Genomic DNA, 115,343 nt, shown 5'->3' with positions numbered 1-115,343 from the left:
ATTGTCTATTCGGTGACTACCTTGTTATCTATCATCTGGTTGATAACGACTATTCCGGGTAAAGAGGAAGGAGAGGGGCAAGAAGCCTCGTTCGCCTCTACGTTAGCTTTATGTAAAGATGCTAGGATACGGATGCTTTTCTTGGGGATTCTGTGTATTGTCGGGATCGATGTCGGTCTGAATACGACGATCCCTAAGCTATTGATGGAAAAGTTATCCATGCCGTTGCAAGAGGCTGGATTAGGGAGTAGCCTTTATTTCGCCGCTCGTACCGGAGGTTCTTTCCTGGGGGCTATATTGCTGGCGAGGATCTCGTCACGACCCTTCTTAAGGGGAAGCATGCTTATCGCTATCCTTGCTTTCGTAGGATTGCTTATCTCGGATAGCTTGTGGGGCATGGGCGTTATGATCGTACTGGTTGGCTTGGCTTGCTCGAATGTGTTTTCGATCCTGTTCTCTTTTGCGTTGGAACATCGGCCGGAGCAATCGAACGAGGTCTCGGCCTTGATGATTATGGGTGTATCAGGAGGCGCTTTGATTACGCCTTGTATGGGAGGCATAGCCGATATGTTCGGACAGGTAGCCGGCTTGATGCTATTATTAATATGTATGTTGTATATAGGACTTATATCAATAAAAACACGATAAGATGAAAAAAAGAACTTATTTATCAGCAGGATTGGCTTTGTTGATCGGGACATTGTCGGTTCATGCGTCTCCGGGATTATCGGATGTCAAGAGCCGTGTATTACCGGCGGTTTATAAATCGAAAAACGGACTGACCCAAAAGGTCGAGATCTCCGTAAAACATGAAGGAGAACCTTCTACAGTGACGATCCATTTAGGCGAGCAAAGCCATAAAGAGAAACTGGTGTCCGGGGATAATGTATTCCGAATCGAGATACCCGAGGTTAGCACGACTCGCCAATTACCGTTGACGCTGACAAGTGGGAAAGAGAAAGAGGAAAGTACGGTTACCGTAAAACCGGTTCGCCATTGGCAGATGAATATGGTGCAACACACCCATACGGATATCGGTTATACCCGTTCCCAAATGGAAATCTTGGCAGAACAGCTTCGATACATTGATTATGCGTTGGATTATTGTGACGCTACGGATAATTATCCGGATTTCGCTAAGTTCCGTTGGACTTGCGAGATCGCTTGGGCGGTTAGCGAATATTTGAAATGTCGTCCTGCGGAACAGATCGCTCGCTTGAAGCAACGGGTAAAGGAAGGCCGTATTGAATTAGCAACGATGTTCTTGAATTTTGACGAATTACCGGATGAGCAGACACTTGCCGCTTCTCTTTATCCGATCAAGCAATTCAGGGAAAATGGGATGCGTGCCGAGGTAGCTATGCAAGACGACGTGAATGGTATCGGTTGGTGTTTCAGCGAGTATTTCGCAGATGCCGGCGTGAAATATGTGAATATGGGAACCCATGGTCATCGAGCGTTGATCTGCTTTGATAAACCTACGGTGTTTTGGTGGGAATCACCTTCTGGGAAGAAGGTCTTGACTTATCGTGCGGAGCATTATCACTATGGTAATTTTTTCGGGATTCATACAGATAACTTTGACCAGTTTGAGGAGCGTGTTTTAACTTATTTAGGTGAAATGGAAGCGAAAAATTATCCGTATGATATATTAGCGGTGCAGCATTCGGGATATCTTACGGATAATGCGCCCCCTTCGACTAAAAGTTGCGAGATGTTACAGAAATGGAATGAGAAGTATGAATGGCCGAAATTACGCACGGCGGTAGCCAGTGAGTTTTTTAAGACGGTAGAGAGCCAATATGCGGATCATATTCAGACTATTCGTGGAGCTTGGCCGGATTGGTGGACGGATGGTTTCGCTTCCGGTGCCCGTGAAGCCGCCATATCTCGTGTGACTCATTCGGATATTATCGCGAATCAAGCCGGATTGTCATTTGCTAAAATGCTAGGCGCTCAATTGCCGAAAGACATCAATGATCGGATTCAGGACATCAACAAAGCTCTTTTGTTCTATGATGAGCATACTTTCGGGCATAGCGAGAGCGTACGTAACGCTTATGGACTGGAAACTTGGGAACAACGCTCCTTGAAACAATCGTATGCGTGGGAAGCCTATCGCCATTCCGGTTTGCTGGGAGAGGCTACTATGGGTATATTACAATCATTCGTGCCTAAAAGCGACGTTCCGTCTATCGCTGTATTCAATACGCTCAACTGGAGTTATAGCGGTATCGCTAAAGCTTATGTCGATCATCAGATTCTTCCGAAAGACAAGGCTTTCGAGATCGTGGATGCGGCTGGCAACGTAATTCCCGCACAAGCTGGCGAAAGCCGTTCCGACGGTACCTATTGGAGCTTTTACGTGAAAGATGTCCCGGCCTTGGGATATGCGCAGTATTATATAAAAGTAAAGGATGCGCCACGTCCGGAAATACAGGGCGCAACGGAATTAAAAGAGACACATGTGGAGAATCCTTGGTATGCCATCGACTTCAATACCCGTAAAGGTACGATTCGTAAATTATATGATAAGGATTTGAACAAACAATTGGTTACGCCGGATGCGGAATGGGAGATGGGAGAGTTTATTTATGAGATTATCGATAGCCGTCATCCGATGGAACAATATCGTGCTCCCCAATTCCTCCGCCGTCGTCCCGAGAAGATGCGTTTCGAGAAATATGAGAAAGGCGATGTTTGGGATACATATCGTTTTCGGGGAGAGACAGTAGCGGGACGTGAGCCGAATAATTTGATGGTGGAATTCCGTGTATTTAACGTAACAAAGAAAATCGAGGTAGTTTATCGCTTGCGTAAAAAAGCGGTAACAGATCCGGAAGCGGTTTATATCGCTTTCCCGTTTGAGGTTGAAAGCGGTAAGATCCATTTGGATGTACCCGGCGGATCGATTGAGGCGGGTGTAGACCAAATCCCGGGCTCCTCTAACGATTGGTACACGGTGCAAAACTTCGCTACGGCTCGTAATGGAGAGTCACAGGTCGTGATGGGTAGCCAAGAAATACCATTAATGCAATTTGGGGCGATCAATACGGGGCGGTATAAGGCCGGAGCCGTACCTCAGTCCACGAATATGTATTCATGGCCGATGAACAACTATTGGGTAACCAATTTCAATGCGGACCAAATGGGAGAGATGCAATGGAGTTACTTCATCAACTCTTCGAAAGACAACACTATTGAGTATGCGACTAAGTTCGCTTGGGAAAACCGGATTCCGTTCTTGACCCGTGTTTTGCCTGCCGGAGATAAAAAGGTGGAGCCTCTTCAATCGGCTTCCATTTTCAAGATCGTACCGGAGAATTTGTTGTTGGTAAACATGAGGCCTGTGGAAGGCGAGAATGCTGTTATGCTTCAATTGCGTGAGATAGGCGGGAAGCCAGCTACTTTCTCCGTAACTTCAGATAAAATTAATTTTGTGAAAACTACGGTTTGTGATGTCGTTGGAGACCCAGTTTCGGGGAATCCGTTGAGTTTCGCTCCGTGGGAGAATAAGTTTATAAAATTATCTTGGTAGCATGGTAGGGGCGGGGTTTGCCCGCCCTTATCCAGTTTGTCTTATGTTTGTATATTGAATGTTTTGATAGGATTTAATCCCAAATAAATCGGTATTATTCTAAGCAGAAGACTTGCTTGTGTTAGAGTGATGGGTGAAGAGTGTCATGAGAGACTCTGTTTCGGGTAATGCCTTATTGGATTTCAAGCCTTGTGGGAATAAGTCTATGGCGCTTTCTTGGTAGAAAGATTGTAGATAATGTGGTTCTTCTTTTATTTATAAAGGAAGGCTAAATTTTTTTATATTATCCAGTCTCTGAATATATTATCTGTTTTTTTCATAGAAGCCATACTAGTGCCATTTTCGCCTAGCCTTGAATCTCAATAAATTTAACATTTGTTTATTGTAACCAATTTAAAGTGTTTTTACTGTTAATATTTGATAGTTAATTATTTATGTGATAGAAAGACGATGATACTATTGTAAGTCCGTACGGAACAATATATTTTTAGTACATTTAAGGGCTGATATTCTTGGTTTCAAGGGGTGATTTGTGATAAATGTGTCATTTTTATTAAAAAAATACTATAGATTTAAGTCTAGTTTACAAAAAAAGTTATACATTTGCCCAGTTTTTAATGATATAGACCATGAATGGCGCACTAGTTCCGTACGAACTATGTCCATCTATAACGATAAAAATTACATAGACAATGTAATCAATCTAAACTTAATTAAAAAACAAAGCAAAATGACAAAGAATGAATCTAAGCTATTATCCATTCAGGGGATAGCTAAAGCCTCAGCGTTCTGTTTGCTGCTTTCTGCCTTCTCTGTAAACGCCGCTATGGCCGCTCCCGCTCCCGCAGGCACGGTTGATGAAGTAATGGCAGTGCAGCAAGGCAAGAAAGTAACAGGTGTGGTTGTTGACGGTACAGGTGAGCCTGTTATTGGCGCTAACGTGGTGGTGAAAGGCACTACAAACGGTACGATCACTGATTTCGATGGAAATTATACGATCGAGGGTGTGCCCGCCGACGGAGTTTTGGTGATTTCCTATATTGGTTATTTATCTCAAGAGATCCCTGTAGGCAACCAATCTGCAATCAATGTTACATTGAAAGAAGATACACAGACTTTGGATGAGGTAGTAGTAGTAGGTTACGGTACGATGCGTAAATCGGATGTAACAGGTTCTATTTCTACAGCTAAAGGAGAAGAGATGTTAAAAGCTCAAAACTTTAGTGCATTGGATAACTTGCGTGGTAAGGCTGCCGGTGTAAATATCTTCTCTAACTCTAGCCAGCCGGGTGCTTATGGTAGCCGTGTTGTTATCCGTGGTCAAGCGACAATTAATGCCTCTTCTGATCCGTTGTATGTTGTGGACGGCGTAGTAATGGAGAACTTCTATTTGATGAACCCGAATGACATCGAGTCTATGGAGGTATTGAAAGATGCTTCCGCTACCGCTATCTATGGTGCTCGTGGTGCCAATGGTGTTATCATGGTTACTACGAAACGTGGTAACAAAGAAGGTGGAACGAAGGTTAGCTACTCTGGTTCTGTAAGCTTGGCTCATCGCGCTCGTAAGATGGATACGATGAATGCGCAGGAGTGGTGCGATGCTTTTATGCAAGGTATTGAGAATGAGAATAGATGGGGATCTGATAAGGATGGCAATCCATTTAACTGGTCTACTAATCGTGCGGATTGGTTTACAGATCGTCGTTTCTTCGATTCTAACGGTAATCCTCTTTATGATACAGATTGGCAAGATGAGGCAACTCGTACAGCGATCTCTCATAACCATCAATTGAATGTTCAGCAAGGTGGCGAGAAATCATCTATGGGTGCATTTTTGAACTATACTGATAACCAAGGTATCATGTTGAATACCTATTCAAAACGTTTGAATGCAAAGATCGCTTATGATGCGAATCCTACAACATGGTTATCTACAGCGATCAACTTGGCGGTGAACCATACTTGGGGTAACTCTACTCCAGAAGACGGTGGTGGACAGGATGCTCGTCGTACTATGATTGAAATGGTTCCTTGGATGCCGGTTCAATATAATGGCAAATATACCTCCACCAATACTCCAGAAGGGATGCCAATGGACTTTGAGGCAATGTCTAACCCTGTTCATATCTTGAAGACCTATAAGAATATGAACTATAATACAAAAGTATTCGGTAATGCAGCCTTGACATTCCATATCATCGAAGGTTTGGATTTGAAGACTCAATTCGGTGTTGACGCTAACTTTAAGACTTTGCATAAATATATGCCAAGTGACTTGGTGAATTTGGCATATGACCAACATGGACGTGCTGAAAGATATCATGCAAATACTCTTTATTGGCAGGAAGAGACTTACTTGACTTATAATAAGACGATTGGCGAGCACCGTATCAACGCTATGGCCGGTTTGTCTTGGCAGGAGCGCAAGTATGATTATTCTAGAATGTATACAGAAAACTTCACTACCGATTTCTTTGAGGACTTCAATATGGACGCAGGTACGAAGCCTGATGCTCCGAAGACTTATTGGGAACGTTGGGCTATGAACTCCTATTTCTTACGTTTCGCTTATACATTCAAGGATCGTTACTCCGCTACAATTACTGGTCGTTATGACGGTTCTTCTAAGTTTGGTAAGAATAATAAATATGCGTTCTTCCCATCAGCGGGTTTGGCTTGGAACATCACGCAAGAAGACTTTATGTCTGATCAAAATACGATCAGCAACTTGAAGTTGCATACCAGCTACGGTTTGACTGGTAACTCTGAGATTGGTGTTTACAAATCTTTAGCAACAGTTAAGAGCGAAACGTTATTATTGAACGGAACACGTAATTCCTATTCTTATTTAAATAGATTGCCTAACTCTGATCTGAAATGGGAGAAAACCGCCCAGTTCGATATAGGTTTCGATTTAGGTTTGTTCAATAATAGAATTACGTTAGATGCTTCTTATTACAACAAGAAGACTTCTGATCTGTTATTGGATGCTCCGGTTCCTCATACAACAGGTTTCGAGACTGTTTATAAGAATATCGGTTCTATCCGTAACCAAGGTTTGGATCTGATGTTATCTACTCGCAATATTGATACAAAAGACTTCACATGGACAACATCCATCAATGCTAACTTCAATAAAAATAAGATCTTATCTTTGGGTGACAATGACGAGGATATCTTGAAAAACGAATGGGTGAGCGGTGCTTCTATCTTGCGTGTAGGCGAAAGCGTAGGTAGTTTCTATGGTTACAAACGTTTAGGCGTTTATACAATAGAAGATTATGAAGCTGGTAACTGCCAGAAGAAACAGATCGGTCGTGCGAAACGTTCTTCTGAGCGTGAGATCATAGGTAAAGGTGTACCCGATTGGACTGGATCTATGATCAATACATTACGTTACAAGAATTGGGATTTCACTTTGGATTTACAATTTGTCGCTGGTGTTCAGACCTTGCAACAGTTCTATCACTCTACATATGACCGTTTCGGACAGACTAACGGCTTGACAAATATCTTGTATGACGCATATAATGGAACGAATCCTAATTCTATGCAGCAAGCTATCTGGTTGTTCAACGGTGGTCACGCAGGACAGGATACTTTGACAGACTCTCAATGGGTGGCTAATGGTTCTTATTTACGTGCGAACTTAATCCAGTTAGGTTATACTTTTGACTCAAATCAATTGGCAAAGACTCCGTTTAGTAGCTTACGCCTATATTTGAATGTGAACAATGCGTTCTTGATTACAGCGAAAGACTTTAATGGGTACGATCCTGAAAGTACATCTCAGATCTCTACATCTAACGGTTCAGTATCTCCAGAACAATTTGGTCAGAATATGGCCTTCTTCTCTTATCCGAGAGCTAGAACGTTTACGTTGGGTGTAAATGTAATATTTTAATTAATTAAATTATTCAGAAAATTGCAATGAAAAAAATATTAACAACAGCTATTTTATGTGCGGGATTGGTAGGATTTACCGCATGTGACAGTTTTTTGGATGAGGATCCGAAGTCGTCCTTGACTTTGGATACCTATTATAAGACAAGTGCTGATATTATTGGCAATGTCAATTATCTATATCGTGATGGTGCTCCTGATAAGATGGGTAATATGACTGGTGCTTATAGAGGTTCTAGCTTGTCTGTAATGAACATGGTAACTGGTTATTTCGTGAATGAATATGAAGGTCAGGAAGTAGACTGTTCCTATGCTCGCCAGTTGACTCGTCAGGACTTTACGCAATCTTGTTGTAATTATTTGACTAATGACACTTGGAAAAGTTGTTATAAGTCGATCAATGTAGCGAACGCAGTTATCAAGTATGTTGATGGTGTGGAAATGGATAATCAAGCTCAGTATAAAGCAGAGGCTCGTTTCTTCCGTGCATTGAACTATTTCTATCTTGTAAAAATGTTTGGTGATGTTCCAATGGTTACAGAACCTACAGAAGATGCTACTTTGGTTGAATATCCGACTCGTACGGCTGCATCGGAAGTTTTCAATACAGTTATCATTCCTGATTTACAGTTTGCTGTAGAGAATTTACCTAATGCTACTTTTGCAGGAAATAGTCACCGTGTGACAAAATATGCGGCTGATATGTTGCTGGCCGATGTTTACATGAGACTAGGAGAGTACGCTAATGCGGTTACTCCATTGAAAGATGTAATCAATAGCGGAAAATTCGCTTTGGCTACTAACGATAACCTTGCGGAAGGTAGTGCGTTCAATAAGTTACGTACAACAGATGATCTGCCAGAGGTTATTTATGCCCGTGAATATGACGCAGCTATTTCTCCTAACGGTAATATCCCGGTTCACGCATTCAATTTGATTTCTCCGACATTCTTCGCTAATTCTTCTACTGGAAACAAATACTCTTTGTGGGTAAATGTGTATGGTGTTAGCGAGCGTTATTTGAATGTGTATGGTGAGAAAGACTTGCGTGCCCAGATGAATCAGTTCTTCCATCGTACATATACGCATCCTGTTGATGGAACAACTCTGGATATGAAGATGCTTTGTAACTGGTACTGGTATGATGAGACTGCTATCTTAGAGACTGGTAAGGGTACGAAAGACTGGAACTTCTATCGTTATGCTGAAACATTATTATCTGCCGCTGAAGCTATCGCTCAGTCTAGTGGGGTAAACGCTGAGGCTGCCGGCTATTTGGCACAAGTTAAGGCACGTGCTAACATGGAAGGTAAGGATGTTTCTACAATCGCTTCCGAGCTTCAAAGATTAGGCAAGCAAGCTTTTATTGAAGAGTGCTGGAAAGAGCGTTTACGTGAGTTCCCATTGGAAATGAAGATTTGGGATGACTGTGTTCGTACAGGTAAATTCCCTCAAATCTCCGCTACAAACAAAGGTGAGGTTCAATTCGTTGATTTAATTGGCGCTAAGAATGGTAGCGGTGCTACATTCAAGGCAACAGACTTATACTGGCCGATCCCTGTAAACGAGATCCAACGTAATCCGAATTTAACTCAGAATGAGGGATATTCAGCGAAGTAATTACTTTTTATTTCAATAACTGATGGCTGAAAGGGAAGGATGAGTGATTATTCTTCCCTTTCTTCCTTAATACAAGAACCCCATCATCCATAACGGGATCTTATTTTTATATCATCCGCAACGATAAAACCGTCCGGTATCCCTTCTATTGGTGAGTACCTTTTTCGTTTGCCACCGATCTCGAACGTATAAATTCCATCCACTAAAAAATCGTTGGCTTCGCTCATACTTTACAAATTTATCCTTTCTATTTTATCTGTAATACTCGGATGTAAATCTAAGGTTGTTACTTGGTGAGACTTTTTCAGTTGGTTCGCAAAGAACGTCTCCCGCATGTTGCCGATATTCGCTTTCAAAGGCGAGAGGATATACATCAGATTTCTATTTTTCAAGTAGATATTGTCCGGCTTTTGCAGGCGAGAGATACCAAAAGTAGAAACAGTTGTAGGTCAGCTTACTTTCTGCCAATACGTTTAGATAAGTCAATAAAACGTTTCTCGTGATACTAATCCATTCGCAGAGCTTACTGATATTCGGGATAAAAGGGGCCGGTAAAGATAATTTGCAGTTCTGGCATATCATCGTATATATTCTTCAACTCTTGGCTTTACTGGGGGGATTTATGTACCTCATCCAAGTGTAAGCGTGTTCCTCCTCGTTTCACGAAACGATCCGCAAAGTCATATAATGTATTGTCAGAGAAATAGATACTATCTAAGCTGACATATATGGTTCGTTCGTCTTGCGGAAAATTTCGCTTGATATGCTGTTGCGGTACACTCCCCGAGCACCTCTTATACCGATCAACCGGGCATCCCGATTAATCTCGTACACCGTGCTTCTAATAAAGGCGGTAGAGGTAAATCGCAACTTCTTTCGATACATCTCTATCAATCGCTCCATAATCGTACTTATATATATGCAAATATAACAAATTGTTTATAGCAGAGAGCAATTTTGGGCGTTTTTTGTTTACAGAAGGAAGCAATTGCTTATCCTCTAGCCTGTGTCAAAGTAAAGGATGTTTATGAAGTACTAGTGACTTGGCAAAGTAATATATACTGCGTGGGCAAAATAAGTATATATCCTTTGAGTAAGTCAGTAGTACTGCTCAGAAAATCATTCTTTTTTCTTCACCTTCCAACCGTCCTTCTAACTTAGCAGAATCCAGTATGTCATTTCTTGCTCTTTTGTTTTCATAGTTGAAAGTGAATAATAAGACAACCAAACCAAAATTCTGTATATTATACATTGTTTCATGCAACTTGCTGACTAATCAAGCTACCAAAAAGAGAGGGAAGGATGATCGCTCATTCCCTCCCTCTCTAGCCATCAGTTATTGAAATTTATTATTGAACGGCATAACCCTCATTTTGAGTCAAACTCGGGTTACGTTGCATCTCGTTCAAAGAGATCGGCCATAACAAGTCGGAAGACTTGAAGGTCGCGCCGGAAGCGTTCTTTGCGCCAACTAAGTCAACGTATGTAACCTTACCCTTCTCTGTAGAAGAGATTACAGGGAACTTACCTGTACGCAAACAGTCATCCCAAATCTTGAATTCCAACGGGAACTCACGCAAACGCTCTGTCCAGCATTCCTCGATAAAGGCCTGCTTACCTAATTTCTGAAGATCGGCAGTAATTGCGGCTACCGTCTTACCTTCCATGTTTGCACGAGCCTTAACTTGTGCCAAATAGCCGGCAGCCTCAGCTGTTACACCTTGAGACTGAGCGATAGATTCAGCAGCGTCAAGCAAAGCCTCTGCGTAACGGAAGATATCACGGTCTTTCGTAGAACGTCCTGTGTTCAACAAAGCGTCCTCATCATACCAGAACCAGCAACCACAAGCATTCTCAGGAGCCGTCCAAGTCTTGCCATTATCCGGATTTGTATAATTCCAATGGAAGAATTGATTTGGCTGGATACGTAAGTCGTTTGCCGCATACACGTTCAAGAATTGATTCGTTGGCCCGTATGTACGCTCAAAGATAGAATACGTACCAAATATAGCTGTAGCCGCTGAGTTGAACGCATAAGTAGGCCACCAACCACCGTTACTGATCGTTGCGTTGTACTCATAAGAATAGATAGACTCAGCCAAACCGTCTGTCGTACGGATCTTATTATAGGCAGAACCCAATGCTAAATCATCGTTGGTTGCCAAAGCATGCGGAGAATCGATCACCGTCTTTACCGCAGAAGCAGCGTCGGCATACTTACCTTGTTGCATATAAACGGAAGTCAAAACCATAGCGGCAGCATACTTCGTGATACGGTTACTATTGTTGTAGAAAGTAGCAGCCGGCAAAGCATTAACGGCATCCTTCAAGTCGGATTCGACCTGAGCATATACTTGCTCTACAGAAGCACGCTCCAAATACATGTTCTCCATAGATTCGTACGGCTCTACTGTCAATGGAACACCACCAAAGATCTTCACCAAGTTGAAGTAGTTCCAAGCTCTAAAGAACTTTGCCTCACCGATCAAACGATTTGCCAAAGACTGATCCATTGAGATCTCGGGGATATACTTGATAGCGCCATTAGCTACGTTGATAGCCTTGTAGCAATCATCCCATATACCGTCAATAGTTACGGAAACAGTCATCGTATTCTGCTGACGAGTCAACTCGCGAGAATATTTACAAGTCAGCTCCTGACCTTCATAACTGTTTGTAAAGTAACCGGTCAATTGTCCTGTGATAGAGGCAAACGGACCTACGTAAGCACTACCCGCACCTGTGAGCTTACTTGAAGCTCCCGTACGATACAAATAGTTCACGTTAGCCTGAGCTTGAGCCTCTGTCTGGTAATAATCCGGGGCTGTCAACGATGACTTCGGTTTCTCTTCCAAGAAATCATTACATGCGCTGAACCCGGTTAAACAAGCGCATGCAATCGCTACTGTCAATATTTTTTTCATTTCTAAAAATTCTACTGATTAAATGAATTAAAATGTTACATTAACACCGAACGTGAAAGTTCTCGCTCTTGGATAAGAGAAGAATACCATGTTCTGACCGAACTTATTACTATCACCCTGCGATGTACCCTCAGGATCGTAACCTGTGAAATCGCTAGCAGTAATCAAGAATAAGTTATTCGCACTTGCGTACAAACGCAAAGCAGACAAACCGATCTTGCTAATCACGTTTGAGTCAAAAGTATAACCCAATTGCAACATGTTACAACGCAAGTAAGAACCATTGGCGATCCATTGAGAATCTACTGTCGTATCCTGACCTGCATGGCCTGAGTTACACAAGTAAACAGCCTGTTGCATCGTGTTCGGGTTCGATCCGTTATATGCGTCATATAAAATATTGCTCAAACCATTCGTGATACCGAAACGGTCGTAAGTAGAGTGGTAGAACTGTTGCATGGTCTCAACACCCCATACGAACTGCAAGTCCATCGTCAAATCGAAGTTTTTGTAAGAGAAGTTGTTGATCCAGCTTCCAGTCCAGTCCGGCATACCTTTGCCGATGATCTCTTTCTTATCCGTACGTTTCGCACGACCGATCTGGTTCTTCTCGCACAAGCCGTTATTGAAATCTTCCTCCGTATAAACACCCAAACGTCTGTAGCCATAGAAAGAACTCATGTTCTCACCTACACGCAAGATACTTTCAGAACCACCTACCCAGCTGTTCATCTCGATATCCTCATTATTGTCGCCCAACTGAAGGATCTTGTTCTTGTTGAAGTTTAAGTTAATCGTAGAACTCCAATTGAAGTCTTGTGTCTGAACTGGGCGTGCGCTGATCATTAAGTCCATACCTTGGTTTCTTACAGAACCGATATTCTTATACACTGTCGTGAAACCTGTAGTGTGAGGAATCGGGCAATCCAACAATAAGTCGGTTGTCTTCTTGTTATAGTAAGCTACATCGAAAGACAAGCGGTTCTGCCAGAATCCAATCTCGAAACCAACATCAAACTGACCAGTCTTCTCCCATTTCAAATCCGGGTTCGCCATAGAGCTGATGTAAGAATACGGAGCGCGAATATCGTTGATCAAAAGCGTACCAGAAGAAACACGAGCCAATGACCGATAAGTGTCAATCTCGGAGTTACCAGTCAAACCGTAGCTAGTGTGCAACTTCAAATTGCTGATCGTGCTTTGATCTTGCATGAAATCCTCTTGAGAGATATTCCAAGCCAAACCTGCAGATGGGAAGAACGCATACTTGTTGTTTTCACCAAACTTAGAGGAACCATCGACACGACCTGTTACGGTTGCGGAGTAACGATCTTTATATGTATAAGCGAAACGCAAGAAATAAGAGTTCATCGCCCACCGATCGTAAGAAGACTCAGGAGATGCCGGAGTTGTACCTGCGGACATATTATTGTCCTCAAAGAAATCATCCGAGAAACCTTCTGTTCGTGCCTTATTCCACTTTTGCACACGCTCTTGCCAAGACAAACCAGCCATAGCGTTGATACGATGATCACCGAATACCTTATTGTAAGTCAAGTAAGTCTCCTCCTGCCAATAAAGTGTATTCCAATTTTGGTACTCAGCCCAACCATTCGGCATGGAGATGTTGTTCAAATCGATAGAAGAATAACCTCTATACGTTTTATTATGATGGTCAAGACCTAGTTGAGTCTTCAAATCCAAACCTTCAGCCAAGTGGAATGTCAAAGCGGCGTTACCAAACACCTGCGTGTTGTAGCGCATACGTTTTTGCATATCCAAGATCATGACTGGGTTAGACATACCCTCAAAGCCTAATACATCACCAATGGAAGAAGAGGTAGAAGTGGTATATTTACCATTCTTATCGCGAATCGGCATCCAAGGAACCATCTCGATCATGGTACGACGAGCCTCTTGGCCACCACCATCCTCAGGCGTATAACGCCCCCATGTATGGTTAACCAATACATTGACTGCCGTAGACAACCACTTCGTAGGATTTGCGTCGTATGCCAACTTCGCATTAATACGCTTATTATACGTATTGTTTACAATACCCTGTTGATCCGTATAGTTCAAGAAAGCACCCATTGAAGAGCTCTTACCCGCTTGTTGGATATTCAACTGATGGTTGTGAGAAACCGCGGTACGAGTAGCCTCATCTTGCCAATTCGTATCATACAGAGGATTACCGTTTGCATCAAAGAAATCTGAATCATTAAACCAATCAGCACGGTTCAAAGACCAATTTTTACCTTGCCACTTATTCTCGTTTTCCAGACCAATCATGAATGCGTCACACCACTCTTGGGCGTTCATCGTATCCATCTTACGAGCGATATGGCTTGCGCTGACAGATCCTTGATAGCTAACCTGTACACCTTCACCATCTTTCTTACCACGCTTCGTAGTTACCATGATAACACCATTGGCACCACGAGCACCGTAGATAGCGGCAGCGGAAGCATCTTTCAAGACCTCCATAGACTCGATATCATTCGGGTTCACCAAGTCGAAGTTCTCCATAACAACACCGTCTACCACATATAGAGGGTTTGAAGAAGCGTTGATAGTAGCCATACCACGGATAACGACACGGTTAGAATAAGCACCCGGCTGGCTGGAGTTTGAGAAGATGTTTACACCAGATACCTTACCGCGCAAGTTGTCTAGCGCACTAAAGTTTTGATTCTTTGTCAAGTCGTCTCCTTTAGCCACACCGATAGAACCGGTCACGTCTGACTTACGCATCGTACCATAACCTACAACTACAACCTCGTCCAAAGTTTGAGTGTCCTCTTTTAAAGTTACTTTTATTGAAGATTGATTTTCCACCGGGATCTCTTGGGACAAATAACCGATATAGGATACCACCAAGATGTCATTTGCGGACACGCCTTCCAACGAGTAATTACCGTCGAAGTCCGTGATCGTACCATTTGTAGTGCCTTTCACCACCACGTTAGCGCCAATAACAGGCTCACCAGCACCATCAACAACCATACCTGTCACTTTCTTACCCTGCTGTACGACCATCACTTCATCAACCGTACCTGCGGAAGCGGGAACGGCCATAGCGGCGTCTACAGAGAAGGCAGAAAGCAGCAAACAGAACGCTGAGGCTTTAGCTATCCCTTGAAGGGATAATAGCTTAGATTCATTCTTTGTCATTTTGCTCTTGTTTTAAATTAAGTTTAGATTGATTACATTTATATGTAATATTATATTGTAGAATAGACATAGTTCGTACGGAACTCGCATGTGATATTTAATCTTTTTCGGGAATGATAAAAGTGCGATGAATAGGGCATGATCTAGCTCATTGGATTTCTTTTTTCTAATTCTTTTTGTTAGATTTGCACCTAGATTCGTATAATGCCAGAAATTCATAAGAAAGAAAGGGATATTTCTAAATAAATGACACGAGAATCACTTTCTATTCATGTTAATTAAATGGATATTTGTAGTCCAACTATGAATATAAAACACAAAAACGGATAAATTATATTATTAATTAAATAGCTATATCATGAAGAAAAAAAGCGTTTGGGCTTTAGCTTTAGCGGCGATGTTGATGTGGGTGGGAAAACCTGCGGTAGCGGCTGTGAATGAGGCTTTTGATCCAGTAGAGTATGTAAACCCGCTAATGGGTACGCAATCTTCTTTTGAGTTGTCTACAGGAAATACCTATCCGGCGATCGCTCGTCCGTGGGGTATGAATTTCTGGACTCCTCAGACAGGAAAGATGGGAGATGGATGGCAGTATGTATATACGGCTAACAAGATCCGTGGCTTTAAACAGACCCATCAGCCAAGCCCGTGGATCAATGATTACGGACAATTTGCAATCATGCCGGTGGTTGGTAAACCGGAATTCGACCAAGATAAACGTGCGAGCTGGTTCTCGCATAAAGGAGAGATCGCCAAGGCTTATTACTATAAGGTATATCTGGCGGAGCATGACGTGGTAACGGAATTAACGCCGACAGATCGTGCCGCTATGTTCCGTTTCACTTTCCCGGAAAACGAGCATTCTTATATCGTGGTGGATGCCTTGGATAAGGGGTCTTATATCAAGGTGATTCCGGAGGAGAATAAGATCATCGGTTATTCAACGAAGAATAGCGGTGGGGTTCCCGATAATTTCAAGAATTATTTTGTGATCGAGTTTGATAAGCCTTTCACATACGAGGCTACATTTGCCGACGCTTCTTTGAAAGAGGGTGCGAAGGAGCAAACGAGTGACCATGTAGGAGCCGTAATCGGTTTCAAGACGAAGAAGGGTGAAATCGTTCATGCGAAGGTGGCTTCCTCTTTTATTAGCTTCGATCAGGCCGCTATCAACATGAAGGAATTAGGTAACGATAACTTTGATACCTTGGTTCAGAAAGGTAAGGATGTTTGGAATGAGCATTTGAGCAAGATCGAGGTTGAGGGTGGAGATTTGGATCAATATCGTACGTTCTATTCTTGTTTCTATCGTTCATTGTTGTTCCCTCGTAAGTTCTATGAGATCAACGCTCAGGGCGAGGTGGTACACTACAGTCCGTATAATGGTGAGGTATTACCGGGTTATATGTTTACCGATACCGGATTCTGGGATACGTTCCGTAGTTTGTTCCCATTCTTGAACTTGATGTTCCCGTCGGTAAACAAGGAGATGCAAGAGGGCTTGATCAATACATATAAGGAAAGCGGCTTCTTCCCGGAATGGGCAAGTCCGGGTCACCGTGGTTGCATGGTCGGTAATAACTCGGCGTCTATCTTGGTAGACGCTTATATGAAGGGTGTGAAGGTTGACGATTTGGAGACTTTATATAAAGGTTTGATTCATGGTACGGAAAACGTTCACCCGAAGGTCTCTTCTACAGGACGTCTGGGTCATGAATATTATAATAAGTTAGGATATGTTCCTTACGACGTGAAGATCAACGAGAACGCCGCCCGTACATTGGAATATGCTTACAATGACTGGTGTATCTGGCAGATCGCTAAACAACTAGGCCGTCCGAAAAAGGAATTGGAATTATATGCCCGTCGTGCGTTGAACTATAAGAACCTGTACGACAAGGAAACCAAGTTGATGCGTGGCAAGAATGAGAATGGCGAGTTTATGGCTCCGTTCTCTCCGCTGAAATGGGGTGACGCTTTCACGGAAGGTAATAGCTGGCATTATTCATGGTCTGTATTCCACGATCCTCAGGGATTGATCGACTTGATGGGCGGTAAGGATTCATTTGTGATGATGCTTGACTCCGTATTTGCTGTACCGCCTTTGTTCGATGATAGCTACTACGGTGGTGTGATCCACGAGATCCGCGAGATGACCGTGATGAATATGGGTAACTACGCTCACGGTAACCAGCCGATCCAGCATATGATTTATTTATACAACTATGCGGGTCAACCTTGGAAGGCTCAATATTGGTTGCGTCAAGTAATGAATAAGATGTATACTCCGGGTCCGGATGGTTATTGCGGTGATGAGGATAATGGCCAGACTTCTGCTTGGTATGTATTCTCAGCGTTAGGATTCTATCCGGTCGCTCCGGGTACGACCCAATATGTGTTGGGCGCTCCGCTGTTCAAGAAGGCTACGATCCATTTTGAGAATGGAAACAACTTGGTGATCAACGCCCCGAACAACAGCGATAAGAATATCTATATCGAATCCATGACGTTCAACGGCAAGAACTACACCAAGAATTATCTGGATCATAACGATTTGTTTAAGGGTGGCGTGATTGACTTCAAGATGGGTGACAAGCCGAATATGAATCGTGGTATAAATCCGGAGGATATGCCTTACTCATTCTCCGTAAACGAGGAAGGGATCAATAAACTTTCCCCTATTTCAGTAAAACCTAGTAAAAAGAAGAAATAAGCAATTAAGATGAATTTCATTCACAAACCATTAATGTCAGGCATAGCGATATGCCTGACATTTTTCGCATACTCCTGTGCTACACCGGAGAAGACGGAAAACAAGACAGACTTTACCGCATATGTAGATCCTTATATCGGATCGGGAGAACACGGACACGTATTTGTCGGGGCAAACGTTCCATTTGGAGCTGTTCAAGTAGGTCCTCAGAATATTTTTAAGGGATGGGACTGGTGTTCCGGTTACCATTACTCCGATAGTATCATTATCGGATTTAGTCATACGCATTTGAGCGGAACCGGATGTTCTGATCTGGGGGATATCCTTCTGATGCCTTATACGGGCGAGGTACGTACCGCCCGTGGCGAGCAAGATAATATGGAGGGAGCCGCTTCTTCCTATTATAAACATGCCAACGAAGCCGTAGCTCCGGGATATTACTCTTTGCTGATGGATAATGGCGTAAAAGCGGAGTTGACGGCGACCGAGCGTGTAGCCTTACATCGTTATACGTATCCGTCGGGAAGCGAGCATCGCCTCTTGATCAACTTGAAGGAGGGTATCGGTGATAAAGCGTATGACACTTATTTGAAGAAGATTGATGAGTACACGATCGAGGGGTACCGTTTTTCCAAAGGTTGGAGCCCACGTCACAAAGTATTCTTTACGTTGAAATGTGATCAGCCGATCGAGTCTTTGGCTGTATTCAACGATGATGAGGCCGCGGGTAATGATGAGTTGACAGGCGAGTCCGTAAAGGGAGTGATTACCTTTAAGGGAGATGCCCCGACCGCCTTGGTAAAGGTCGCTATCTCTTCCGTAAGTTGCGAGAATGCCTTGGCTAACTTACGTGCGGAGCTTTCTCATTGGGATTTCGACGAGGTTCGTAACGAGGCTATCGATAAATGGAATGATCAATTATCTTGTATCTCCATCGATACGAAAGATGAGCGTGCCAAGAAGGTTTTCTATACCGCCATGTACCATGCGTTTATCGCTCCGACGTTGTATTGCGACGCGAATGGCGATTTCCGTGGCCATGACGATAAGGTGTATACGAACAATACTTGGAAGAACTATTCCACTTTCTCTCTATGGGATACGTATCGTACCTTGCATCCGTTGTTCACGATTATCAAGCCTCAATATGTGTCGGATTTGGTGAACTCGATGTTAAGCATTTACGACCAGCAAGAGAAATTACCGATCTGGCCGTTGATTGGTGGTGAGACGGATCAAATGCCGGGATATAGCGCTGTGCCTATTATCGCGGATGCCTATCTGAAAGGTTTTACCGGCTTTGACGCCGACCGTGCGTATCGTTATATGGTTGCTTCCTCTGTCTATGAGAAGCAAAACGGGGTGCCGTACGTGTTGGAAAAAGGCTATATCCCTTGTGATAAGGTACGTGAGGCTACTTCTATCGCGATGGAATACGCAGCCGATGATTGGGGTATCGCCTTGATGGCGAAGAAAATGGGCAAGACGGAGGATTACCAGAATTACTTGAAACGTGGTAAATATTATACGCAGTATTTCGATAAGGATATCAACTTTATCCGTCCGAAAATGAATGATGGCAGCTGGCGTACGCCGTACGATCCGATCCAGTCCATACATAGCGTAGGCGATTTCTGTGAGGGAAATGGTTGGCATTATACATTCTTCGTGCCCCAGCATCCGGAAGGCTTGATCGAGTTGATGGGTGGCGACGCTCCGTTTATCTCGAAACTGGATTCTTTGTTCTTGGTGGAAGGTGAGTTAGGAGAGAACGCCTCTCCGGATATCAGTGGCTTGATCGGCATGTACGCCCATGGAAATGAGCCGAGCCATCATGTCACTTACCTTTATCCATACGCCGGCGAGCAATGGAAGACAGCCGAGAAAGTTCGTTACATCCAAGATGTGTTCTATACCGACCAGCCGGAGGGCATCATCGGAAACGAGGATTGTGGCCAGATGTCCGCTTGGCATATCATGTCTGCCTTGGGATTTTACCAAGTAAATCCTTCCAATGGCGTGTTCGTGTTCGGTAGCCCGTTATTTGATAAGGCTTCCGTTCATTTGCCGGAGGGTAAGACTTTCGAGGTCGTAGCCCAGAACAACAGCAAGGAGAATGTATATATCCAATCCGTGTTGCTAAATGGTAAACCTTATAACAATTCTTATATTCTGTATGATGATATCGTGAAGGGAGGGAATCTTACCTTTGTGATGGGCAACACGCCGAATAAGGAGTTCGGAGCTGCCCCGGAAAATCGTCCGAAGACGGCTGAGTAAATAGCTCCCTTACCAGTGAGCGGTTTGCTCTGTTACCCATGAGACAACGTCTCACGGATTGCCGGGAAAGTACCCGGCTGAGGAGCAAAGAATAATTAACGAATTAATAATCGACAAAATGAAGACAAAGCTTAAAACTTCGATGGCCCTTTTGGCTTCCGTTTTCCTGTGGGTGTCATGTGCCGGTGGCGGAGGGACTTCTCCTTCTGCGATGGACCCGGTGGATTACGTGAATCCTTATATGGGAAACATCAGCCATTTATTGGTGCCTACTTTCCCGACCGTGCATTTGCCGAACAGTATGCTACGTGTATATCCGGAGCGTGCGGACTTCACGGGTGACCGTCTGGGCGGTTTGCCTATTATCGTGACAAACCATCGTGAGCGTTCTGCGTTCAATTTATGCCCTTATCAAGGTGACGAATCCGGCTTGCGACCCGTGATCGCTTATAGCTATGACCGGGAGAAGATTTTGCCGTACCGTTATCAGGTATATCTGGATAATGAGGAAATCAACGTGGACTTCGCCCCATCCCATCAAAGTGCCGTATATTCGCTCACTTTCGAGAAAGAGGGACCGGCTTATCTGGTATTTAACAGCCGTAACGGACAGCTACAAGTAAATGGTAACGCCGTAAGCGGTTATCAATATATAGATAAGAAAACGAAAGTCTTTTTATATGCCGAGACGAACCAGAAGCCTGTGAAAGCGGGGGTATTGTCGAACGGCAGTGTCAACTATAACGAGACTTCCGTGGAAGGTATCAATGCCGCTATCGCCCTTTCCTTCGGGGAGGACGTGAAGAAACTTGGCGTTCGCTACGGTATCTCTTTTATCAGCGAGGAACAGGCGAAGAAGAATCTGGAGCGTGAGATCGCCGCTTACGACGTGGATGTGGTAGCGAAGATCGCCCGCAACGATTGGAACGACGCTTTAGGTAAAATACAAGTACAAGGCGGTACCAAGGATGAGAAGACCGTATTCTATACCTCTTTATATCGTTGCTACGAACGCCCGATAAACTTGAGCGAGGACGGACATTATTACAGTGCTTTCGACGGAAAGATCCATGAGGATGGCGGACGGTCTTTCTATACGGACGACTGGATTTGGGATACCTACCGTGCTACACATCCCCTGCGTGTCTTGATCGATAATGAGCGTGAGAACGATATCATCAACTCTTATCTCCTGATGGCGGAGCAGATGGGTACCGATTGGATGCCTACCTTCCCGGAGGTGACAGGAGATACACGCCGTATGAACTCAAACCATGCTGTCGCTACCGTGATCGACGCTTACCGCAAGGGCTTGCGTGGGTTTGAGCTGGAAAAAGCCTATATCGCTTGTAAGAAAGGTATCGAGGAAAAGACCTTGATCCCGTGGTCTGCCGCTCCCGCCGGTTGGTTGGATGATTTCTACAAGGAACATGGCTATATTCCCGCATTGAGACCGGGAGAGAAAGAGACGGTGCCTAACGTATCCATTTGGGAAAAACGTCAGCCGATCGCCGTGACTTTAGGTACTTCGTATGATGAATGGTGCTTGTCCCAGATCGCTCAAGAATTGGGAAAGAAAGACGAGGCGGATTATTATTTGCGTCGCTCTTACAATTACCGGAACGTATTTAATCCGGAGACAGGTTTCTTCCATCCGAAAGATAAGGATAGCAAGTTTATCTATCCATTGGATTACCGTTATGATGGCGGTCTAGGTGCCCGTGATTATTACGATGAGAATAACGGATATATTTATCGTTGGGACGTACAGCATAATATCGGTGACTTGATCTCTTTGATCGGAGGCAATGAGGCGTTTACCTCTGCCTTGGATTCCATGTTCAATACGCCGCTGGGTATGTCTAAATGGCAATTCTATTCCACGCTTCCGGATCATACGGGTAACGTAGGTATGTTCTCTATGGCGAATGAGCCGAGCTTGCATATCCCGTACTTGTATAATTATGCGGGTAAGCCTTGGATGACCCAGAAACGTATTCGTACCTTATTGAATCAATGGTTCCGCAATGATTTGATGGGTGTGCCGGGCGATGAGGACGGTGGTGGTATGTCCGCTTTCGTTGTTTTCAGCCAGATGGGATTCTATCCGGTGACTCCGGGTTCTCCTACCTATAATATCGGTAGCCCGATGTTTACCGACGTGAAAGTGGATATGGGTAACGGCAATACGTTCGAGATCCGTGCGAATAACGCATCCGATGAGAATAAATACGTACAATCCGCTAAGTTGAACGGCGTAACCTTGAACCAGCCTTGGTTCAATCATAGCGATATCGCCGCTGGTGGTTTGTTAGAGTTAGAGATGGGGCCGAAAGCGAATAAGGAATGGGGATTGGGAACGCCTCCTCCTTCTGCCGCTCCGATGCCTAAGTAAAAAAAAGCGTGTTGCGATTGTCGCAACACGCTTTTTTATGCCAATACCTTAACGATTAATTTCTTTAGTTCTTTTATATCAATGGGCTTCACTACATAATCCGTGAATTCACATTGTTTGGCGATCTCCTTTTCCCTTTCGAAAGCGAATGCCGTGAGCGCTATGATCGGAATGGTCTTGGATAAGGTGCGGATTCTGCGAGTCGCTTCGAATCCGTCCATAACCGGCATTTTTATGTCCATCAGGATTAGGTCCGGATGATATGTCTCGAACATATCGATAGCCTCTTGCCCGTTTAGCGCATGATAAAGTTGGTATTGCTTGCCAAACAAGGTTTCCAAAAGGAAATAATTCTCATAAACGTCCTCGGCGATTAAGATGGAATGATGCCTATCTGAACGGGGCGTTTCTTCGGATTGGACGGGGATATCCGGTGAAAGCTCAATATCAGTCCGTTTTGTGTCCAAAGGCAGAGTGAACCAAAAAGTGGAACCCACCCCTTCTTCAGAGTCTACGCCGATTTTACCTCCTAATGCCTCGATAATGGTTCGGCTGATGGTTAATCCCAATCCCGTACCTTGCTGGAAAGTATCTACCTTGATGAATCGCTCGAATATACGTCTTTGGTTTTCCGCGGAGATACCGATACCTGTATCTTTCACGCAGACTCGGATAAAATCCCCTTCTATCTCATAATAAATCGTGATACTTCCTTTTGTGGTAAATTTGATAGCGTTATTCACGAAATTAGATATCACTTGCATAACCCTCCGCTCATCGGTTTTAACGATTACGGATGGGGAGCCGAGATCAAAGATAAGAACCACGTCTGAAGGCATCTTTATAGAGTCTGCCAATGCGATTTCGCCACATATATCCTTGATGTCCACTTCCTCGAAATGATAATCCATGGTTCCCGCCTCGATTTTAGAGAAATCAAGGATATCATCGATCAGTTGCAGTAGCAAATCATTGTTTTTATGAATGATATCTAAATAAGATTGACGCTCTACCTCATCATCAATCTCGGCGATTATATTTGAGAACCCGACGATAGCGTTCAGCGGCGTGCGTATCTCATGACTCATATTCGCCAAGAATGCGGACTTCAATTTATCAGCTTCCTTTACCTTGATTAGCTCGATCTCCTTTTCCCGTTGCTGGGTTATGTTGGAGGTATAGCTTACGATCCTGTTAGGCGTTCCGTCGTCGTTGAATTTATAGGAGCGTACATTGGAGTTGAACCAGAATGTTTTGCCATTGAGGATACGCCTGTAGGCCGCTACGAAGTTATTGATCTTCCCTTGCAGGAGAGGTTTGAACTGTTTATTATATACCCGGTCAAAATCATCCGGATGGATTGAGGATTTATAGTCTTCTTGATTCTTGAAGTTGTAATCATGAATCGCTTTTAGCCCCTCATTATTATTAATGTCTTCATTGAGGCCAAAATCTACGGTCAATTTATCATTCTCTACATCGTATTCCCAAAGAATGGAATCCCCGGTATCTACTGATACTTTTAGCCGGGCTAGGCTATTTTCGATTTGTTCCCGCTTGATGTGATTCTCGGTATCGTCGAATACAATATAAATATAGCCGAATATATTATCAAGAGAGTCTTTTAATGTGACTCCTTTTACCAACAGATGCTTTGTTTTAGAATCATGATGACTATCGTAATAGCCGTTTTGAGAAGCAACCTTGAAATCATAATTAAGAGGAAAGAATATATCTTTTCCGTTTTTGAGGCTTTGGTTTACATATTTCGGGATATTAGGATTCTCGAACATATTCAGTCCCACGGCCTGCTCACGGGTAACACCAAAAATATCGAGATCCGCTTGGTTGATATCTACCAACACTCCATTCTCATCATAAAGTTCGGCGCCCCAAGGCATCTTGTCAAAAATGATCTTAAACTTCGTCTCGCTTTTCATGACTTGCATAGCCGTATGTTCTACTAATCCTTGGACTTCCCCTCTTTCAATGGCTATGGAAAGGATATCAGCCAACATATGTAAGTTCTCTATATCTAAGGCACTCCAGTTCCGTTTCTTTTTTACAGAATCAAAGCCGATAAATCCGGATGGTTTGCCTTGCTTGAAAATAGGGATGACTAATAAGGATGAAACCTCTTGCAAAATCAGAAGATGCTGCTCACTCTTCGCCTCTTCCGGCATTTTAGAGACATCATGAATAACGATATCCATGCCCTTTTTGATACTATCGTACCACCAAGGAATCTCGTCTTGCGGGAGTTGACGCAGTAAATCCTCTCGCATAGAGATAATGCCATCACAAGTAACTTCATTCGTAAAGTCAACAGTATGAGTTTGTTCGTCAAATGTTCCGATATACACCCGATCCACATCGAAAAATTGTAAGATGCGGAATAGCGCTTGGTCAATAACCGAGTTTTCTTTGGCTCCAAGAAGAAGTGACAATACATCCGACATCGTTTTTCGCAAATCAATCATATTGGCCAAAATCAAGTCGGTCTTTTCATCTTCTACATCGGTCTTCTTGTCTATAGCCTCATTAAGAAATGTTGTATTGGAATGAATGTTATTCATGATAAATTGAGTGTACTAAATTTATTCGAAAACAAATGTAAGTATAAACTTTGATTATTTTTTGTTTTAGTGTTTATTATATTATTATCGTGGCTTTAAAAATAATTTTGTACGTTTGTAAATAGTTGAATTAAACTTGAAATCTATGGATAATAAAATCATATTGACGATAGGCCGCCAGTTCGGAAGCGGTGGCCGCGAGATCGGACAACGTTTGGCGAAGGAGTTGGGTATCGGTTACTATGATAAGGAACTGATTACCGTGGCGGCCCGTGAGAGTGGATTATGCGAGGATGTTTTCGAGAAGGCGGACGAACGTGCCTCCAGTGGTTTATCGTACGCTTTTACGATGGGGTACTCTTCTTTTATGGGAGGGATGTTTACGCCTTATAATGATATTTTGTCTAATGACGGTCTTTTTAAGATACAGAGTGACGCTATCCGTAAATTGGCGGAGACTGAGTCGTGTGTTTTGGTAGGGCGTTGCGCTGATTATATCCTCCGGGATGATCCGGCTTGTTTGAGCTTCTTTATCCATAGTTCAGTGGAGAGCCGGGTCCAAAAGACCGTGGAAAGGCATGGTGTGACAGTGGAAGAGGCGAAGAACATGATGGAGAAGACTGATAAATCCCGTGCGGCTTACTATAATTATTATACGAATAAGACATGGGGAATGGCCTCTTCTTATAATTTCTCGATCGATGTATCCGTATTAGGGATCGACGAGACCGTGGAATTTATGAAAAGCTTTATCGAGCGCAGATTGAATAAGCGTCCGCCTCATTTCGGATAAATCGTATTCTTGAGAAACCATTATTGAATAGAGATTGACCTATTAAAACTAAGAAAGTATGCGAAAACCTTTTATTACTGTTCGGCTGACCTATGGTATGTTGGGCGCCTTGTTAGTTTCCACCTGTGCTTGTTCGGGCACGAAGTGGACGGAGGTAGAGAAAGATTCTATCCGTATCGTTACCCAGCAAGAAGGAGCTGTATTAGGATATTCGGCCAATTCGGGGGTGAGACTTCTTGCCGTTGACGGATATGCCTTCAAAGATCTGAATCGGAACGGGTTGCTTGATCCGTATGAGGATTGGCGTCTTACCCCCGAGGAACGTGCCGTTGATTTGGCCGGGCAGTTATCTACAGAGGAGATCGCCGGATTGATGCTTTATAGCGCCCATCAATCTATCCCCGGTGCCTCGAAAGGGTTTGGAGCTTCTACCTACAATGGCAAATCTTTTGATGAGAGTGGAGCCCAGCCATCCGATCTTTCCGATGCGCAGCGTAAATTCCTCACCGAGGATAATGTTCGTCATGTATTGGTTACGAGAGTACAAAGCCCAGAAGTGGCGGCTCGCTGGAATAATAATGTGCAAGCTTTAGTGGAGGGCATCGGTCACGGTATCTTACGGTCGTTGATAATCCCGATGAGGCGGATTTCGCCATCGTCTTTATGACGAGCCCGAACAGTGGTACGGGGTATGATAAATCCGATCGTGAGAAAGGAGGAAACGGTTATATGCCTATCAGTTTACAGTATAATGATTATACAGCTACCTATGCCCGTAATCCAAGTTTGGCGGGGGGAGATCCGTTTGAGAATTTCACGAACCGTTCTTATAAAGGTAAGTCCGTGAAAACAGCTAATAAGCAGGATATGCTTTCTGTTTTGGAGACAAAGGCTAAAATGAAAGGTAAGCCTGTAATCGTATCTTTGGAGATGGATAAGCCCACGATTATGTCCGAGTTCGAGGGTTCGGCGGATGCCATTCTGGTGAACTTCGGTGTACAAAACCAAGCGGTCTTGGATATCATCAGTGGAAAAGCCGAGCCTTCCGCTTTGTTGCCTTTGCAGATGCCGGCAGATATGCGTATCGTGGAGGAGCAATTCGAGGATGTTCCCCGGGATATGAAATGCTATACGGACAGCGAGGGCCATCTGTATGATTTCGCTTTTGGTATGAATTGGAAAGGCGTTATCGATGATGAGCGAGTGACTAAATATAAATAGGGTAAATTACATTTTTGTGTTTTTGTGGTTACGGTATCTATATATAATGCCTAAATTTGCATGGTAATATTATTAAGTGCAGACCATGAAAATTATGACATTGCAGGGAACGGACAAATTGTTATATGAACTTGTCGCACCTTTGGTCATGAATCCAGCCATTTTGCGACAAAATAACAATTACCCTTTTAAAACATCTCGTAGCCACGTTTGGTATATAGCCTTTCATGAAACGGCTGTTGTTGGTTTTATGCCTGTAAAAAAAGGACATATCTATTACTCTATAGACAATTATTTCGTGAGTGGTGACGATCCTTCGGTATTGAGTGAACTTCTTGAAGAAGTCATAAAGGATTTTTCATCTCAAGCTTCACTTATGGCTGTTGTGCATAAACGTCATGTAAAAGTGTTCTCACAAAAAAAGTTCCAGACATGTGTTGAGTGGAAAAATTATGATAAAATGCATTATTTACCGGAGGTAGAGTCATGATGCGAAGAATGGATGTGTACGAGGCGACAGAGAAAAGATTGAAGATCATTTTTGATTATTTCGATTACGTATACGTCTCTTTTTCCGGCGGAAAGGATAGTGGTGTACTGTTGAATTTGTGTGTAGATTATATTCGTAGATACGCTCCGGGACGAAAACTAGGTGTATTTCATATGGATTATGAGGTTCAATACAGCCAGACGACCGAATATGTGGAAAAGGTTTATGCCGCTAATTCCGATATCCTTGATATTTATCATTGTTGTGTTCCTTTTAAAGTCCAGACATGTACATCTATGTTTCAACAATATTGGAGACCTTGGAGCGAGGAGTGCCGGGATATCTGGGTTCGAGAGATGCCCCATTCATGTCTCCGGGCGAAAGACTTTGACTTCTTCAAGGAGGACATGTGGGATTATGATTTTCAGAATATGTTCCCTTTTTGGTTGTATCAACGGAAAATGGGCCGGCGTATATGTTGCCTTGTTGGTATCCGTACCCAAGAGAGTTTTAATAGGTGGCGGGCCATACATAGTGATAAGAATTACAGAAAACTAGCTAATTATAAATGGACTCGCAGAATGAATTATTCTATATATAACGCATATCCTATTTATGATTGGAAAACTCAGGATATCTGGATAGCGAACGGAAAGTTCGGTTGGCCATATAATCATTTGTATGATTTGTATTATCAAGCAGGGGTGCCTTTGTCCCGGCAACGTGTGGCGAGCCCATTCATATCCCAAGCGATATCCACACTGTTCATTTACAAAGTTGTCGATCCCGACATGTGGGGGCGGATGGTTGGACGTGTAAACGGTGTTGGCTTTGCCGGTATATATGGGAATACCTCCGCTATGGGATGGAGGGCTATCAAGTGCCCAGCCGGGTTCTCTTGGGAGAAATATATGTATTTTCTCCTAAATACCTTACCCGAAGAAACTCGTGAGAACTATTTGAATAAGTTAAGAGTCAGCCGTAAATTCTGGAGAGAAAAAGGGGGATGCCTCAGTGAGGAGACAATCGCTAAGTTACGGGCGGCTAATATTCCTATCATTGTGGAAGAATGTACCGCTTACCATACGGATAAGAAACCAGTACGGATGGAGTATATCGATGATATCAATATACCCGAGTTTAAAGAAATCCCTACTTACAAACGTATGTGTGTTTGTATTTTGAAAAACGATCATACATGCAAGTATATGGGTTTTTCCCAGACAAAACGAGAGAGGGATATGAGAAAAGAAGTAATGGACAAATATAATTTTTATAAGCATGGGAAACTTTGTTAGTCCGGCATATGGTGTTAGGGCTGTCCCTATAGAAAAAATTGTAGCCAACAGCTATAACCCTAATATCATGGCACCACCGGAAATGCGATTATTGGAACTTTCCATTTGGGAGGATGGCTATACGATGCCTTGCGTCTGTTATTATCTTGAAGAGGATGATTTATATGAGATAGTAGATGGTTATCATCGTTATCTGGTTATGAAGCAATCTCAAAGGATTTATGATCGTGAGAAAGGAATGTTGCCTGTAACGGTGATTGAGAAAGATATTTCAAACCGAATGGCTTCAACCATTCGCCATAACAGGGCTCGAGGGATGCACAACTTGGAACTTATGACGGAGATTGTTACGGAGTTGGTCAAATCTGGGATGTCTGATAAGTGGATCATGCGTAATATTGGAATGGATAAAAATGAGTTACTTCGGTTCAAGCAGATTTCGGGATTAGCTGAATTATTCCGGGATAAAGAATTCGGTTGGTCTGATGACTGGTCGGAAGAAGACTAAACTTTTTACATTTTGTTTGGCTGAGCGTTTTTTGCCTTTTATGGCTCTGTTGAGTACATATATACTAATTTTTTGTACATTTGCCCCCGACTTTTCACATAGGGGTGCCCGAGTCATACGGGCTGAGATTATACCCATCGAACCTGATCCGGGTAATGCCGGCGAAGGGAAAATAAGGTAGAACTAGGAAATAAAGGGGGCGTTACCTCTATGTGCTCCCTGATGTTTAAACTTTAATTAGTTATTAAGATGGAACAGATTGTTTCAAGTGGAATCATTGACTCTTACTTCGAGAAGTTGAAGAGCAACTTGTCTGTGGATGTAGCGATCGTGGGAGGGGGACCTTCCGGTATCGTGGCCGCTTATTTCTTGGCGAAAGCCGGTAAGAAGGTGGCGTTGTTTGATCGTAAGCTGGCTCCCGGTGGAGGTATGTGGGGCGGCGCTATGATGTTCAACGATATCGTGGTGCAGGAAGAGGCTATGCCGATTATCAAGGAATTGGGCGTAAGTTATAAGGAGGGTGCTAACGGCACGTATATCATGGATTCGGTACATACCACTTCCGCTTTGATTTATCAGGCGACGAAGGCGGGCGCTACGATCTTTAACTGCTATTCGGTAGAGGACGTGGTGTTTCATAACGATGCCGTAGCCGGTGTGGTAGTGAACTGGGCTCCGGTAATCCGTGAGGGGATGCACGTGGATCCGTTGACGATCATGGCAAAGGCTGTCTTGGAAGGTACGGGGCATGATTGCGAGATCGCCCGTGTGGTAGCCCGTAAGAATGATATCCAATTGAATACACCGACCGGAGGCGTGATCGGCGAGCGTTCCTTGAATGTGGAGCTGGGTGAGCAGACGACGGTGGAGAACACGAAGGAGATCTACCCGGGATTATTCGTTTCCGGTATGGCCGCTAACGGCGTAAGCGGTAGCTTCCGTATGGGACCGATCTTTGGCGGCATGCTGATGAGCGGCAAGAAGGCGGCTGAGTTGATCTGCGAAAAGCTTGGGAATTGAAAATTGAGAATTGAGAATTGAGAATTATTGATTGTTGTATCTTTAATTTTCAATTCTCAATTCCCAACGGTTTTTCCTTGTCTCAAGAATAAGAATCCCGTTATGATCAACGCCGTGGATAATCCCGTATAGAATACAGAAATGAAAGAATTCGGCAGTAAATGGAGCGCACGGATCGTGATCCCGAAAGCGATCATGAAGATCATGATAATCCAACCTTTCACGTCGAAGAAAGAGAACGGGCAATGTTTCCCGTTTTTCCGGGAGATCCGTTCGGAATGTTTATAGAAAAGCCGTTTAAAGACCAAATTGAAGAAAAGCAAGAAAACGATGGTCGCTTCCCCGATCTTGAATAACCAATAATGGGTATCGTTTAACCATGTGACGATACCGATGCGTAAGATATTGATACCGGCGAAAATCCATACGCAACCGGCGGTATATAATAATATCTTTTTATTTACTCCAAACTTCATCTATCTTTTTATTTACCGCAAACTTACAACATTCATGTAAAAAACGGAAAAATATCCTTATCTTTGTGCCATGCGTGAGAAAATGAAACAGAGGATTGTACAATACGTGGTGCTGATGGCCGGCATCTTGGCGTTGCTTTCTGTGGTTATCCCTCACCATCATCACCGGGACGGGATGCCTTGTTATCAATCCTTGACCGCAGAGCAAGCGCATGGCGATAAAAGCACAGATACGCATGATTGCGGTTGCGACGGGCATAACTTGGCCTATTTCAGTACGCATATTTCTCATTTTATGGATGGAGATGTGGATATACATCTGATGCCGTTACTCGTTTTATTTGATTACATTTATCCACCTGAACCGGCGTTTTGCGGACAGCTCCTTGATCACGAGAACGCCCCCTACATTGAGTCGCTGCACGACGCTTGGATAGTGAGTGCCTCGGGACTTCGTGCCCCTCCTATGTCTTGATACCTCGTTTGTGAGAGCGGGTGAGGACAGACTTGCCCCTATCTATTTATTATTAACGATATCAAGATTTTTTACACAATGAAGAAAATATATTTGGTAGGTGCGATGTGCGCTTACCTGTTTGCCGGTTGTGCGGGAAATGCGTCGCAAGCCGGACACGATGAGCATAATCATGAATTAGAGGCTCACGATCATGATCATGAGGGACATGAACACGAAGGCCATGACCATGAGCATGAGCATGAGGCCGGTGGTACCCATCCCGGCGAGATTGTCTTTAAGAAGGCTTTAGCCGAGGCCGTTGGTTTGCAGACTGTAACGGTTAATCCCGCTCCTTTCACGGATGTGATTAAGACGAGCGGACGAGTAATGGCGGCGCAAGGGGAGGAGTCCGTGATCGTCGCTACCGTCCCCGGCGTGATCTCGTTTGGTAGCTTGCCATTCGTGGATGGTACGGCGGTACGCAAGGGACAGGCCGTGTTGAGTATCGCTTCCAACGCCCTCTCTGATGGAGACGTGGCGGCAAAGGCTAAATTCGCTTATGAGACGGCGAAAAAGGAATACGAGCGTATGCAAGCCTTGGTAGGCGATAAGATCGTATCCGCCAAGGATTTCGAGCAGGCCCGCTTGAATTACGAGAACGCCAAGGTCGCTTATGAGGCGATAGCGGGAAAACAGACGGCGAAAGGCGTGTCTGTAGTCTCTCCCTTGAACGGTTACTTGAAGAACATCCAAGTGAAAGAGGGTGATTATGTATCCGTAGGTCAGCCTTTGGCTACGATCTCGCAAAACAATCGTTTGGTATTGCGTGCGGACGTGTCTGAGAGGTATTACAACGATCTTCCCATGATCCAAACTGCTAATTTCATGACTCCGTATGATAACGCTCTCTATAAATTGTCTGATTTGCGTGGACGGTTGTTATCGTATGGAAAGGCTTCCGATATGAACTCTTTCTATGTACCGGTGACTTTCGAGTTCGATAATAAAGGAGCGGTTATCCCCGGTTCTTTCGTGGAGATCTTTTTGTTGACAAAGCCGATGGAGAATGTCTTGAGCGTGCCTGTCTCCGCCCTTATCGAGGAGCAGGGCATTTATTCGGTATTTATCCGTCTGGATGAGGAAGGCTATAAGAAGCAATGGGTGACGCTGGGAGCGAATAACGGCTCGGAGGTACAGATCCTTTCCGGATTGAAACCGGGCGATGAGGTCGTGACCCGTGGCGCTTACCAGATCAAGTTGTCTTCCGCTTCTAACGCGATACCGGCTCATAGCCATAGCCATTAATAGGAGGGACGTTGCATGTTAAATAAGATAATTTATTATTCATTGCACAACCGGTTGGTAATCTTGGTTTGTGCGCTATTGCTGATGATCTGGGGTACGTACACGGCGTTTAATACGGACGTGGATGTGTTCCCGGACTTGAACGCCCCAACGGTCGTGATCATGACCGAGGCGAACGGTATGGCTCCCGAGGAGGTAGAACGCTTGGTGACATTCCCTGTGGAGACTGCCGTGAACGGTGCGATGGACGTGCGGCGTGTACGTTCCTCGTCTACCACCGGATTCTCCGTGGTTTGGGTAGAGTTCGATTGGGGTACGGATATTTACCGGGCTCGTCAGATCGTGTCCGAAAAACTGGCTGTCTTGGGTGAGAGCCTTCCCGAGAACGTAGGTAAACCGACCTTAGGCCCGCAGTCATCCATCTTGGGTGAGATGATGATCCTCGGTTTGACCGCCGATTCCACGTCTTTGTTGGACTTACGTACGATCGCCGACTGGACGATCCGTCCCCGTTTGTTGTCTACGGGCGGTGTGGCGCAGGTGGCCGTGATCGGTGGCGATATTAAGGAGTACCAGATCTTGTTGGACCCGGCTCGTATGAAGCACTACGGTGTAGGGTTGAACGAGGTGTTGGATGTTTGTCGGAATATGAACCGGAACGCCAATGGTGGTGTATTGTATGAGTTTGATAATGAGTATATCATCCGGGGTGTATTGTCTACGTCGAAGGCGGAAGAGATCGCTCAGGGTGTGGTGAAGACCGTGAATGAGTATCCGGTTACGCTGGGTGATATCGCTACGGTTAAGATCGGCGGTAAAAGCCCGAAGCTGGGAACCGCTTCCGAGCGGACAAAGCCAGCCGTGCTGATTACCGTGACCAAACAGCCGGATACGAGTACGGAGAAGTTGACGGAGAAGCTGGACGAGATTGTTGTCGATTTGCGGAAGAACTTGCCGGCGGATGTACATGTCTCTACGGATATATTCCGCCAGAGTCATTTTATCGATAACTCTATTAATAATGTAAAGAAGAGCTTGTTTGAGGGTAGTTTCTTCGTGGTGATCGTCTTGTTCCTGTTCTTGATGAATATACGTACGACGGTGATCTCGTTGGTAGCCTTGCCGTTATCTTTGCTGGTCTCTATCATCGTATTGCACTACATGGGATTGACGATTAACACGATGAGCTTGGGAGGTATGGCGATCGCTATCGGTTCCTTGGTGGATGACGCTATCGTGGACGTGGAGAACGTGTATAAACGAATCCGGGAAAACCGGCTCTTGCCTCCGGATCAGCAACGCTCTACCTTGGAGGTGGTTTACGACGCTTCCCGTGAGGTACGTATGCCGATCTTGAACTCTACCTTGATTATCGTGGTGAGCTTCGTGCCCTTGTTCTTCTTGAGTGGTATGGAAGGCCGTATGTTGGTTCCGCTGGGTATCGCTTTTATCGTGGCGTTGTTTGCTTCTACGGTGGTGGCGCTTACCTTGACCCCGGTGCTTTGTAGCTATTTGCTGAACCGTAAAGCGACGGGAATGAAGGAACTGCGTGAGGCTTGGATAGCCCGGAAGTTGAAGGTGGTGTATAAACGGGCTTTGGAGTTAGCGTTGGCTTACCAGAAATGGGTGCTAGGTACCACGATCGCTTTGTTTGTGGTCGCCTTGGTGATCTTCTTTCATTTGGGACGTAGTTTCTTGCCCCCGTTCAATGAGGGTTCTTTTACGATCAACGTAAGCTCGCTTCCGGGAATTTCCTTGGACGAGTCGGACCAGATCGGACGCCGTGCGGAAGCGTTGCTGTTGCAAGTGCCCGAGATAAAGACTGTGGCTCGGAAGACCGGTCGTGCGGAATTGGATGAGCATGCCTTGGGCGTGAATGTTTCCGAGATCGAGGCTCCTTTCGAATTGCAAGACCGTAGTCGGGATGAGGTGATGAATGATGTCCGCAAGAAGTTATCTACGATCAGCGGCGCTAATATAGAGATCGGGCAACCTATTTCCCATCGTATCGACGCTATGCTTTCCGGCACGGAGGCGAATATCGCTATCAAATTGTTTGGTACGGACTTGAACCTGATGTTTACGGTCGGTAACCAGATCAAGGCCGCTATCCAAACGATCCCGGGTCTGGTGGACTTGAAGGTAGAGCAGCAGATCGAGCGTCCGCAGTTGACAATCACCCCGAAACGTGAGTTGCTGGCTAAATATGGCATTCCCCTGCCGGAGTTCGAGGAATATATCAATGTGATGTTGGGTGGAGAGGCCGTAAGTCAGGTGTACGACGATGGCAAGAGCTTCGACCTGACCGTGAAGACCTCCGACGCTAGCCGTGCCACGATGGATGATATTAGCAATCTGATGATCGATGCCGCCGGACAGAAAGTGCCGCTAAGCTACGTGGCCGATATCCGTTCGGTGACCGGTCCGAATACGATCAATCGTGAGAATGTGCAACGTAAGATCGTGATTAGCGCCAATGTATCGGAACGTGACTTGCGAAGTGTGGTTAATGAGATACAGGATCGGGTAGAGGCTAATATCCGTTTGCCGGAGGGATACCATATCGAATATGGTGGCCAGTTCGAGAGCGAGGCGGCGGCCAGCCGTACCTTATTGCTGACGTCGTTGATGTCGTTATTGGTGATCTTCATGTTACTGTACAATGAGTTCAAGGACGTGAAGGAGAGCGGCGTGATCTTGTTGAACCTGCCGTTGGCGTTGATCGGTGGCGTGATTATCCTATGGCTTACTTCCGGCGAGATCAGTATCCCGGCGATTATCGGTTTCATTTCCTTGTTTGGTATCGCTACCCGAAACGGTATGCTGCTGATCAGCCACTATACGCATTTGCGTGGAGAGGGAATGGGATTGCGTGAGTCCGTGATACAAGGTTCCCTAGACCGTTTGAACCCGATCTTAATGACGGCGTTGAGTTCCGCCTTGGCGTTGATCCCGTTGGCGTTGAATGGCGATCTTCCCGGGAATGAGATCCAAAGCCCGATGGCGACGGTGATCTTGGGTGGTTTATTAACCTCTACGTTCTTAAACGGATTCATCATCCCGATTGTTTATCTGATAATGAACAAGAATAAAGAATAAGTTTTATGAAATCATATATTATAGTCGCCGCCTTGTCTGTATTGACAGGCGGCCTTTCTGCCCAGACTTCTATAGAGGACGTGCTCCGGAGCGTGGAGGCGAACAATAAGGATTTACAGGCGAACAGCCAGTTGGTCCAGTCGCAGAAGCTGGAGGCGAAGTTGGATAATAATTTGCCAGACCCTTCGGTCTCTTATTCGCATTTCTGGGGGAATAAAGAAGGGATGGGATTCACGGGCGAGTTCGTGGCTTCCCAAAGCTTTGATTTCCCGTCCGTATATGTCCGGAAGCATAAGCTGACGAAGGCGAAATCCGCGGGTTTGGATCGTCAAGGGATGGCTTTTCGTCAGCAAATCTTGTTGCAGGTGAAAGAGGTTTGCCTAGATTTGGTGCTGTTGAACCAGCAGAAGAACCTATTGGATACCCGTCTTAGGAACGCCGAGCAACTTTCCGCTTTTTATGCGACTCGTTTGGAGAAAGGAAATGCGAATATCCTTGAGACAAACAAGATCGATCTGGAATTATTGAACGCTCGGACAGAGGCCCGGATGAACGAGACTTCCCGTATTGCCAAGCTGCAGGAGCTGGCTACCTTGAATGGCGGTATCGCTATCGAGTTTACGGATACGGTTTACGCCTTGCCGGATAAGGATGTGCTTTCCTTTGATGAGCTGCGGACGGAGGCGATGCAATCCGATCCGCAATTACAGACCTTGCGTAGCGACCAGACGACAGCTCTTCGGCAGGTGAGCGTGAATAAGGCGAAAGGTCTGCCCGGCTTTGAGTTAGGGTATCGTATGAATCCCGCCTCGGGTGGAGAGCGTTTCAATGGTTTCTTGGTAGGAATCACCATCCCGTTGTTCTCGAACCGTAATAACGTGAAACAGGCGAAGGCTCAGGCCCGCTATACGGAGATGCAGTTGGAGAGCGCTTCTTTCACGGTAGAGAATGGGTTGAGGCAGCTATATGACCAGTCTGTCTCCTTAAAGAAATCTATCGATGAATATAAGGATGTGCTGAAAAGGCAGAATAGCTTGGTCTTGTTGAACAAGGCTATACAGGCCGGACAAATATCTATGATCGAGTATTTCGTGGATGTGACGACCTATTACCAAAGCGTGCAAAACTACCTGCAATTGCAAAACCAATACCAAAAGGTCATGGCACAATTGTATAAGTATCGATTATGATAAGGAACACAACTGTGTTTTCTCTTGAACACAGTTGTGTTTATCCACAGATACAGTTGTGTTTTCTTACGAACACAACTGTGTTTTTACGTTCTCTAAGGATCGCTTAAAGTCACGGATCAATTCTTTCATCACCTCTTCCACGGATAATTCCTCCCAGAATAAAGACGCTACCTGTCCGATCTCTAACTCGCCTTCCTTTAGGTCGCCCTCAAAGATTCCTTTCTTGGCACGTCCTTTGCCTAATAACTCACGTAATTCTTCCACGGACGCTCCCCGGGCTTCCGCTTCTTCCACTGCCGTAGCGAAATCTCCTTTTACCAGACGGGTAGGAGACAGTTTCTTTAATAATAACTTCGTATCGCCTTCCTTAAGATTCAAGCATAGTTTCTTGAAATTCTCGTGTGCCGAGCTTTCTTTGGTTAGGGCGAAACGAGTGCCTATCTGTACGCCGTCGGCCCCTAGTGCGAGTGCCGCTAGCATCGCTTGACCGTTTCCGATACCTCCTGCCGCCAAAAGGGGGAGAGAGGTCGCTTTCCGGACAGCGGGGATCAGGCACATCGTAGTTGTTTCCTCCCGTCCGTTGTGCCCGCCGGCCTCGAAGCCTTCGGCAACGATGGCATCCACTCCGACCTCCTCGCATTTCGTGGCGAATTTAGAGCTGCTTACCACGTGAACGACCGTCATGCCATGATCCTTCAAATACTTTGTCCATGTTTTCGGGTTGCCGGCGGAGGTAAATACGATCTTCACTTTTTCCTCCACCAATATCCGCATCAAGGTATCGATTTCCGGGTACATTAGCGGGACATTCACGCCAAAAGGCTTGTCGGTCGCCGCCTCGCATTTACGGATATGTTCCCGGAGCACTTCCGGGTGCATGGAGCCTGCCCCGATCAATCCTAATCCACCGGCGTTACTAACCGCTGAAGCTAGCCGCCAACCACTACACCAAACCATTCCCGCCTGTATGATGGGATACTGAATACCAAAAAGACTACAAATTCGATTCATATTATTTCTTGCGTTAATCTCGCTAAAATTAGTGAACTATTTTTATTGGAACAACAATTTCTTTGTCGAGGTTGTTGAATAGGCATATAACTTTAAAATATAAGAGATATGCCAGAGAATATAATGAAAACGTTATGGGATGAGAGCGATGATCTTCACGATGAGACCATGTCTACCAATTCGGTATTGTCGGATGATTACACGTCTAATGACATTCAAGATTTACAAGAAACGATCGAAAATGAAAATATCGAGGACGGTATAGAGAGCGATTCGATTGAACATTGAATGAAAGCATATTGGGTCCCCGAAGGGAAGATCTCCCTTTGGGGATCTTTTTTGTGTGAATTGTGAAAATCTTTTTCCGGATTCTAAATAATAACAATTTGAAATAGAATTGTAACGCAAAACTTCGTTATCTTTGTCCATTGTAATTCTAATATAACAATGGCATGAATAAAACGCTTATGGCCGCAGGTTTAGCGGTTATTTTGGGAGCTTGTTCCTCCTCAAAGAAAAGCGATGTAGCGGAAGGCGCTACACCCAATCCGTTTTTTGCGGAGTATACGACACCGTTCGGGGTGCCTCCGTTTGACCAAATAGAGGTGGCTCATTACAAGCCGGCTCTTTTGAAAGGCATGGAAGAGCAGTCGAAGGAGATCGAGGCGATCGTGGCAAATCCGGATGCGCCGACATTCGAGAATACGATCGTGGCCTTAGACCAAAGTGGCGAGTTGCTTACTAAAGTAATGTATGCTTTCGGTGGCCAATCCAGTGTGAATACCACGGACGAGATCCAAGAGCTCGAACGTGAGCTTTATCCCCTTTTATCCAAACATTCGGATGATATCAGCCTAAATCCCCAGCTTTTCGCCCGGGTGAAATCCGTATATGAGAATCAGGCGAGCTTCCATCTGGATAAGGAACAGAAGAAGCTGTTGGAGGAAACCTATAAAAGCTTTGTCCGGGGAGGAGCCAATCTGCCGGAGGATAAGCAGGCGAAGTTGCGTGAGCTGAACGAGAAGATATCCATGCTCCAACTTACTTTCGGACAGAATACCCTGAAAGAGACCAACGATTTCCAATTAGTGATCGATAATAAAGAGGACTTATCCGGTCTGCCGGAAGACGTGATCGTCAAGGCGGCGCAAACGGCCCAAGAGAATGGTCTGGATGGTAAGTGGGTGTTTACCCTCCATAATCCGAGCGTGATGCCTTTCCTTCAATACGCCGATAAGCGTGATTTGCGTGAGAAGATCTTCAAGGCGTATACGAATCGTGGCAACAATAATAATGAGAATGATAATAAGGAGGTCGTTAAGCAGCTGGTTGCCGCTCGTCTGGAGAAAGCCCGATTGATGGGATATGAGGATTATGCCGCTTTCGTATTGGAAGAGAATATGGCGAAGAACGAGAAGAACGTGTACGACTTGCTTGATAAAATCTGGCCATCTGCCTTGGCGAAAGCGAAAGAGGAATTGGCCGATATCAACGCCGAGATCAAGAAGGAAGGCGGTAATTACGAGGCCGAGGGCTGGGACTGGCGTTATTATTTCGAGAAAGCCAAGAAAGCGAAATATAACTTGGACGAGAACGAGATGCGTCCTTATTTTGAGTTGGGACATGTACGTGAGGGCATCTTCTATGTAGCCAATAAATTATACGGTATCACGTTTACCGAGATCAAGGACATCCCGAAACCGGACCCCGACGCTCTCGCTTTCGAGTGCAAGGATAAAGATGGTACGCATCTGGGCGTATTGTATATGGATTTCTTTACCCGCCCGGGCAAAGGAGGTGGCGCATGGTGCGGCGGTTACCGTTCACAAACGTATAAGGATGGGAAACGGGTAGCCCCGGTGGTTACTACCGTATTTAATTTCAGCAAACCGGCGGAGGGACAACCGGCGCTTTTGACGGCCGACGAGACCGAGACCGTATTCCATGAGTTCGGTCATGCCTTGCACGGTTTATTCTGCGATGTTCATTATTATGGCGTGTCCGACGTGCCTCGTGACTTTGTGGAGCTACCTTCGCAAGTCGATGAGCATTGGGCCGTTGAGCCGGAGGTATTGAAAGTGTACGCTAAACATTACCAGACCGGCGAGGTAATACCGCAAGCCCTTGTAGACAAGATGATCAAGAGTGGCAAGTATGGACAAGGATTCGCTACGACGGAGTATCTGGCCGCCTCTTATCTGGATATGGATTATCATGTATTGAAAGAGATCCCTGCCGATTTGGATATTGAGAAATTTGAGGCGAAGGTCTTGGGCGATCGTGGTCTGATCCGTCAGATTCCGTCTCGCTACCGCTCTACTTATTTCGGACATACGATGGAAGGTGGATATACCGCCGGTTATTATAGCTATATCTGGGCGGAAGTGTTGGATTGCGACGCTTTCCAAGCTTATAAGGAGACGGGTGATATCTTCAACCCGGAGGTTGCCTCTAAATTCCGTAAATACGTACTGACCCCGGGCGGCATCGACGACGCTATGGACATGTACGTGAATTTCCGTGGCAAACAACCTAGCATCGATCCGCTGTTGGAGAACAGAGGGCTAAAATGAGCAGAACAATTTATAACTCATAAATCAAAAAATCAGTAAAGATGAAACAATTAATTATGGCAGCAGGATTAGCCGTTATGCTTACTGCCTGCGGTACTTCCGAAAAGAAGACCGTGGAGGGTGAGAACCCGTTCTTTGCGGAATATACCACCCCGTTTGGAGTTCCACCTTTTGATCAAATCAAGTTCGAGCACTACAAACCGGCCCTATTGCAAGGCATGGAAGAGGGACGTAAGGAGATCGAGGCGATCGTGAATAACCCGGAGGAGCCTACGTTCGAGAATACGATTGTCGCTTTGGATGAGCAGGGTGCGTTGCTTAGGAAGGTCCAGATCGTTTTTGGTGGACAGAATAGCGTGAATACGAATGATGAGATGCAGGCGTTAAGCCGTGAGATGTCGCCGCTATTGTCAAAATATAGTGATGATATCAACTTGAATCCGAAATTATTCGCTCGTGTGAAGGCGGTATACGATAAGAAGGATGAGTTGGGTCTCGATAAGGAGCAAATGAAGTTATTGGAGGAGACTTATAAGGACTTCGTTCGGGGCGGCGCTAATCTTTCCGCTGAGGATCAGGCTAAATTGCGTGAGTTGAATAGCAAGATCTCCATGTTACAGCTTACTTTCGGACAGAATATGCTGAAAGAGACGAACGCTTTCAAATTGGTGATCGACAAGCAGGAGGATCTTTCCGGTCTGCCCGAGACCTTGATCGCTAACGCCGCTCAAGCGGCTAAGGATGCCGGGATGGAAGGCAAATGGGTATTTACCTTGCAGAACCCGAGCGTGATGCCGTTCTTGCAATATTCCGATAAACGTGAGTTGCGTGAGAAGATGTTCAACGCTTATATCAACCGTGGTAATAATAATAATGAGAACGATAACAAGGAAGTGGTTCGTGATTTGGTTGCCGCTCGTTTGGCGAAAGCGAAGTTGATGGGCTATGATGATTACGCTTCTTTCGTGTTGGAGGATCGTATGGCGAAAAGCTCGGATAAGGTCTATCAATTGCTAGACGAGGTTTGGAAGCCTGCTTTGGCGAAAGCGAAAGAGGAATTGGCCGATATCAACGCCGAGATCAAGAAAGAAGGCGGCAATTTCGAGGCCGAGGGCTGGGATTGGCGTTATTATTTCGAGAAGGCCAAGAAGGCTAAATTCAATTTGGATGAGAATGAGGTTCGTCCTTACTTGAAGTTGGATAATGTTCGTGAGGGTGCTTTCTATGTAGCTAATAAGTTATATGGTATCACGTTCACCCCGATCCGTAATATTCCGTTGCCTTATCCGGAAGCGCAGGCTTTTGAGTGCAAAGATAAGGATGGCTCTCATTTGGGCGTTATTTATTTCGATTTCTTCCCTCGTGCCAGCAAGCGTGGTGGTGCGTGGTGCGGTTCTTATCGTCCGCAGGCTTATAAGGATGGCAAGCGTGTGGCTCCGGTCGTAACGATCGTTTGTAACTTTAGCCAGCCCGCTCCGGGACAACCTGCGTTGTTGAGCGCTGATGAGGCGAATACATTGTTCCATGAGTTCGGTCATGGTTTGCACGGCTTGTTCCGTGACGTGCATTACTCCGGTGTTTCCGGTGTTCCTCGTGATTTCGTGGAGTTGCCTTCACAGGTTATGGAGCATTGGGTATTCGAGCCGGAAGTATTGAAGGTGTACGCTAAGCATTATCAGACCGGCGAGGTGATCCCGGCCGAGTTGATCGAGAAGTTGGATAAGAGCGGTAAGTACGGACAAGGTTTCGCTACGACGGAGTATCTGGCGGCTTCTTATCTGGATATGGATTTCCATGCGATCAGTGGTGACGCTGCGGATAAGAAGGTGATCAAGTTCGTTGACCAGACGAATAATGTTCCGGCCAACTTGAACGTGATGGATTTCGAGCAACAGACGTTAGGCCGTCGTGGTTTGCTGAAACAAATCCCTTCCCGTTACCGTACGACTTACTTCAACCATACGATGGGTGGCGGCTACACTGCCGGTTATTATAGCTACATCTGGGCCGAGGTATTGGATTGCGACGCTTTCGAGGCATTCAAGGAAACCGGCGATATCTTCAATCAAGAATGTGCCGATAAATTCCGTAAATATGTCCTGACCCCGGGTGGTATCGACGACGCTATGGATATGTACAAGAATTTCCGTGGCAAGGAACCGGGTACGGATCCGTTGCTGAAGAATAGAGGACTGAAATAATCTAGAAATGGAGATTTTATAAAGGCGGACCGGTTGGTTCGCCTTTTTTTGTATATGCTCAACCTCCCGGATCTGTATTACATTTGCTAAGTTTTATCACGAAAAAATAGCGATAGTATGGAGAAAAAGGATTTAGTAGAAGGGATGAGGTTGTATATCTATAAATTGCGTGTGGATGGGCGTTATTCCACGGCGAAGAGCTATCAGGATGCATTGAACTCATTCATGCGGTTTTGTGGGTTGGAGGTAATTCCCTATATTTATGTCAATAAGGAGAACCTTCGGCGTTATCAGGCCTTTTTGTTGAATAAAGGATGTACATGGAACACGGTGTCGACCTATATGCGTCGGATCCGTTGTGTGTACAACATGGCGGTGGAGGAAGGGTTGGCCCCCTATATCCCTTATTTATTTAAGGGAGTTTTCACGGGTATAGAGAGCAAACGCAAAAAGGCGTTACCACAGGATTTATTACGTTCTCTGATGACGGCCTCATTAGATGATCCGGAACTGAGAAAAACACGGCAGGCATTGTGCCTGATGTTCCAGTTTTGCGGTATGGCATTCGTGGATTTCGCTCATCTGAAAAAGGAGAATGTCCGGGGTGGGGTTTTGGAATATAAACGCCAGAAAACGGGTACTCCGATGCTTATAGAGGTACAATCTACCGCATGGGAGTCGCTGAGGGAACTGTCAAGTGATGTAGGTAAGGACTCACCCTATTTGTTTCCTTTCTTGAAAGGGATAAAAGTGGGAAAAGAAGCCTACAAGGAGTACACTTCCGCTTTGGCCCATTTTAACCGGAATTTGAAGAGGTTGGCGAGAGCCTGCGGTGTGTCTATCCCGATCACCTCATATTCGATCCGTCATTCTTTTGCGATGATTTTGAAGGAACAGGATGTCCCGATTGAGATGATCAGCGAACTATTGGGCCATAAATCGATCAAGACTACGCAAATCTATTTGAAAAGTTTCTCGTTGGAAAAGATGTCTGCGGTGAATAAAATTTGTTTTGAGAGTGTGTACAATCATGTACCGAAAGTAGGGTAAAGGGAGTAGGCTACTTGGGGAGTAGCGTATTCTTTCACGGCGCAAATGTAGTAAAAAATAACTAAAAACAAGCAAACAAATGCGCTTGTTTACTCATTGTAGGCGTTTGATCCTCTCTATTCTTTGATTTTCTTATTTTATCCTAGACGTATAGACATGGTGATGCGGGTGAAATGACCTCTTGTTCCCGGTATCATTCCACCATGCCTTATAACCTGTGTGTATTCCTGTAGAGACGGGGCACGCCCCGTCTCATCCCCTCCAAATGGTAACTTAAAGCTACTATCAGACAGTGGGAGACGGGGCGTGCCCCGTCTCTACAACCGGGTGATAACCGTTCTCGCACCTTTTAGGCTACTCCCCAAGTAGCCTAAGATTTCGAGAGATGGTAATTTTCAGTAATGCCACATTTAAAAATATAAAGTACTGTTTATCAAGATGATATAAATGATTCTTGGTAGGGCTCTGAATTGCCGTGGGGTCTGTTTTCGGACCATGGGATAACCACTGGAAAAGATAATCATAGAGATGGATATATTGACAGGCAAGTGCTCGGATGGGTTCATGGCGCATGTTCTGAAGCGACGTGACCAGGAGGCCGTCCGCTGGTACGTGCTCACGCTCCCTACCGCCGGTGGCGGGCGTGACAGGATCAGTCCCTCGAAGGGGCTGGACGCTGAGCTTTCCCGCCGTGAGCGTCGTGGTGAGGCGTTGTTCGAGTATTTCTCCCCCTCGTATGTCGAGGCGAGGAAGGTGGGCGGCAAGATGGTCAACACGAGGCAACCCCTGTTGTACAACTACGTGTTCGTCCACGCCTCGGAGGACGAGATCTTCCGCCTGAAGCGTACGCTTCCCCTGTATAATTTCCTCCCCCGGGTTTCCTCCGGCGGGCGGTCTTATTTCCCGTACCTCTCGGATCGTGAGATGGATACCTTGCGTTGGGTCGCGGCTTCTTACTCCAACGAGCTTCCGGTGTACGTGCCAGATAGCGGCCGCTTGTTGAAAGGCGACCGTGTGCGTATCACCTCCGGCCCTTTTTCCAATATGGAGGCGGAGGTGGTGGTGCAGCCGGGCGGTGGGCATAAGGACGTGATGGTGCGTATCCTCGACTGCCTGTGGGTCCCCTTGTTCGAGGTGAGAGCGGGGGAGTACGAGTTGATCGAGCTGAACACGGGGGGCAAGCACGTGTATACCCATTTGGACAACGACCGTCTGTCGGAGGGCTTGCACGGGGCCTTGGGCCGTTACCACGCCTCTGGCGTGGTAGTGGATGAGGATGCCCGTCTGGCCCGTGAGGTCCTGCGTGGCTACGCCTCTCTCCGTGGTGAGACCGACGTGATCCGTTGCAAGCTTTACTCTTTGCTCCTTCCAGCCTATCTGCTTTTGGGCGAGTCGGATGAGTTCGATCGTTTGCGTTCTACGATGCGCAGCATGCTCCCGGTGATAAAAGCGGGGCAATCCCGTGCCTTGTTGCTGGTCACGCTGTACGGCTGTACGGACAGCAGCCTCTACCAGCGCATGGCGCACGAGCTGGTTGGCCCTTGGATGGAGGAGGCCTCGCCCAAGAGGAGCAAGTCCGTGTTGATACGTCGTTTACGGGATTACGACCGCTGGTTCGGGCACGGGAACGGCGATGAATAAAAGATATGAGAGAAGAGAGAGAGACATGCGGCGTCCCTTCGGGCATCCGGCTGATGAACCTGTTGCGTGAGCGTTTGACAGAGATCATGGATCGTGAGCGTGCGAACCGAAACTCAATACACCTGTACTGCACGGGTCCCTACTGGGTAGCGTTCGAGCGTTCGGCCTACCAGCTGCATCGTGCGTTCCCGGATAGCGAGACCACTCCGTTGCGCCTGTTCGCCTACCCGTTCCCGATCGTGATGGTGTCCGTTACGGATCGCTCGCTCCGCTCATATACTCGCAAGCATATCTTGAGAAGAGACGGGTCGGATTACAAGCTATTGACCGTCCCCGGGTTTCCCTTGGCGGACTACCGTGAATGGCACGCCGGCGAGGTGGAGGGATTGCCCCGGTTAAGCGAGAATTAGATAAGGGCAGAAAAGAAACGGTCGGATCCCCCGGATGGCAATGGCCGTCTCTAGCGGCTAGGAGACCCCTTGGCTTTGGCCGATAGGCTGACCCCGCTTTAACATATACCACTCCGGCCGTCCGGTGGTCCGGCCCTTTTATAATTGAGAATTGAAAATTGAGAATTAAAGAGATGATAATAGCGGTAGATTTCGACGGTACGATCGTCGAGCACAAGTATCCGGCGATCGGGCGTGAGCTTCCTTTCGCCATCGAGACGTTGAGGAAATTGCAATCGGATCGGCATAAGCTGATCCTTTGGACGGTCCGTGAGGGCGGGCTCTTGGAGGAGGCGTTGTCCTTCTGCCGTGAGCGTGGCTTGGAGTTCTACGCGGTGAACCGTGACTACCCGGAGGAGGAGAGAGACCGGAACAACCACTTCTCCCGCAAGCTGAAGGCGGACGTTTTCATCGACGACCGCAACCTCGGCGGCCTCCCGGACTGGGGCACGATCTACGAGATGGTGACCAAGAGACTGAGCTATGAGGACTTGACGCGTAAATACGAGTCGGAATACGAGCCGGAGAAACCCAAAGGTTTCCTGTCCCGCCTTTTCCGTTAAGTCCGTGTCATCCGTGTTTAAAGAAATAAAAACGATAACAAAATAATATGAAGATCAAAAGACTACTGTTCCTATTCTCGCTGCCCCTTTTGCTGGCGGCGTGTACGTCTTACAAGAACGTGCCCTACCTCCAGAACCCGGAGGCGGTGAACGATCTCGAGGGGACGCTTCCCCTGTATGACGCCAAGATCATGCCCAAGGACCTGTTGAGCATCACGGTCAACACGACGGACCCTCAGGCGGCGGCCCCGTTCAACCTGACGGTGCAGACCCCGTTGAACGCGGCCCTGACGAACATCAACACGACGACGCAACCCACGTTGCAGCAATACCTCGTGAACAACTCCGGCGAGATCGACTTCCCTGTGATCGGTACGCTGAGGGTCGGCGGCTTGACGAAGAACGAGGCGGAGAGCCTGATCCGTGAGAGATTGAGGCCTTACTTGAAGGAGGCGCCCATCGTGACGGTGCGCATGGCGAACTACAAGATCTCGGTCTTGGGCGAGGTGGCCCGTCCGGGCAGCTTCACGATCGGCAACGAGAAGGTGAACGTTCTGGAGGCGTTGGCGATGGCCGGCGACATGACGATCTACGGCGTACGTGACAACGTGAAGCTGATCCGCGAGGACGAGAGCGGGAAGCGCAAGATCATCAACCTTGACCTGAACGACGCCGGTATCGTGACCTCCCCGTATTATTATTTGAAACAGAACGACATCCTTTATGTCACGCCGAACGAGACGAAGGCGAAGAACTCCGATATCGGTAATAGCACGACGTTGTGGGTGAGCTCGATCTCGATCTTGGTCTCGATCGCCGGCCTGTTGGTGAACATACTTAAATAATTGAAAATAGAGAATTGAGAATTGAAAATTTAGAGAGATGGTGGACGATGGTATAAATACAAGCAATAATAATAATAACAATCCGGAGGGGGAGGAGCGTGAGATCAATCTTTACGCCGTGTTTTTCAAGTATATGGTTTATTGGCCTTGGTTCGTGGCGAGCGTGCTGGCCTGCTGCATCGGGATGTACGTCTTCCTGCGTTACCAGACGCCGGTGTATAACGTCACGTCGTCGGTGCTGATCAAGGAGGACGAGAAGAAGGGGGCTAACGCCGCCAACGGCTTGGCTGCGATACAGGACCTCGGCATGCTCTCGATGACGAGCAACTTCGACAACGAGGTCGAGATCCTGAGGTCCCGCACGTTGATCAAGAAGGTGGTGAACGATATGGGCCTGTATATCGACATGGAGGAGTCGAACGCCTTGGGCTTCAACCCCCCTTTATACAAGAACTCCCCCGTTAACGTGTTCATCACCCCCGAGGAGGCGGACCGTCTGGTGGCCCCCGTGGAGTTGCGCATGCGCTATACCGTGGACGGGAGGCTGGGCGTGAGGGCCGAGTATAAGATCGATAAGGAGGGTGACTGGGAGACGATGGAGCAGAGTTTCGACAGGCTCCCCGCCATATTGCCCACCCCCGTGGGGGTTTTCAGTTTCACGGGCATGGATTCCATACCGGAGCTGGAGGGCGGGGAGATCGAGCTGGTGGCCCACGTCCATACGCCCACGTCTACTGCCGAGGCTTACGGCAAGGAGTTGAGCGTGACGCCCTCGTCCAAGACGACGACGATCGCCAAGGTATCCTTGAAGAACACGGTGCGGCAACGAGGCGTGGACTTCATCAATCGCCTTGTGTCGTTCTACAACCAAGACGCCAACGACGAGAAGAACGAGGTGGCGCAGAAGACGGCTGAGTTCATCGAGGAGCGCATCGGTATCATCAACGGCGAGCTTGGCACTACGGAGAGCGAGCTCGCTGCCTTCAAGCAACGCTCCGGCCTGACGAATTTGACGAGCGACGCCCAGATGGCGTTGCAGGAAAGCTCGAGGTATGAGCAACAACGTACGGAGAACGCCACGCAGATCAACTTGGTGCAGTATCTCCGCAATTATATCGACGATCCTGCGAACATGGACGAGGTGATCCCTGCCAACGTGGGCCTGCGGGATCAAAACCTCACCTCTGTCATCGACCAGTACAACACGATGATCATCGAGCGCAAGCGCCTGTTGCGTACCTCTTCGGACAGCAACCCGGCCATCATCAACATGAACGCCGGCATCGAGGCTATGCGCCGCAACGTGAAGACGACGGTGAACAGCGTCCTGAGGGGCCTCCAGATCGCCAAGGCGGACATCGACCGTCAGGCGAGCAAGTTCGAGAGCCGCATCAGCGACGCCCCGAGGCAGGAGAAGGAGTTCATGACGATCTCCCGCCAGCAGGAGATCAAGGCCACGTTGTACATCATGCTGTTGCAGAAGCGTGAGGAGAACGCCATCACGCTGGCTGCCACGGCGAACAACGGCCGCATCATCGAGGAGCCGCTCGCCGATGAGCGTCCTGTCGCCCCGAAGAGGATGGTCTTCATGCTTGCGGCGTTGATCTTGGGCCTGGCGATCCCGGTGGGCATTGTCTACCTTCATGACCTGTTGAAATACAAGATCGAGAACCGTGAGGACGTTGAGGCGATCACGGGGGTGTCGATATTGGCGGAGCTCCCGTTGGTCAAGAAGACGGGTGAGGGCTCGATCGTGGTGCGTGAGAACAAGAACGACCTGATGGAGGAGATGTTCCGGGGATTGCGCACGAACCTCTTGTTCATGCTAGGCAAGGACGAGCGTGTGATCCTTTTCAGCTCCACGCAACCGGGCGAGGGCAAGTCTTTCGTTGCTGGCAACTTGGCGGTGAGCTTGGCTTACTTGGGCAAGAGGGTGGTGGTGGTCGGCATGGACATCCGCAAGCCGGGCTTGAACAGGGTGTTCAATATCTCCCGTAAGATGGAGGGCATCACGAACTACCTGAGCGACCCGGATCACGTGGAGTTGTTCGACATGGTCCAGCGATCCGATATCAGCCCTAACCTCGATATCCTCCCGGGCGGTCCCATCCCCCCGAACCCGACTGAGCTGGTCGCCCGTGACGTGCTGGAGAGGGCTATCGCCCGGTTGAAGGAACGGTACGACTATGTCATCTTGGATACGGCCCCTATCGGCATGGTTACGGATACGGCGATCATCGGCCGTGTGGCTGACATGTGCGTGTACGTCTGCCGTGCGGACGTGACACCGAAGGCCGGTTTCAACTACATCAACGTGTTACGGCGTGAGCGTAAGTTCCCGAAGCTCGCGACGGTCATCAACGGCCTTGACATGAGCAAGCGCAAGAACAGCTACGGCTACGGTTACGGCAAGAAATACGGCTACGGCAAGGGATACGGTTATGGCTACGGCTATGGTTACGGTTTCGAGGCCGGTGACAAGAAGAAATAACTAATACGCAAATCATGCAAATAACATTACTACTACTGTCGGGCTTCCTTTTTTCCGTGCTGTTCGGGATGGTGATCATCCCGAGGATCTTGGTGATCTCCCACAAAAAACGGTTATATGATGTCCCGGATTCCCGTAAGGTACATACGACGCCGGTCCCTCGTCTGGGCGGCCTGTCGTTTTTTCCGGTGATCCTGATGTCCATGTTCCTTGTGATAGGCTTCCGCCTGTACTTTTGGGATATGGACTCATCGAGCCTGTCGTTCAACATGCTCTATGAGTATCTCTTTCTGTTCGTGGGCATGACGCTACTCTATCTAGTGGGTGTCTGCGACGATCTTGTGGGTGTTGGTTACCGTTACAAGTTCGCCGTCCAGATCGTGTCGGCATTATTATTGGTACTGTCCGGTAATTGGTTCGGTTCCTTGGGAGGCTTGTTCGGTGTATACTCGGTTCCCGCTTGGGTGGGAATCCCCGTCACGGTCTTTATCGTAGTGTATATCACGAACGCCATTAACTTGATAGACGGTATCGATGGCTTGGCCTCCGGTTTGTGCAGTATCGCCCTGTCGGTCTTGAGCGTGATCTTCTTTATCCGCATGCAATATGTTTACGCCTTGTTGGCCATCTGTACGCTGGGAGTCCTCATGCCTTTTTGGTGTTACAACGTCTTTGGCAACGCAAACCGTGGCCATAAGCTCTTTATGGGTGATGCGGGTAGTCTTACGCTGGGTTACGTGATCAGTTTCCTGATCATTCACCAGTGCGTGTCGAACCAAGTCTCACCGGAGTTGCCAAATCCCTATATGGTGATCGCTTTCGCCACGGTCTTGGTCCCTTTACTCGATGTAATCCGTGTGGTGCTTCATCGCCTTCGTAATCATCGTAACCCGTTCTTGCCCGATAAGAATCATTTCCATCACAAGCTGCTTCGTACGGGTATGCGTGTACGGATGGTGATGGTGACGATTCTGTGCGTATCTGTTTTTTTCATCGTATTGAATGTCTTATTGGCCATGAAGGTAAACGCCACCTACCTCTTGCTCTTGAACTTGGTTTTATGGTCTATCCTTCACTTGACGATCAACCGCTTCATTACGAGGCATCATAAAGAGCAAGAGCTGAAAGAGATAGGGGGTATTTTTACAAAGTAAGTCGTGAAACCGGACAATCTAGCGAGTGAATGACGAGCCGGTATCTATTTTATAAAACGAGATACTCCTCCCTTGCGTCAAAGCAAGGGCAAGCCTTGCGTATGTAAGGGCTTAATTGGTAATGTCCTAGGATGCGTGCCTCCGGATAGTCCCTTCGTAATTGCCGTAGCAGATCCATCAAGGTACACCGCTGAGCGTAGGTCCGAGTATCAGCTGGACGGCCTTGTTCGTCGAGTCCTCCCTCGTAACATATACCGATACTTTTGTCGTTCCATCCGGCTGCGTGCGCCCCGATCTGGTTGACCGGCCGGCAGCGGTGTAATTCCCCGTCCCGTGTGATATAGAAATGATAGCCGATATCGGCGAATCCCCGTGCCTTGTGCGAGGAACGGAGTGCCTCCACGGGAAAATCCCTGTCATATCGTGTGGCCGAGCAATGAATTACAAGGAGTCTGACCTCCCTGTAATTCTGGTAGAAACAATAAACCTTACCCATGATAATTGAAATTGAAAATTAGAGAATACAGGATTGGATGCCAAGTGCTCCCGCGATGGCGGTAGCTACGGCGATGATCACTTTGATAATGGTACTCCATACGGACTTTTTCATGAATTATGAATTTTAAATTATGAATTATGAATTAGGAATCCCGGCTGATATAAGAGGAAAGCTTGGCTTTCCTTTGGACGGCCTCAGCGGACGGGCGTCAAGCGAAGAGACCGCAGCGAGCGCCCGGAGCATCCCTGTCTGAGCGAAGCGAGTTGGGATGCGACAGCGAGCGTAGGTCTCGAAGTAGCCCGTCAGCGTCAGCCTTGACCTTTTGGTTACTTTTGGGTCAAGCCAAAAGTGACACATCAGATCTCATCAGGCGACTCAGAATCGGAACCGCCCCCTTCCTCTACCGGCGTCCCGAGTATCGTCACCTTGAGCAACGAAGTCTTCTCGCCCAGCAGCGAGTAGCGTCGTGCCCCGTTCAGTATGGTATAGGAAGGCGAGAATCCCGGCACGATAGTCCGTATATGCGTAGCCTTGACCTCGGGGGCGGTCGCTACCCCCTTCTCCGTGACGAAGCGGTTATAGACGGTTCCGAACCCTAGCAGCTCCACCTTGTAACCTTTCTGTAGGTTCTTGATGACATACCGCTGATAACGATCCAATACGTTCAATACGTCACCCTTCGTGAGCGAAGACTCCTCGGCGATCTGGTCGGCCGCATCTTGTGTGGACAGGGTACCGAAATAATAGGGAACCGGCTTGTACACCTCCTGCTTAGGATCCGTCTTGGGGATAAAAAACTTTCGTGCTTGAAATGCTTGTGGCATAGTTTGATAATTAAAGATTAATAATAGAAAATTAATTGCTTGCTGATCAATGTTACAAAGATAGGTTCCGCCGTAAGGGGCGGTGATGCCGATTGATGCCCGGGGTAGGGAATAACGATTAATTAACATGGGACGCAGTGATAACCGCCGGTTTCTTACGCTGCCTATCGTAAGCCCCTTTGAATAGGCATTATAAGAAGCCTTGGATGGGCATTGTAAAGATCTTAGAATACCCATCCAAGTTGACAGTTGACTAGTGACAGTAGGCTGTTTTTATTTACCTCTGTGCGCAACTGTCAACTAATTTACGGTTCTCCTAGGTAGTGGATGATTAATCTGATCTGTCGGGGCGTGAATATACGTTGCTCGGGGCGGTAGCCCGTCTCCAGCAGCTTGTCGTGCAATTCCGTGCATCGAATGATCCAACGACGTAAGCGGTTGCAAGCTTGATGGGAGGCCAGCTCCGGGAAATAGGATGCCGCTAGTGCGGACTTTCTTAATGGCAAGAACATTTGATTTATGATTTATAGATTTGGGAGAATGAAACTTTCAAACTTTCAAACATTCGTCCCCCCCTCACACACACACGCCCGTGGGGTACGTTATATAGGGGTGTGAGGGAGGCCGGGATTACTTATGGGTGACACGGCCGCCGAAGCTGTACTCTCCCCGGCCGTTCTTCTCCAGCGTGCCTCGTTCCTGCATTCGCTTGAGACAGGTATCTAGGGTGGCGGTGGGGATGTTGTTCCTCTCTGCTTCCTCCAAGGCCTGTTGTCGGTTGAAAGAGAGTGGAAGGGCTGCGAAGAGGGCCTCTTGGGGCGTGGGTGTGCGAGAGCGTGGCACCTCGTCAGACGGAAGCAAGGAGAGTATGCCCGCCGAATGACGGTAGAGCGGCTCCACGAGCGAGAGGACAGCCTTAAAATCGTCATCATCGATACGTAACTCTAGGGAAGGAACGATACCGTCCCGTACGTTCTCCTCCGGGATCTCGGGGGCAGGCGAGAGACCGGGACAATTGAGAATTGAAAATTGAGAATCGAGAATGGCTTGTGGGATGAAGAGACTCTCCACCGATCGCAGGAAGGCCACCACGGAAGCGATCCGGCAGATATTGATGGCGATACGGGCCACGGAGCTTCGCATCGGATAACCGTAGGAAAGACCGGCGTGCCCGAATATGCGTGCGAAGCAGCTGTTGAATCGCTCCTTTTGCGTGTCGGAGAGATGGAATTGTATGACATTGACCCTCTCATGTAGGTAGTCCACGAGTTTCTTCCACTGTCTCCCCCAATCGGAGAAGAGGCTATCCATGTCCTCGTCGCCCTGCTCGAACTGATCCGCCCACTCGTCGATGGGTGGCATCCGGTAGAACAATTGGCGTGAGAACAGCCCGTTCTCGGCCGAGGGAATAAGTGGCCGTACCTGCGCTGGAGTGCCGCTTAACAAGACACTGAGGTAAGAGGCCGGGCACTCCCGGTATTCCCGGTTCGTGCGTCGGTTGAAGGCCAGCCGCTCGTGGTCGTGGCATTTACGCAAGGTATCGCTCCAGTGCCCGTGCTCGGTGCCGATGGCCGTGCTCACGGTATCGGCCTCGGTCTCGCAGATCAGCCCTATGCCGTCGGCCTCGATGAGGTTCTCCAGCACGCCGGTGCCGGAATTGTTACCGGCAATAAGGAACATCTTGAGAGGAGGCATCTCGGGCTCCGGCGTATCGGATTTTTTCTTGCCCAGCGAGTCCCAACGGCTCTTCTCCTCCCGGTAGGCTTTATGCCTCTGCCGGTAGTCCGCCATCATCGCCTCGTGTATCGGCTCGGCAAGCCGGCGTGTCCAAGCGAGGGCTCCCTTTCCTGAGGCGGGAGGGGCGACGATGAACGTTTGCAGGCAAGGGTAATAGAATTTTCGCCCGTACGATATCCGGATCGATTTGTTGAGTGTCGCTCCCAACACGGTGATAGCGCCCAGCAGGAGGATATCCCGTTGGGCGGGGGTATCGCCCCGGCCGATCATCCGCTTGAGGAAAGCGGGCCAAGGATACTCCGGAAAGGCGGGCGGGACATTTTTCACTGGCGGTTCCTCGTGCGTACACGTGTGCGTGTGTGAGGGAGGCGTGAATGTTTGAAAGTTTGAAAGTTTCCCGGCCTCAGCCATGGATTTGTCCAGTTTCACGCCGGCTAGGTCCGCCAAGTGGAATACGGATCCCAAGCCATTCCGTCCATTGCCTCCTTTGAGGGCATGGTCGTATAGCTTATCCGCTTCGCCGGAGACATATTTCTCCGACATCCGGCAGATACGATGAAAGAATGTCCGGCCGGCCTCTCCGCAATCATTGGCGATGGCGAAGGCGATCGGCATATACTCTTGATAGGTGGGAGCGATGTTCGCCCCCTGTTTCTCGATGGCGACAACGAGCCGCTCCAGATCTGATAATGGGTTCATGATGATATATAATTTTCAATTTTCAGTTCTCAATTTTCAATTCTCCCGTAGCCTCGCTGAGGGATCGTGGCAAAGGAAGCAAGCCCGTGAGAGGTCTGCGTTCGTGGCATCAGCTTTCAGCCCGTATTTTCCCTCAAGATATTCCCAAGCGAATTGTACCGCCTCGTCGAAAGACTCCTCCACGGTTTTCTTGATCGACAGGCGATAGGGTACGAGGAGCTTGATTCCCGTGGTACTGGGACTCACGAAGGAGAGATCGGGGCGTAGCCGCTCGTCGGCGAACAGCGTGTCCCTCCAACGGATCGCCTCTTCGGGTGAGGAAAGGTGATCGATGTCGATGACGAACTCGCCCGACGGCAATAGCAAGTGATCTTCCCTGCGGTAGGAGAAGATACCGGCGGGGGTGACATAGGGTAGCAAACTCTGTTTCAGCCGCCTGAACCGTTTCTCGTCGCCCGATGCGGCACGTACTTGATCGGTACGCTCATGCAGCCACTCGCTGGTGGTGATATAGGCGTGCAATTGACTGACACAGACAACCCCGTTCGACACTTGATTGGTGATGGGGGCGTTGAAAAAGGAAAAGATAGACTCTTTCATGATCGGATAAAATAAATTGATTATTCGGTTACTGCCGGTAAAGGAATGCGTTCCTGCCCGTTCCCGGAATAGCGATGGACGGGACGGGTACGGAAACGGACGTACGGTGGATGAAATGAGGATAGAAATAAAATATACCCCCGTGAAAGGGGTGATTATTGTTAACACTTAAATTAAAAACGGATATGACAGAAAATCAAGAGCGGGCGGAACAGGCACGTTCTGCCTTTACGGTCAATGGAGGTAACGTGCAGATCCTGCCCAATGCCACCATCGCTATCCAGAACATCCATTGGGGTGACGGGACGGTGACACGGACGGAACGCTGGATTACGCCCGCAGAATCGGGACTTCATGAGTCTCCGTCTCCTCCGATAAACTCTCCTGCCCCTCCGGTGACGGCTGAACCCTCCTCGTTGGCCTTGTTCATCCCGGACGAGGCGACCCGTCTTGTCTACGAGGCCCGCCTATGCGTCTGCCCGGACACGGTCACCCTTTGCCAGACGGTATTGACGGACCTTTACAACGAGATCCTAGCCGACTACTCATCTCCCCTCAAGCTGGTCAAGAGCCGTGCCTTCATCAGCGCCCTCTTGCCTCACCTCACGTTCGTGAATGGGGCGAATGTACCGAGCATTCGGTATGGGATCAGGAAGTATGTGCTGGGGGAAGGATAAGTGTAAGGAATATTATCGGGAGGAAGATGTTCCTCATTCATTAGTTTATGATGATAAATCAATTAAAAGCTGGAGCAGCCTTGAATTATGTCTCTATCATGCTGAACATGGTAGTGGGGCTTGTATATACCCCTTACATGTTACGCATGCTGGGGCAGTCGGAATATGGCCTATATTCATTGGCTGCGTCCATTATCGCTTATTTGACCGTATTGGATTTGGGGTTCGGTAACGCTATCGTGCGTTATACTGCGAAATTTGAGGCGGAAGGGAAGAAACGGGAACAGCAGGAAATGTTCGGTATGTTTTTTCTACTGTATATAGGGATCGGGCTGATAGCCATAGTTGTCGGTACTTTACTGTCTTTGAATGTAGATCGAATGTTCTCCGTGAATATGACAGCATTGGAGGTGAATCGAACTCGTATCATGCTCTGGTTGATGACATTTAATCTTGCTTTTACCTTCCCGATGAGTATTTGGGGTAGTATCATGACTGCCTATGAACGTTTCGTGTTTCAACGATTGGTGAGTATCGTGCGCAGTGTGCTTAATCCGGTTGTAATGATCTTATTGTTGGTTGTCGGTTATAAGGCGGTTGCGATGGTGGTGGTCACAACCTTGTTCAATATCATAACTTTGATTATCAATTTTTATTATTGCAGATATAAGTTGTATGTCAAGATACGTTTTGGGCATTTCAATTCTGCTTTTCTTAAAGAAGTTTCGATCTATAGTTTCTGGATATTCCTTAATGCGATAATAGATCGGATTTATTGGAGCACGGGGCAGTTTGTTTTGGGAATGTATAGAGGAACCGTGGCAGTGGCGGTATATTCCGTGGCGATTCAACTTACGCAGATGTTTATGATGTTTTCCACGGCGATAAGCGGTGTATTTCTTCCAAAAGTTACGGCTATGGTGACTTATGGCGGCAATGAGAAAGAAATATCGGATTTGTTTATTCGTACGGGTCGGATACAGTATATCGTGATGTCGTTTATTCTCTCTGCCTTTGTTGTGTTCGGTCGTCCGTTCATCCGGCTGTGGGCCGGGGAAGGATATGAGGAGGCGTACTATGTATCACTATTGTTCTTTTTCTCATTGTTGATTCCTTTGATACAGAACTTGGGGATCACGATCCTTCAAGCCCGGAACCAGATGCGTTTTCGTTCTGTGTGTTATGTAATAATCGCTTTTTGCTGCTTGGCTTTCTCCATTTATGGTACCAGAAAATGGGGAATGATGGGATGTGCTTACGCTACGGCGGGCGCTTTGTTGCTAGGACAAGGCTTGGTGATGAATATTTATTATAAAGGTCGGCAAGGCATAGATATCTCTCGCTTTTGGTGTGAGATAGGTAGAATGTCGATAATGCCGGTAATATTTGTGATTCTTTGTTTGTGGACTGTAAATCATTGGGAGATAAATTTGACTATACCTGTCGTATTTATTTATTCAGTGGCCGTATTTGTGGTTCTTTATGCTCTACTATTCTGGTTTATGAGCATGAATGCGTATGAACGAAATTTGTTTATCTCTCCTCTTAAAAAAATAACGATATAGAGACCTGAGATTATGAGGTTAATTGACAGGGCTTGGTGCTTGAATTGGTATTTGGGATTTTAATCGTATGATACATATTACAGATAAGCGGGACTGTTGTGGTTGCAACAGTTGTGTGCAACGTTGTCCTAAATCATGCATTAGGATGCGTGAGGATGACGAAGGTTTTCTTTATCCGGAGGTAGATGAAAGTGTTTGCATTGATTGCGGATTATGTGAAAAAGTATGTCCGGTAATTCATCAAGCGAGAGAAAATAGGCCTATAGTCGTATGTGCGGCTAAAAATAAGAGTGAGGAAATACGCTATCAAAGCTCTTCTGGTGGCGTCTTTACGGCTTTAGCCAATGAGATTATCAGAGAGGGTGGAGTCGTGTTTGGGGCTGGTTTTGATGAGAATTGGGAAGTAAAGCATGATTGTACAGAGACGGTAGAGGGATTGTCTGCTTTTCGAGGTAGCAAATATGTGCAGAGCCGGATAGGGGATAGTTTTAAAAAAGCGGAACAATTCTTGAAGATAGGGCGTACGGTTTTATTTTCTGGGACTCCTTGCCAGATAGCGGGGTTAAAGCGTTTTTTGCGGAAAGAATATGATAATCTTTTGACGGTGGATTTTATCTGTCATGGCGTGCCTAGCCCGGGTGTATGGCGAGAATATCTGAAGGAGGAAACCATACGTCTGTATGATAGAAAAAATAGGTTTTTGTCTCACCCTTATCAAAAAGAAGAAGTTTGTATAGAAGGTATCTCGTTTAGAGATAAACGCTTAGGTTGGAAAAAGTTTAGTTTCACTCTCCACGTTTCAGTGGCTGATAGACACGGAGACAAAAAATCGTTTTTACTCTCTGAGCCTCTGGACAAAAATATTTTCATGCGAGGATTCTTGGCAGATTTGTATTTGCGTCCGAGTTGCTACGCTTGCCCTTCGAAAACCTTTAAGAGTGGAAGCGATATCACGATAGGGGATTTCTGGGGCGTACAGCATGTGATGCCGATGATAGACGATGACAAGGGGGTAAGTGTGGTAATGCTGAACGCTATAAAGGGTGAGACCTATTTCCGGAAGATAGGTTTGGATAGTAGCATCGTAGGATATGAGGTAGTTTTACGCTACAATCCTTCTATTGAAAAATCGGTTAGCTTAACAGGGAAACGCAAGCTTTTTTATTCAGATACGAAAGCAACGTTGGATGAGAGGATTGAGAATTTATGTCGTTTGACATATAAACAGAGGTTAAGGATGATATTTGACATTATTCTCGGAGAAAAGGTGAAGAATTTTATAAAGAGACATTGTTTGAGCAAATTGGAATCATGAAAATAGGTATATTGACTCAACCATTTAGGGGAAATTACGGAGGCATACTACAAAATTGGGCATTGCAACGGACGCTTAGGAGCATGGGGCACGAGCCTGTGACAATCGATATTCTTCCACGTTCGACAATTGGGCGATTTATTCTCTCCACGATCAAATCTTTTGTGCTTTGGTTCATTCCTTCACGTAGGCGAACGTTTCAGAAATGGAGCGATAAGCGTAATCCGTTGTTCGAGGATTTTGTCAACAGGCAGATCGTGAAGACGCATGTTTGTAGACGTTATTCTATGGACATCGTAGAGGAGTATGGTTTGGAGGCCCTTTTGGTTGGTAGCGATCAGACGTGGCGACCGATGTATAACGTGGGGATGTTGTCGGATATGTTTTTGGGTTTCGCCTGTGATTTCACAGGAAAGAAAGTCGCTTACGCAGCCTCTTTTGGTGTAGATTACTGGGAGTATACGGAGAGACAAACCTCGTTTTGCGCTTCTTTAGCTCAACGATTCGACGCCATATCTGTGCGTGAAACGAGTGGGGTGAAACTTTGCGAGAGATATCTGGGGATAAATGCGGCTGCCGTACTCGATCCTACGTTACTTGTCGAGAAGGAGGCATATGCGGAACTATGCGAGAAGGTTCCTTTTTGCGGAGAGAGATATCTTGCGGGCTATGTGTTAGATGCCTCGGAAGAGTCGGATCGGGTTATTGTCGAGGAGGCGGAAAAGCGAGGGCTATCAATCCGGCGTTATTCGGCGGATAATCATGCGAGGCTGACAGTGGAGGAGTGGGTTGCGATTTTTCGAGACGCTAGTTTCGTGGTGACTGACTCGTTTCATGGAACCGTGTTTTCTGTCATCTTTGGGAAACCGTTCCGTAGTGTCGTGAATGAGACAAGAGGGGGCGCACGTTTCGCTGACTTGTTGGAGAAGTATCATTCTGGAACTTTAGCGGAGTGGCGGCAGAAGAGTTTTAATTTTTTACGGGAAGCGTTCAGCTCCTTGGACGGAAAAACAGAGTCCTTATAAAATCAATAAATTATGGATAAGCAACCTGCTGTATCAGTGATTGTTCCTGTATATAAGGCAGAGAACTATCTATGTCATTGCGTGGATAGTCTATTAGCGCAGACATTTCCTGATTTCGAGATCCTTTTGATAGATGACGGTAGTCCGGATCATTCCGGAGATATTTGTGATGAATATGCGAGGAAGGACAGCCGTGTGCGTGTATTCCACAAAGAAAACGAAGGTGTCTCAAGTACGCGCCAATGCGGAATCGATAACGCTAAAGGTGAATATACGATCCATGCCGATCCTGATGATTGGGTAGAGCCAGACATGCTGGAAGAACTTTATAAGAAAGCGAAGGAAGAGGATGCGGATGTCGTGATATGTGATTTTTATGAGGATATTGGTGATAAACGGAAATATATTAGACAACAGCCCTCGGATTTGGATCATAAAACCGTGCTGCGGGAATTGTTCCAACAATTGCATGGTAGCTGTTGTAACAAGCTCGTTAAGCGAGCTTGTTACAATGGTGATGTACGTTTCGTGCCGGATCTTACGTTTTGCGAGGATTTATGTTTCAACGCCTTGATATTAAGGAAGGAGATCAAGATTGGATATTTACCTCGGGCTTTTTACCACTATGAGCAAAACGTGAATGCGGGATCGCTTACAAGAAATTCTTCTCCTGAGCAGTATGTCGTACTGATGAATATATTGGAGAAAGGGCTCGATACGGCAGATTTCCAAATGATACGACCTATTTTGATTTATTCGTGGGCTTATAAAGCCTTTTTGATGAGGCTTTATACTGATACCCAATTTCGATCGCTGTTTTGGAAATATCAACTTGATTTTTTTCGGTCTATATTGTTAAGTCCATTGTGTTTTAAGAAGGTAATATTACTTTTTATTTCTTGTTGGAGCACGCAAAAGTGGGCATATAAGATATATGAATTGTATAAATTGCATGAGATACGTAAATAATTATTGAGATGTTTTTTGTTCTACTTACCTTTGTTCTTGTTTTTTCTGTATTTCATGTTTTATATGGGAATAACCCTCCTAAATCAATATATATAATATCTGTAATATTATTGATTTTGGTAGGAGGATTTCGCTACTTTGTGGGGATAGATTATGAGGCATATAAATTAATGTATGAATTAGATAATGACTCGTCAAATTATTTGTATTATGTAGAACCCGGTTGGTCTGTAATTTATAATATTATACATTTTGTCAAAGGAACTTATATTTTGTGGTTCTTGGTGATTAATGCAATAACCGTAATACTAATGATCTACGGTATAAGAAGACAATCTCCTTTCATTTTTTTGTCAATGATATTTTATGTGGGTAGTTTTCTGTATACAGAATCATTCAATGCGATGAGGCAGTGTGTGGCGATGGCTATCGTATTTGCGGGGACACCCTTGATTTTTCAGAGGAAAGAATGGTATTATATGTTGTTGATTGCTTTGGCTATGTGCTTTCACTATTCAGCGGGTATAGCTTTGGTTTTCTTTTTGTTGAAAAAGAAGTATAATTTCACTTTAATGCTGAGTGTATTACTTTTTTCAGCACTGTTTGGGGATTATTTGTTGAATAATTATCTGATTCCTTTAACGGAAAGTTTCGGGGCGTTTTTTTCCTCGGCCTTGGATACAAGAAAGAGTTATGTGCTAGATGCTACGGAGCATGACGTGATGCTTAATTCTGGTTTGAAAAAATTGGTATATAACGTGTTAGCCTTGATTATGCTGGTATTTGCCAAGAAATGGGATGGTCAGAAGTTGTTTTATCTAAACTGCTTTGTGTTAAGCATCATGATATATAATGTTTTTCGTGGTTTTCTGGAGTATTTGAGATTATATCAGTATTTTTTCATGTATGGACTTATCCTATATCCGATTGTAGTGAAGAATGTAAAGGATAATATGGGAAAGTGGATTGCGTTTATGCTGCTTTTTATTCCGATTCTGATTTTTGTGCTAAAAGATAACTTTGATGTTATATATCAAACAAGATTTGGATTGTTTGAGTAAGAGGATATATGCCTTGTTTTTTGTATTAATACTATTGTTTTCTTTGTCTAGAAAACACCTTATCTAAGTAGTAGCGAAATAATAAATATAATATATGATGGATAATTTGAAAATCAAAATTCCCAAGACAATTCATTATTGTTGGTTTGGTAGAAATCCTCTGCCATCATTGGCCATAAAATGTATAGCCTCATGGAAAAAATATCTTCCCGATTATGAGATTAAAGAATGGAATGAGGATAATTTTGATGTGAACGTTGTTCCGTACACTCGAGAAGCTTATGCTGCAAAAAAATATGCGTTCGTGAGTGATTATGCCCGTTTTAAGATTTTGTATGAGGAGGGTGGCCTTTATTTTGACACGGATGTGGAGGTGATAAAACCTTTCGATGATATTATTGCCAGAGGTGCTTTCATGGGGTGTGAACGTGATGCTGGAGATAGGGGGGGAGCCTGTGTCAATCCTGGTCTTGGTCTGGGAGCCAATCCTAATTTTGGGCTATATAAAGAGATTTTGGATCTTTATGCTACCTTACATTTCTCTTATCCGGAAGGCTCTCTCAATTTGAAAACCGTAGTTGAATATACTACAGATTTATTGTGTAAGCATGGTTTGAAAAATATTAATGAAATACAAAAATGTGCTGGGATTTGGATTTATCCCAGTGCGTATTTCTGTCCAATATCTGTGGAAGATGGTAAATTACGTATCACTTCCCATACTGTATCAATTCATCACTATGCACAGTCTTGGCAAAGTCCTATACGAAAGTATGGACGTAAGATTGTCTTGCTTTTAGGGGGGAAATCCTTGAAAGATATATTGAAACGTTGGCTTTATCTGAAATGAGCTATCATATTTCTCTTTCTTAGGATGAGTTTGGAACCTTGTATAAATCAAGTTTCATACATAATACAATACATAAATGAAAATTTTATTTGCCGACAATTCCCTCTGGGCTCAATTGAACTTTAGGGGTAGTATTATTACGCATCTGCGTGACGTAGGGCATGAGGTGGTGATGGTATCGCCTATAGATGCCCAAAGCCAAGAGATAGTTATTCCTGACAGAATACGGCATATTGCTATAGAAATGCGGCGTACGAGTACGAACCCGTTGCATGATATTCTCTATTTTTTCCGGTTGATGAGCATTTACTGGAAAGAACGACCGGATTATATTTTCCATTGTACAATTAAACCGAATATATACGGTACGTTGGCAGCGCACTTATTGAGTATTCATTGTACGGCTATGGTAGCGGGACTGGGCTTTACTTTCTCGCATACCGGTTTGGCTAGTAAGATGGCTCATCGATTATTTCGTCTCGGACTGAGTTTCTCCGATAAGATCATGGTGCTAAATGAGGAGAATAGGCGTATATTGATGGAACAGGGAATGGCCCGGAAAAAGCAACTCGTGTTGTTGGAAGGAGGAGAAGGGGTAGACTTGGATAAGTACTCTTTTTCGGATAATCGTGCGGACAAGACCATTTTTTTGATGGTGGCTCGAGTTCTTTATGATAAGGGGTATGAGGAGGTAGTGGAAGCCGCCAAGATCGTGAAGCGCACGCATCCGGAAGTGGAAGTACAATTGCTCGGTCCGGTGGACGAGGCGTACCCAAACGCTGTAAGCCGTGAGCAGATCCGAAAAGATGAAGAGAGTGGAGCTATTACTTATCTGGGCTATACGACCGAACCTGCCAAGTTGATGGGAAGACCTGGTATATCATTATTATTAAGCAGTTATCATGAGGGCTTGAATCGCTCTTTGATGGAGGGCTGTGCCTTGGGCAAACCGATCATCGCATCCGATATTCCCGGATGTCGGGAAACTGTGCGTGAGGGTGAGAATGGCTATTTGGTCCCTCCGAAAGATGTAAACGCTTTGGCGGATGCGATGCTTCGCTATTTGTCATTGAGCGATGAGGAAAAGGAGTCTATGAGTATCAATAGCCGTCGGCTGGCAGAAGAGCGATTTGATATTAAGTATGTAAAGAGTTGCTATGAGCGAATTTTACAGGAATATGATTCTTGATTCCGATAAAAGAAGAAAAGAAAGATCTCATGTTAAGGCCTCCCCTAAAAGGAGGCTTTTTTTGTTTCCGGAAACATTACATTATGTTTCTTACCGCCTTTGTATTACAGAAGACTAAATGATTCAACAGTTCCGCATCAGGTTGTGTAGGTAATATTGTGTCATAGAAAGAATTTATGCAAGAATATTTCTGTGTCAGAAAGAATATTGACGTTTTTCTTTCTGTTGCGGAAATATTACGTTATACTTCTCACCACCTTAAAATACATTCTTGGCTTAACCGTTTGTCGGAGTGAAAATAATAGCTTACCTTTGCATATAATAGCTTGATTTTAACGTTTGTCATTAAGCTGGTGAGGAAGACTTATGAAAGAGATTAGATTAGAGAATTTTCGGTGTTATACAGAGCTATCCATCCCCTTGAAAAGTAGAGTCAATTTGCTTGTAGGTGATAACGCTACCGGGAAGACATCCGTGTTGCGAGCTTGTAAGTTTGTGTTGAGCGCATTCTTCAGCGGGTTTAGCGATGATAATACCAAATGGGTTAATCCCGGCAATGAGGATTTCATGCAAATGGAGACCGGTGGAATCTTATTGCAGGAGCGTCCTATTCATATTTCTTTTGATGTGGCTGATGTGATGGGGAAGGAGGCGGATTCCACGGGTGGAGATTCGTTTTATACTTTGATAAAGAAAAGCAAGAAAAATAGCCGTTCCTTGACTTCGGGACTTAAGGAGTATAAGGATTGGGCAGCTTTGTTGATGCATAACTATATTGGTAAGGAGGGACAGAGAATCGCTTTACCTCTTTTCGCGAATTTCTCGACAGAAGATATTCATGCCATTCGAAAGATCGATTTTGGAAAGTTCAAGGAGTATAACCATAAGCCTTCTTTTGGCTATTATGAATGCTTGGAGGGGGATGGCTTTTTCCCTTATTGGATTAAGCGGTTGCTGGTTTTACAGGAAGGTAGGGAAAACCATTTGGAGATAGATATAGTTCGCAAGGCTATACAGAAGGCTCTTGGAGCGGGTGGTTGTGCGATTATACAAGACATGGAGGTTCGGCCCATCCGGAAAAAAGTATATTATATCTTGATGGATGGGCGAGAGGTAGAAGCTGATTTCTTGTCAGATGGATATCGAAGGCTGGTTTATATAGTAACGGATCTAGCTTTTCGTTGCGCATTGCTAAACCGGGGTATTTATGGTGAGGAGACTTGTGCGAAAACCCGGGGTACCGTCTTGATTGATGAGGTGGATTTGCATTTACATCCAACGTTGCAATCGGTGGTGCTGAAAGGATTGTGCGAGGCATTTCCTGGATTGCAGTTTATCGTTAGTTCCCATGCTCCGATGGTTATGTCGGGGGTGGAAAGTAATGAGGTGAATATTGTTTATAAGTTGAGTTACTCGGAGGAACAGGGCTATCGTATAATGCCGACTGTCACTTATGGTATGGATATGTCGACGTTGACCTATGTCGTGCTTGGTCAAACGCCTCGTGCGGTTGAAGTAGATAGGCAGTTGAACGAATTGTTTGAGTTGATAGATGTGGATCGCTTGAAAGAGGCTGGAGATTTGTTACAGAAGTTGAGAGGGAAATATGGAGATTCTTTACCCGAACTTGCCCGGGCGGAAGCGATGTTGAACTGCTTGATTTAAGATAGGGATGAGAAAGATAGACAAACGACCGGAACCAAAGGAGTGGGTGGAATATCGGCAGACCCCCGGTGCTAAGTATGAAGCGATATCTGAACTGCGAAGTTCGTTGCTTGAGGAGCAAGGATATGTTTGTGCTTATTGTATGCGTAGGATTCCTGTGAAAGACCGGAATAGTAATGAAACCAGCCGGATAGAACATGTGCTGAGCCGAGAAAAGCATCCGGATAGGGAATTGGATTATCATAACATGGTGATATGCTGTCCTGGGGCAATCTCTTCTGACTTTCATTGCGATAAGTTGAAAGGTAATGAGGATCTAACATTTAACCTTTTTGATGATGAGCTTTTTACAAGCCTTTCTTATAAAAGTAAATCTGGGAAGATTGTCTCGGCGAATGAAGATTATGATAGGCAGATCAATCAGTTGCTTAATTTGAACAACCGCTGGTTGATGGCTAATCGTTTGCAGGCTTTGCTGGGAGTGATTGATTATTTGAATCGTAAAGGCTGGACAGCTTCTAATTTAAACCAGCAAATAAGTAAGTGGAGTAATATGGATGCGGAAGGACGTTATAAGGAGTATAATAGTATTGTCGTTTGGTATTTGAAAAAAAAGCAGAGGCAATGTGATTTATAAGGCCGTAGTTTTCATGCTCCTTCATGCCTCATTATGGATTGAAAATAAAACCCTCCCTTTTGCTTATAAAATGTAAGCTTTGTTAACCAAACGTCCGATAAAAACATTTTTTCCGTGAAAGTGTCAATTATTTTATGTTTGTTTAAACAATATGTTAGGGATTGTCTGTATCTTTGCGGCAAAATCAAAAAGTTGATTCGACAATGGAAGTATTGAAGCACGAGTGTGGTGTCGCCATGGTCCGGTTACTGAAGCCTTTGGAGTATTATCACGAGAAGTACGGTAGTTGGATGTATGGACTGAACAAGCTCTATTTGCTGATGGAAAAGCAGCATAACAGGGGGCAGGAAGGAGCGGGTTTAGCCTGCGTGAAGTTAGAGGCAAATGCCGGAGAGGAATATATGTTCCGTGAACGGGCCGTCGGGACCGGAGCTATTACCGAGATATTTGCCGCAGTTCACGAACACTACAAGGATTTAACCCCCGAACAACTCAACGATCCGTTATTCGCCAAAGCCAACCTACCTTTCGCCGGAGAGCTTTATATGGGCCACCTCCGTTATAGTACCACCGGAAAATCCGGAATCTCTTATATCCATCCTTTTTTACGACGCAATAACTGGCGTGCAAAGAACCTCGCCGTTTGCGGAAATTTCAACCTGACAAATGTTCATGAGGTATTCGAGGAGATCACGGCGATCGGCCAGCATCCCCGGAAATATTCCGATACCTATATTATGCTGGAGCAACTGGGACATCGATTAGACAGGGAAGTGGAGCGCCTGTACCAAAAGTGTGAGGCGGAAGGATTGAGAGGGATGGATATCACGCATGCCATCGAGGATCAAATCGATTTGTCGAACGTGCTGAAGCGCTGTACTCCGGGCTGGGATGGTGGTTTCGTGATTTGCGGTATCACCGGTAGTGGCGAGTCGTTCAGCGTGCGGGACCCATGGGGAATCCGTCCGGCCTTCTATTATGCGGATGATGAGATTATCGTGTTGGCTTCCGAGCGTCCGGTTATACAAACCGTGATGAACGTGCAGGTAGAGGATATCCGGGAGTTGAATCGGGGAGAGGCGATACTCGTCAACAAGAAAGGCGAGTGGCATATCTCCCAGATCGTGGAGCCGAAAGAGAATAAGGCTTGTTCCTTCGAGCGTATCTACTTCTCACGGGGTAGCGACGTGGATATTTACAGGGAAAGGAAGCGTTTGGGAGATAATCTCGTGCATCCGATCTTGAAAGCGGTGGATTATGATTTGAATCATACCGTCTTCTCTTTTATCCCGAATACGGCCGAGGTCGCTTATTTCGGGATGCAGGAGGGATTGAACAACTATTTGAATAAGCTGAAAAAAGAATGGATCGCCGATCGTAGTCACTTGCTCAGGGAAGAGGAACTGGAACAAATCCTTTCCATGCGAATCCGCTCGGAGAAAGTAGCTATAAAAGATATAAAATTACGTACATTTATCGCTGAGGGCAATAGCCGCAATGATCTGGCAGCGCACGTGTATGATATTACTTACGGAAGTATTGAACCTTTTATCGATAATCTGGTTGTGATAGATGATAGCATCGTGCGGGGTACTACCTTACGCCAGAGTATTATCGGTATCTTGGATCGCCTGCATCCGAAGAAAATCGTGATCGTAAGTTCTTCTCCGCAGGTACGTTACCCGGATTATTACGGTATCGATATGTCCCGGATGAACGAGTTTATCGCTTTTAAGGCTGCGGTAGCCCTGTTATGTGACCGGGGGATGGAATACGTGATCTTGGACGCTTATCAAAAGGCGAAGCGACAACAAACAGCGGCGGATGGTCCGTTGGTGAATTACGTAAAGGAGATATACGCTCCGTTTACGGACGAGGAGATATCCGTTAAGATGGTGGAGTTGCTTACACCGGCCGGGACGCAGGCGAAAGTAGAGATCGTCTACCAGACTTTGGAGGGCTTGCATGCCTCTTGTCCGGAGCATCCGGGTGACTGGTATTTCTCCGGCGATTACCCGACACCGGGCGGGACTCGGTTAGTGAACGAGGCTTTTATTCACTATATGGAAGAAGAATATTTAGTGAAATGACACAACATACAGATTCTATGCAGACAAACAGAACAGCAACTTTGATGTTAGACGACGGTACCGTCTTCCGTGGCTACTTTTTCGGCTATGAGAGACCGGTGGCTGGCGAGGTCGTGTTCAATACCGCTATGACCGGATATCCGGAGAGCTTGACGGACCCTTCGTACGCAGGCCAGTTGATGGTGTTGACTTATCCGCTCGTTGGTAACTACGGTGTCCCGCCTCGTACGTTCGAGCCGAACGGGATCGCTACGTTTATGGAGAGCGAGAAGATCCACGCCGAGGCGATTATCGTTAGCGATTACAGCCATGAGTATAGCCACTGGAACGCCGAGTACAGCTTGGGCGACTGGTTGAAGGAGGAGAAGATCCCGGGCATATACGGTATCGATACGCGTGCGTTGACTAAGAAATTGCGTGAGCATGGCGTGATGATGGGACGTATCGTTATCGGCGATGCCGATAACGAAATTGGAAATGGGGAATTGAAGATCGAGGATTATGAGCATGTGAACTATGTGGATCGGGTATCGTGCAAGGAGATTATTTGTTACCTGCCCGATGGTACGAGCCAGACCTGTTCTTTATCGGAAGCCTCCGATTCCCGATTCTCGATTCTCGATTCTCAATTCCTAAAGCGCGTCGTGCTTTTGGACTGCGGCGTGAAACATAACATCATCCGTTGCCTGTTGAGGCGTAACGTGGCGGTGATCCGTGTGCCTTGGGACTACGACTTCAATCAGCTGGAATACGATGGCTTGTTTATCAGTAACGGTCCGGGCGATCCGGATACTTGCGATGCCGCCGTGCGGAATATCCGTAAGGCGCTTTCCGGGGATAAGCCGATTTGCGGTATTTGCATGGGTAACCAGTTGTTGGCGAAAGCCGGCGGTGCTTCTATCTATAAATTGAAGTACGGTCATCGTAGCCATAACCAGCCGGTACGTATGGTAGGCACGGAGAAATGCTTCATCACCTCGCAGAACCATGGTTACGCCGTGGATAACGATACGCTGGGTGAGGAGTGGGAACCGCTGTTCATCAATATGAATGACGGGACGAACGAGGGTATCAAGCATAAGACGAAGCCTTTCTTCTCCTCTCAGTTCCATCCCGAGGCTTGCAGCGGGCCGCTGGATACGGAGTTCATGTTTGATAAGTTCGCGGACTTACTGTAGCCCCGTTCGTTTCCGGGTGTCGGAATAACTCGTTTCCGGGTGTCGGAATAACCCGTTTCCGGGTATCGGAATAACCCGTTTCCGGGTGTCGTAAATACAAACATTAAAAAAATGAAGCAATGAAAGAAGATATAAAGAAAGTCCTGATACTCGGCAGCGGAGCCTTGAAGATTGGTGAGGCGGGCGAGTTCGATTATTCAGGCAGCCAAGCCCTGAAGGCGATTAAGGAAGAGGGGATTCAAACGGTATTGATCAATCCGAATATCGCTACGGTACAGACCTCGGAAGGAGTCGCGGACACGGTTTATTTCCTGCCCGTTACTCCTTTTTTTGTGGAAAAGGTGATCGAGAAGGAACGTCCGGAAGGTATCTTGCTCGCTTTCGGCGGGCAGACGGCGTTGAATTGTGGCGTGGCCCTTTACCAAAGCGGCGTGCTGGAGAAGTATGGCGTGAAGGTATTGGGTACCCCGGTGCAGGCTATCATGGATACCGAGGATCGGGAGTTGTTCGTACGCAAGCTGGATGAGATCGACGTGAAGACGATCAAGAGCGAGGCCGTGGAGAATGCCGCTGACGCTCGCCGTGCGGCCGCCGAGCTGGGGTATCCGGTCATCGTCCGTGCCGCTTATGCGCTGGGGGGCTTGGGTTCCGGTTTCTGCGACAATGAGGAAGAATTGGACGTGTTGGTAGAGAAGGCTTTCTCTTTCTCTCCGCAAGTATTGGTGGAGAAAAGCTTGAAGGGCTGGAAAGAGGTAGAGTACGAGGTGGTGCGCGACCGCTTCGATAACTGCATCACGGTATGTAACATGGAGAATTTCGACCCGCTGGGAATCCATACGGGAGAGTCTATCGTGATTGCCCCCTCGCAGACCTTGAGCAATACGGATTATCATAAATTACGTGAGTTGGCGATCCGTATCATCCGCCATATCGGTATCGTGGGCGAGTGTAACGTGCAATACGCTTACGATCCGGAGAGTGAGGATTACCGGGTGATCGAGGTGAACGCCCGCTTGAGCCGTTCTTCGGCCTTGGCTTCTAAGGCGACCGGTTATCCGTTGGCTTTCGTGGCCGCTAAATTAGGCTTGGGTTACGGTTTGTTCGACTTGAAAAACTCCGTGACGAAAACGACTAGCGCTTTCTTTGAGCCGGCTCTTGATTACGTGGTATGTAAGATCCCTCGCTGGGACTTGGGTAAGTTCCACGGCGTGGCTCGTGAGTTGGGTTCCAGCATGAAGTCGGTTGGCGAGGTGATGGCGATCGGACGTACTTTCGAAGAGGCTATCCAGAAGGGCTTGCGTATGATCGGGCAGGGTATGCACGGTTTCGTGGAGAATAAGGAGTTGGTGATCGAGGATATCGATAAGGCTTTGCATGAGCCTACCGATCGCCGTATCTTCGTTATCTCGAAGGCATTCCGTGCTGGCTATACGGTAGACCAGATTCATGAGCTTACCAAGATAGACCGATGGTTCCTACAGAAACTATATGGAATCATGCAGACCTCCAAGGAGCTTCACGCTTTCGATATGAAGGGGATCCAACGTTGGCGCATCAATCCGGAGTTGATCCGCCGGGCGAAGATACAAGGTTTCTCTGATTTCCAGATCGCACGGGCGATCGGTCTCGACGGGGATGTGGAGAAGGGTATGATGTTGGTTCGTCAGTTCCGTAAGGAGCATGGCATTCTTCCGGTGGTGAAACAGATCGATACCTTGGCCGCCGAGTATCCGGCGCAGACGAATTACCTGTACCTGACGTATAGCGGTACGGAAAACGACGTGACGTATTTGGGCGATCATCGCTCGATTGTCGTGCTGGGTTCCGGCGCTTACCGCATCGGTAGCTCGGTGGAGTTCGACTGGTGTGGCGTGCAGGCCTTGAATACGATCCGTAAGGAGGGCTATCGTTCCGTGATGATCAACTACAATCCCGAGACGGTGTCTACCGACTATGATATGTGCGATCGTCTTTATTTCGATGAGCTTACCTTCGAGCGTGTGATGGATATCCTCGAGCTGGAGAACCCGCACGGCGTGATCGTCTCCACCGGCGGCCAGATCCCGAATAACTTGGCGATGCGTTTGGACGAGCAGCATGTGAATATCTTGGGGACATCCGCCAAGAGCATCGATAATGCCGAGGACCGTGAGAAGTTCTCCGCCATGTTGGATCGTATCGGCGTGGATCAACCCCGCTGGAAAGAGCTTTCTTCCATGGAGGATATCAATGGCTTCGTGGCGGAGGTAGGCTTCCCCGTGTTGGTTCGCCCGAGTTACGTGCTGAGTGGTGCCGCCATGAATGTCTGCTCGAATCAAGAGGAGTTGGAGCGTTTCTTGAAATTGGCCGCCAACGTCAGCCAAAAGCATCCGGTGGTGGTAAGTCAGTTCATCGAGCATGCGAAAGAGGTGGAGATGGATGCCGTGGCCGATCATGGCGAGATCGTGATGTATGCCATTAGCGAGCATATCGAGTTTGCCGGGGTTCATTCCGGCGACGCTACGATTCAGTTCCCGGCCCAGAAATTATATGTGGAGACGGTTCGTCGTATCAAGCGTATCAGTAAGCAGATCGCTAAGGAGCTGAATATCTCCGGCCCGTTCAATATCCAATATCTGGCGAAGGGCAATGAGATCAAGGTGATCGAGTGCAACCTTCGTGCCAGCCGTTCCTTCCCGTTCGTGAGCAAGGTGCTGAAGATAAACTTCATCGAGTTGGCTACCCGTGTCATGCTGGGCTTGCCGGTAGAGAAACCGAATAAGAATGAGTTCGATTTGGATTACGTGGGTATCAAGGCCTCTCAATTCTCGTTCAATCGCTTGCAGAAAGCCGATCCGGTATTAGGGGTCGATATGGCTTCCACGGGCGAGGTGGGTTGTCTGGGCGACGATGTATCCGAGGCGGTGTTGACGAGTATGCTCGCTGTCGGGCAACGGGTTCCGGAGAAGAATATCCTCCTGTCCACCGGTACGCCGAAGCAGAAGGTAGCCATGCTGGATGCCGCTAAGATGTTGGCGACGAAAGGCTACAACCTATTCGCTACGGGAGGTACGCACCGTTTCTTGGCGGAGAATGGCATTCCGAGTACGAAGGTGTACTGGCCGAGCGAGAAGGGAGAACCGCAGGCGCTTAAGATGCTTCATGAGAAGCAGATCGATATGGTCGTGAATATCCCTCGTGACCTTTCCGCCGGCGAGCTTGACAACGGCTATAAGATCCGCCGTGCCGCCATCGACCTGAATATCCCGTTGATTACGAATGCCCGTCTGGCGAGCGCTTTCATTCAAGCCTTCTGTACCTTGAGCGTAGATGATATCTGCATCAAGAGTTGGCAGGAATATAAATAAATGGGGGCTTGATGTAAATCAAGTGGTATTTATTTCGTAAGTTTGCGGAAACAAACAAAAACAACCATGAATATGGATACAGCGATATTTATAGCTCGCAGGATTGCGGCGCAATCGATTCTACTCAGTGAGGAAGCCGCCCAGAAACTGGCCTCTATCTTAATCCGGACAGAATTGAAAAAAGGCGCCCTGTTTTTGAGCGAAGGAGAGGTTTGTACGCAACTCGGTTATGTCTATAAGGGAATGGTTCGCCAGTTTTACTTCAAGAATAAGAAAGAGCTGACCGAGCATTTCGCCAGCGAGGACAACATCTTCATTTGCATCGAGAGCTTCTTGCGCCAGCGTCCCGCTAATCTGTTGGTGGAGGCCTTGGAGAATACGGTGCTGTATGGCATTCCTCATGATCCTTTATTGGCATTGTGCGCCGAGGATTACGAGATCGAGGTCATGTATCGCCGCCTGTTGGAGAATTCGCTGATCCTGTCTCAACGGAAGGCGGATTTCCTTCGTTTCGAGACCGCTAATGAACGTTATGCCCGCTTATTGAAAGAACACCCTGAGATCGTGCAGCGTGCCCCCTTGTCCCATATCGCCTCTTATTTGCTGATGACTCCCGAGACATTAAGCAGGGTAAGGGCCAATATGCAGCTATGAGGGGCTTGTAGGTGTTAATTATATACGGTGTCGTATATGATATATAAGATAAAATTAGTATGAAGGTAGGATTATTTATCCCATGTTACATTAACGCGGTGTACCCCGAAGTGGGTATCGCCTCGTATAAATTGTTGAGGCATGTGGGTGTGGATGTCGATTATCCGATGGACCAGACCTGTTGCGGACAACCCATGGCGAACGCCGGCTTCGAGGATGAGGCGGCTCGCTTGGCCCTCCGGATGGAGGAACAGTTTAAGAACTATGACTACGTGGTAGGCCCCTCGGCCAGTTGCGTAGCCTTCGTAAAAGAGAACCATCCCCATATATTGGGAAAGCGGGATCACGTTTGTATGAACAGTAAGAAGATTTATGATATCTGCGAGTTCTTGCACGACGTGGTGAGACCGGGATCCCTGCCGGCCGTTTTCCCGCATAAGGTGAGTATCCATAATAGTTGCCACGGGGTGCGTGAGTTGCATCTCTCGTCGCCCAGCGAGCGTAATATCCCGTACTATTCCAAGTTACGTGATCTCCTTTCCTTGGTGAAAGGTATCGAGGTGTTCGAGCCGAAGCGGGTGGACGAATGTTGCGGTTTCGGCGGTATGTTCGCCATCGAGGAGCCTGAGGTCTCTACTTGCATGGGACAAGACAAGGTAAAGGATCATATGAGTACCGGCGCCGAGTATATCACCGGGGCGGATAGCTCTTGCCTGATGCATATGGAAGGGGTTATCAAGCGAGAGAAACTTCCGATCAAGACTATTCACATCGTTCAAATATTAGCGTCCGGATTATGAGTACGAAACATGCTATAGCAGCGGCCCGTTTCCTAGAGAATAAGGAGAATGAGGCTTGGCACGACCATACGCTTTGGATGGTACGTACCAAACGGGATAAGATGAGCCATTCGCTTCCCGAGTGGGAGCGGTTGAGAGAGTTGGCCTCGGAGATCAAGCTTTACTCCAACAGCCATCTGGACACGCTTCTGGAGGAGTTCGAGAAAAATGCGATCGCCAACGGGGCTATCGTGCATTGGGCGAAAGATGCCGAGGAGCATAACGAGATCGTCTTGCGGATCTTGCGCCAGCATGATGCCCGGAACCTGATCAAGAGCAAATCGATGCTGACGGAGGAATGCCATATGAACGAGTTCTTGATGTCGAAAGGAATCGATGTGGTGGAGAGCGATTTGGGTGAGCGTATCTTGCAATTGATGCATTTGGCCCCGAGCCATATCGTGATGCCGGCGATCCATATCAAACGGGAGCAGATCAGCGAGATGATGGAGCGTGAGATGGGAACGGAGAAAGGGAATATCGACCCTACCTACCTGACGCATGCCGCCCGTAAGAATCTGCGTGAGAAATTCCTGCATGCCGACGTGGCGATGACGGGCGCTAACTTCGCTGTCGCCTCTACGGGCGAGATCGTGGTTTGTACCAATGAGGGAAACGCCGATATGGGAACCTCCTTCCCGAAGGTGCATATCGCTACGATGGGGATGGAGAAGATCGTACCGAATCTGGAGGCATTGGGCGTATTCACTCGTTTGCTGGCTCGTTCGGGTACGGGGCAACCCATCACGTCTTATACTTCTCATTACCGCCGTCCGCCCGAGGGACAAGAGTTCCATATCATTATCGTGGATAACGGGCGCAGTGATATCTTGGCGAAACCGGATCATATCCGTACGTTGAATTGTATCCGTTGTGGCGAGTGCATGAATACCTGTCCGGTATATCGCAGGAGTGGTGGCTATTCGTATACGTATTTCATTCCGGGACCGATCGGGATCAACTTGGGTATGCTGAGGAATCCGGAGGAATATTCGGATAACGTATCGGCTTGCTCCTTATGTCTTTCTTGCTCGAACGTTTGTCCGGTAAAGATCGATTTGGGCGAGCAGATTTACCGTTGGCGGCAAGATTTGGATAAGATCGGTAAGGCGAGCAAGGAGAAGAAAGTGATGTCTTTCGGCATGAAGTTCTTGATGGAACGTCCGGGATTGTTCAATACGGCGTTGAAGTTTGCTCCGGTAGTGAATCATTTGCCCCGTTTCATGGTCTACAATGGCTTGAACGCTTGGGGCAAGGGACGTGAGCTTCCGGCTTTCGCCAAGGAGTCGTTTAATGATATGTGGAAGAATAATAAGGTGAGATAATGAGTAGTAAAGATTCTATATTGGCGAGTATCCGTCGTCATACGGGTGCACGCCACGAGATGCCTGAGCTTACGTTGGAGGCGATTACCTATGCGGATAAGTTGGCTACGTTCTCGGAGGTGTTAGCCGGGGCGGGTGGCAAGGCCATCGAGTTAAAGCCCGGCGAGGATGTGAATGAGGTGATCCGCCGTGAGTTTCCGGAGGCGAAACGTATCGCCTCGAATTTGAAGGAGATTACTTGCGCTACCTTTAACCCAGATGGGCTGACCGATCCCCGGGAGTTGAACGGAACGGACGTATCTGTGGTGGAGGGTAGTTTCGGCGTGGCGGAGAATGCCGCTGTCTGGTTACCCCGTCAGGTACGTTATAAAGGTCTGTACTTTATCTCGAACGCTTTGGTGATCTTGTTGGACAAGACTCAATTGGTTCATACGATGAATGAGGCTTACCGCCGTACTGCCACTATGGATTATGATTACGGAGTCTTCATGTCCGGTCCCTCAAAGACTGCTGATATTGAACAAGCCTTGGTATTCGGGGCGCATGGCCCGATCCGGGTAGTAGTCCTGTTAAGATAAAACCTATACCCATTTGTAGAGACGGGGCACGCCCCGTCTCTACAAGTTGTACGTTATTTACAGCTCTCCAATATTTCCCGTGCCACGCTACCCGTTACATTCTTCGCCTCCCCGAAGGCGGCGTTTCGTTCATTGAAGCGATTCTCGATCTCGGTGATTGTCGTATCGCCGATCTTCTCTTGGCTGAGGCGGGTAGATAAACCGAGGCTTTGGAAAAATTGCTCAGTCTTCTCGATGGCTTGGCTTACCCGTTCTTCTGTCGTTCCACTATTGATACCCCATACCCGTTCGCCGTATTGCAGGATCTTGCCCTCTTTCTGCTTGCGAAGGGTGCGTAAGGTTCCGGGGAAGACGATCGCTAAGGTCGCTCCATGCGTCAATCCGTGAAGGGCGGTTAGCTCGTGTCCGATCATATGGGTAGCCCAGTCCTGCGTTACGCCCATAGCGATAAAGCCGTTCAAGCCCATCGTGGCGGATAGCATGAAATCTGCCATCAGGTCGTAATTCCTCGGATCTTCCTTAATCTTCGGGGCGATCTCAACCAAGGTACTTAAAATACTTTCCGCCCAATGATCCATCAAGCGGGATTGGTCGGTCGTAGTCATATATTGCTCCATCACGTGGACGAAGGTATCGGCGATACCGCAAGCCACTTGATACGGGGGCAGGCTGAAGGTCGTCTCCGGGTCCAAGATCGAGAACACGGGGAAATTACTGTAGAACGGGAATTTCTCTTGCGTCTCTTTCCGGGAGATCACGGCCCCGCTATTCATCTCGGAACCCGTGGCGGGCAGGGTCAGTACGGTACCCATGGGCACGGTATGATAGTAATACCCTTTCTGTACCAATTCCCAAGGATCACCGTCGTACTGGATGCCGGCGGAGATTAGCTTCGTCCCGTCTATGACGGAGCCACCGCCTACCGCCAATAGGAAATCCACCTGCTTGCCTTTCGCTATCTGGATAGCTTCTCGCAAGGTCTCGATGGTGGGATTAGGCTCGATGCCCCAGAACTCGATATAGTCACGATCCTTTAGCGCCTTGATCACTTGGTCGTACACACCGTTTTGCTTTACGCTACCTCCTCCGAAGGTGATCATGATGCGATGCACCATCGGGATGGCCGTACTCAGTTTCTCAATCATGCCCTTACCGAATAATAAACGGGTTGGGTTGTGAAAAGTGAAGTTATTCATAGGACTATTTACTGTTTTTATATGTAAACATGAATAGGGTTCCTATTGTTTTAGGGCTTCCAGTAACTTATCGACCGCCTCGGCGGGAGTAGCTTCGCTCTTTAGTAACTGTACGAACTTACTGCCGATGATGGCACCGGAAGAATGGGCTATCGCCGCCTCGAAAGTGGCTTTATTGCTGATGCCGAAACCTACCAAGCGGGGATTCTGTAGGTTCATGGCGTTGATACGACGGAAATAGGCCTGCTTCTGCTCGTTGAAGTCTTGTTGGGCTCCGGTCGTGGCTGCGCTGGATACCATATAGATAAACCCGCTGGTATGGGCATCGATCAGCCGGATTCGTTCCTCGGAGGTCTCTGGGGTGATCAGCATGATCATTTTTAGGTCATGGCGATCGGCGATCTCCTTGTAGTCGGAGATATAATCGGCATAAGGCAGGTCGGGGATGATCATTCCGTCTACGCCGGCCTCTATGCAACTCTCGCAGAATTTCTCGAAACCGTATTGCATGATGGGGTTCAGGTAGCCCATCAAGATGATCGGGATCTGTACTTCGCTCCGGATCTCTTTCAATTGCTCGAATAAGAGATGCAGTGACATCCCGTTACGCAACGCTTGCGTGGCGGCCTCTTGGATGACAGGGCCGTCTGCCATCGGGTCGGAGAAAGGGATTCCTACTTCTACCATGTGGATACCTTTAGTCTGTAAGGCTTTTAAGATGCTTGCCGTATCGTTTAAGTTCGGATAACCGGCGGTGAAATAGACGGAGAGTATTCCGTCTTTCTGGGTCTGGAATAAGTTTGTGATGCGATTCATTTTGAATTCTATTTTAAAAATACTATCAGACGGTGGGAGACGGGGCACGCCCTGTCTCTACAGCTGGATGTAAAATTTGTTGGATGAAATTCTTTAGTTTGTCGACGTCTTTCAATCCCGGCTCAATCTCGAAGCCACTGTTGAGGTCGATACCTGCGAAACGGGGATGCCGGAAGTTCCGGATCGCCTCTGCGTTTTCCGGACGGATGCCTCCGCTGAGCAAGAAGGGAGTCTCTCCTTTATACTCGGTTAGGATGGACCAATCGAAACGTTTGCCTGAGCCTCCATAGCCCTCGCATCTCGTATCGAAAAGGAAATAATCCACCCGGCCCTCATACTCCCTTGTTTTTTCGAAGTCCTCTTTCGTAGCGATGGGGAAAGCCTTGATCAAGGAATAGCCCCTTTTTTGCAAGGTGTGGCAATCTTCCGGCGATTCGTTACCGTGAAGTTGGAGATAGTCTAGCTTGTAGGCGGAGGCTTTCTCCATCATGGACTCGATGGTAGCGTTGACGAAAACGCCCACTTTTTTAGTTGATAGTTGACAGTTGACAGTTGACAGTTGCGACAAGCGGTATTTAACTGTCAATTGTCCACTGTCCACTGTCCACTGCTTCGTCGGGCTTTGCCCGATGAAGCGCGGGGAGCGTTCGTAGAAGATGAGGCCGATCCAGTTGACGGCTAGGGCGGAGACTTCTTGGATGTTCCGGGAGTCTCGCATTCCGCATACTTTGATGATCATGCCAGTCCTCCTATAAAATCGGCTAGGGTATCGCCCGGCCTCTCGGTTTTCATGAAGGTCTCTCCGATCAGGAATCCGCGGAAACCGGCCTCACGCAATCGGCGTACGGTATCGGTCTCGGAGATTCCGCTCTCGGACACTAAAAGAGGGGAGAAGCCTCGCATCTTATCGACCAACTTGAATGAGTTGTTTACGTCCGTATGGAAGGTGCCGAGATTGCGGTTGTTCACGCCGAGCATATCGATATCCGCATTCAGGTATTTGAGCTCGTCCTCGCTATGGACTTCCAGCAAGACTTCCAATTGCAGGCTATGGGCGGTCTCGGCGAGTACCCGGCATTCTTCTTCTGTAAGGGCGGCGGCGATCAACAAGACAGCGTCGGCGCCTATCACCCGGGCTTGGAAGAGTTGGTAGGTATCGATGATGAAGTCCTTGCGAAGTAACGGGAGATCCACCAGCTTGCGGGCCTTTTGCAAGTCGCCCAAGGAACCTCCGAAGAAATCCCCGTCCGTAAGGATCGAGCAGGCGGAGGCGCCTCCGGCCTCGTAAGCGGGCACCACGTCGGCGATATTCGCACCCGGATGCAGCCAGCCTTTGGAGGGGCTTTTACGCTTGAACTCGGCGATAATACCGGAGGGGGATGATTCCAGCGCCGCACGCATGGAACGTGTGTCACGCTCCATACGGTCGCTACCTAGAGCCAATAAGGTCTGTAAGCTTACGGCCTGTTTTTGCCGGGCTACCTCGATGCGCTTATTGGCGATAATATCTTGTAAGATGTCCTTTTTCATAGGATATGTTTCTTTATCAATGGTTCAAAGATATAAATTTACGGAATGTAGCCAATGCTTTTCCGCTTTCCAGTGATTCACGTGCCTCGGCGATACACGTCTCGATCTTTTTCTCAGGACAGATCACTTGGATGGCGAAGGCGGAGTTGGCGATCACGCAGCTCTTTTGGGCCTCTGTAGCCTTGTTCCCTAATACGGCGTCGAAGATACGGGCCGCTTCCTCCGGGGTCTCGCCGCCGTCGAGGTCCGCTTCCGTGCAACGTTTGAATCCGAGCATCTCCGGGGTATAAAGTTTCTCTTTCTCCGGCATGGCTACCTTGAAATCGGCCGTGAGGGAGATCTCGTCGTAACCGTCCAAGCTATGTACCACGGCAAAGCGAGTGCCGCTCTCTTGGTACGTATAATTATATAGGCGGAGTAGCGGGAGGTTATATACGCCTAACAATTGGTAAGTAGGCATGACCGGGTTGACCAGCGGGCCGAGCATATTGAAGAAGCTGCGCACGCCGAGGCTCTTCCGTACCGGAGCTACCGCTTTCAGCGCCGGGTTGAACAAGGGTGCGTGGAGGTAGGCGATATGACAGGTATCCATGGAGGTACGTAGTTTACCGATATCGTTCGTGAATTTTACGCCGTGTTGCTCCATCACGTTGCTGGCGCCGCTCACCGAGGTAGCCCCGTAGTTACCGTGCTTTACGACATTGTAACCGGCACCGGCCACTACGAAACAGGAACAGGTACTGATGTTGAACGTGTTTTTCCCGTCGCCTCCGGTACCTACGATATCGATCGGCTTGTATTCGCTTAGATCTACCGGTACACGCATCTCCAGCAAAGCTTCTCGGAATCCGGTCAATTCCTCTACGGAGATACTGCGCATCAGAAATACGGTGATCAGACTGGCGATCTGGGAATCGTTGTAGCGTCCCTCCGCTATATTCTGGAGGATATTCCGGGCTTCTTCCCGGCCTAGATATTGGTGCTCGAATAATCTGTATAATATTTGCTTCATGTCTGTAATGTGTTGAATGATAAAATATTGCAGTTTTGCGATATTTCTTTATCGAAAAACTTTTGTTTCTCTAGGGGAAAACTCTTGTTTCTTGCTTGAGAAACATTAGTTTCACCATAGAGAAACTGATGTTTCGTTAGGAAGAAACTATAAGTGCCTTAGGAGGTAATTAGCGTTTCAGCCAGTTCTCTATAATTGTCTTCCCTTTGGGTGTCAACACGGATTCCGGATGGAATTGGATACCTCGTACATTGTACTCACGATGGCGCAAGCCCATGATCTGTCCTTCTTCCGTATCGACCGCCGTGATTTCCAGACAATCCGGGAAGTTTTCCTTGGAGACCGCCCAAGAATGATAACGCCCAACACGTATACCCGGTTCCAGTCCCTCGAAGATAGGATCTTTAGCGACAATCCGTATATCGGAGCAAACGCCGTGATGCACGTCGGTAAGGTTTATCAATGTGGCGCCGAATGCCTCGCCGATGGCCTGCTCGCCTAGGCAGACACCTAGGATGCTCTTTGTCGGGGCGTACCGGCGGATCAAGGGGAGGAGGATGCCGGCTTCCTCGGGGATGCCCGGTCCCGGGGATAGTAAGATCTTATCGAAACGCTCTATCTCTTCCAAGGAGATCTTGTCGTTGCGGTGTACCTCTACATCCGCACCCAGTTCCTTCAATATATGTAGCAAATTGTAGGTGAAGGAATCGTAATTATCAAATAATAATATCTTCATTTTATATATATTGTTGTTGTTGTAGAGACGGGGCGTGCCCCGTCTCATCCTTTCAAAATGGTAACTTAAAATACTATCAGACTGTGGGAGACGGGGCACGCCCCGTCTCTACAACCGGATAATCAATTGATTAATTTCTCCGCTAGATCTATCGCCTTCTTCAAGGCTCCCAGCTTATTGTTTACCTCTTGCAATTCACGCTCATCGTTGCTCTTAGCCACGATCCCGGCTCCCGCCTGATAGTAAAGTACGTTGCCACGGCTGACGAAGGTACGGATCGTGATCGCTTGGTTCAAATCACCATCCAGACCGATAAAGCCGATACAGCCGCCGTAAGCACCCCGGTTATGATGCTCGATGTCGGTGATCAGTTGCATGGCCCGTACTTTGGGGGCTCCGCTCAACGTGCCGGCGGGGAAGGTATCGACGTAGGTCTTTACCGGGTCGCTATCGGCGTTGATCTCGCCGCTCACACGGGATACGAGGTGGATGACGTGGCTGTAGTATTGTACCTCCTTATAGAAATCCACTTGCACGTCGTGGGCGTTCCGGCTTAGGTCGTTGCGGGCGAGGTCTACCAGCATCACGTGCTCGGCGTTCTCCTTGGGGTCGGCTAGCAGGGCCTCGGTACGTTGTTTGTCTACCTCGATATTACCGGTACGGAAAGCGGTCCCGGCGATCGGGTCGATGCTGGCGTGTCTGCCCGTTACCTTGCAATGCGTCTCGGGGGAAGAGCCGAAGATACGGAAACCTCCGAAATCGAAGTAGAACAAATAAGGAGAGGGATTGATGCTGCGAAGAGCCCGGTACACCTTGAAGTCGTCTCCCTTGAACGGTTGCTCGAAGCGACGGCTCAATACGATCTGGAAGACATCTCCCCTGAGGCAGTGCTTGATGCCTTGGCGGACCATCGCCTTGTATTCCTCGCCGGTGATCGGGGAGGTCTCGGGACCCGCTGTCTGGAAGTTATAGGAGGCGAAGTTACGGTTCTCGATCAATGTCTCGATTTCTTCCAGCCGGCTAGCCTCGTCCTCTTGGAGCATCTCCACTAGGGTCAACTCGTTCTTGAAATGATTGAAGACAAGGATATACTTATATAATATGTATAGCATATCGGGGGCGTCGTTCTCCTCGTGATGAACTTCCATGACCGGGATGTTCTCGAAATAACGGACGGCATCGAAAGCCGTGTAGCCGAATAATCCGCAGACCTTCTTGTCCGCTCCCTCCACCTTGAAGCGGCCGAGGAAAGCGTTCATCGCCTCGGGTACGTTATAGTCTTCGGTGAGCGGGGTAACCTCACGGGTCTCGTCCGGGAAGGTAGCCGTGCATTCCCCGTTGTTGATACCGATGCTCGCCAAGGGGCGGAGCGCTATAAAGGAAAGGCTATTCTCGTTTCCGTGGAAGTCCGAGCTTTCCAACAGGGCCGATTCCGGGTAGATATCCCGCACTTTCAGATAGATGCTTACGGGAGTGTGAAGGTCGCCCATCACCTTCTTGCTTATCGTTTTGAAAGAATAATTCATGATAATTTATAATTAATGTAAGTGTCCATATCTTTATCGCCACGGCCCGAGACAGTCAGTACCACCACGTCTTCCGGCTTGAAGTTTACCTTGGCCAAGGCTCCCAAGGCATGGGCGCTTTCCAAGGCCGGGATGATTCCTTCCAAACGGGTCAACTCGAAAGCAGCCTCCAACGCCTCGTCATCATCGACCGCTAGGATTTGCGCACGGTGCTCTACGGAGAGGTTCGCGTGGATCGGGCCGATGCCCGGGTAATCCAAGCCGGCGGAAACAGAATAAGGTTCCTCGATCTGTCCGTCCTCGTTCTGCATGACCAAGGTACGTGCCCCGTGGATGATGCCCTCTTTACCCAATTGGATCGTGGCGGCGCTCATGCCGGAGTGGATGCCCTTGCCGCCGGCCTCGGCCAAGACGATCTTCACCCGCTCGTCGTCCACGAAATGATAGATCGTACCGGCGGCGTTACTTCCCCCGCCTACGCAGGCGATCAGGTAATCCGGGTGATCCCTTCCTTCCTTCTCCAGCAGTTGCTTCTTGATCTCCTCGCTGATAACGGATTGCAGCCGGGCTACCATATCCGGATAAGGATGGGGGCCTACCGTAGAACCGATAATATAATACGTATCCGAAGGATGACAGCACCAGTCACGGATCGCCTCGTTCGTGGCGTCTTTCAAGGTCATGTTTCCCGAGGTCACGGGCACGACGGTAGCTCCCAGCATCTCCATCTTCTGTACGTTGGCATGTTGGCGTTCCACGTCTGTCTTCCCCATATAAACGATACATTCCATATTCATCAAGGCACATACCGTAGCCGTAGCCACTCCATGCTGTCCGGCACCCGTCTCGGCGATGATACGGGTCTTCCCCATGCGGCGGGCTAGGAGGATCTGGCCGATCGTATTGTTGATCTTATGTGCTCCGGTATGGTTCAAGTCTTCCCGTTTCAAATAGATATTGCATCCGTATTTCTCGCTCAACCGTTTGGCCAAGTAAAGAGGGGAGGGGCGGCCTACATAATCACGCAATAACTGATCGAACTCTTCCTTGAAGCTATCGCTCTCCAACACTTGCAGATAGGTATTCTGTAAATTTTCCACGCATTGATGAAGGATCTCGGGAACATAGGCCCCGCCGAACTCACCATAGTAACCATTCTTGTCAACTTGATACGTTTTCATCTTTTATCTATTTTAGTTATTTTCCTTTTGAATTTGCCATAAAAAGAAAAGAGGCCTGCCGCAAGTGCGACAGACCTCTTTATATCTTTATGTAGTGTTTATATATACATACGAGTCTTCGTTCCTTACGACCTTTTGAGTTGTACGGAGCGCCACCACCAATATGTATTTACTACGAATGTTCTCATGACTCTGTTTTGTTATTACGGCAGCAAATATATGGAATCTTTGACAAACAGCAAATAAAATCGTGTTTTTTTTATGAATGAGATAAAAAAGATCAGAAGGTCTATTAAAACTGCTCTATTGACAAATTGTAATTTATTGAGCCTTGTATAGACGTGTATTGGCGTTTTTGGTATTTGTTTTTATTATTTCGAAGAATAATTTGCTTTCAAAATAATAGTTTCTACCTTTGCGGAAACAATAAAAAACGATTAATATTTCTAATATGGATACTAAATTAACTGGAAAAACTCGCATAGAGAGCGATTTGATCGGCGCTCGTGAAATCCCCGCCGAAGCATTATACGGAGTTCAAACCTTGAGAGGAATCGAGAATTTCTCAATCAGTAAATTCCGTTTGAGCGAATATCCTTTATTCATTAAAGGATTAGCTATAACAAAAATGGCGGCTGCCATGGCTAACTTTGAATTAGGCTTGCTTACCGTAGAGCAAAAAGACGCTATCATCGCCGCTTGTGGGGAGATTCTCGATGGTAAACATCACGACCAGTTCCCGGTGGATATGATCCAAGGCGGAGCGGGTACCACTACGAATATGAACGCGAATGAGGTGATCGCCAACCGTGCCTTGGAGCTGATGGGGCATGAGCGGGGTGAATACCAATACTGCTCACCGAACGACCATGTGAACTGCTCGCAATCCACGAACGACGCATATCCGACCGCTATCCATATCGGTATGTATTTTAAGCATCTTCAATTGCTTCCCCATTTGGAGGAATTGATTGCCTCTTTCCGTAAGAAAGGAGAGGAGTTCTCGCAGATTATCAAGATGGGACGTACGCAGTTGGAGGATGCCGTACCTATGACGTTGGGGCAGACCTTTAATGGCTTCGCCAGCATCTTGCAGGATGAGATCGCTCACTTGAATGAGGCCGCCGCCGATTTCTTGGTGGTTAATATGGGAGCTACCGCTATCGGTACGGGTATTTGTGCCGAGCCGGGATACGCGGAGAAATGTATCGCGGCTTTACGTGAGATAACCGGATGGGATATCCGTCTCTCCTCCGATTTGGTAGGAGCTACCTCGGATACTTCTTGCTTGGTAGGCTATGCTTCCGCCATGAAGCGGGTTTGCGTGAAGATGAATAAGATATGTAATGACCTTCGCTTGTTGGCAAGCGGTCCTCGTTGCGGTTTGGGTGAGTTTAACTTGCCTGCTATGCAGCCGGGTTCTTCTATCATGCCGGGTAAGGTGAATCCTGTGATCCCGGAGGTGATGAACCAGATCGCTTATAAGGTAATGGGTAATGAATTATGTGTGACCATGGCCGGGGAAGCCGCCCAGATGGAGCTGAACGCCATGGAGCCGGTGATGGCACAATGCTGCTTCGAGTCCGTGGATTTGCTGATCAATGGTTTCGATACCTTGCGTACCCGTTGCGTGGACGGTATTATCGCTAACGAGGATCGTTGCCGTGAGGAGGTACATCATAGCATCGGCGTGGTGACGGCCTTGAATCCGGTAATCGGCTATAAGAACTCGACCAAGATCGCGAAGGAGGCGTTGGAGACCGGCGTTAGCGTTTATCAATTGGTACTGGATCATGGTATCTTGACCAAGGAGGAATTGGATACGATCTTAAGCCCGGAGAATATGATCAAGCCGGTGAAGTTGGATATCAAGCCTCGCCGTTAATCGAGTCCTATTATATAATGTATACCATTTGTGGACCGTATAGGTGGATTTTTCCATCCTATGCGGTCTTTTTTTAGATTATAATCTCTATCTTTGGACTGACTTAATTCTAATAATCATGATAAATAGACGAGATTTTTTAAAGAATGCGTCCCTTTTCACCTTGGGTGGCCTGATGGCCGGAAAGGTCGGGAGCGCAGATGCGGCTAAACCTGTCACTTCTGAAACGATGGCCGCTAAGACAGTTGGTTTACAAATCTATTCTTTAGGCAAGGAACTTTATGCGGATGTACCCGGTGGATTGAAAAAGATCAAGCAAATGGGGTACACGAATCTGGAATTGGCCGGTTACAAGGAAGGCAAGATCGGCGGTGTAGACATGATGGAATTCAAGAAGATGGTGGATGATGCCGGATTGAAGATCACCAGTTCCCACGTGAATCCTCCGGTACGTGAGTACACGAAGGCCAATCGCTCCCAGATCTCCGAGTATTGGAAGAAGACGGCTGATGACCATGCCAAACTAGGCGTGAAGTACTTGATCCAGCCCGGGCAACCGAGTACCCGTAGCACCGAGGAAACCGCTTTCGTCTGCGAGATTTTTAACGAGGCGGGTAAGATAGTGAAAGCGGCCGGTATTCCTTTCGGCTATCACAACCATGAGATGGAGTTCGCCAAGGTAAATCCGGGTAGTACGGAGGCCAAGCTGGGAAGGCGTGTGAAAGGAGATTGCATCTATGAGTTGTTCTTGAAGAATACTGATCCTTCGCTTGTATTTTTCGAGATGGATGTTTATTGGGCCGTGATGGGACAACAAGATCCGATAGAGTGGTTGAAGAAATATCCGAACCGTATTAAGGTATTGCACATCAAGGACCGTGCTATTCTAGGCGAGTCCGGGATGATGAATTTCGAGAATATATTCCGGCAAGCTTACGCGAATGGAATCAAGGATTATTTCGTGGAGTTGGAGGGTATGCCTGACGGACGTTCCCAGTTTGAGGGCGTGAAAGGCTGCGTGGATTATTTATTGAAAGCACCGTTCGTGAAATAAGTCTTTTGACTCATTAAAAAAACGCTCATGGCGGTAGGATGCTTCCTCCGTTATGAGCGTGTTTGTTCGTAAAGCAGCCATACCAATAAAGGGATATAGTCCTTTAATTTCGTCCGTAATATCTTGAGCGCTTGAGAGATGCGGTATGCGATTGTTTTGGGGGATACGCCTGTCCGCTCGGCGATCTCGTTGTAGGTCATTTCCTCGAAACGGTTCATCTCGAATGCCTTACGGTATTCATCCGGGAGCTCCCGGATGGCCTTGGAGGCCAAGGCCATCAGTTCTCCTATATAAAAATCAGGATTCTCGAATTGCTCTTGGAACTTGGCGTACAATCTCTCGTGCACTTGTTGCTTAACCTGTATGTGGCTGATCGTATTGAGGCATTTATTGCGGACAATGGTGAAGAGGAGTGATTTCAGGGACATGTCCGCTACTAGGGATTTTCGGTTTTCCCACAGCCACATCATCACGTCTTGTACGATCTCCTCCGATTCTGGTACTGTTACATATTGGGAGGCGAAGGCGCACAATCCCCGGTAATATTGTTTGTACACGGTGTCAAACGCTTGTTCGTCTCCTGCGATAAGTTCTAGTGAAATTCGTTCTGCGTTCTCGTCCACAATAGTGTTTAAGTTTGTTTGGTTGCAAACTTAATGAATAATTCCGGATAAGAGGCATGAATCCCGCTACTTTTTCTTTCCTTGGTTGGCTACGGCTTCCATGAGTTTCTTGATTTCCTCCGGGTCGCCAAGGAAATAATCATTCACGAGTTTCAAGTCATCATCGAACTCGAACACGTATGGAACGGCTGTCGGGAGATTCAGATGAACGATCTCTTCATCGGAGATGTTTTTTAAATATTTGATGATTCCCCGCAAGCTGTTTCCGTGAGCGGCGACAAGGATCTGGTCGGCGGTCCGGAGCGTCGGGAAGATAACCTCTTTCCAATAAGGGAGAATCCGCTCAACCGTATCTTTCAAGGATTCCGTACGGGGCAACTCTTTATCCGGCACGTCTTTGTAGCGGATATCGAAGCGAGGGTTACGAGGGTCGTCTTCCGATAGGGGAAGCGGGGCTATATCGTAACTGCGACGCCAGATCAAGACCTGCTCGTCTCCATACTTTTGGGCGGTCTCGCTCTTGTTCAACCCTTGTAGCGATCCGTAATGTTTCTCGTTCAGCCTCCAGCTCTTCTCCACCGGGATCCAGTCTTGGTCCATGCGATCCAATACACAATTCAAGGTTTTGACGGCCCGTTTTAAATAAGAGGTATAGGCTTTATTGAACACATATCCTTTTTCTTTCAATAGGTTGCCGGCCCTATAAGCTTCGGCCACGCCTTTTTCTGTCAAATCCACATCGGTCCAACCGGTGAACCGGTTCTCTTTATTCCATATACTTTCGCCGTGGCGAAGCAATACGATACTTTTCATAGGTCTTTTTATTTTTATGATTTGTTTTTTTCGAAATCCTCGATGACTTCTTTTAATATAGGTAGATGACTATGTTGTACATCCTTCGCTGCCGTGAGGAAAGTGACAACCGGATGCTTCTCGATCTCTCGTAAGAAAGGAATGAAATCCGGGTTCTGCTTGATCTCCATCCCGTAGCGACCTTGGAATACTTCCCAATGCCTGTCTTTATCCTCGTGGAACCATTGGCGTAACTCCTTGGATGGAGTGATGTCTTTTCTCCATTCGTCAAACTTCGCATCCTCTTTCTTCAGTCCTCTGGGCCATAGCCTGTCGAGAAGAATGCGATAACCATCCGCCTCACTTGGCTCCTCATAAATCCGTTTTAAAAGAATCTTTACCATTAGAAGTCTCATTTTGTGGTAAAACAGTAGAAAGAGGGATATTGTTGAGCCTTTCTTTAGGAACGGTATTTTTGCCATTATTCAATTTTCTTGAAAAAAATCGTTTTTTTGTTTAGTACATCTTTTGTCTCAACTGTATTAATTATAGAAACAAGAAAAAATGGAAATAAACGAAGACATATTGATCCGATACATCAATGGGATGTTGACCGAGGAGGAAGCTGCGGAGGTGAAAAACTGGCGGGCCGCCTCTCTAGAAAACGAGAAACTGTTGGAGCAGGTCTATTTTACGACTCAAGTGGCAAGTCGCCTAAAAGTCATGCGGACCGTGAACCCGGACGAGGCGTTGTCTCGTTTTAAATCAAGAATCCATAAGAAAGAGAAAAGATTAGCTTTAAGACAAGTGTTAGGTGTTATTCAACGGGCTGCGGCCGTGTTATTCATTCCAGTCTTTCTTTTATCCGCTTATTTGTTCATACAGCAGGGTCAAGGGAACGTGCGTACGCTAGCCGTACGCACGAATCCTGGGGTGGTTTCGGCGTTCGATTTACCTGACGGTTCTAAGGTTTGGCTGAATGCCAATAGCGAATTGAGATATCCTTCGGACTTCAATGCGGATACCCGTACGGTGGAATTAACCGGACAAGGATATTTCGAGGTGACGAAGAATGCCCATAAGCCTTTTATTGTGAAAGCGGATAAAGATTACTCGGTAGAGGTGTTGGGAACTTCTTTCAATGTATCCGCTTACAAAGACGAGAGTATGATAGAGACCACCTTGGTAGAGGGATCGGTAAAGCTGAACGTCGTGTCCGGAGGAAAGCGAATGACACAGATGTTGAAGCCAAACGAGAAAGCCGAGTATCAAAAGGGCGCTGGCAAGATCAAGGTGTTCGGCGTGAATACCGAATATGACACGGCTTGGAAGAACGGGGAGATTATCTTCAGGAACCATCCGATGGATAAAGTATTGAAAACGCTGGAACGTCATTATCATGTAGTATTCGAGGTAAAAGATAACGAGATACTCAAGTCCATAATAACAGCCCGTTTCAAGGACGAGCAATTGCCTCAAGTATTGGAATACCTGAAATTGGCGTCGGGAATCCAGTATGCGATACATAAACCTACCGTTAAGGACAGTGGATCGGGAACCTCAGTCGTGGAAATATCAAAATGAGAAATAATGTGTAACCTTCTAAAATACGTCTGCCCATGAAGAAAGAATAAACAAGGATTAAAAACATACGGAAGAATATTGGCGTATTCTCCCGTACGAAAAGTCAAGAAGAGCTGTTGGCGCAGCTACAAATAACTTTATTATAAATAGTAACACTACAAAAATATGAATAAAATTGTAACCTTAAATGCTTTAAGGGGGAATAGTTATTCTCTTTTTCGAAAAATTCCGTTAATGATTAACATGGGGGTATGCGCATTCTGTTTGGTACCGGCCATGGTTTTCGCAGAGAACACGCATGAAGTCACAGTCTTAAACGCTCAACAACAGACACGAAAAGCAGTCGGTGTCGTTACGGACAAAACGGGCGAGGCTATTATCGGTGCTAACGTAATTGTCAAAGGAACTACCAACGGTACCATCACGGATATGGATGGCCGTTTCGAGTTGGATGTTCCTATCAATGCGACTTTACAAGTTTCCTATATCGGTTTTAATACGCAAGAGATCGTCTTTACCGGACAACCTTCTATCGAGGTTCAATTGGTCGATGATACGCAAGCCTTGGATGAAGTCGTGGTAACCGCTTTGGGTATCAAGCGTGAGAAAAAGGCTTTGGGATATTCTATGTCTGAATTGAAAGGTGAGTCCCTGACGCAAACCCGTGATGCTAACGTGGCCAACGCTTTGGCTGGTAAGGTAGCAGGTTTGCAGATCAAGCAAAATGGTACCGGTGTCGGTGGTTCCTCTCGTATCGTGATTCGTGGTAATAACTCTATTACTGGTAATAACCAGCCGTTGATCGTTGTGGACGGTGTACCTATCGATAACTTTAGCGGTGGTACGGATGACTATTGGGGTAACGGTAACGTGGATAAAGGTTCCGGTATCTCTGATATCTCCCCGGATGATATCGAGAGTATGTCCGTATTGAAAGGCCCGGCAGCCGCGGCGTTGTATGGTAGCCGTGCAGGTAACGGTGTCGTGATGATCACGACTAAGAAAGGTAGCCAGAATAAAGGTTGGGGCGTAAGTATCAACTCGAATTTCACGGCTGAGAACCCGATGCAAACTCCGAAGTTCCAAGATGTATACGGACAAGGTATCGACGGCGCTTTCGATAATAATAAAGCGACGAGTTGGGGTGCCGTTATGGATGGTTCTCCTAAGGATATGGCGATGGGATCTCATCGCTATGCGGCTAGAGATAATAATCTGTACAAGGACTTTTTGCGCACTGGTACCACTTGGACGAATAGCGTGGATTTGAGTAAGAGCTCCGAGGATATCACTTTCCGTGCCGGTGTGACACGCTTGGATAATAAGGGGGTTGTCCCGAATAGCGGAATGGATCGTACGTCTATTAATTTGCGTTCTACGGCTAAGCTGTCTAAATGGTTATCGGCTGACGTGAAGGTCAATTATGTAAGCCAGCATACGAACAACCGTGTGAAATTAGCGGGCGACCCGGATAATATCTTCCTTAACTATTTAAGTATGCCTCGAAGTGTGGGCTTCTCTGACTATGACGCCTATAAAGATAATGATTGGAAACGTGCGGACGGAAAGCCCGCTGGTTATCTGATCGACACAGGAGCCAACGCCAATAACCCGTATTGGTCCGCTTACCGCAATACGAACAAGGATAAGAAAGACCGTTTTATCGGATTCGCGGCCTTGGATTTCACGTTTACGGATTGGTTGAGCTTGAAGCTTCGCTCTGGTATGGATAATTACACCATCCAGTATGAGACGATTCGTGCGACAGGTAACCCGTATTGGGAGAACAACGGTAGCATGACTGCCAATATGGAGAAATTCACCGAGATCAACTCCGATTTCTTATTGACTGCTAAAGGCAACTGGGATCGATTCGGTATCGTAGGTACGGTAGGTGGTAATATGATGTACCGTAATTCTACATGGTACAAGGAATCATCCGGTGAGTTTGTGATTCCCGATTTCCATGCGATCGCCAACGGTAAGACACATGGTGGTGAGTATACTCGCAACCGTAAACAAATCAACTCGCTATATGCTACGGCATCATTGTCTTGGGACGACTATTTGTATTTGGACTTAACCGCTCGTAATGACTGGTCTTCAACACTTCCGAAAGACAATGACTCTTATTTCTACCCATCGGTAGGTGTTAGCTGGATTTTCACCCAAATGTTGAATAAGATGGGGCATAACACGGGTATTCTTTCTTTCGGTAAGATCCGTGCGTCTTGGGCTCAGGTAGGTAATGATACGGACGCTTATATGCTGCGTGACTATTATAATATCAGTTATGATATTAAAGGGGGTATTTTTAATGCCAGCAACGAGGATTGGATGGCAAATCCAAATTTAAAGAATGAGACGATCAACTCTTGGGAGTTAGGCCTTGAGTTGAAGGCGTTTGAGAATAGGGTTGGTGTCGACGTAGCGTATTATAAAAAGAACGCCAAAGACCAGATCTTAAAGATCGATGTTCCTTCCGCTACAGGGTTCAAGAAAAAGATGATCAACGCCGGTAATATTGAGAATAAGGGTGTAGAGGTTGCGTTTAACGCTACTCCTTATATCTCCGAGAGTGGTTTCCAATGGGATACTCAGTTGAACTGGTCAAAGAATATCAACAAGGTAATTTCATTGACAGATGATACGAAAGAGCAGATCCTTAGTGACGCATCAGTAAGTTTCTTGAAGATCGTCGCTCACGAGGGTGGAGCCTATGGAGATATTTACGGTTACGCTTATCAACGGGATGATAACGGCAACATTATTATCGGTGCTGATGGTGTTCCTTTGAGAACGGACGATATGGTATTGTTGGGTAACAACCAGCCGAAATGGATGATGGGTTGGAGCAATACCTTGTCATATAAGAATTTCGTGTTGAACTTCATGTTCGATATGCGTTATGGCGGTGATGTGTATATGGGATCTATCCGTGCGGGTGCTTCATCCGGTAATTTAGAGATGACGTTGGATGGTCGTGATGGTATGGTTGTTCCGGGGGTATTGGCCGATGGTACTCCCAATACGAAAAGCATTACGGCTCAAGCTTATTGGAATGGTCTTTCTAGCAATAACGTGACAGAGGCTTATATGTACGATGCGACAAACATCCGTTTACGTGAGTTGAGTTTGGGTTATAATTTCCCGAGAACGATGTTGGCGAAAACTCCATTTACTTCCGCTCGCTTGAGTTTCGTGGCTCGTAACTTGTTCATGATTTATAGTAAGACAAAGGGATTCGACCCGGAGGCTGCTTATACATCTGGTAACGCTCAAGGTATCGAGTACGGTTCTATGCCTACTATGAGAAGCTTAGGTTTCAATATTAATCTGGCATTTTAATGAAACATAAATCTAAAAATGGAATTATTATGAAAAGTAGTATAAAGATATTAGCAGCTTGTTCGTTTATGATGCTGGGTGTGACTAGTTGCGACCTGACAGGTATAAATGAGAACCCGGATAAGCCGACAGATGATGTAAATTACAATATGAACGAACCTCGATTGGCCTCTACGCTACGTGGTGGGATGATTATCGATGGTGATGTGGAACAACGCTTGAAGCCTTTGCAAATTGATTTCTACTCTCAAATGTTGATCGATGGCGGTGGCTGGGCAACTAAGAATTATATCCAAAATGACGAGTGGAACAATTTAACATGGCAAGCGTATCTGACACAGATTTCCTCTATCAATATCGTGATCCGTAGTTTGATGGAAAAAGATAAGGACTTATATGCTAATACGATCGCTTTCGCTCGTATCTGGCGTGTGTATATCCATAGCCAGGCTGCGGATAAGTTTGGTCCGATGCCTTTCCCGGCCTATGCTACCGTAGAAGATAATCCTCCTTATAAATCGGTGAAGGATATCTATTATGAATATTTCACGGAATTGGATGAGGCGTTGAATAGCTTCAGCGATAGCGCTGAGCCTATATTCTCGGATGCAGGTATCGACTTGGTCTATAAGAATGACGTTTCTCTTTGGAAAAAATTTGGAAACTCCTTGCGTCTTCGTTTCGCTGTTCGTCTATCTGAGGTGGATCGAGAGAAATGTGTCGCTGAGGCAAATGCCGCTTTGACATCCCCTTGTGGCTTGATCTCAAGTAAGGCCGATAACGCTTATATGCCTCCAAAAGCGGATGGTTCTTGGGGACAAGACTATAACTATACGATGTTCCAGATTACTTGGAGCGGTCCGATCTGTATGTCCAAGTCATTTGAGAAATTAGTGACTAATATCGGTAATATCGATTGGCCTGCCGGCGTGGTAAACCAGACATCCGGAGTTGCGGTATCGAATGTACATCCCGCTAAGGTAGACCCTCGTGCCCCGAAGATGTTCCAGCCGGGTATTGAGAATGGTGATTGGAAGGGTTTGGTATACGGTGCGAAAGCCGAGGAGGCGAATACTGGTATTTATCAGTCTAAGCAATGTGCAGAGATGGGCTTTATTATTAAGGATGGTGCTCCGTATAAATCTCGTCCTTATGACATGTTCCTTTCTGAGGAAGTTGATTTCTTGAAAGCTGAGTTGTTCGCCCGTAATTTGGTCGCCGGTGATGCTAAAGCTGCTTACGAGGCAGGTGTACGTGCTTCCTTCGAGACTTGGGGTGTATCGGGTGATGTTGAGGAGTATTTGGCTTCCACGGAAAAGAATGAGGCTGGTACCAGTGCGAAATATGACGATCAACAAGGCGCGGGCAATACGGCTTTAGAAAAGATCATCACGCAGAAATATATCGCCGGACTTCCAGATTTGGCGCAGGAAGCTTGGAATGACAAGCGTCGTTTGAACTTGCCTCGTTTGGATGTGGCTGTTTATCGAGATCAAGCTGTATACAATAATAGTGATACAAATATCTTGAATCCTCAAAATTTCATCAAACGTATGAAATACCCGATGAAAGAGCAATTGGTAAATGCTGCTGAATATGAGAAAGGCAAATCCATGTTAGGTGGGAAAGGTGATGTGGTTTCGACCCCGATTTGGTGGGATAAGAATTCCAACTATTGCACATCTTCTAAATAAACAGACAGACAGATTGATTATATTGGGCTTTAACAGAAGTTGATGGTTATTCTCGTTTGGAGATACTTATCTGCGAAGAACAGTACTCCAAACGAGAATTTTTTGTAATAATTGAATAGTATTAGATAATAATTCTTACATTTACCCATGATAAATTGTGTGTGTAAATTATGAAATTATATATTTATATCTTCATTCTACTATTATTATGTATATTCCCGCTGGACGCCCAACAGGAACGTTCGGAATCCTATATTCGTATCTCCGCTCCGGTTAGCTTGGCAGGCGCTTTGGATGAGATCGAGAGCCAAACCAATTATTCTTTTATTTATGACGCTCAGGTGATCAATTTATCGGAGAAAGTGCGTAAACCTTTATCCGGGCGTTCGGTTTTCGAGATCTTAAATTTATTGTTTAAGAACACGGAGATCGTCTATACGGTCATGAATGACCAGATCATCTTGAATAAGAAAGAGGCGATAATCCAAATGCAACAAAAGCTGGATGGTAAGGTAAAAGGTATCGTGACCGACCACAAAGGAGAGCCTATTGCTTGCGTGAATGTGGTGGAGAAAGGAACGAGAAACGGTACGATTACGGATATGGATGGCAGCTTTGTCTTGGAGCTTCCCGAGGAGGCTACTTTGGTTTTTTCTTATATCGGTTATCGTTCACGGGAAATTGAGTATGAGGGGCAATTGTCATTGAATGTGCAGTTGGAGGATGACGCCCAGATTTTGGACGAGGTAGTCGTTACGGCTCTTGGTATCGAGAAGAAAGAATCTTCCTTGCCTTATGCCACCCAGTTAATCACAGGTGGGGAATTGGTAAGGGCCAAGGATTTTAATTTTATGAGTACGCTTTCCGGAAAGATGGCCGGACTCCAGATTAACCGGACTTCCGCCGGTCTGGGTAGCTCGTCCCGGGTGATTATTCGAGGTAGTCGTTCCGCGTCCGGAAATAACCAGCCTTTGTATGTGATAGACGGTGTCCCGATCTTGAGCATTAGCAGTGAGCAAGCCTTGACAACGATCGGAGGTACGGCCGATGCCGGCAACCGGGATGCGGGAGATGGTATCTCTAATCTAAATCCCGATGATATAGAGAGTTTGAGTGTCTTGAAAGGGGCTTCGGCCTCTGCGTTGTATGGGGGACAAGCGGCGAACGGTGTGATCTTGATCAAAACGAAAAAAGGTAAGGCCGGGGTACGGAATATTCATTTCTCCTCGTCGCTGACTGTCGATCAAGCGATCAGTCTCCCCAAGTTTCAGAATGAGTTTGGACGGATGGAAGGGGCGGAAACTTGTTGGGGAGACTGGGCTTCTCTTCCGGTCTATGACCCTGTCGGCGATTTCTTCCAGACGGGTATTACCGCTATTAACTCATTGATATTTACGGCAGGGAATAGCCATGTGCAAAATTATTTCTCGTATGCCAATACGACCGCACGGGGTATCGTTCCTAAGAATAATTTAAGCAAGCATAATTTTAATCTCCGTGAAAGTTCTTCTTTCTTTGATGATCGTTTGATCTTGGAGGGGCAGGTAAACTTGATACTCCAAACAATCAAAGGAAAACCTACGGCCGGGGGATTTTATATGAACCCGTTACAAGGTTTATACACGTTTCCTAGAGGGATGGATATGGCGCCTTATAAGGAGAACTTTGAGGTATATAACGAGAAACGGAATATGAACGTCCAGAACTGGTATACTACGATTACTGATTTTGAGCAAAATCCTTATTGGTTGGTCAACCGTACGGAAAACGAGGACAAACGTGCCCGTGTGTTGGCGTTGGCTTCCGCTAGTTTCAAGGTAACAGATTGGCTTACGTTACAGGGCCGTGGAAATATCGATTATGTGAATGATAAGTATCAGCAGGAAATATACGCTTCTACCTCTCCGGGTATCGCCGGTGAGAACGGGCGTTACATTTATTACACCTACCAGACTACGTTGCTCTATGGGGACTTGATGGCCAAATTGAATAAAAGCTGGGATGATTTCTCCTTGAACGCCGCTATCGGTACGAGCATAACGGACACACGCACCAGTGCGTTGAGGCTGGATTCGAAAACGGCTTCCTTGTATTATCCGAATGTCTTTACGATCGCTAATATTAACATGTCGTCCAGTGCCTACATTGAGGAGTCGGATGACGCGCGCCGGCAAATGCAATCCTTTTTTGCTATGGCGCAGTTGGGATATAAGGAAAGCCTTTACTTAGATGTGACCGCACGTAATGACTGGTCATCTACCCTTGCGTTTACGGAACGTAAATCAAGAGGTTTTTTCTATCCTTCAGTCGGTCTTTCTTGGATTATCCCTAAATCCTTCTCGATGCCATCCTTGATATCTTTTGGGAAAGTACGGGCTTCTTGGAGTAAGGTGGGTAATGATATACCCTTATTCGTTAGCAATACGGTAGGCCATATCGCCGCGGGCGGGATTCCCCAGCCGAATGATACGGCTCCGTTCGGTACCTTGAAGCCGGAGATGAGCAGCTCTTTTGAGATAGGTACCGAATGGAAATTCTTTGATTATCGTATGGACGTGGATCTTACGTTCTATAAGACCAATACGAAAAATCAACTCTTCTCTTTGCCTTCTTCCGCTGGAGCCGCATACAAGTATTATTTTGTGAATGCGGGAAATATACAGAATATGGGAGTGGAATTGACGCTTGGTGCGGTTCCTATCTTAACGAATCAGTTTAAATGGAATACGACACTCAACTTTTCCCGGAATAAAAATGAAGTAAAGAAACTACATGATGATTTGGCTAGCTTTATTCAAGGAGATGAAGGATTCTCCTCTAGCTATACGATGCGTTTGGTGGAAGGTGGCTCGTTTGGTGATATCTATGGGAAAGCTTTTGAGCGGGATAAATATGGCGCGATCGTGTATGGTCGGGACGGCTTGCCCCAAGAGATCGGCAGCGGGAATACGGCTAAGGTGGGGAATTGCAATCCGGCGTTCTTATTGGGTTGGGGAAATAGTTTCACGTATAAGGATTTCTCGTTCTATTTCTTGATTGACGGGCATTTTGGGGGAGATGTACTGGCCCAGACTCAGGCTGTGCTTGACCAAACGGGAGTGAGTAAGGTTTCCGGAGAGACCCGTACGATGGGGTATGTGGATTTGGAAGGGCATCATATTTATAACATAAAAGGATTTTATGAGCAGGTGGGAGGACGAAACGGTGTGACTGAATATTATATGTACGATGCTACCAATATCCGTTTGCGGGAGTTATCTTTGGGATATACGCTACCGAAGAGATTGTTGGGAAGGAAACAATTTGTTAAAAAGGCGGAACTGTCTTTTGTCGCCCGGAATCTGTTCTTTATTTATAAAAAGGCTCCATTTGATCCGGATGCCGTCCTTTCGGCGAGCAATAGCAATCAAGGGATCGATATATTCGGGATACCGACTACGAGAAGTGTCGGCTTTAATGTGAAACTTTCATTCTAAGCGTATGAAGACGAGATTTCTGAATAAGATGGCAGGTCTGTTGGCCGTATTACTCCTTTTTTCCTGTACGGGTAAATTCGAGGAGTATAATACCGATAATACGGGTTTTACCGATGAGCAGAAAACGTATGATTATAATACGTTCGGTGTCTGGCTAAAGGTAGTCCAGATGGGGATTTATTTTAATTATGATTGGGGGAGTGGCAAGAACTGGCATTTCCAGACGATGCAAAATCTGAACGCGGATATGTTTTCCGGTTATATGCATGATTTTAAACCCTTCAACGCCGGATTGGGAAATACGGTCTATAATTTGCAGGATGGCTGGAATGGCACGATGTGGGATAATACGTATGGATATATCATGACGGAGATAAAGCAGACGGAAGATCATTCCCGTGATAAATATCCGGCTTTCTATGCGATCGCTAAAATACTGAAAGTAGAGGTCATGCATCGGATCTCGGATTATTATGGCCCGATCGTGTATACGAAGTTCGGGGAGTCGGATGCCGGGGTAATGCCGGATTCCCAGAAAGACGCTTATTATGCTTTTTTCCGGGATTTGGGGGAGGCTATTCACCTGCTGTCTGAATATGATGGAGAGGAAACCTTTTCTCGTTTCGATATGATTATGCCGGCGAATTACAGGACGTTTGGGGAATGGATGCGTTTCGCCAACTCATTACGTTTGCGCTTGGCGATTCGTATCGCTATGGCCGACCCTGATAAGGCGAGGGATGAGGCGCATAAGTCGCTGACACATCCAGCCGGTTTGTTGGAGGAGGCTTATGAGGTCGTCGCAGTTTCTACCGCCGGAACCGGCTACTCGAATCCGCTAGGGGAGATCAATAAGGCGTGGGGAGAGGTTTTTATGAACGCTAATATGGAATCGATCCTTAAGGGATATAAAGACCCTCGGTTATCTCGTTATTTTGAGCCTGCTACCGGACAGGGATATTCCGGGGAGTACCGGGGAATCCGGCAAGGGACAGGATTTAATCATTCCCGCTATAGTGAGCATTCGAGAAGCACGATTACCCAGAAAACGGACGCTATCTTAATGACGCCCGCGGAAGTTTGGTTCTTACGTGCGGAGGCAGCCTTGCGGGGCTGGTCCGGGGAGGACGCCGGGACTTGCTATGAGCAAGGCGTACGATCATCGTTCAGCCAATGGAGGGTAGGAGAGGCCAATGCTTATTTGCGGAGTGATCATGTAGCCGCCGATTTCGTGGATACGTTTACTCCCGAGTATTCGGCGAAGGCGCTTTGCTTGGTGTCTCCGGCATGGGATGAAGAAGCCTCTAGGGAGACCAAGCTGGAGAAGATTATTACCCAAAAATGGATCGCTTGTTACCCCGAGGGCTGTGAGGCTTGGGCGGAGCAGAGGCGTACCGGTTATCCTCGTTTGTTCCCGGTTTTGGTGAATAAAAGCAATGGAAAGATCGATACGCGAACGATGATTCGTCGCTTGAATTTCCCGGTTAGCATTATTTCCGGTAACCCGGCTCAGTATTCCGCCTTGTGTGAGTATCTGGGAGGTCCGGATACCGGAGGTACTCGTTTATGGTGGGATACCGGAGTGAATTTTCGTGATTAACGACTAATTTTTCCTCTTCCTGCCAATATAATACCGAGATTCCCCTAAAAAATACTACCTTTGACATCGAAAATTATAAAAAAAGGGTTTTATGTCTTTAAAACGTTTTGGTGTCTCTTTGGAAGACAATCTGTTGGAATCATTGGATCAATATGTGAATGAGAATGGTTTCGCCAATCGTTCGCAGGCGATTCGTTTTCTGATAGAGAAGAATGTAGCCGAACGTAAATGGCAATGCAACCATATCGTAGCCGGGACGATCGTGATCATGTATGACCAAGTCAAGAAAGAGATCTCATTGAAAATCACGGGTATCCAACAAAATTATAAGGATGTGATTTTGTCGTCTTCCCAGTATTATATCAATCAGAATTTTTGCTTGCATATAGTGACGGTGATGGGAACGGCTCACCGCTTGACAGAATTGTCGGATAAGTTGACGACAATCAAAGGCATTAAGCATGGTAAGTTGGTGATGAGCCGGGCGGATTAATGCTTTTTTTTGCGGGCTTGGTAACACGTTTTTTGGTAAACGTGCCACTACGGGATGTTTAAAATGATAAATATTATAGATGTAAGTAGTATATGAGAAAAGAACTTTTACTAGTTTCCGGACTGTTGATAGGCTCCATGGCGTTTGCGATAGATCCGGCAGAGATTGACAGTCTGATCAATTTGAAAGGGGTGGTGGTTTCCGCCAACAAGATCCATGTGAACCGGAACAGTGTGCCATTATCTATCTCGGTCATCGAACGGGAGGAGATTGAGGCTAGCAGTGAATCGGCGTTGCTTCCCGTATTGTCGGAGCGAGTACCCGGGCTGTTTGTCACGGAAAAAGGGATTACAGGTTTCGGCGTTTCCGAGGGAGCGGCCGGGACGGTTAATATCCGGGGTGTCGGACAGGGTAATAAGGTCTTGATGTTGTTCGACGGACAGCCTCAATGGGCCGGTATATTCGGCCATTCGCTTCCGGATACCTATGTGGCTTCGGACGTGGAAAGGGTGGAGGTGATCCGTGGTCCGGGTGCCTTATTATACGGTTCGAACGCTATGGGAGGTGTCGTGAATATCATTACCCGCCAGCATAATCAGCCGGGACGACGTACACAAGCCCGTATCATGTACGGCTCGTATAACACCCAGAAGTATATGATTAATAATGGGTACAATATCGGTAACTTTAGTAGTTATATCTCATTGAATCATGACCGCACGGATGGACATCGTCCGGATTCGAAGTTTCATATCACGAATGGTTTCGCTAAGTTAGGATATAAGATTGATGATCATTATAAGGTGACGGGAGACGTAAGCTTAGCTAAGTTCAAGAACCAGAACCCGGGAGAGATAACAAATCCGCTTATCGATAATATAATGAATATCCTGCGAGGTACTACCTCCTTCGTTTTAGAAAATAATTACGGGAAGACAAGTGGTGCCCTTCGTGCTTTCTACAACTGGGGCCATCATAGGATTGATGATGGGTATAATCCGGGCGGGACGCCTAATCCTTATCTGTTTTATTCGGACGATCATAACGCCGGTTTCTTGCTTTATCAGTCTTTCCGCTTGGTGAAAGGGAATAGTTTTACGGTCGGTATCGATTACAAGAACTGGGGTGGTAACGCATGGCAGGATAGTATCAATGGCAACCAGAATGAGTTGGTGAATAAGACCGTAAACGAGGTAGCCGGATACGTTATCATGCAGCAGGATCTATTTGACAAGGTAAGTTTGAACGCCGGGGTTCGTTATGAGCATAACAGTATCTTCGGCGGCGAGTGGATTCCGCAGGCCGGCTTCACGGTACGTCCGTTCGAGGGAAACGTGATAAAGGCTTCTTTGTCGAAAGGCTTCCGGAGTCCGAATATACGGGAGATGTACATGTTCCCGCCTCAGAACCCAGATTTGAAACCGGAGCGCATGATGAACTACGAGGTATCCATCGGACAGACATTCTTGGATGGCAACTTGTTTACGGAGTTGACCGCCTTTTTTATCGACGGGCAAGATATGATCGAGACGACACGTATAGACGGACGCCCTAAGAATGTCAATACGGGTACTTTTACCAATAAAGGTATCGAGTTCGATTCCCGCTACCAGATTCTCAAGAATTTAAGCCTCGATATGAACTATAGCTATTTGCATACGAGCAAGGCCCTGCTGGCGGCTCCGGCGCATAAGTTTTTCGCTGGCGTGATGTATGCCCCGGGACGTTTCACTTTCAACGTGAACGTACAATCCATTTTCGACCTTTATATCAATACGGCGGACAAGGTGAAAGAGGATTACACGGTTCTGAATGCGAAGGCAGCCTACCGTTTCGGTACACGTGATAAAGGCTTGAATCTATTTGTCAAAGGAGAGAATTTAACGGCTACCCGTTATTCCATCAACGAAGGATTCCCGATGCCGAAGGCGATATTCATGGGAGGTATAGATGTTACTTTCTAGCGTGGGTAGAAAAAGAACTTCCTCGAATACTCATATCTCCTTGAATTTTATGTCTACTTTCTAATATTTGTTTTATCTTTGCTTCATCAGAGTTTATTTGATTTTGATTAAAAGAATAAAACGTTATATATATGGATGTGAAAAATGATTTGGGTGGAGGAAAGCCCACGTTGCTAATCGCGGAGGATGAGGAAAGTAATTATTTACTTCTGAAGACCATTTTACATAAATATTGTAATTTGATCCGTGCTAAAACTGGTTTGGAAGCTTTGGCTCTCTTTAAGGAAAACGAGGTGGACTTGATCTTGATGGATATAAAGATGCCTGAGATGACGGGTATCGAGTCCTTGAAGGAAATCCGTAAGCTATCGAAAGATATCCCCGTAATCATGCAGTCGGCTTATGTATTCGACTCTGATATGGAAGCCGCTAAAGAAGCCGGGGCTTCTGGTTTTATCACGAAGCCGATCAATCTAAAGGTATTGAAAAATACGATATCGCAGTATTGTCCGTCGATCGTATGGTAAGGATTTATTAAGATGTTTTAGATTTGTATAAACGGCATTTTGTCGTATTTTTTGTTATTTTTGTAGGAAATCGTCAAGAGGGCGCTTTACAAATGTATTCTAATCTACAAAAATGACATGCTTATGATAAAAAAAGAACATCTTGTATCCGACATTTCTAAACTAAAAAAAGTATATAATCAGAGCTTCCCTTGGTTGGTGACCTTAGCGGAAGAAAGTGAGAACGCAAAGTATTTTAAGGATGCTTTGCGTTCTCTTATTTTATCCCGGCTCACGGAAAAGGAAAGTACCCAAGAAAACGTAGGAATGGCGGTGGCGAGACGTATCCTTCTTTTGATTGAGCATGATGATACTTTCGTGGACGAGCTGTCTACGGGCGAGCGTCTTCCGGTGCGGACGGTCACTTATCTTTGGCAGTTCCTGATCGGCCATTTGGAAAATGAGGTCTCTCCTGATTTATTCATTGACCTATACCATCAGTTTGATTTATTGGAATATCCGGTTGAGATCCTGCCGGACCGGGCATTGGTGAAAAGGCAGATGAACCGTTGGCCGACCGGACTCGGCCCGGAGGTGATCGCTATCCGTGAGAGGAACAAGGAGCGTATCATCGCTTGCTTGATCAAGAAGATAGAAAGACGCCATAGCCTTTCGTCACGTTTTCAGTTCGCCGAGGGCATCTCCTATGAGGAGAAAGAGGCTCGGGTACGTGAGTGGTGGAATACTGCTCGTTTCCATTTGTCGATGGCGATCAAGAGTCCTACGGAATTGAACTTCTTTTTGGGATATTCCCTGTCGGATGAGACGATGAGCTTATTGGCCCGTGCCAAAAAGAAGGGGATGCCCTTTTTTGTGACTCCTTATTATCTTTCCCTATTAAATATAGAACATGAGGGGTATGATGACGCTACGGTGCGATCGTACATCATGTACTCGAACGAGCTGGTAGATACGTATGGAAGCATTAAGGCGTGGGAAAAGGAAGACATGGTCGTCGCCGATGAGCCGAATGCGGCGGGCTGGCTATTGCCGGAGGGACATAATATACACCGGAGGTATCCGGAGGTGGCGATCTTGATCCCCGATTCGATGGGGCGTGCTTGCGGTGGATTGTGCGCTTCTTGCCAGCGCATGTATGATTTCCAGAGCGAGCGGTTGAATTTCGATTTCGAGGCCCTGAAGCCTAAGGAGAGTTGGGACCGGAAGTTACGTCGTCTGATGCGTTATTTCGAGGAAGACGCCCAGCTACGGGATATCCTGATAACGGGCGGGGATGCCTTGATGAGCCAGAACGCTACCTTGCGTAAGATATTGGAGGCGGTATATAAGATGGCGGTGCGGAAACGGAAGGCGAACGAGAGCCGTTCGGAGGGCGAGAAGTACGCCGAGCTGCAACGGGTACGGCTAGGTTCCCGGTTGCTGGCTTATCTTCCGCTGCGTGTGACCGACGAGTTGGTCGGTATATTGAGGGAGTTCAAGGAGAAGGCTTCCGCTATCGGTGTGAGCCAGTTCTATATACAAACGCATTTCCAGTCTCCACTGGAGGTGACACCGGAGGCGAGGCACGCTATCGAGGCGATCTTGGCGGCGGGCTGGACGATCACGAATCAGTTGGTTTATACGGTCTCGGCTTCCCGTAGGGGGCATACGGCGAAATTACGGCAGACCTTAAACGCCCTTGGGGTGGTTTGCTATTATACGTTCTCCGTGAAGGGATTCCGGGAGAATTATGCGGTTTATACCCCGAATAGCCGCTCGTTGCAAGAGGCTCGTGAGGAGAAGATCTTCGGGCAGGTGCCGGAGGAGAAACAGGCGGAGTTGTATGATATGATCCGTAACCAGCGTCCTTTAGGCAAGTGCTTGGTTCGTTTCCTGAAGGAGAACGGGTTGCTGTTCGCCGGGACGGATCGTAACGTGTTGAACTTGCCCGCTATTGGTAAGAGCATGACTTTCCATACCATTGGACTGACTTCCGAGGGAAAGCGGATTCTTAAGTTCGATCACGACGGGAGCCGTCGGCATAGCCCGATTATCGATCAAATGGGTGAGGTCTATATCGTGGAGAATAAATCCGTGGCCGCTTACCTTAGGCAATTGAAGGAGATAGGCGAGGATGTCAATGAGTACCGTACGATCTGGAATTATTGCGAGGGAGAGACCGAGCCTCGTTTCAGTATTTATGAATACCCGGCTTATCCCTTTAAGGCCACGGACCGAATGACTAATCTTGAATTATGAATTCTATCCTCATGTGTTTGCCTTGGTTTCGTATATTTTGCTTAATTTTGTTTCATTGAATTTAGAAGGATATGATACAGAACGAAAGAGAAATCAGGCATGAGCTTGTGTTACAGGCCGCACGCCGCATGATGACAGCCGCTCGCACGGCTCCTAAAGGCAAGGGTATTGATATCATAGAGATAGCGATGGTGACGGATGGGGATATCTTGCGCCTGTCCGATGAGATGATCCGGATAGCGGCCGAGACCGGATTCAAGTTCCTGCTTCGTGACGCCGAGAATATAAAGAGTGCCGACGCCGTGGTGATTATCGGTACCTCCCAGAAAGTACAAGGCTTGAACTGCGCCCATTGCGGTTTCGATACCTGCGTGGAGAAGCCGGATTTGGTTCCGTGCGCTATTAATTCCGTCGATCTGGGTATCGCAATCGGCTCGGCTTGCGCTACGGCGGCGGACTTGCGTGTGGATACCCGTGTCATGTTCAGCGCCGGCTTGGCGGCCCAGCGATTGGGGCTGTTGGAAGACTGTAAATGCGTGATGGCGATACCGGTCAGCGCCTCGTCGAAGAACCCGTTTTTTGATCGTAAACCGAAAGAAGAACCGAAAAACTAGAAACAAATGAGTGACTCTATTCTAAAATTTGCGAATAAGCTGGAGATACGTTATTCCTTTAATAATAAATCCAATTATATGGATGCCATGACCAAGCACCGGTGTGAGAAGGAGATTCTTACGCTGATACGTTCCTTGGCGGATATGCTGGACGTGAAGCTGACGGTTTACAACGAGCCTTACGATAAGGAGGGTGGTTTCCGTGAGAAGCTGGGCGTGGCCGGGGAGAGTAGCCGCTCTATCTCTATCGTGTTGAACTTGGTGATGCAGATATTGACCCGTCCCTCCTTGTCGGTGGGTGGACAACCGCTGATGGACCGTACGCCGGCGGACGAGGAGGAGATGCAGCGTGAGCTGTCCAAGTTACGCCGTGAACTACGACTGAAGACTCCGGGGGCTACGCCTTCACACCGCTTGATCGACCTGTTGAACGCCTCGCCCCGTTTCTGTAAGTGTAAGTCTAATTTCTACGAGGCTTTGAAAGGGTATCCGAAGGTGACGAAAATCTCGGTACGTGAGTTGAACGAGAAGGATCGTAGCCGTTCCGGTTCGCTGGAGGTGAAGCGGGACCAGTTCGATTATTTTATCTTGCGTAGCGACGATCTGCCTACTGTCAAGGATAATAAGGCCACGATAGAGATCATCTCGCCGGTACTGAAAGACAGTAAATATCGCTGGAAAGGTATTTACAACAAGGGAGGCGAGACGATCGATTTCTATATGCAAGATGAGGATTTTAAGAAACAGATGTTCGAGGATAAGATCTCGTTCACGAGCGGCATGTGCATCGATTGCGTCTTGGAGATCGTCCGCCGTCTGTCGGAGCTAGGAGAGGTGGTCAACGTGAGCTATACCGTGACTACGGTGATACGTACCCGTTTCGATAAGATGGAGATCGTCACCCCTCAAGGCAAGCGGCATCTTCGTAAACTGGAAGCCGCGAAGAAGCAGCTTACGCTGGATTTGTTCGGCTAATCCGATTGCCGTATTCCCATCGCTCCCAAGCACTACAGTGTTTCTACTTGAACACAGTAATATTCATCAGCGAACACAATAGTATTCAATCCCGGACACAATAGTCTTTTTGCTTTGAATACTATTGTGTTTTCACATAGAGGATCTGTACGTCTTATTTATTCTTCTCCAAGCTTATCTTGTAATAGTTTGGGATTATTACGGCAATCCCAAACCGCAACGATATGACAGGTATCTTTCTCGTGGAAGTAAATTAATTTTATTTTTACCATGTTTCGGCTTCTTTTACTAGGTCGTCGTGACTTTGTCCTAGGCCTTGGCGGGCATCTTGTACACCTTGGCGTACACGTTGTGTCAATTCGCCAACGTCATATTTACAAGGGCTGTCCCGTTCGACTTTATTTCGCAGCTGGCACAGATATTTTTTCAGCTGTGTCATCGCCTCTTCGTTATCTAGCAGGAAATTAAGATTCTCGAAGATGTCTGCCCTTAATTCCATCGTTGTCATACGGATCCTCCTTATTCTTTAAATGAGTACTGTGAGCAAAGATAATGTTTATCCATTTAATTTACCGTATATTTCCTCGGATAATTGAATGCGATCGCCAATAAGGCGCCTGCTCCCAATAGATATGGGTAGTAAAGATATTGCATGATCTCGATAGGGGAGACATGCCCGAGTCCGGCGGCCATCAACATCTGGGCGCCGTAGGGGATGATTCCCTGTACGAAGCAAGAGAAGATATCCAATAGGCTGGCGCTGCGGCGGGGATCTATCTTGAACCGGTCCGCTATATCCTTGGCGATCGGGCCAGCCATGATGAGGGCGATCGTATTGTTGGCCGTGCAAAGATTGGCGAAGCTCACCAAGGCCGCTATGCTCATCTCGGCTCCCTTGGAGGAATGGATGCGGGAGGTAAGCTTGCGGATGATCCAGTCGATACCCCCGTTATAACGGATCATTTCCAACATGCCTCCTGCCAGAAGCGTCACGATAATCAGCTCGCCCATATTGGTGATACCTAGTCCCATGGAGGCGTTCCAGCCCCAAATATCAAAGCTACCGGTCCACAGACCTACTATACCGGACAGGGCGATCCCCATGAATAGCACCAACATGACATTGATCCCGCAAACGGCGGTTACCAACACCACCAGATAAGGGATCACCTTGACCCATTCGATCGGGGCCGGGGCGTAAGCGTTCTCCACGCCGCTTCCCACCAGCACGTATATCAATCCGGTCAGGATCGCTATCGGGAGGGCGATACGGATATTCACCTTGAACTTATCGGACATCTGGCACCCCTGCGTGCGGGTAGCTACGATAGTCGTATCGGATATGAACGACAGGTTGTCGCCGAACATGGCGCCGCTCACCACGACACCCAGCATAAGGGCGTCCGGCATCCCCGTCTTGTCCGCTATACCGACAGCTACCGGGGCCAAGGCCACGATCGTGCCCACCGACGTACCTACCGAGATGGATATGAAGCAAGCGGCTAGGAAGATTCCGGCCGCCAACAGGTTACCGGGCAGGATGGACATCGCCAGATTCACGGTAGCGTCTACGGCACCCATCGCCTTGGCGGTCTGCGCGAAGGCCCCGGCGAGGATGAAGATCAATACCATCAGCATGATATTGCTGTTGGCCGCCCCCCGGCAGAACTGCTCGATACGGTTGCTTAATTTGCCTCCCTTGGAGATCGCTATCGCTACGATCGAGGAGATGACGAAGGCTACCGTTATCGGCATCTTATAGAAATCTCCCGCCACGATAGATACCACCAAATAAGTCAATAAGAATACCACCAGCGGCGTCAATGCCCATGCGTTCGGTCTGCGTTCCAACTCCCCCATTTTCTTATCTCTCCTACATTTAACTGTCAACTGTCAATTCTCAACTGTCAACTCTTAGAAGGAGAACCGCAGCGCTATACGCACGCCCCCCTTCTTGATATTCGGTTGGTCCAGATACGTCAAGCGGCGGTAATAATCGATCCGTAATATCTTGAAGATGTTCTCCAGACCTACGCTGGCCTCTAGGTAAGGCGTACGGCCCATCGGCGAGGTTCCCTCGGGGAAACGGTATAGTCCCGTCGGGTCCAAGGCAGGGTTGTTCTTATCGGTCAGTCCTCCGTAGAAACCGCTGAACGATATCACCTCACGCAAACGTAGCCACTTCACGCCGGGAATACGGTTTAAGATCCATCCCTTCATATAATACGTGAAGTAGAACGAAACATACTGGTCGCTTACGAACTCCAGCGCACGCATCATGTTGAAGGCTTGCGGCTGGATCGTGATGGACTGGTTGGTATTCGGCATGATGAGCAAGGGGAAAGGAACCTTGTCCCATACCTTGCCCGCCGTCACCAAGGCGTCGATATGTCCGAAGGAAGAGAGCCAGATCCGTTTCTCGGCGCTGATCTCCGTATGGTTGTAATTGAAGTCGCCCCCCAACACGTTCTTCAATCCCATCTGATGGGATAGCTTGAATACGGGAGCGTCTTTCGAGAGGTTGAAAAGCGAGTTCTTACCCTCTCGTCCGTTATAGGCACGCTCGCCCGGGGCAAAACGAAGCTGGGCCCCTAGCTCCGTGTTGGTGAAACTCTTTAGGTTCGTCAATGTCCCGTCGGCGTTGTAACGGTCGTAGCGGAGCGTTCCGGCCGCCTCGTTGTTCTCGTTACGTGCCCAAGTGGTAAGGGTCAGGCCATTCAGCCATTCCTTCTGGTACTGGAGCATGGTCTTGCGGATGTATTGCATCATGGTGACGGGCTCGCCCACTTTCCATGCCACGAACATATTATCCTTGCTGGTGAAGAGGAAGTCCTGACCGGGCGTATATACGTCGTACTCTTGGATCGCAGAGATGTTGTTCACCGGGCTTTCTCCCTCGTGATATTTCTTCTTGTTCACGCTATACGTCAGCTTGGCGTTATACTTTAGCTTACGGTCGTTTACGCCATAGGCCAGATAACCGCTACCGAACCAGTGCGGGTTGAGGTTTGCCGTCGTCATACCTCCCACACGCATGCGGAAGCCCTCCAGATGGTTGGCGCTGAAAGTGGTATTCATCGGTCCGAAATCGAACTTGCTCTTATCCTTGTCCGCCGTGGTCGGGATATAACCGGTGATCAATATCTCGGCGGTCTTGATGATCACGTTGAAAGCCGGTACCTTGCGGAGTTGCGCCAGCAAGTCGTCCAAGGCGCTCTCTTTCTCTTTCAAGGGGACATGGCGGTTGTGTATCCAGAAGGTGTCGGTCTGGGCGGTGGCTTCGGGCAGCTCATGGATCGGACCGAGAAGGCCGAAGATCGAGTCGGCGTTCTGCACGTCGAACTGATACTTATCGAAATTCCTTAGCTGGTGGGCATAGAGCTGTTGCGCCCCTTTTACGATATAGAAATTAACGTAGGTATTCTCGTTGGCGAGCACCCAAGTGCTATCCGGCATCCGCTTGAACTCTTGCTCGATCCGGAGCTTGTCCACCCAGTTGAGGTTGATGTTCGCCGGGGTGTTCAAGAGGAATTTCTTGACGGCGTAATTCCCGTCCAGCGTGATGTACAAGCGGCCCGTGAAGCCGTAGCTCTGGCTGTTTACGGGCACGAAGGCGAGATCCACACATTTATCTCCGGCTACGTCCACCGTATCCATGATATAATATTTGTAATAGGAGACGGCCAGCGTGGAAGATAACGGGCTCACGAAACGGTTCAACAAGATATTGATATTGTTGTCAAAGATATTGACGCCCTTGAATATCTCCTCAAGGTTGGCGGTGATGGCGCCTCCATCGTCCAAGGTCTTGTCGATACCCTGCTGGCGCTTGGCCTTGGTGATCGTCTTTTCCGCCTTGGGATGTTTACGGTAGTATTGGTCGGAGATCGTCTCGCGGACGGAGATCGTCAGGATCGGTTTCCCGTTGAACTCCGAGGTATCCAGATAGTTCTTGATGAACTTGAATTTCTTCAGGAACTTATTCTTCTCGAGATTGGGGTTGAAGTCGTCCAGCGACATGCTGAGCTTCTCGTACACCTCGCTTTGGTACTCGTCCTTCGCCTCGATGCGGTTGTCGTTCTTATGCTCTATGACTTTCTTGATCAGTTCCACGGCGGGGTTGTCCTTGCGGGAATATTTCTCGCGCTTAGGCTTGACGACTACCTCGGCAATCTCGAACGAGGTAGGCCGGAGGAGCACGTTGAGGGCGTTGTTCTTTTGCCCCGCCTTTAGGTTTACGACCTTATTGTCATATCCAAGCGAGGATACGACCAGCCGGGTAAGCCCTTTGTCATTCTGGAGGCTGAAAGCCCCATCATCGTCGGTCATCGCCCCGATCGTCGAGTTTTCGAACATGACGGATACGTAGGATAGGGGTTCCCCGCTTACGGAGTCTCTCACGATTCCGGACGCGGAAGTTATGCTCTGGGCGTATAGGACGGAAATGCCGGTCACGAATTGTAACAGGACTAGCAAAGTGATATAGCGAATAGATCTTATCATGTAAATGTCTCGTTATTCCTTCACGGATAATACAGTTGGCAAAGGTATGTTTTTTTCGTGGGAGGGAGGGGGGAGAGGCTATTAATAATCATTAATCAATGGGGCATCCCCTCCTTGGAGGGAGGGGAGCCCCATCATTCTTAAATCTAAAAAACATGAGGGCCTCACGGCTTTATATCTCTGACGGCGATTCGCTATCCGCTTGCTTCTTGGCGGCGGCGGCTTTCACGAGCGCTATGCGTTGGTTGTAGAGGGCGTTGGTCTCGTCGATCAGCGCGTTGAGGCGGCTGATGAAGGTGGCCGTCACCTGAGTGGGCTTCACCACGCTTTGGGCGAAGGCGTAGGTGGTCATCTCGTCGTATTCCTCGTCCATGCGGAGGCGGATTTTCTTGGCGCTCTCCACCGGGAGGTCGGCCCGTGCGTTGGTGCGCTGCTCGGTCAAGGCTGCGTATTGCTGGTTCTTCTCCTTCAGCGCGGCCACTACCTCGGTGAGGGTGATCGCCGCCAGTGCCTCGGGCATGCCCTCCTTGGCTAGGTCGGTCAGCAAGCCCTCGATGGCGGCCGTCTCCTGCAAGTTGGCGAGGCGTGCGGCGCCGATGTAGGGTTTCACGGCGAGGTATAGCTTCTCGGCGGCCGTGCGTTGCGCCGCCAGCGGGCTTTTCATCATTTGCGATACGGTGGAGGTGATGAAGGTGAGCAGGTCGTCTCGCTCCTTGTCGATGGCGGACATCTGCGCGGTTTCCTCGCTGGCGGAGGATTGGTTGACGGCGTCGGTCAGCAGCTTGAAGTCGCTGTCGAAGGCCGTGCGCAGCTCGGCGGGGATGCCCAGCGGGTCGTTCGGGTCGAAGCTGATCTCGTCGGGAGATTCGGAATCGCCGCCGTCACCTGCGATCAGGCTCCCGTAGCGGGCCATGAAGGTCCGGTACTCGGCGTTGTTTAATTTTGCGATGTTAATGTCTTTTACTTTTGTAATCTTTCCCATTTTCTTATTGATTTAGATCCATGATCTGTTTAACACTGGCTAAAGGTACGACAAATCGATTGATATAGCTCTGGGAACCGCCGTGTTTTTCGCGGATTCGACCTCGCGGCAGGTGAAAAGTCGAATCTTGCGAAAATACGGGGCTTACATCGGGTGCGAAACGGAATCTTAGGGAAATATTCCACCTTGCGGCAGGTGCGTGGTGGAATTCGCGAAAAATGCGGGGGGTGCATCGGGTGCGAGGTCGAATCTTGGAGAAATGCGGCATCTTGCGGCAGGCGCGTGGTGGAATTCGCGAAAAATGCGGGGGGTACATCGGGCGCGAGGCCGAATCTTGGAGAAATGCGGTATCCCGCGGCAGGTGCGCGGTGGAATCTTTAGAAAATGCGAGGCCCAACCTTGGTGGCCGGGCCTCGCGATAAATCATTTCTTCTTGATCACGATGATACGCGTGCCGCCCTCGGGCTGTACCAGATCCCCGATCTGCTTGCCATTGTCATCTAACGTAGGAACCAAGAACGGATAATATTCCGGGTTGTAATACTGCTTTGTGCTTAGGGAGCCTTCTCGGGGAGACATGGAATAGGCGAGCTCGCCGTTGACCCATATCTGGTCTATAAGGAATATGCCGTCGGCGATGTACATTTGTGATTTTATCTCATCCTCGCTTCCGTTTGGGTACTGAACGTATATATAGGAGACATCCTGATTCTCTTCTGTTTTGTTAAAAGGGAACGGGAGGTAATAGTATCCTTTCGTGTTCTTTTTTACCCTTCCGTCTCTTTCATAGTCCTCGTAGGGTGGATAGATCATGTTCCACTCTTTCTGTGTACCTCCCTCGTTCGTGTATTGAGGCACGAATTGGCAGAGGGTCTTTTTGCCCGCGTTAAGGTACATGACGAGGATGCCTTTCGTATATTCTTCTCCAAGGAAGCTGGGGGATTCCGGGTTCAAGAGATCGTTCAGCTCCGGGTCTGTCAGCACGATCTGCATGCCTACCTCGTTAAGACCGGGCCCGTCTGGATATACTTTTTCTTCCGATTCGCAAGCGCAGAGGCCGGCTAGCGCTACGCAGTATAAAAGGAATATATTTCTCATAGGATTTGAAGTTTTAAATTGATTAATAAACATAGCTAATCATCCGTACATTTCGATCGTATGGGCTTGTGTTAGATGATGGCGTAAAAATACCGCTGTTAAACCAAGTGTTATCGTTTTCATTACCCCCTCCCCAATCATACCGTACGGTCTGAAAGGAGGTGATGGAAGAACTACCGGAGGCTTCAAACACTCTCCCGTTATATGTAATGGTATAAATATCGGTACTGGTGGTTCTCGTGTTCCGTACTCCGTCAATAATCCAAGCATGACCGTCACCGCTAGCTCTTGTTCCTCTTATATATGTAGGGCCATAGCTTAACGCTCTCCAAGCCCTGTCAAATGTATAATCTTGAGCGGATCCGGCGGTATAGCCGTTATTGTTTAGGAAGTCTCTGGCTTTGGATATATTGCTACTTGTCCCGGTCGCATCATATCCTGTGTTCATCGTATTAAACAAATCAAGCATAAGGCGCTTTAGCTCTACGGAGGTGTCTAAATTCGCGATCATCGTAGGCCACATCGCCGCCGTGATATAATTGCTGTAGGGCTTTTGGTGATATGCCATGATTTGCGAGACGGCTACCATAGCACAACCCGTATAGGCTCTTTGCGTATAATCGGGAGGAAGCAATGGCAATAAATCGTTGAACGGACTTCCTTGATGCCATCCTGCGTGAACTTGCTTGATCCTTTCGGTGACTTCGTTTTTCACGTCTGTCCGGTCATAACTCCAAGGGCTATTCGGGTCGTCGGGGTCAAAAGGTGGGAGTGCTTTGGTGATTACCTTGCCTTTATTTGCCGCTTTAATCTTTTGGTTCGCCGAAGAGGCAAGACTTTCTATGTCTAATTCTTTTTGGGTTTGCCCCTCCACATACAAATCGACTAGCTCTAGGCAGTATTTCAAGCTCTTGTTAAACGAGGTGTCCGATATAGACCCGTTTTCTGAGTAACAAAGTAGCTTGTCTACACGTTCATCTGCCGATAATAGGGAGAATCCCGTTCCTTTGTCGTTTTCGAATATAACTTCGTAGTATAGGTTTCTCCCGTTTTTCTTGTTCTTCTTCAATGAGAGGGCTTTTACTTTTACGGCTTTCTCCTTGTGGATGGTCTTAGCGTAGCTCTCGAAGTTCTTTTTCGCTTCTTTTTCCGAGATATCGTATGAACCTTTCTGTTTTACGGAAAGGGCGATTTGCTCGGAGGCGGTTAAGACCAACTCCTTGTCATTGTTTGTCGCCGCGTTTAACGCTTGGGTGCCAGCATCTATAAGATCTTCACCTTGTGAACATCCCGTCATGATTATTAAAGTAACGCCGATAATAATCGTACTCAGTAAAGTATTCGTTGCTTTCATATGAGATTGGATTTAGAGATTAGCATGAGAAAAGAGTGATTATCAACCTTTGTTGATCTTGAGAAGGAACTCCGAAGAGACGGGACCATTTATTCTTTGAATAGAATAGGTAAATGTTGAGTCATAAAGGTCTGGATTAAATCGGACAAAAACAAATTCTGTAATCAGAATCTTGTATGAAATCTCGTTATTATTCATTTGTCGCGGCCCTCTTGAAACAACAAAGGCCTTGCCGGGGTAGCAAGGCCCATCGCG

General features: G+C 47.1%; 89 protein-coding genes and 1 riboswitch (1 of these 90 cut by a window edge). Of the genes, 59 read left to right on the top strand and 30 right to left on the bottom strand.

What is annotated here, in order from left to right; genetic code table 11:
- The 4 genes from CI959_RS19850 to CI959_RS19835 all read left to right on the top strand — a co-directional run.
- Nucleotides 1-648, top strand: the 3' portion of a protein-coding gene (locus CI959_RS19850; protein WP_005866412.1) for a sugar MFS transporter. The gene continues 495 nt to the left of window position 1, outside the view; the window shows 648 of its 1,143 coding nt (coding positions 496-1,143); its start codon lies beyond the left edge, outside the window; it ends in the stop codon at nt 646-648.
- A 1-nt stretch (nt 649) separates the two neighbouring features.
- The gene (locus CI959_RS19845) at nt 650-3,538 is read left to right on the top strand and encodes a glycoside hydrolase family 38 C-terminal domain-containing protein (protein ID WP_057317029.1); all 2,889 of its coding nucleotides are present in this window, start codon (nt 650-652) and stop codon (nt 3,536-3,538) included.
- 730 nt (nt 3,539-4,268) lie between these two features.
- Nucleotides 4,269-7,445 (top strand): TonB-dependent receptor, encoded by a 3,177-nt coding sequence (locus tag CI959_RS19840; protein ID WP_022192405.1) that lies wholly within the window; start codon nt 4,269-4,271, stop codon nt 7,443-7,445.
- 26 nt (nt 7,446-7,471) lie between these two features.
- Nucleotides 7,472-9,064 carry a RagB/SusD family nutrient uptake outer membrane protein gene (locus tag CI959_RS19835; protein ID WP_008779636.1) on the top strand — a complete coding sequence of 531 codons (1,593 nt, stop codon included), beginning with the start codon at nt 7,472-7,474 and terminating at the stop codon, nt 9,062-9,064.
- Nucleotides 9,065-9,147: 83 nt separating this feature from the next.
- On the opposite strand, the gene CI959_RS21640 is transcribed toward CI959_RS19835, so the two are convergent.
- The 4 genes from CI959_RS21640 to CI959_RS19815 form a co-directional block, all read right to left on the bottom strand.
- The gene (locus CI959_RS21640) at nt 9,148-9,291 is read right to left on the bottom strand and encodes a hypothetical protein (protein ID WP_005866422.1); all 144 of its coding nucleotides are present in this window, start codon (nt 9,289-9,291) and stop codon (nt 9,148-9,150) included.
- A gap of 487 nt (nt 9,292-9,778) precedes the next feature.
- Nucleotides 9,779-9,967 carry a hypothetical protein gene (locus tag CI959_RS19830; RefSeq protein WP_005866426.1) on the bottom strand — a complete coding sequence of 63 codons (189 nt, stop codon included), beginning with the start codon at nt 9,965-9,967 and terminating at the stop codon, nt 9,779-9,781.
- A 446-nt stretch (nt 9,968-10,413) separates the two neighbouring features.
- Nucleotides 10,414-11,988, bottom strand: coding sequence for a RagB/SusD family nutrient uptake outer membrane protein (locus CI959_RS19820; RefSeq protein ID WP_005866428.1), 1,575 nt, complete (start codon nt 11,986-11,988; stop codon nt 10,414-10,416).
- Between the two features lie 27 nt (nt 11,989-12,015).
- The gene (locus tag CI959_RS19815; RefSeq protein ID WP_005866430.1) at nt 12,016-15,162 is read right to left on the bottom strand and encodes a TonB-dependent receptor; all 3,147 of its coding nucleotides are present in this window, start codon (nt 15,160-15,162) and stop codon (nt 12,016-12,018) included.
- 358 nt (nt 15,163-15,520) lie between these two features.
- On the opposite strand from CI959_RS19815, the gene CI959_RS19810 reads away from it, so the two are divergent.
- The 3 genes from CI959_RS19810 (at nt 15,521) to CI959_RS19800 (ending at nt 22,550) form a co-directional block, all read left to right on the top strand.
- Nucleotides 15,521-17,875 carry a GH92 family glycosyl hydrolase gene (locus tag CI959_RS19810; RefSeq protein WP_008779639.1) on the top strand — a complete coding sequence of 785 codons (2,355 nt, stop codon included), beginning with the start codon at nt 15,521-15,523 and terminating at the stop codon, nt 17,873-17,875.
- A gap of 9 nt (nt 17,876-17,884) precedes the next feature.
- The gene (locus CI959_RS19805) at nt 17,885-20,155 is read left to right on the top strand and encodes a GH92 family glycosyl hydrolase (protein ID WP_048927830.1); all 2,271 of its coding nucleotides are present in this window, start codon (nt 17,885-17,887) and stop codon (nt 20,153-20,155) included.
- A 118-nt stretch (nt 20,156-20,273) separates the two neighbouring features.
- On the top strand, nt 20,274-22,550 hold the full coding sequence (locus CI959_RS19800; RefSeq protein WP_048927831.1) for a GH92 family glycosyl hydrolase: 2,277 nt from the start codon (nt 20,274-20,276) through the stop codon (nt 22,548-22,550).
- A 35-nt stretch (nt 22,551-22,585) separates the two neighbouring features.
- Here CI959_RS19800 and CI959_RS19795 read toward each other — a convergent pair whose 3' ends face one another.
- Nucleotides 22,586-25,126 carry an ATP-binding protein gene (locus tag CI959_RS19795; protein WP_057317030.1) on the bottom strand — a complete coding sequence of 847 codons (2,541 nt, stop codon included), beginning with the start codon at nt 25,124-25,126 and terminating at the stop codon, nt 22,586-22,588.
- Between the two features lie 145 nt (nt 25,127-25,271).
- On the opposite strand from CI959_RS19795, the gene CI959_RS19790 reads away from it, so the two are divergent.
- The 7 genes from CI959_RS19790 to CI959_RS19760 all read left to right on the top strand — a co-directional run bounded on the left by CI959_RS19790 (nt 25,272) and on the right by CI959_RS19760 (nt 30,456).
- A complete protein-coding gene (locus tag CI959_RS19790) occupies nt 25,272-25,919 on the top strand; it encodes an AAA family ATPase (protein WP_005866440.1) in 648 nt (215 codons plus the stop codon).
- Nucleotides 25,920-25,977: 58 nt separating this feature from the next.
- On the top strand, nt 25,978-26,586 hold the full coding sequence (locus tag CI959_RS21955) for a hypothetical protein (RefSeq protein ID WP_057317031.1): 609 nt from the start codon (nt 25,978-25,980) through the stop codon (nt 26,584-26,586).
- Nucleotides 26,583-27,140, top strand: coding sequence for a glycoside hydrolase family 3 C-terminal domain-containing protein (locus CI959_RS21690; protein ID WP_022192398.1), 558 nt, complete (start codon nt 26,583-26,585; stop codon nt 27,138-27,140). Before CI959_RS21955 ends, CI959_RS21690 begins: the two co-directional genes overlap by 4 nt.
- An 85-nt stretch (nt 27,141-27,225) precedes the next feature.
- Nucleotides 27,226-27,630: a hypothetical protein gene (locus CI959_RS19775; RefSeq protein WP_005866444.1), complete on the top strand. Its 405-nt coding sequence runs from the start codon at nt 27,226-27,228 to the stop codon at nt 27,628-27,630.
- Nucleotides 27,627-28,928, top strand: a complete 1,302-nt coding sequence (locus CI959_RS19770) for a DUF3440 domain-containing protein (RefSeq protein WP_005866446.1) — start codon at nt 27,627-27,629, stop codon at nt 28,926-28,928. The genes CI959_RS19775 and CI959_RS19770 overlap by 4 nt, the downstream gene beginning before the upstream one ends.
- Nucleotides 28,912-29,436, top strand: coding sequence for a ParB/RepB/Spo0J family partition protein (locus tag CI959_RS19765; RefSeq protein ID WP_005857955.1), 525 nt, complete (start codon nt 28,912-28,914; stop codon nt 29,434-29,436). Before CI959_RS19770 ends, CI959_RS19765 begins: the two co-directional genes overlap by 17 nt.
- A gap of 90 nt (nt 29,437-29,526) precedes the next feature.
- A riboswitch (TPP riboswitch) is annotated at nt 29,527-29,623 on the top strand.
- A 62-nt stretch (nt 29,624-29,685) separates the two neighbouring features.
- Nucleotides 29,686-30,456: a sulfide-dependent adenosine diphosphate thiazole synthase gene (locus tag CI959_RS19760; protein WP_005857953.1), complete on the top strand. Its 771-nt coding sequence runs from the start codon at nt 29,686-29,688 to the stop codon at nt 30,454-30,456.
- Nucleotides 30,457-30,512: 56 nt separating this feature from the next.
- Here CI959_RS19760 and CI959_RS19755 read toward each other — a convergent pair whose 3' ends face one another.
- Nucleotides 30,513-30,932 (bottom strand): hypothetical protein, encoded by a 420-nt coding sequence (locus tag CI959_RS19755; protein ID WP_011966530.1) that lies wholly within the window; start codon nt 30,930-30,932, stop codon nt 30,513-30,515.
- 70 nt (nt 30,933-31,002) lie between these two features.
- Here CI959_RS19755 and CI959_RS19750 point away from each other — a divergent pair, with 70 nt between their 5' ends.
- The 4 genes from CI959_RS19750 to CI959_RS19735 all read left to right on the top strand — a co-directional run bounded on the left by CI959_RS19750 (nt 31,003) and on the right by CI959_RS19735 (nt 36,983).
- A complete protein-coding gene (locus tag CI959_RS19750; protein ID WP_011966529.1) occupies nt 31,003-31,407 on the top strand; it encodes a DUF6769 family protein in 405 nt (134 codons plus the stop codon).
- Nucleotides 31,408-31,485: 78 nt separating this feature from the next.
- A complete protein-coding gene (locus CI959_RS19745; protein WP_057317032.1) occupies nt 31,486-32,694 on the top strand; it encodes an efflux RND transporter periplasmic adaptor subunit in 1,209 nt (402 codons plus the stop codon).
- Between the two features lie 15 nt (nt 32,695-32,709).
- The gene (locus CI959_RS19740; protein WP_008772501.1) at nt 32,710-35,793 is read left to right on the top strand and encodes an efflux RND transporter permease subunit; all 3,084 of its coding nucleotides are present in this window, start codon (nt 32,710-32,712) and stop codon (nt 35,791-35,793) included.
- A gap of 5 nt (nt 35,794-35,798) precedes the next feature.
- Nucleotides 35,799-36,983, top strand: a complete 1,185-nt coding sequence (locus CI959_RS19735) for a TolC family protein (protein ID WP_011966526.1) — start codon at nt 35,799-35,801, stop codon at nt 36,981-36,983.
- A 66-nt stretch (nt 36,984-37,049) separates the two neighbouring features.
- On the opposite strand, the gene CI959_RS19730 is transcribed toward CI959_RS19735, so the two are convergent.
- Nucleotides 37,050-37,997, bottom strand: coding sequence for a nitronate monooxygenase family protein (locus tag CI959_RS19730; protein ID WP_095231522.1), 948 nt, complete (start codon nt 37,995-37,997; stop codon nt 37,050-37,052).
- 108 nt (nt 37,998-38,105) lie between these two features.
- Here CI959_RS19730 and CI959_RS19725 point away from each other — a divergent pair, with 108 nt between their 5' ends.
- The 10 genes from CI959_RS19725 (at nt 38,106) to CI959_RS19675 (ending at nt 50,964) form a co-directional block, all read left to right on the top strand.
- Nucleotides 38,106-38,285 carry a hypothetical protein gene (locus tag CI959_RS19725; protein ID WP_005857938.1) on the top strand — a complete coding sequence of 60 codons (180 nt, stop codon included), beginning with the start codon at nt 38,106-38,108 and terminating at the stop codon, nt 38,283-38,285.
- Nucleotides 38,286-38,449: 164 nt separating this feature from the next.
- Entirely contained in the window at nt 38,450-40,570 is a 2,121-nt protein-coding gene (locus CI959_RS19720; RefSeq protein ID WP_057317033.1) for a M3 family metallopeptidase, read from the top strand.
- A 41-nt stretch (nt 40,571-40,611) separates the two neighbouring features.
- The gene (locus CI959_RS19715; RefSeq protein ID WP_005866465.1) at nt 40,612-42,771 is read left to right on the top strand and encodes a M3 family metallopeptidase; all 2,160 of its coding nucleotides are present in this window, start codon (nt 40,612-40,614) and stop codon (nt 42,769-42,771) included.
- A gap of 117 nt (nt 42,772-42,888) precedes the next feature.
- A complete protein-coding gene (locus CI959_RS19710) occupies nt 42,889-43,821 on the top strand; it encodes a site-specific integrase (RefSeq protein WP_005857932.1) in 933 nt (310 codons plus the stop codon).
- Nucleotides 43,822-44,349: 528 nt separating this feature from the next.
- A complete protein-coding gene (locus CI959_RS19700) occupies nt 44,350-45,462 on the top strand; it encodes a transcription termination/antitermination protein NusG (protein WP_095231521.1) in 1,113 nt (370 codons plus the stop codon).
- A 5-nt stretch (nt 45,463-45,467) separates the two neighbouring features.
- Nucleotides 45,468-45,872 carry a hypothetical protein gene (locus CI959_RS19695; protein WP_005857929.1) on the top strand — a complete coding sequence of 135 codons (405 nt, stop codon included), beginning with the start codon at nt 45,468-45,470 and terminating at the stop codon, nt 45,870-45,872.
- A 173-nt stretch (nt 45,873-46,045) separates the two neighbouring features.
- Nucleotides 46,046-46,474 (top strand): BT0820 family HAD-type phosphatase, encoded by a 429-nt coding sequence (locus tag CI959_RS19690; protein WP_057317744.1) that lies wholly within the window; start codon nt 46,046-46,048, stop codon nt 46,472-46,474.
- A gap of 47 nt (nt 46,475-46,521) precedes the next feature.
- Nucleotides 46,522-47,319, top strand: a complete 798-nt coding sequence (locus CI959_RS19685) for a polysaccharide biosynthesis/export family protein (RefSeq protein WP_057317743.1) — start codon at nt 46,522-46,524, stop codon at nt 47,317-47,319.
- A gap of 37 nt (nt 47,320-47,356) precedes the next feature.
- Nucleotides 47,357-49,810: a tyrosine-protein kinase gene (locus CI959_RS19680; RefSeq protein ID WP_095231520.1), complete on the top strand. Its 2,454-nt coding sequence runs from the start codon at nt 47,357-47,359 to the stop codon at nt 49,808-49,810.
- 14 nt (nt 49,811-49,824) lie between these two features.
- On the top strand, nt 49,825-50,964 hold the full coding sequence (locus tag CI959_RS19675) for an MraY family glycosyltransferase (protein WP_034531333.1): 1,140 nt from the start codon (nt 49,825-49,827) through the stop codon (nt 50,962-50,964).
- 49 nt (nt 50,965-51,013) lie between these two features.
- On the opposite strand, the gene CI959_RS19670 is transcribed toward CI959_RS19675, so the two are convergent.
- Both CI959_RS19670 and CI959_RS21630 read right to left on the bottom strand, forming a co-directional pair.
- Nucleotides 51,014-51,460, bottom strand: coding sequence for an N-acetylmuramoyl-L-alanine amidase (locus tag CI959_RS19670; RefSeq protein WP_048928665.1), 447 nt, complete (start codon nt 51,458-51,460; stop codon nt 51,014-51,016).
- Between the two features lie 18 nt (nt 51,461-51,478).
- The gene (locus CI959_RS21630; protein WP_005855736.1) at nt 51,479-51,574 is read right to left on the bottom strand and encodes a smalltalk protein; all 96 of its coding nucleotides are present in this window, start codon (nt 51,572-51,574) and stop codon (nt 51,479-51,481) included.
- Between the two features lie 19 nt (nt 51,575-51,593).
- On the opposite strand from CI959_RS21630, the gene CI959_RS21950 reads away from it, so the two are divergent.
- Nucleotides 51,594-51,716: a hypothetical protein gene (locus tag CI959_RS21950; protein WP_009274984.1), complete on the top strand. Its 123-nt coding sequence runs from the start codon at nt 51,594-51,596 to the stop codon at nt 51,714-51,716.
- 103 nt (nt 51,717-51,819) lie between these two features.
- Here the strand turns inward: CI959_RS21950 and CI959_RS19660 are convergent, their stop codons facing one another.
- The 4 genes from CI959_RS19660 to CI959_RS19645 form a co-directional block, all read right to left on the bottom strand.
- Complete coding sequence (locus tag CI959_RS19660; RefSeq protein ID WP_005857915.1) at nt 51,820-52,287, bottom strand: HU family DNA-binding protein; 468 nt, start codon at nt 52,285-52,287, stop codon at nt 51,820-51,822.
- 305 nt (nt 52,288-52,592) lie between these two features.
- Nucleotides 52,593-52,799, bottom strand: a complete 207-nt coding sequence (locus CI959_RS19655) for a DUF4248 domain-containing protein (protein WP_005857913.1) — start codon at nt 52,797-52,799, stop codon at nt 52,593-52,595.
- 118 nt (nt 52,800-52,917) lie between these two features.
- Complete coding sequence (locus tag CI959_RS19650; RefSeq protein WP_095231519.1) at nt 52,918-54,723, bottom strand: DUF3987 domain-containing protein; 1,806 nt, start codon at nt 54,721-54,723, stop codon at nt 52,918-52,920.
- 36 nt (nt 54,724-54,759) lie between these two features.
- Nucleotides 54,760-55,323, bottom strand: a complete 564-nt coding sequence (locus CI959_RS19645; protein ID WP_095231518.1) for a BT4734/BF3469 family protein — start codon at nt 55,321-55,323, stop codon at nt 54,760-54,762.
- Between the two features lie 185 nt (nt 55,324-55,508).
- Here CI959_RS19645 and CI959_RS19640 point away from each other — a divergent pair, with 185 nt between their 5' ends.
- The 17 genes from CI959_RS19640 to CI959_RS19560 all read left to right on the top strand — a co-directional run bounded on the left by CI959_RS19640 (nt 55,509) and on the right by CI959_RS19560 (nt 76,287).
- On the top strand, nt 55,509-56,000 hold the full coding sequence (locus CI959_RS19640) for a hypothetical protein (RefSeq protein WP_087346469.1): 492 nt from the start codon (nt 55,509-55,511) through the stop codon (nt 55,998-56,000).
- A 47-nt stretch (nt 56,001-56,047) separates the two neighbouring features.
- Complete coding sequence (locus CI959_RS19635) at nt 56,048-57,565, top strand: flippase (protein WP_008772483.1); 1,518 nt, start codon at nt 56,048-56,050, stop codon at nt 57,563-57,565.
- A 67-nt stretch (nt 57,566-57,632) separates the two neighbouring features.
- Nucleotides 57,633-58,880: a Coenzyme F420 hydrogenase/dehydrogenase, beta subunit C-terminal domain gene (locus CI959_RS19630; RefSeq protein ID WP_008772482.1), complete on the top strand. Its 1,248-nt coding sequence runs from the start codon at nt 57,633-57,635 to the stop codon at nt 58,878-58,880.
- Nucleotides 58,877-59,905, top strand: coding sequence for a polysaccharide pyruvyl transferase family protein (locus CI959_RS19625; RefSeq protein ID WP_087346461.1), 1,029 nt, complete (start codon nt 58,877-58,879; stop codon nt 59,903-59,905). The genes CI959_RS19630 and CI959_RS19625 overlap by 4 nt, the downstream gene beginning before the upstream one ends.
- Nucleotides 59,906-59,917: 12 nt before the next feature.
- Nucleotides 59,918-60,874, top strand: coding sequence for a glycosyltransferase family 2 protein (locus CI959_RS19620; RefSeq protein WP_008772480.1), 957 nt, complete (start codon nt 59,918-59,920; stop codon nt 60,872-60,874).
- Between the two features lie 8 nt (nt 60,875-60,882).
- Nucleotides 60,883-61,935: an EpsG family protein gene (locus tag CI959_RS19615; protein WP_095231517.1), complete on the top strand. Its 1,053-nt coding sequence runs from the start codon at nt 60,883-60,885 to the stop codon at nt 61,933-61,935.
- A gap of 94 nt (nt 61,936-62,029) precedes the next feature.
- Nucleotides 62,030-62,785 (top strand): glycosyltransferase family 32 protein, encoded by a 756-nt coding sequence (locus tag CI959_RS19610; RefSeq protein ID WP_057326488.1) that lies wholly within the window; start codon nt 62,030-62,032, stop codon nt 62,783-62,785.
- 76 nt (nt 62,786-62,861) lie between these two features.
- Complete coding sequence (locus CI959_RS19605; RefSeq protein WP_095231516.1) at nt 62,862-63,974, top strand: glycosyltransferase family 4 protein; 1,113 nt, start codon at nt 62,862-62,864, stop codon at nt 63,972-63,974.
- Nucleotides 63,975-64,340: 366 nt separating this feature from the next.
- A complete protein-coding gene (locus CI959_RS19600; RefSeq protein WP_095231515.1) occupies nt 64,341-65,639 on the top strand; it encodes an AAA family ATPase in 1,299 nt (432 codons plus the stop codon).
- Nucleotides 65,640-65,646: 7 nt separating this feature from the next.
- Nucleotides 65,647-66,276 (top strand): hypothetical protein, encoded by a 630-nt coding sequence (locus tag CI959_RS19595; RefSeq protein WP_022192179.1) that lies wholly within the window; start codon nt 65,647-65,649, stop codon nt 66,274-66,276.
- A gap of 203 nt (nt 66,277-66,479) precedes the next feature.
- A complete protein-coding gene (locus tag CI959_RS19590) occupies nt 66,480-68,366 on the top strand; it encodes an amidophosphoribosyltransferase (protein ID WP_008772474.1) in 1,887 nt (628 codons plus the stop codon).
- Entirely contained in the window at nt 68,363-69,544 is a 1,182-nt protein-coding gene (gene carA / locus CI959_RS19585) for a glutamine-hydrolyzing carbamoyl-phosphate synthase small subunit (RefSeq protein WP_095231514.1), read from the top strand. The genes CI959_RS19590 and carA overlap by 4 nt, the downstream gene beginning before the upstream one ends.
- 119 nt (nt 69,545-69,663) lie before the next feature.
- Nucleotides 69,664-72,891, top strand: a complete 3,228-nt coding sequence (gene carB / locus CI959_RS19580) for a carbamoyl-phosphate synthase (glutamine-hydrolyzing) large subunit (protein WP_005863118.1) — start codon at nt 69,664-69,666, stop codon at nt 72,889-72,891.
- Nucleotides 72,892-72,963: 72 nt separating this feature from the next.
- Nucleotides 72,964-73,545, top strand: a complete 582-nt coding sequence (locus CI959_RS19575; protein WP_005857857.1) for a Crp/Fnr family transcriptional regulator — start codon at nt 72,964-72,966, stop codon at nt 73,543-73,545.
- A gap of 59 nt (nt 73,546-73,604) precedes the next feature.
- Nucleotides 73,605-74,345: a (Fe-S)-binding protein gene (locus tag CI959_RS19570; RefSeq protein WP_005857855.1), complete on the top strand. Its 741-nt coding sequence runs from the start codon at nt 73,605-73,607 to the stop codon at nt 74,343-74,345.
- Entirely contained in the window at nt 74,342-75,709 is a 1,368-nt protein-coding gene (locus CI959_RS19565; protein WP_009275003.1) for a lactate utilization protein B, read from the top strand. The genes CI959_RS19570 and CI959_RS19565 overlap by 4 nt, the downstream gene beginning before the upstream one ends.
- Nucleotides 75,709-76,287: an LUD domain-containing protein gene (locus CI959_RS19560; RefSeq protein ID WP_005863111.1), complete on the top strand. Its 579-nt coding sequence runs from the start codon at nt 75,709-75,711 to the stop codon at nt 76,285-76,287. The genes CI959_RS19565 and CI959_RS19560 overlap by 1 nt, the downstream gene beginning before the upstream one ends.
- A gap of 53 nt (nt 76,288-76,340) precedes the next feature.
- Here CI959_RS19560 and CI959_RS19555 read toward each other — a convergent pair whose 3' ends face one another.
- The 8 genes from CI959_RS19555 to trpB all read right to left on the bottom strand — a co-directional run bounded on the left by CI959_RS19555 (nt 76,341) and on the right by trpB (nt 84,284).
- Nucleotides 76,341-77,483: an iron-containing alcohol dehydrogenase gene (locus CI959_RS19555; protein ID WP_009275004.1), complete on the bottom strand. Its 1,143-nt coding sequence runs from the start codon at nt 77,481-77,483 to the stop codon at nt 76,341-76,343.
- 42 nt (nt 77,484-77,525) lie between these two features.
- A complete protein-coding gene (gene trpA / locus CI959_RS19550) occupies nt 77,526-78,299 on the bottom strand; it encodes a tryptophan synthase subunit alpha (RefSeq protein WP_009017216.1) in 774 nt (257 codons plus the stop codon).
- 25 nt (nt 78,300-78,324) lie between these two features.
- Nucleotides 78,325-79,038, bottom strand: coding sequence for a phosphoribosylanthranilate isomerase (locus CI959_RS19545; protein ID WP_009017217.1), 714 nt, complete (start codon nt 79,036-79,038; stop codon nt 78,325-78,327).
- Nucleotides 79,035-79,829: an indole-3-glycerol phosphate synthase TrpC gene (gene trpC / locus CI959_RS19540; RefSeq protein WP_005857844.1), complete on the bottom strand. Its 795-nt coding sequence runs from the start codon at nt 79,827-79,829 to the stop codon at nt 79,035-79,037. The genes CI959_RS19545 and trpC overlap by 4 nt, the downstream gene beginning before the upstream one ends.
- Nucleotides 79,830-79,845: 16 nt before the next feature.
- Nucleotides 79,846-80,841: an anthranilate phosphoribosyltransferase gene (trpD, locus tag CI959_RS19535; RefSeq protein WP_009275005.1), complete on the bottom strand. Its 996-nt coding sequence runs from the start codon at nt 80,839-80,841 to the stop codon at nt 79,846-79,848.
- Between the two features lie 169 nt (nt 80,842-81,010).
- Nucleotides 81,011-81,577, bottom strand: a complete 567-nt coding sequence (locus tag CI959_RS19530; RefSeq protein WP_005857839.1) for an aminodeoxychorismate/anthranilate synthase component II — start codon at nt 81,575-81,577, stop codon at nt 81,011-81,013.
- A gap of 122 nt (nt 81,578-81,699) precedes the next feature.
- Complete coding sequence (locus tag CI959_RS19525; protein WP_005857838.1) at nt 81,700-83,103, bottom strand: anthranilate synthase component I family protein; 1,404 nt, start codon at nt 83,101-83,103, stop codon at nt 81,700-81,702.
- On the bottom strand, nt 83,100-84,284 hold the full coding sequence (gene trpB / locus CI959_RS19520) for a tryptophan synthase subunit beta (RefSeq protein ID WP_009275007.1): 1,185 nt from the start codon (nt 84,282-84,284) through the stop codon (nt 83,100-83,102). Before trpB ends, CI959_RS19525 begins: the two co-directional genes overlap by 4 nt.
- 451 nt (nt 84,285-84,735) lie before the next feature.
- Here trpB and CI959_RS19515 point away from each other — a divergent pair, with 451 nt between their 5' ends.
- Nucleotides 84,736-86,169, top strand: a complete 1,434-nt coding sequence (locus tag CI959_RS19515) for an aspartate ammonia-lyase (protein ID WP_005863095.1) — start codon at nt 84,736-84,738, stop codon at nt 86,167-86,169.
- A 118-nt stretch (nt 86,170-86,287) separates the two neighbouring features.
- Nucleotides 86,288-87,223 carry a sugar phosphate isomerase/epimerase gene (locus tag CI959_RS19510; RefSeq protein ID WP_005857832.1) on the top strand — a complete coding sequence of 312 codons (936 nt, stop codon included), beginning with the start codon at nt 86,288-86,290 and terminating at the stop codon, nt 87,221-87,223.
- A 50-nt stretch (nt 87,224-87,273) separates the two neighbouring features.
- On the opposite strand, the gene CI959_RS19505 is transcribed toward CI959_RS19510, so the two are convergent.
- From CI959_RS19505 to CI959_RS19495, 3 genes are all read right to left on the bottom strand, one after another.
- Nucleotides 87,274-87,846, bottom strand: a complete 573-nt coding sequence (locus CI959_RS19505; RefSeq protein WP_005857830.1) for an RNA polymerase sigma-70 factor — start codon at nt 87,844-87,846, stop codon at nt 87,274-87,276.
- Nucleotides 87,847-87,912: 66 nt separating this feature from the next.
- Nucleotides 87,913-88,659 carry a 2,3-diphosphoglycerate-dependent phosphoglycerate mutase gene (gene gpmA, locus CI959_RS19500; RefSeq protein ID WP_005857811.1) on the bottom strand — a complete coding sequence of 249 codons (747 nt, stop codon included), beginning with the start codon at nt 88,657-88,659 and terminating at the stop codon, nt 87,913-87,915.
- 14 nt (nt 88,660-88,673) lie between these two features.
- Nucleotides 88,674-89,042: a DUF488 domain-containing protein gene (locus CI959_RS19495; protein WP_005857809.1), complete on the bottom strand. Its 369-nt coding sequence runs from the start codon at nt 89,040-89,042 to the stop codon at nt 88,674-88,676.
- A gap of 160 nt (nt 89,043-89,202) precedes the next feature.
- Between CI959_RS19495 and CI959_RS19490 the strand changes: the two genes are divergently transcribed.
- From CI959_RS19490 to CI959_RS19440, 11 genes are all read left to right on the top strand, one after another.
- Nucleotides 89,203-90,222 (top strand): FecR family protein, encoded by a 1,020-nt coding sequence (locus tag CI959_RS19490; RefSeq protein ID WP_095231513.1) that lies wholly within the window; start codon nt 89,203-89,205, stop codon nt 90,220-90,222.
- A 165-nt stretch (nt 90,223-90,387) separates the two neighbouring features.
- On the top strand, nt 90,388-93,570 hold the full coding sequence (locus tag CI959_RS19485) for a TonB-dependent receptor (RefSeq protein ID WP_034526911.1): 3,183 nt from the start codon (nt 90,388-90,390) through the stop codon (nt 93,568-93,570).
- Nucleotides 93,571-93,599: 29 nt separating this feature from the next.
- Nucleotides 93,600-95,264, top strand: coding sequence for a SusD/RagB family nutrient-binding outer membrane lipoprotein (locus tag CI959_RS19480; RefSeq protein ID WP_005857803.1), 1,665 nt, complete (start codon nt 93,600-93,602; stop codon nt 95,262-95,264).
- Nucleotides 95,265-95,434: 170 nt separating this feature from the next.
- Nucleotides 95,435-98,740 carry a SusC/RagA family TonB-linked outer membrane protein gene (locus CI959_RS19475; RefSeq protein WP_005857801.1) on the top strand — a complete coding sequence of 1,102 codons (3,306 nt, stop codon included), beginning with the start codon at nt 95,435-95,437 and terminating at the stop codon, nt 98,738-98,740.
- Nucleotides 98,741-98,744: 4 nt separating this feature from the next.
- Complete coding sequence (locus CI959_RS19470; RefSeq protein WP_005857799.1) at nt 98,745-100,340, top strand: SusD/RagB family nutrient-binding outer membrane lipoprotein; 1,596 nt, start codon at nt 98,745-98,747, stop codon at nt 100,338-100,340.
- 91 nt (nt 100,341-100,431) lie between these two features.
- Entirely contained in the window at nt 100,432-100,833 is a 402-nt protein-coding gene (nikR, locus tag CI959_RS19465) for a nickel-responsive transcriptional regulator NikR (RefSeq protein ID WP_005857797.1), read from the top strand.
- Nucleotides 100,834-100,925: 92 nt separating this feature from the next.
- Complete coding sequence (locus CI959_RS19460) at nt 100,926-102,797, top strand: TonB-dependent siderophore receptor (protein WP_057316919.1); 1,872 nt, start codon at nt 100,926-100,928, stop codon at nt 102,795-102,797.
- Nucleotides 102,798-102,928: 131 nt separating this feature from the next.
- Nucleotides 102,929-103,324, top strand: coding sequence for a response regulator (locus CI959_RS19455; RefSeq protein ID WP_009275015.1), 396 nt, complete (start codon nt 102,929-102,931; stop codon nt 103,322-103,324).
- A gap of 123 nt (nt 103,325-103,447) precedes the next feature.
- Complete coding sequence (locus CI959_RS19450) at nt 103,448-105,562, top strand: KamA family radical SAM protein (RefSeq protein ID WP_057316921.1); 2,115 nt, start codon at nt 103,448-103,450, stop codon at nt 105,560-105,562.
- A 71-nt stretch (nt 105,563-105,633) separates the two neighbouring features.
- Nucleotides 105,634-106,176 (top strand): ferredoxin domain-containing protein, encoded by a 543-nt coding sequence (locus tag CI959_RS19445; protein WP_005857789.1) that lies wholly within the window; start codon nt 105,634-105,636, stop codon nt 106,174-106,176.
- A 6-nt stretch (nt 106,177-106,182) separates the two neighbouring features.
- Complete coding sequence (locus CI959_RS19440) at nt 106,183-107,151, top strand: hypothetical protein (RefSeq protein ID WP_008779683.1); 969 nt, start codon at nt 106,183-106,185, stop codon at nt 107,149-107,151.
- Between the two features lie 265 nt (nt 107,152-107,416).
- Here CI959_RS19440 and CI959_RS19435 read toward each other — a convergent pair whose 3' ends face one another.
- From CI959_RS19435 to CI959_RS19410, 6 genes are all read right to left on the bottom strand, one after another.
- Nucleotides 107,417-107,659: a hypothetical protein gene (locus CI959_RS19435; RefSeq protein ID WP_005857785.1), complete on the bottom strand. Its 243-nt coding sequence runs from the start codon at nt 107,657-107,659 to the stop codon at nt 107,417-107,419.
- Nucleotides 107,660-107,715: 56 nt separating this feature from the next.
- Nucleotides 107,716-109,011, bottom strand: coding sequence for a Na+/H+ antiporter NhaC family protein (locus CI959_RS19430; RefSeq protein ID WP_057316923.1), 1,296 nt, complete (start codon nt 109,009-109,011; stop codon nt 107,716-107,718).
- Between the two features lie 54 nt (nt 109,012-109,065).
- On the bottom strand, nt 109,066-111,654 hold the full coding sequence (locus CI959_RS19425) for a DUF5686 and carboxypeptidase-like regulatory domain-containing protein (RefSeq protein ID WP_044544799.1): 2,589 nt from the start codon (nt 111,652-111,654) through the stop codon (nt 109,066-109,068).
- Between the two features lie 172 nt (nt 111,655-111,826).
- Nucleotides 111,827-112,636, bottom strand: a complete 810-nt coding sequence (locus tag CI959_RS19420) for a DUF6261 family protein (protein WP_009275021.1) — start codon at nt 112,634-112,636, stop codon at nt 111,827-111,829.
- A gap of 423 nt (nt 112,637-113,059) precedes the next feature.
- Entirely contained in the window at nt 113,060-113,734 is a 675-nt protein-coding gene (locus tag CI959_RS19415; protein ID WP_009275023.1) for a hypothetical protein, read from the bottom strand.
- 22 nt (nt 113,735-113,756) lie between these two features.
- On the bottom strand, nt 113,757-115,088 hold the full coding sequence (locus tag CI959_RS19410) for a C10 family peptidase (protein ID WP_009275024.1): 1,332 nt from the start codon (nt 115,086-115,088) through the stop codon (nt 113,757-113,759).
- Nucleotides 115,089-115,343 lie beyond the last annotated feature (255 nt).

The organism is Parabacteroides sp. AT13 (genome assembly GCF_002272965.1).
GTDB classification, from domain to species: Bacteria; Bacteroidota; Bacteroidia; order Bacteroidales; family Tannerellaceae; genus Parabacteroides; species Parabacteroides distasonis.
The sequence above is the reverse complement of the archived record's forward strand: the minus strand, read 5'-3'. Positions and strand labels throughout refer to the sequence as shown.

Excerpts from the sequence above, each read along its gene's own strand:
- CI959_RS19845 (WP_057317029.1), top strand. The coding sequence starts at position 650 with ATGAAAAAAAGAACTTATTTATCAGCAGGATTGGCTTTGTTGATCGGG.
- CI959_RS19840 (WP_022192405.1), top strand. The coding sequence starts at position 4,269 with ATGACAAAGAATGAATCTAAGCTATTATCCATTCAGGGGATAGCTAAA.
- CI959_RS19835 (WP_008779636.1), top strand. The coding sequence starts at position 7,472 with ATGAAAAAAATATTAACAACAGCTATTTTATGTGCGGGATTGGTAGGA.
- CI959_RS21640 (WP_005866422.1), bottom strand. The coding sequence starts at position 9,291 with ATGAGCGAAGCCAACGATTTTTTAGTGGATGGAATTTATACGTTCGAG.
- CI959_RS19830 (WP_005866426.1), bottom strand. The coding sequence starts at position 9,967 with ATGGAGCGATTGATAGAGATGTATCGAAAGAAGTTGCGATTTACCTCT.
- CI959_RS19820 (WP_005866428.1), bottom strand. The coding sequence starts at position 11,988 with ATGAAAAAAATATTGACAGTAGCGATTGCATGCGCTTGTTTAACCGGG.
- CI959_RS19815 (WP_005866430.1), bottom strand. The coding sequence starts at position 15,162 with ATGACAAAGAATGAATCTAAGCTATTATCCCTTCAAGGGATAGCTAAA.
- CI959_RS19810 (WP_008779639.1), top strand. The coding sequence starts at position 15,521 with ATGAAGAAAAAAAGCGTTTGGGCTTTAGCTTTAGCGGCGATGTTGATG.
- CI959_RS19805 (WP_048927830.1), top strand. The coding sequence starts at position 17,885 with ATGAATTTCATTCACAAACCATTAATGTCAGGCATAGCGATATGCCTG.
- CI959_RS19800 (WP_048927831.1), top strand. The coding sequence starts at position 20,274 with ATGAAGACAAAGCTTAAAACTTCGATGGCCCTTTTGGCTTCCGTTTTC.
- CI959_RS19795 (WP_057317030.1), bottom strand. The coding sequence starts at position 25,126 with ATGAATAACATTCATTCCAATACAACATTTCTTAATGAGGCTATAGAC.
- CI959_RS19790 (WP_005866440.1), top strand. The coding sequence starts at position 25,272 with ATGGATAATAAAATCATATTGACGATAGGCCGCCAGTTCGGAAGCGGT.
- CI959_RS21955 (WP_057317031.1), top strand. The coding sequence starts at position 25,978 with ATGCGAAAACCTTTTATTACTGTTCGGCTGACCTATGGTATGTTGGGC.
- CI959_RS21690 (WP_022192398.1), top strand. The coding sequence starts at position 26,583 with ATGACGAGCCCGAACAGTGGTACGGGGTATGATAAATCCGATCGTGAG.
- CI959_RS19775 (WP_005866444.1), top strand. The coding sequence starts at position 27,226 with ATGAAAATTATGACATTGCAGGGAACGGACAAATTGTTATATGAACTT.
- CI959_RS19770 (WP_005866446.1), top strand. The coding sequence starts at position 27,627 with ATGATGCGAAGAATGGATGTGTACGAGGCGACAGAGAAAAGATTGAAG.
- CI959_RS19765 (WP_005857955.1), top strand. The coding sequence starts at position 28,912 with ATGGGAAACTTTGTTAGTCCGGCATATGGTGTTAGGGCTGTCCCTATA.
- CI959_RS19760 (WP_005857953.1), top strand. The coding sequence starts at position 29,686 with ATGGAACAGATTGTTTCAAGTGGAATCATTGACTCTTACTTCGAGAAG.
- CI959_RS19755 (WP_011966530.1), bottom strand. The coding sequence starts at position 30,932 with ATGAAGTTTGGAGTAAATAAAAAGATATTATTATATACCGCCGGTTGC.
- CI959_RS19750 (WP_011966529.1), top strand. The coding sequence starts at position 31,003 with ATGCGTGAGAAAATGAAACAGAGGATTGTACAATACGTGGTGCTGATG.
- CI959_RS19745 (WP_057317032.1), top strand. The coding sequence starts at position 31,486 with ATGAAGAAAATATATTTGGTAGGTGCGATGTGCGCTTACCTGTTTGCC.
- CI959_RS19740 (WP_008772501.1), top strand. The coding sequence starts at position 32,710 with ATGTTAAATAAGATAATTTATTATTCATTGCACAACCGGTTGGTAATC.
- CI959_RS19735 (WP_011966526.1), top strand. The coding sequence starts at position 35,799 with ATGAAATCATATATTATAGTCGCCGCCTTGTCTGTATTGACAGGCGGC.
- CI959_RS19730 (WP_095231522.1), bottom strand. The coding sequence starts at position 37,997 with ATGAATCGAATTTGTAGTCTTTTTGGTATTCAGTATCCCATCATACAG.
- CI959_RS19725 (WP_005857938.1), top strand. The coding sequence starts at position 38,106 with ATGCCAGAGAATATAATGAAAACGTTATGGGATGAGAGCGATGATCTT.
- CI959_RS19720 (WP_057317033.1), top strand. The coding sequence starts at position 38,450 with ATGAATAAAACGCTTATGGCCGCAGGTTTAGCGGTTATTTTGGGAGCT.
- CI959_RS19715 (WP_005866465.1), top strand. The coding sequence starts at position 40,612 with ATGAAACAATTAATTATGGCAGCAGGATTAGCCGTTATGCTTACTGCC.
- CI959_RS19710 (WP_005857932.1), top strand. The coding sequence starts at position 42,889 with ATGGAGAAAAAGGATTTAGTAGAAGGGATGAGGTTGTATATCTATAAA.
- CI959_RS19700 (WP_095231521.1), top strand. The coding sequence starts at position 44,350 with ATGGATATATTGACAGGCAAGTGCTCGGATGGGTTCATGGCGCATGTT.
- CI959_RS19695 (WP_005857929.1), top strand. The coding sequence starts at position 45,468 with ATGAGAGAAGAGAGAGAGACATGCGGCGTCCCTTCGGGCATCCGGCTG.
- CI959_RS19690 (WP_057317744.1), top strand. The coding sequence starts at position 46,046 with ATGATAATAGCGGTAGATTTCGACGGTACGATCGTCGAGCACAAGTAT.
- CI959_RS19685 (WP_057317743.1), top strand. The coding sequence starts at position 46,522 with ATGAAGATCAAAAGACTACTGTTCCTATTCTCGCTGCCCCTTTTGCTG.
- CI959_RS19680 (WP_095231520.1), top strand. The coding sequence starts at position 47,357 with ATGGTGGACGATGGTATAAATACAAGCAATAATAATAATAACAATCCG.
- CI959_RS19675 (WP_034531333.1), top strand. The coding sequence starts at position 49,825 with ATGCAAATAACATTACTACTACTGTCGGGCTTCCTTTTTTCCGTGCTG.
- CI959_RS19670 (WP_048928665.1), bottom strand. The coding sequence starts at position 51,460 with ATGGGTAAGGTTTATTGTTTCTACCAGAATTACAGGGAGGTCAGACTC.
- CI959_RS21630 (WP_005855736.1), bottom strand. The coding sequence starts at position 51,574 with ATGAAAAAGTCCGTATGGAGTACCATTATCAAAGTGATCATCGCCGTA.
- CI959_RS21950 (WP_009274984.1), top strand. The coding sequence starts at position 51,594 with ATGAATTATGAATTAGGAATCCCGGCTGATATAAGAGGAAAGCTTGGC.
- CI959_RS19660 (WP_005857915.1), bottom strand. The coding sequence starts at position 52,287 with ATGCCACAAGCATTTCAAGCACGAAAGTTTTTTATCCCCAAGACGGAT.
- CI959_RS19655 (WP_005857913.1), bottom strand. The coding sequence starts at position 52,799 with ATGTTCTTGCCATTAAGAAAGTCCGCACTAGCGGCATCCTATTTCCCG.
- CI959_RS19650 (WP_095231519.1), bottom strand. The coding sequence starts at position 54,723 with ATGAACCCATTATCAGATCTGGAGCGGCTCGTTGTCGCCATCGAGAAA.
- CI959_RS19645 (WP_095231518.1), bottom strand. The coding sequence starts at position 55,323 with ATGAAAGAGTCTATCTTTTCCTTTTTCAACGCCCCCATCACCAATCAA.
- CI959_RS19640 (WP_087346469.1), top strand. The coding sequence starts at position 55,509 with ATGACAGAAAATCAAGAGCGGGCGGAACAGGCACGTTCTGCCTTTACG.
- CI959_RS19635 (WP_008772483.1), top strand. The coding sequence starts at position 56,048 with ATGATGATAAATCAATTAAAAGCTGGAGCAGCCTTGAATTATGTCTCT.
- CI959_RS19630 (WP_008772482.1), top strand. The coding sequence starts at position 57,633 with ATGATACATATTACAGATAAGCGGGACTGTTGTGGTTGCAACAGTTGT.
- CI959_RS19625 (WP_087346461.1), top strand. The coding sequence starts at position 58,877 with ATGAAAATAGGTATATTGACTCAACCATTTAGGGGAAATTACGGAGGC.
- CI959_RS19620 (WP_008772480.1), top strand. The coding sequence starts at position 59,918 with ATGGATAAGCAACCTGCTGTATCAGTGATTGTTCCTGTATATAAGGCA.
- CI959_RS19615 (WP_095231517.1), top strand. The coding sequence starts at position 60,883 with ATGTTTTTTGTTCTACTTACCTTTGTTCTTGTTTTTTCTGTATTTCAT.
- CI959_RS19610 (WP_057326488.1), top strand. The coding sequence starts at position 62,030 with ATGATGGATAATTTGAAAATCAAAATTCCCAAGACAATTCATTATTGT.
- CI959_RS19605 (WP_095231516.1), top strand. The coding sequence starts at position 62,862 with ATGAAAATTTTATTTGCCGACAATTCCCTCTGGGCTCAATTGAACTTT.
- CI959_RS19600 (WP_095231515.1), top strand. The coding sequence starts at position 64,341 with ATGAAAGAGATTAGATTAGAGAATTTTCGGTGTTATACAGAGCTATCC.
- CI959_RS19595 (WP_022192179.1), top strand. The coding sequence starts at position 65,647 with ATGAGAAAGATAGACAAACGACCGGAACCAAAGGAGTGGGTGGAATAT.
- CI959_RS19590 (WP_008772474.1), top strand. The coding sequence starts at position 66,480 with ATGGAAGTATTGAAGCACGAGTGTGGTGTCGCCATGGTCCGGTTACTG.
- carA (WP_095231514.1), top strand. The coding sequence starts at position 68,363 with ATGACACAACATACAGATTCTATGCAGACAAACAGAACAGCAACTTTG.
- carB (WP_005863118.1), top strand. The coding sequence starts at position 69,664 with ATGAAAGAAGATATAAAGAAAGTCCTGATACTCGGCAGCGGAGCCTTG.
- CI959_RS19575 (WP_005857857.1), top strand. The coding sequence starts at position 72,964 with ATGGATACAGCGATATTTATAGCTCGCAGGATTGCGGCGCAATCGATT.
- CI959_RS19570 (WP_005857855.1), top strand. The coding sequence starts at position 73,605 with ATGAAGGTAGGATTATTTATCCCATGTTACATTAACGCGGTGTACCCC.
- CI959_RS19565 (WP_009275003.1), top strand. The coding sequence starts at position 74,342 with ATGAGTACGAAACATGCTATAGCAGCGGCCCGTTTCCTAGAGAATAAG.
- CI959_RS19560 (WP_005863111.1), top strand. The coding sequence starts at position 75,709 with ATGAGTAGTAAAGATTCTATATTGGCGAGTATCCGTCGTCATACGGGT.
- CI959_RS19555 (WP_009275004.1), bottom strand. The coding sequence starts at position 77,483 with ATGAATAACTTCACTTTTCACAACCCAACCCGTTTATTATTCGGTAAG.
- trpA (WP_009017216.1), bottom strand. The coding sequence starts at position 78,299 with ATGAATCGCATCACAAACTTATTCCAGACCCAGAAAGACGGAATACTC.
- CI959_RS19545 (WP_009017217.1), bottom strand. The coding sequence starts at position 79,038 with ATGATCATCAAAGTATGCGGAATGCGAGACTCCCGGAACATCCAAGAA.
- trpC (WP_005857844.1), bottom strand. The coding sequence starts at position 79,829 with ATGAAAAAGGACATCTTACAAGATATTATCGCCAATAAGCGCATCGAG.
- trpD (WP_009275005.1), bottom strand. The coding sequence starts at position 80,841 with ATGAAGCAAATATTATACAGATTATTCGAGCACCAATATCTAGGCCGG.
- CI959_RS19530 (WP_005857839.1), bottom strand. The coding sequence starts at position 81,577 with ATGAAGATATTATTATTTGATAATTACGATTCCTTCACCTACAATTTG.
- CI959_RS19525 (WP_005857838.1), bottom strand. The coding sequence starts at position 83,103 with ATGAATTATTCTTTCAAAACGATAAGCAAGAAGGTGATGGGCGACCTT.
- trpB (WP_009275007.1), bottom strand. The coding sequence starts at position 84,284 with ATGAAAACGTATCAAGTTGACAAGAATGGTTACTATGGTGAGTTCGGC.
- CI959_RS19515 (WP_005863095.1), top strand. The coding sequence starts at position 84,736 with ATGGATACTAAATTAACTGGAAAAACTCGCATAGAGAGCGATTTGATC.
- CI959_RS19510 (WP_005857832.1), top strand. The coding sequence starts at position 86,288 with ATGATAAATAGACGAGATTTTTTAAAGAATGCGTCCCTTTTCACCTTG.
- gpmA (WP_005857811.1), bottom strand. The coding sequence starts at position 88,659 with ATGAAAAGTATCGTATTGCTTCGCCACGGCGAAAGTATATGGAATAAA.
- CI959_RS19495 (WP_005857809.1), bottom strand. The coding sequence starts at position 89,042 with ATGGTAAAGATTCTTTTAAAACGGATTTATGAGGAGCCAAGTGAGGCG.
- CI959_RS19490 (WP_095231513.1), top strand. The coding sequence starts at position 89,203 with ATGGAAATAAACGAAGACATATTGATCCGATACATCAATGGGATGTTG.
- CI959_RS19485 (WP_034526911.1), top strand. The coding sequence starts at position 90,388 with ATGAATAAAATTGTAACCTTAAATGCTTTAAGGGGGAATAGTTATTCT.
- CI959_RS19480 (WP_005857803.1), top strand. The coding sequence starts at position 93,600 with ATGAAAAGTAGTATAAAGATATTAGCAGCTTGTTCGTTTATGATGCTG.
- CI959_RS19475 (WP_005857801.1), top strand. The coding sequence starts at position 95,435 with ATGAAATTATATATTTATATCTTCATTCTACTATTATTATGTATATTC.
- CI959_RS19470 (WP_005857799.1), top strand. The coding sequence starts at position 98,745 with ATGAAGACGAGATTTCTGAATAAGATGGCAGGTCTGTTGGCCGTATTA.
- nikR (WP_005857797.1), top strand. The coding sequence starts at position 100,432 with ATGTCTTTAAAACGTTTTGGTGTCTCTTTGGAAGACAATCTGTTGGAA.
- CI959_RS19460 (WP_057316919.1), top strand. The coding sequence starts at position 100,926 with ATGAGAAAAGAACTTTTACTAGTTTCCGGACTGTTGATAGGCTCCATG.
- CI959_RS19455 (WP_009275015.1), top strand. The coding sequence starts at position 102,929 with ATGGATGTGAAAAATGATTTGGGTGGAGGAAAGCCCACGTTGCTAATC.
- CI959_RS19450 (WP_057316921.1), top strand. The coding sequence starts at position 103,448 with ATGATAAAAAAAGAACATCTTGTATCCGACATTTCTAAACTAAAAAAA.
- CI959_RS19445 (WP_005857789.1), top strand. The coding sequence starts at position 105,634 with ATGATACAGAACGAAAGAGAAATCAGGCATGAGCTTGTGTTACAGGCC.
- CI959_RS19440 (WP_008779683.1), top strand. The coding sequence starts at position 106,183 with ATGAGTGACTCTATTCTAAAATTTGCGAATAAGCTGGAGATACGTTAT.
- CI959_RS19435 (WP_005857785.1), bottom strand. The coding sequence starts at position 107,659 with ATGACAACGATGGAATTAAGGGCAGACATCTTCGAGAATCTTAATTTC.
- CI959_RS19430 (WP_057316923.1), bottom strand. The coding sequence starts at position 109,011 with ATGGGGGAGTTGGAACGCAGACCGAACGCATGGGCATTGACGCCGCTG.
- CI959_RS19425 (WP_044544799.1), bottom strand. The coding sequence starts at position 111,654 with ATGATAAGATCTATTCGCTATATCACTTTGCTAGTCCTGTTACAATTC.
- CI959_RS19420 (WP_009275021.1), bottom strand. The coding sequence starts at position 112,636 with ATGGGAAAGATTACAAAAGTAAAAGACATTAACATCGCAAAATTAAAC.
- CI959_RS19415 (WP_009275023.1), bottom strand. The coding sequence starts at position 113,734 with ATGAGAAATATATTCCTTTTATACTGCGTAGCGCTAGCCGGCCTCTGC.
- CI959_RS19410 (WP_009275024.1), bottom strand. The coding sequence starts at position 115,088 with ATGAAAGCAACGAATACTTTACTGAGTACGATTATTATCGGCGTTACT.